General features: G+C 60.2%; 86 protein-coding genes, 2 tRNA genes and 1 other RNA gene. 31 read left to right on the plus strand and 58 right to left on the minus strand.

Annotation, left to right across the window (positions count from 1 at the left end; genetic code table 11):
- Positions 1 to 32: 32 nt before the first annotated feature.
- The 4 genes from acs to NTD80_RS24640 all read left to right on the plus strand — a co-directional run bounded on the left by acs (position 33) and on the right by NTD80_RS24640 (position 6,938).
- Positions 33 to 1,970, plus strand: coding sequence for an acetate--CoA ligase (gene acs, locus NTD80_RS24625; protein WP_262135318.1), 1,938 nt, complete (start codon positions 33 to 35; stop codon positions 1,968 to 1,970).
- Positions 1,971 to 1,976: 6 nt separating this feature from the next.
- Complete coding sequence (locus NTD80_RS24630) at positions 1,977 to 2,846, plus strand: oxygenase MpaB family protein (protein ID WP_106802607.1); 870 nt, start codon at positions 1,977 to 1,979, stop codon at positions 2,844 to 2,846.
- Between the two features lie 57 nt (positions 2,847 to 2,903).
- Positions 2,904 to 3,920: a class I SAM-dependent rRNA methyltransferase gene (locus tag NTD80_RS24635; protein WP_262135319.1), complete on the plus strand. Its 1,017-nt coding sequence runs from the start codon at positions 2,904 to 2,906 to the stop codon at positions 3,918 to 3,920.
- An 87-nt stretch (positions 3,921 to 4,007) separates the two neighbouring features.
- Positions 4,008 to 6,938, plus strand: coding sequence for a DUF748 domain-containing protein (locus NTD80_RS24640; protein ID WP_262135320.1), 2,931 nt, complete (start codon positions 4,008 to 4,010; stop codon positions 6,936 to 6,938).
- A gap of 248 nt (positions 6,939 to 7,186) precedes the next feature.
- Here the strand turns inward: NTD80_RS24640 and NTD80_RS24645 are convergent, their stop codons facing one another.
- The 16 genes from NTD80_RS24645 to rlmE form a co-directional block, all read right to left on the minus strand.
- A complete protein-coding gene (locus tag NTD80_RS24645) occupies positions 7,187 to 7,807 on the minus strand; it encodes a BON domain-containing protein (RefSeq protein WP_262135321.1) in 621 nt (206 codons plus the stop codon).
- A 295-nt stretch (positions 7,808 to 8,102) separates the two neighbouring features.
- Positions 8,103 to 10,208 carry a polyribonucleotide nucleotidyltransferase gene (gene pnp, locus NTD80_RS24650; protein WP_017528788.1) on the minus strand — a complete coding sequence of 702 codons (2,106 nt, stop codon included), beginning with the start codon at positions 10,206 to 10,208 and terminating at the stop codon, positions 8,103 to 8,105.
- Positions 10,209 to 10,402: 194 nt separating this feature from the next.
- Positions 10,403 to 10,672 (minus strand): 30S ribosomal protein S15, encoded by a 270-nt coding sequence (gene rpsO, locus NTD80_RS24655; protein WP_003176135.1) that lies wholly within the window; start codon positions 10,670 to 10,672, stop codon positions 10,403 to 10,405.
- A 159-nt stretch (positions 10,673 to 10,831) separates the two neighbouring features.
- Positions 10,832 to 11,749 (minus strand): tRNA pseudouridine(55) synthase TruB, encoded by a 918-nt coding sequence (gene truB / locus NTD80_RS24660; protein WP_034117853.1) that lies wholly within the window; start codon positions 11,747 to 11,749, stop codon positions 10,832 to 10,834.
- A gap of 3 nt (positions 11,750 to 11,752) precedes the next feature.
- Positions 11,753 to 12,148 (minus strand): 30S ribosome-binding factor RbfA, encoded by a 396-nt coding sequence (rbfA, locus tag NTD80_RS24665; protein ID WP_016973761.1) that lies wholly within the window; start codon positions 12,146 to 12,148, stop codon positions 11,753 to 11,755.
- Between the two features lie 159 nt (positions 12,149 to 12,307).
- Entirely contained in the window at positions 12,308 to 14,833 is a 2,526-nt protein-coding gene (gene infB, locus NTD80_RS24670; RefSeq protein ID WP_025857113.1) for a translation initiation factor IF-2, read from the minus strand.
- Between the two features lie 27 nt (positions 14,834 to 14,860).
- Complete coding sequence (nusA, locus tag NTD80_RS24675) at positions 14,861 to 16,342, minus strand: transcription termination factor NusA (protein ID WP_008057419.1); 1,482 nt, start codon at positions 16,340 to 16,342, stop codon at positions 14,861 to 14,863.
- A gap of 47 nt (positions 16,343 to 16,389) precedes the next feature.
- Positions 16,390 to 16,848, minus strand: coding sequence for a ribosome maturation factor RimP (gene rimP, locus NTD80_RS24680; RefSeq protein ID WP_003235029.1), 459 nt, complete (start codon positions 16,846 to 16,848; stop codon positions 16,390 to 16,392).
- A 140-nt stretch (positions 16,849 to 16,988) separates the two neighbouring features.
- Positions 16,989 to 17,065, minus strand: a tRNA-Met gene (locus tag NTD80_RS24685).
- Between the two features lie 96 nt (positions 17,066 to 17,161).
- Positions 17,162 to 17,247, minus strand: a tRNA-Leu gene (locus NTD80_RS24690).
- Between the two features lie 22 nt (positions 17,248 to 17,269).
- On the minus strand, positions 17,270 to 17,653 hold the full coding sequence (secG, locus tag NTD80_RS24695) for a preprotein translocase subunit SecG (protein ID WP_010206600.1): 384 nt from the start codon (positions 17,651 to 17,653) through the stop codon (positions 17,270 to 17,272).
- Between the two features lie 4 nt (positions 17,654 to 17,657).
- Positions 17,658 to 18,413, minus strand: coding sequence for a triose-phosphate isomerase (gene tpiA / locus NTD80_RS24700; RefSeq protein WP_058427650.1), 756 nt, complete (start codon positions 18,411 to 18,413; stop codon positions 17,658 to 17,660).
- Positions 18,414 to 18,479: 66 nt separating this feature from the next.
- Positions 18,480 to 19,817 carry a phosphoglucosamine mutase gene (gene glmM, locus NTD80_RS24705; RefSeq protein WP_065910270.1) on the minus strand — a complete coding sequence of 446 codons (1,338 nt, stop codon included), beginning with the start codon at positions 19,815 to 19,817 and terminating at the stop codon, positions 18,480 to 18,482.
- Positions 19,818 to 19,833: 16 nt separating this feature from the next.
- A complete protein-coding gene (gene folP, locus NTD80_RS24710) occupies positions 19,834 to 20,685 on the minus strand; it encodes a dihydropteroate synthase (RefSeq protein WP_262135322.1) in 852 nt (283 codons plus the stop codon).
- 8 nt (positions 20,686 to 20,693) lie between these two features.
- Positions 20,694 to 22,604 (minus strand): ATP-dependent zinc metalloprotease FtsH, encoded by a 1,911-nt coding sequence (gene ftsH, locus NTD80_RS24715; RefSeq protein ID WP_032803717.1) that lies wholly within the window; start codon positions 22,602 to 22,604, stop codon positions 20,694 to 20,696.
- A 200-nt stretch (positions 22,605 to 22,804) separates the two neighbouring features.
- Positions 22,805 to 23,455 carry a 23S rRNA (uridine(2552)-2'-O)-methyltransferase RlmE gene (gene rlmE / locus NTD80_RS24720; RefSeq protein WP_010206606.1) on the minus strand — a complete coding sequence of 217 codons (651 nt, stop codon included), beginning with the start codon at positions 23,453 to 23,455 and terminating at the stop codon, positions 22,805 to 22,807.
- A gap of 106 nt (positions 23,456 to 23,561) precedes the next feature.
- Between rlmE and NTD80_RS24725 the strand changes: the two genes are divergently transcribed.
- Positions 23,562 to 23,870, plus strand: a complete 309-nt coding sequence (locus tag NTD80_RS24725; RefSeq protein WP_010206607.1) for a YhbY family RNA-binding protein — start codon at positions 23,562 to 23,564, stop codon at positions 23,868 to 23,870.
- 9 nt (positions 23,871 to 23,879) lie between these two features.
- Here NTD80_RS24725 and NTD80_RS24730 read toward each other — a convergent pair whose 3' ends face one another.
- The 8 genes from NTD80_RS24730 to grpE form a co-directional block, all read right to left on the minus strand.
- Positions 23,880 to 24,284 carry an MFS transporter gene (locus NTD80_RS24730; RefSeq protein WP_120449941.1) on the minus strand — a complete coding sequence of 135 codons (405 nt, stop codon included), beginning with the start codon at positions 24,282 to 24,284 and terminating at the stop codon, positions 23,880 to 23,882.
- A gap of 28 nt (positions 24,285 to 24,312) precedes the next feature.
- On the minus strand, positions 24,313 to 24,789 hold the full coding sequence (gene greA / locus NTD80_RS24735; protein WP_003235048.1) for a transcription elongation factor GreA: 477 nt from the start codon (positions 24,787 to 24,789) through the stop codon (positions 24,313 to 24,315).
- Positions 24,786 to 28,007 (minus strand): carbamoyl-phosphate synthase large subunit, encoded by a 3,222-nt coding sequence (carB, locus tag NTD80_RS24740; protein WP_065910267.1) that lies wholly within the window; start codon positions 28,005 to 28,007, stop codon positions 24,786 to 24,788. The genes greA and carB overlap by 4 nt, the downstream gene beginning before the upstream one ends.
- 105 nt (positions 28,008 to 28,112) lie before the next feature.
- Entirely contained in the window at positions 28,113 to 29,249 is a 1,137-nt protein-coding gene (carA, locus tag NTD80_RS24745) for a glutamine-hydrolyzing carbamoyl-phosphate synthase small subunit (RefSeq protein ID WP_065910266.1), read from the minus strand.
- 259 nt (positions 29,250 to 29,508) lie between these two features.
- Complete coding sequence (gene dapB / locus NTD80_RS24750; RefSeq protein ID WP_065910264.1) at positions 29,509 to 30,315, minus strand: 4-hydroxy-tetrahydrodipicolinate reductase; 807 nt, start codon at positions 30,313 to 30,315, stop codon at positions 29,509 to 29,511.
- Between the two features lie 9 nt (positions 30,316 to 30,324).
- Positions 30,325 to 31,449 (minus strand): molecular chaperone DnaJ, encoded by a 1,125-nt coding sequence (dnaJ, locus tag NTD80_RS24755; protein ID WP_065910262.1) that lies wholly within the window; start codon positions 31,447 to 31,449, stop codon positions 30,325 to 30,327.
- Positions 31,450 to 31,766: 317 nt separating this feature from the next.
- Positions 31,767 to 33,683 (minus strand): molecular chaperone DnaK, encoded by a 1,917-nt coding sequence (gene dnaK / locus NTD80_RS24760; RefSeq protein WP_065910260.1) that lies wholly within the window; start codon positions 33,681 to 33,683, stop codon positions 31,767 to 31,769.
- Positions 33,684 to 33,785: 102 nt separating this feature from the next.
- Positions 33,786 to 34,346, minus strand: a complete 561-nt coding sequence (gene grpE, locus NTD80_RS24765; RefSeq protein ID WP_106802601.1) for a nucleotide exchange factor GrpE — start codon at positions 34,344 to 34,346, stop codon at positions 33,786 to 33,788.
- A 254-nt stretch (positions 34,347 to 34,600) separates the two neighbouring features.
- Here grpE and recN point away from each other — a divergent pair, with 254 nt between their 5' ends.
- Complete coding sequence (gene recN, locus NTD80_RS24770) at positions 34,601 to 36,274, plus strand: DNA repair protein RecN (RefSeq protein ID WP_106802600.1); 1,674 nt, start codon at positions 34,601 to 34,603, stop codon at positions 36,272 to 36,274.
- A gap of 86 nt (positions 36,275 to 36,360) precedes the next feature.
- Here recN and fur read toward each other — a convergent pair whose 3' ends face one another.
- On the minus strand, positions 36,361 to 36,765 hold the full coding sequence (gene fur / locus NTD80_RS24775) for a ferric iron uptake transcriptional regulator (RefSeq protein ID WP_003194220.1): 405 nt from the start codon (positions 36,763 to 36,765) through the stop codon (positions 36,361 to 36,363).
- Between the two features lie 98 nt (positions 36,766 to 36,863).
- Here fur and NTD80_RS24780 point away from each other — a divergent pair, with 98 nt between their 5' ends.
- Complete coding sequence (locus NTD80_RS24780) at positions 36,864 to 37,391, plus strand: outer membrane protein assembly factor BamE (protein ID WP_065910254.1); 528 nt, start codon at positions 36,864 to 36,866, stop codon at positions 37,389 to 37,391.
- A 63-nt stretch (positions 37,392 to 37,454) separates the two neighbouring features.
- On the opposite strand, the gene NTD80_RS24785 is transcribed toward NTD80_RS24780, so the two are convergent.
- Both NTD80_RS24785 and NTD80_RS24790 read right to left on the minus strand, forming a co-directional pair.
- Complete coding sequence (locus tag NTD80_RS24785) at positions 37,455 to 37,757, minus strand: RnfH family protein (protein WP_106802599.1); 303 nt, start codon at positions 37,755 to 37,757, stop codon at positions 37,455 to 37,457.
- Positions 37,750 to 38,184 (minus strand): type II toxin-antitoxin system RatA family toxin, encoded by a 435-nt coding sequence (locus NTD80_RS24790; RefSeq protein WP_005791512.1) that lies wholly within the window; start codon positions 38,182 to 38,184, stop codon positions 37,750 to 37,752. The genes NTD80_RS24785 and NTD80_RS24790 overlap by 8 nt, the downstream gene beginning before the upstream one ends.
- Positions 38,185 to 38,351: 167 nt before the next feature.
- On the opposite strand from NTD80_RS24790, the gene smpB reads away from it, so the two are divergent.
- Positions 38,352 to 38,834, plus strand: a complete 483-nt coding sequence (gene smpB / locus NTD80_RS24795) for an SsrA-binding protein SmpB (RefSeq protein ID WP_060752280.1) — start codon at positions 38,352 to 38,354, stop codon at positions 38,832 to 38,834.
- Between the two features lie 35 nt (positions 38,835 to 38,869).
- On the opposite strand, the gene NTD80_RS24800 is transcribed toward smpB, so the two are convergent.
- Positions 38,870 to 39,637, minus strand: a complete 768-nt coding sequence (locus NTD80_RS24800) for a GntR family transcriptional regulator (protein WP_065910250.1) — start codon at positions 39,635 to 39,637, stop codon at positions 38,870 to 38,872.
- 251 nt (positions 39,638 to 39,888) lie between these two features.
- Between NTD80_RS24800 and NTD80_RS24805 the strand changes: the two genes are divergently transcribed.
- The 4 genes from NTD80_RS24805 (at position 39,889) to ssrA (ending at position 45,380) form a co-directional block, all read left to right on the plus strand.
- Positions 39,889 to 41,583, plus strand: coding sequence for a lactate permease LctP family transporter (locus tag NTD80_RS24805; protein ID WP_065910248.1), 1,695 nt, complete (start codon positions 39,889 to 39,891; stop codon positions 41,581 to 41,583).
- A 70-nt stretch (positions 41,584 to 41,653) separates the two neighbouring features.
- Positions 41,654 to 44,464 (plus strand): FAD-binding and (Fe-S)-binding domain-containing protein, encoded by a 2,811-nt coding sequence (locus NTD80_RS24810; protein WP_262135323.1) that lies wholly within the window; start codon positions 41,654 to 41,656, stop codon positions 44,462 to 44,464.
- Positions 44,465 to 44,599: 135 nt separating this feature from the next.
- Complete coding sequence (locus tag NTD80_RS24815; protein ID WP_065910245.1) at positions 44,600 to 44,881, plus strand: hypothetical protein; 282 nt, start codon at positions 44,600 to 44,602, stop codon at positions 44,879 to 44,881.
- A gap of 102 nt (positions 44,882 to 44,983) precedes the next feature.
- Positions 44,984 to 45,380: a transfer-messenger RNA gene (gene ssrA / locus NTD80_RS24820) on the plus strand.
- Positions 45,381 to 46,121: 741 nt separating this feature from the next.
- Here ssrA and NTD80_RS24825 read toward each other — a convergent pair.
- The 4 genes from NTD80_RS24825 to NTD80_RS24840 all read right to left on the minus strand — a co-directional run bounded on the left by NTD80_RS24825 (position 46,122) and on the right by NTD80_RS24840 (position 53,708).
- Positions 46,122 to 47,033, minus strand: a complete 912-nt coding sequence (locus tag NTD80_RS24825; RefSeq protein ID WP_262135324.1) for a restriction endonuclease — start codon at positions 47,031 to 47,033, stop codon at positions 46,122 to 46,124.
- Between the two features lie 27 nt (positions 47,034 to 47,060).
- On the minus strand, positions 47,061 to 50,261 hold the full coding sequence (locus NTD80_RS24830) for a type I restriction endonuclease subunit R (RefSeq protein WP_262135325.1): 3,201 nt from the start codon (positions 50,259 to 50,261) through the stop codon (positions 47,061 to 47,063).
- Positions 50,261 to 51,607, minus strand: coding sequence for a restriction endonuclease subunit S (locus tag NTD80_RS24835; RefSeq protein ID WP_262135326.1), 1,347 nt, complete (start codon positions 51,605 to 51,607; stop codon positions 50,261 to 50,263). The genes NTD80_RS24830 and NTD80_RS24835 overlap by 1 nt, the downstream gene beginning before the upstream one ends.
- A gap of 124 nt (positions 51,608 to 51,731) precedes the next feature.
- Positions 51,732 to 53,708 (minus strand): class I SAM-dependent DNA methyltransferase, encoded by a 1,977-nt coding sequence (locus NTD80_RS24840; RefSeq protein WP_262135327.1) that lies wholly within the window; start codon positions 53,706 to 53,708, stop codon positions 51,732 to 51,734.
- A gap of 689 nt (positions 53,709 to 54,397) precedes the next feature.
- Here NTD80_RS24840 and NTD80_RS24845 point away from each other — a divergent pair.
- From NTD80_RS24845 to NTD80_RS24855, 3 genes are all read left to right on the plus strand, one after another.
- Complete coding sequence (locus NTD80_RS24845; protein WP_262135328.1) at positions 54,398 to 54,649, plus strand: DUF6124 family protein; 252 nt, start codon at positions 54,398 to 54,400, stop codon at positions 54,647 to 54,649.
- Positions 54,650 to 54,761: 112 nt separating this feature from the next.
- Positions 54,762 to 55,787 carry a hypothetical protein gene (locus NTD80_RS24850; protein ID WP_262135329.1) on the plus strand — a complete coding sequence of 342 codons (1,026 nt, stop codon included), beginning with the start codon at positions 54,762 to 54,764 and terminating at the stop codon, positions 55,785 to 55,787.
- Between the two features lie 125 nt (positions 55,788 to 55,912).
- Complete coding sequence (locus NTD80_RS24855) at positions 55,913 to 57,352, plus strand: ArnT family glycosyltransferase (RefSeq protein WP_262135330.1); 1,440 nt, start codon at positions 55,913 to 55,915, stop codon at positions 57,350 to 57,352.
- Between the two features lie 15 nt (positions 57,353 to 57,367).
- Here the strand turns inward: NTD80_RS24855 and NTD80_RS24860 are convergent, their stop codons facing one another.
- Positions 57,368 to 57,856: a TIGR00645 family protein gene (locus tag NTD80_RS24860; RefSeq protein ID WP_010206662.1), complete on the minus strand. Its 489-nt coding sequence runs from the start codon at positions 57,854 to 57,856 to the stop codon at positions 57,368 to 57,370.
- Between the two features lie 163 nt (positions 57,857 to 58,019).
- On the opposite strand from NTD80_RS24860, the gene NTD80_RS24865 reads away from it, so the two are divergent.
- Entirely contained in the window at positions 58,020 to 59,843 is a 1,824-nt protein-coding gene (locus tag NTD80_RS24865) for a hypothetical protein (RefSeq protein WP_262135331.1), read from the plus strand.
- A gap of 5 nt (positions 59,844 to 59,848) precedes the next feature.
- On the opposite strand, the gene NTD80_RS24870 is transcribed toward NTD80_RS24865, so the two are convergent.
- Together NTD80_RS24870 and NTD80_RS24875 are read right to left on the minus strand one after the other, a co-directional pair.
- Entirely contained in the window at positions 59,849 to 60,166 is a 318-nt protein-coding gene (locus tag NTD80_RS24870) for a hypothetical protein (RefSeq protein WP_262135332.1), read from the minus strand.
- A gap of 868 nt (positions 60,167 to 61,034) precedes the next feature.
- Positions 61,035 to 63,473, minus strand: coding sequence for a Lon protease family protein (locus tag NTD80_RS24875; RefSeq protein WP_065910214.1), 2,439 nt, complete (start codon positions 63,471 to 63,473; stop codon positions 61,035 to 61,037).
- 267 nt (positions 63,474 to 63,740) lie between these two features.
- Here NTD80_RS24875 and NTD80_RS24880 point away from each other — a divergent pair, with 267 nt between their 5' ends.
- The 4 genes from NTD80_RS24880 to NTD80_RS24895 all read left to right on the plus strand — a co-directional run bounded on the left by NTD80_RS24880 (position 63,741) and on the right by NTD80_RS24895 (position 67,310).
- Positions 63,741 to 64,229 (plus strand): DUF3015 domain-containing protein, encoded by a 489-nt coding sequence (locus NTD80_RS24880; RefSeq protein ID WP_016973832.1) that lies wholly within the window; start codon positions 63,741 to 63,743, stop codon positions 64,227 to 64,229.
- Between the two features lie 91 nt (positions 64,230 to 64,320).
- Positions 64,321 to 66,174 carry a DUF4105 domain-containing protein gene (locus NTD80_RS24885; protein ID WP_262135333.1) on the plus strand — a complete coding sequence of 618 codons (1,854 nt, stop codon included), beginning with the start codon at positions 64,321 to 64,323 and terminating at the stop codon, positions 66,172 to 66,174.
- 203 nt (positions 66,175 to 66,377) lie between these two features.
- Complete coding sequence (locus NTD80_RS24890; RefSeq protein WP_120450011.1) at positions 66,378 to 66,734, plus strand: hypothetical protein; 357 nt, start codon at positions 66,378 to 66,380, stop codon at positions 66,732 to 66,734.
- 87 nt (positions 66,735 to 66,821) lie between these two features.
- Positions 66,822 to 67,310, plus strand: coding sequence for a GreA/GreB family elongation factor (locus tag NTD80_RS24895; protein WP_065910209.1), 489 nt, complete (start codon positions 66,822 to 66,824; stop codon positions 67,308 to 67,310).
- On the opposite strand, the gene gdhA is transcribed toward NTD80_RS24895, so the two are convergent.
- Positions 67,307 to 68,644, minus strand: coding sequence for an NADP-specific glutamate dehydrogenase (gene gdhA, locus NTD80_RS24900; RefSeq protein WP_262135334.1), 1,338 nt, complete (start codon positions 68,642 to 68,644; stop codon positions 67,307 to 67,309). The two genes, NTD80_RS24895 and gdhA, sit on opposite strands and share 4 nt — an antisense overlap.
- A gap of 349 nt (positions 68,645 to 68,993) precedes the next feature.
- The gene (gene ettA / locus NTD80_RS24905; protein WP_025859215.1) at positions 68,994 to 70,658 is read right to left on the minus strand and encodes an energy-dependent translational throttle protein EttA; all 1,665 of its coding nucleotides are present in this window, start codon (positions 70,656 to 70,658) and stop codon (positions 68,994 to 68,996) included.
- A 285-nt stretch (positions 70,659 to 70,943) separates the two neighbouring features.
- Here ettA and NTD80_RS24910 point away from each other — a divergent pair, with 285 nt between their 5' ends.
- The gene (locus NTD80_RS24910) at positions 70,944 to 74,795 is read left to right on the plus strand and encodes an EAL domain-containing protein (protein WP_315974947.1); all 3,852 of its coding nucleotides are present in this window, start codon (positions 70,944 to 70,946) and stop codon (positions 74,793 to 74,795) included.
- 223 nt (positions 74,796 to 75,018) lie between these two features.
- On the plus strand, positions 75,019 to 76,272 hold the full coding sequence (glyA, locus tag NTD80_RS24915; RefSeq protein ID WP_065910203.1) for a serine hydroxymethyltransferase: 1,254 nt from the start codon (positions 75,019 to 75,021) through the stop codon (positions 76,270 to 76,272).
- A 162-nt stretch (positions 76,273 to 76,434) separates the two neighbouring features.
- On the opposite strand, the gene yjiA is transcribed toward glyA, so the two are convergent.
- From yjiA to NTD80_RS24930, 3 genes are all read right to left on the minus strand, one after another.
- Positions 76,435 to 77,391 (minus strand): GTPase, encoded by a 957-nt coding sequence (gene yjiA / locus NTD80_RS24920; RefSeq protein WP_262135336.1) that lies wholly within the window; start codon positions 77,389 to 77,391, stop codon positions 76,435 to 76,437.
- Positions 77,392 to 77,565: 174 nt separating this feature from the next.
- A complete protein-coding gene (locus NTD80_RS24925; RefSeq protein ID WP_003194308.1) occupies positions 77,566 to 77,763 on the minus strand; it encodes a YbdD/YjiX family protein in 198 nt (65 codons plus the stop codon).
- Between the two features lie 15 nt (positions 77,764 to 77,778).
- Positions 77,779 to 79,845 carry a carbon starvation CstA family protein gene (locus NTD80_RS24930; protein ID WP_065910199.1) on the minus strand — a complete coding sequence of 689 codons (2,067 nt, stop codon included), beginning with the start codon at positions 79,843 to 79,845 and terminating at the stop codon, positions 77,779 to 77,781.
- 174 nt (positions 79,846 to 80,019) lie between these two features.
- Between NTD80_RS24930 and NTD80_RS24935 the strand changes: the two genes are divergently transcribed.
- Positions 80,020 to 80,388, plus strand: a complete 369-nt coding sequence (locus NTD80_RS24935) for a PilZ domain-containing protein (protein WP_106802582.1) — start codon at positions 80,020 to 80,022, stop codon at positions 80,386 to 80,388.
- A 114-nt stretch (positions 80,389 to 80,502) separates the two neighbouring features.
- Here NTD80_RS24935 and radA read toward each other — a convergent pair whose 3' ends face one another.
- From radA to katB, 3 genes are all read right to left on the minus strand, one after another.
- Positions 80,503 to 81,870 carry a DNA repair protein RadA gene (gene radA, locus NTD80_RS24940; protein ID WP_053137919.1) on the minus strand — a complete coding sequence of 456 codons (1,368 nt, stop codon included), beginning with the start codon at positions 81,868 to 81,870 and terminating at the stop codon, positions 80,503 to 80,505.
- Positions 81,871 to 81,905: 35 nt separating this feature from the next.
- Positions 81,906 to 82,454, minus strand: coding sequence for an ankyrin repeat domain-containing protein (locus NTD80_RS24945; RefSeq protein ID WP_262135337.1), 549 nt, complete (start codon positions 82,452 to 82,454; stop codon positions 81,906 to 81,908).
- 99 nt (positions 82,455 to 82,553) lie between these two features.
- Positions 82,554 to 84,095, minus strand: a complete 1,542-nt coding sequence (katB, locus tag NTD80_RS24950; RefSeq protein WP_120450023.1) for a catalase KatB — start codon at positions 84,093 to 84,095, stop codon at positions 82,554 to 82,556.
- 286 nt (positions 84,096 to 84,381) lie between these two features.
- Here katB and mscL point away from each other — a divergent pair, with 286 nt between their 5' ends.
- Positions 84,382 to 84,798, plus strand: coding sequence for a large-conductance mechanosensitive channel protein MscL (gene mscL, locus NTD80_RS24955; protein ID WP_065910193.1), 417 nt, complete (start codon positions 84,382 to 84,384; stop codon positions 84,796 to 84,798).
- 46 nt (positions 84,799 to 84,844) lie between these two features.
- On the opposite strand, the gene NTD80_RS24960 is transcribed toward mscL, so the two are convergent.
- Complete coding sequence (locus tag NTD80_RS24960) at positions 84,845 to 85,621, minus strand: ferredoxin--NADP reductase (protein ID WP_262135338.1); 777 nt, start codon at positions 85,619 to 85,621, stop codon at positions 84,845 to 84,847.
- Between the two features lie 381 nt (positions 85,622 to 86,002).
- Here NTD80_RS24960 and NTD80_RS24965 point away from each other — a divergent pair, with 381 nt between their 5' ends.
- Together NTD80_RS24965 and NTD80_RS24970 are read left to right on the plus strand one after the other, a co-directional pair.
- The gene (locus NTD80_RS24965; protein WP_262135339.1) at positions 86,003 to 86,713 is read left to right on the plus strand and encodes a helix-turn-helix transcriptional regulator; all 711 of its coding nucleotides are present in this window, start codon (positions 86,003 to 86,005) and stop codon (positions 86,711 to 86,713) included.
- A 161-nt stretch (positions 86,714 to 86,874) separates the two neighbouring features.
- A complete protein-coding gene (locus NTD80_RS24970; protein WP_106802577.1) occupies positions 86,875 to 87,999 on the plus strand; it encodes a methyltransferase in 1,125 nt (374 codons plus the stop codon).
- 65 nt (positions 88,000 to 88,064) lie between these two features.
- Here NTD80_RS24970 and NTD80_RS24975 read toward each other — a convergent pair whose 3' ends face one another.
- From NTD80_RS24975 to NTD80_RS24985, 3 genes are read right to left on the minus strand one after another with little or no spacing between them, the layout of a single operon-like run.
- On the minus strand, positions 88,065 to 88,232 hold the full coding sequence (locus NTD80_RS24975) for a DUF2474 domain-containing protein (RefSeq protein ID WP_010206690.1): 168 nt from the start codon (positions 88,230 to 88,232) through the stop codon (positions 88,065 to 88,067).
- A 12-nt stretch (positions 88,233 to 88,244) separates the two neighbouring features.
- Positions 88,245 to 89,252, minus strand: a complete 1,008-nt coding sequence (gene cydB, locus NTD80_RS24980) for a cytochrome d ubiquinol oxidase subunit II (RefSeq protein WP_065910185.1) — start codon at positions 89,250 to 89,252, stop codon at positions 88,245 to 88,247.
- A 1-nt stretch (position 89,253) separates the two neighbouring features.
- Positions 89,254 to 90,693 (minus strand): cytochrome ubiquinol oxidase subunit I, encoded by a 1,440-nt coding sequence (locus tag NTD80_RS24985; protein WP_065910184.1) that lies wholly within the window; start codon positions 90,691 to 90,693, stop codon positions 89,254 to 89,256.
- A gap of 317 nt (positions 90,694 to 91,010) precedes the next feature.
- Here NTD80_RS24985 and NTD80_RS24990 point away from each other — a divergent pair, with 317 nt between their 5' ends.
- Positions 91,011 to 92,249, plus strand: coding sequence for an MFS transporter (locus NTD80_RS24990; protein WP_065910183.1), 1,239 nt, complete (start codon positions 91,011 to 91,013; stop codon positions 92,247 to 92,249).
- Between the two features lie 138 nt (positions 92,250 to 92,387).
- Here the strand turns inward: NTD80_RS24990 and NTD80_RS24995 are convergent, their stop codons facing one another.
- The 4 genes from NTD80_RS24995 to NTD80_RS25010 all read right to left on the minus strand — a co-directional run bounded on the left by NTD80_RS24995 (position 92,388) and on the right by NTD80_RS25010 (position 96,631).
- Complete coding sequence (locus tag NTD80_RS24995) at positions 92,388 to 94,571, minus strand: xanthine dehydrogenase family protein molybdopterin-binding subunit (protein WP_262135340.1); 2,184 nt, start codon at positions 94,569 to 94,571, stop codon at positions 92,388 to 92,390.
- Entirely contained in the window at positions 94,568 to 95,557 is a 990-nt protein-coding gene (locus tag NTD80_RS25000; RefSeq protein WP_106802575.1) for an FAD binding domain-containing protein, read from the minus strand. The genes NTD80_RS24995 and NTD80_RS25000 overlap by 4 nt, the downstream gene beginning before the upstream one ends.
- Positions 95,554 to 96,078 (minus strand): (2Fe-2S)-binding protein, encoded by a 525-nt coding sequence (locus NTD80_RS25005; protein ID WP_262135341.1) that lies wholly within the window; start codon positions 96,076 to 96,078, stop codon positions 95,554 to 95,556. Before NTD80_RS25005 ends, NTD80_RS25000 begins: the two co-directional genes overlap by 4 nt.
- A gap of 106 nt (positions 96,079 to 96,184) precedes the next feature.
- Positions 96,185 to 96,631, minus strand: a complete 447-nt coding sequence (locus tag NTD80_RS25010) for a YolA family protein (RefSeq protein WP_262135342.1) — start codon at positions 96,629 to 96,631, stop codon at positions 96,185 to 96,187.
- Positions 96,632 to 96,840: 209 nt separating this feature from the next.
- Here NTD80_RS25010 and NTD80_RS25015 point away from each other — a divergent pair, with 209 nt between their 5' ends.
- Together NTD80_RS25015 and trmA are read left to right on the plus strand one after the other, a co-directional pair.
- On the plus strand, positions 96,841 to 98,136 hold the full coding sequence (locus NTD80_RS25015; protein WP_034100857.1) for an NCS2 family permease: 1,296 nt from the start codon (positions 96,841 to 96,843) through the stop codon (positions 98,134 to 98,136).
- Positions 98,133 to 99,212, plus strand: a complete 1,080-nt coding sequence (gene trmA, locus NTD80_RS25020; RefSeq protein WP_065910173.1) for a tRNA (uridine(54)-C5)-methyltransferase TrmA — start codon at positions 98,133 to 98,135, stop codon at positions 99,210 to 99,212. The genes NTD80_RS25015 and trmA overlap by 4 nt, the downstream gene beginning before the upstream one ends.
- A 953-nt stretch (positions 99,213 to 100,165) precedes the next feature.
- On the opposite strand, the gene NTD80_RS25025 is transcribed toward trmA, so the two are convergent.
- The 7 genes from NTD80_RS25025 to NTD80_RS25055 form a co-directional block, all read right to left on the minus strand.
- Complete coding sequence (locus NTD80_RS25025; RefSeq protein ID WP_262135343.1) at positions 100,166 to 101,500, minus strand: TolC family outer membrane protein; 1,335 nt, start codon at positions 101,498 to 101,500, stop codon at positions 100,166 to 100,168.
- On the minus strand, positions 101,497 to 102,822 hold the full coding sequence (locus NTD80_RS25030) for an HlyD family type I secretion periplasmic adaptor subunit (RefSeq protein ID WP_262135344.1): 1,326 nt from the start codon (positions 102,820 to 102,822) through the stop codon (positions 101,497 to 101,499). The genes NTD80_RS25025 and NTD80_RS25030 overlap by 4 nt, the downstream gene beginning before the upstream one ends.
- The gene (locus NTD80_RS25035; RefSeq protein ID WP_262135345.1) at positions 102,819 to 104,555 is read right to left on the minus strand and encodes a type I secretion system permease/ATPase; all 1,737 of its coding nucleotides are present in this window, start codon (positions 104,553 to 104,555) and stop codon (positions 102,819 to 102,821) included. The genes NTD80_RS25030 and NTD80_RS25035 overlap by 4 nt, the downstream gene beginning before the upstream one ends.
- A 165-nt stretch (positions 104,556 to 104,720) precedes the next feature.
- Positions 104,721 to 105,341 carry a heme acquisition protein HasA gene (locus NTD80_RS25040; protein ID WP_065910164.1) on the minus strand — a complete coding sequence of 207 codons (621 nt, stop codon included), beginning with the start codon at positions 105,339 to 105,341 and terminating at the stop codon, positions 104,721 to 104,723.
- A gap of 81 nt (positions 105,342 to 105,422) precedes the next feature.
- Positions 105,423 to 108,083 carry a TonB-dependent receptor gene (locus tag NTD80_RS25045; protein WP_262135346.1) on the minus strand — a complete coding sequence of 887 codons (2,661 nt, stop codon included), beginning with the start codon at positions 108,081 to 108,083 and terminating at the stop codon, positions 105,423 to 105,425.
- A gap of 201 nt (positions 108,084 to 108,284) precedes the next feature.
- Positions 108,285 to 109,283 carry a FecR family protein gene (locus NTD80_RS25050; RefSeq protein WP_262135347.1) on the minus strand — a complete coding sequence of 333 codons (999 nt, stop codon included), beginning with the start codon at positions 109,281 to 109,283 and terminating at the stop codon, positions 108,285 to 108,287.
- 63 nt (positions 109,284 to 109,346) lie between these two features.
- On the minus strand, positions 109,347 to 109,868 hold the full coding sequence (locus NTD80_RS25055; RefSeq protein ID WP_028618031.1) for an RNA polymerase sigma factor: 522 nt from the start codon (positions 109,866 to 109,868) through the stop codon (positions 109,347 to 109,349).
- 207 nt (positions 109,869 to 110,075) lie between these two features.
- Here NTD80_RS25055 and aroQ point away from each other — a divergent pair, with 207 nt between their 5' ends.
- Both aroQ and NTD80_RS25065 read left to right on the plus strand, forming a co-directional pair.
- Positions 110,076 to 110,525, plus strand: coding sequence for a type II 3-dehydroquinate dehydratase (gene aroQ, locus NTD80_RS25060; protein ID WP_262135348.1), 450 nt, complete (start codon positions 110,076 to 110,078; stop codon positions 110,523 to 110,525).
- Entirely contained in the window at positions 110,522 to 111,370 is an 849-nt protein-coding gene (locus NTD80_RS25065) for a shikimate dehydrogenase (protein WP_262135349.1), read from the plus strand. The genes aroQ and NTD80_RS25065 overlap by 4 nt, the downstream gene beginning before the upstream one ends.
- Positions 111,371 to 111,797: the final 427 nt, after the last annotated feature.

Consider the following 111,797-nt stretch of genomic DNA (forward strand, 5'->3'; position numbering starts at 1 on the left):
TCTTGTCGCTAAAACAAGAATAAGGACCGCTCATGTTCGACCTCAGCCAATTCCCCACCGCCGATGCCGTCCGCCGGGCTGCGCAACTCAGCCAAGAGGACTATCAGCGCCTCTATCGCCAATCCATCGACCAGCCGGATACTTTCTGGGCTGAACAGGCCATGGCCTTTCTCGACTGGATAACTCCGTGGCACACCGTCCAGCAGTCGGACATCCACACCGGTACCGCCCATTGGTTCGCCGGCGGCACGCTGAACGTCAGCTACAACTGCATTGACCGTCACCTGGCGCAACGCGCCGATCAGCCGGCCTTCATCTGGGAAGGCGATGATCCGACAAACGCGTCCAAAATCACCTACCGCCAACTGCACCAAAACGTCTGCCGCCTCGCCAACGTGCTGAAAAGCCGGGGCGTGAAGAAAGGTGACCGGGTGTGCATCTACATGCCGATGATCCCGGAGGCGGCCTACGCCATGCTCGCCTGCACGCGCATTGGCGCAGTGCACTCGGTGGTGTTTGGGGGGTTCTCGCCGGATGCCTTGCGCGACCGCATCCTCGATGCCGACTGTCGCACCGTGATCACCGCCGATGAAGGCGTGCGCGGCGGCAAGCCGGTGGCACTGAAACAGAATGTCGACAAGGCCCTGGCCAGTTGCCCGGACGTCAGTACGGTGCTGGTGGTCGAGCGCACCGGCGCAACTGTGAACTGGAGCGAAGGCCGCGACCTGAAGTATCGGCAATCCCTTGAAGCCGCGAGCGACGATTGCCCACCCGAGCCCATGGACGCCGAAGACCCGCTGTTCATCCTCTACACCTCCGGCAGCACCGGCAAGCCCAAGGGCGTGCTGCACACCACCGGCGGTTACCTGCTGCAGGCGGCGATGACCTTCAAGTACGTGCTCGATTACCGCGACGGCGAGGTGTTCTGGTGCACCGCCGATGTCGGCTGGGTCACTGGCCACAGCTATATCGTGTATGGCCCGCTGGCCAATGGCGCCACCTCGCTGATGTTCGAGGGCGTACCGAGCTACCCGGACAGCTCGCGCTTCTGGCAGGTGATCGACAAGCACCAGGTCAACATCTTCTACACGGCGCCCACCGCCCTGCGCGCCTTGATGCGTGAAGGCCATGGCCCCTTGCAGAGCACCTCCCGCGCCAGCCTGCGCCTGCTGGGCAGCGTCGGTGAGCCGATCAACCCGGAGGCGTGGGACTGGTATTTCAACGCGGTCGGCGAACAGCGCTGTCCGATTGTCGATACCTGGTGGCAGACCGAAACCGGCGGCATCATGCTCAGCCCGCTGGTCAGCGCCCGGCGGATCAAGCCGGGTTGTGCGACCCAGCCGATGTTTGGCGTACAGCCCGTGCTGCTGGACGAGCATGGCAAGGTGATCAGCGGCGCCGGCAGCGGCGTGCTGGCGATCAAGGCCAGTTGGCCGGGGCAGATCCGCAGTGTGTATGGCGATCCGCAGCGCATGATCGACACCTACTTCAAACCCTACCCCGGCTACTACTTCACCGGTGACGGCGCCCGGCGCGACGAAGACGGCGACTACTGGATCACCGGGCGCATCGACGATGTGATCAACGTGTCCGGCCACCGTATCGGCACCGCCGAAGTGGAGAGCGCCCTGGTGCTGCATGACCAGGTGGCCGAAGCGGCCGTGGTCGGCTACCCCCATGACGTCAAGGGCCAGGGCATTTATGCCTTCGTCACCCCGATGAATGGCGTCGAGCCCGATGACACATTGAAAAAGCACCTGCTGGAGCTGGTCAGCAAGGAAATTGGCAGCTTTGCCAAGCCGGAACTGATCCAATGGGCGCCCGCTTTGCCGAAGACTCGCTCGGGCAAGATCATGCGCAGGATCCTGCGCAAGATCGCCTGTAACGAACTCGACAGCCTCGGTGATACTTCCACCCTGGCCGACCCGAGTGTTGTCGACGGCCTGATCGACAAACGCCTGAACCGATAGGACACCATGGAATTTCTGCGCAGCCGTATCGAAACCCAGTTGATGAGCCTGACGGGCTTGTCACTGGGCCAGCTGGACCTGGAAAACCCCAAGGGCGACCCAGGCCTGTTCGGGCCGGACTCGGTCAGTTGGCAGGTGCATGGCGACTTCAGCAGCATGCTGATCGGCGGTATCAGCGCCTTGATGCTGCAAGCCTTGCACCCGCTGGCCCTGGCGGGCGTGTGGGATCACTCGAACTTCCGCCAGGACATGCTCGGGCGGCTGCGGCGGACTTCGCAGTTCATCTCCGGGACCACCTTCGGCTCGCGCAAGGATGCCGAATGGCTGATCGAAAAAGTCCGCACCATTCACCTGCAGGTGGTCGGCCATGCGCCGGACGGGCGTCCTTATGCCGCCAGCGATCCGGAGCTGCTGACCTGGGTGCACGTGGCCGAGGTGAGCAATTTCCTCGCGGCCCACCTGCGCTATCGTAACCCGCACCTGTCGGGTCGGGATCAGGACCGTTACTACAGCGAGATTGCCTTGGTCGCCGAGCGACTGGGCGCGCGGCATGTGCCGCGTTCGCGGCAGGAAGTGGCGGATTACATGGCGCGTATTCGTCCTCAACTGCTGTGCGACGAACGCAGCCACGAAGTGCTGCGCCTGCTGCTCAATGCGCCTGCGCCCAGTCACCTGGCCAAGCCTTTCGGTGCCTTGATGATGCAGGCCGGCATTGATCTGCTGCCGGACTGGGCAAGCGCCATGCTCGACCAACAGCAGAGCCCGCTGCAGCGCCAGATGATCCGCGCCGGGGTCAAGCGCAGTGCGCCGTTGCTGCGCTGGGCGATGCGCAATGGTTCGGTGCAACGCGCCCATCGGCGGATGGGGTTGATGTAGGCCGTGGCGCATAACTGTTAAACTCCGCGCCCTCATTTCCCCAGCAAGGCGCGCTCCATGTCTTCCTTGAATCAGGCGCTGCGCGCCGCCCTCGATCAACGCCAAGACCTGATCAACGAGCTGCATGCCCAAGGCACCGATTGCTATCGGTTGTTCCATGGCAGCCAGGAAGGCGCGGGCGGCCTGACCGTCGACCGCTACGGCCCGCAACTGCTGGTGCAGAGCTTCCACCAGAGCCTGGAAACCAGCGACCTGCTGGCGCTGCATCAACAGATCAACCAGCACCTGGGCCTGGAACTGCTGCTGGTGTACAACGACCGCTCCCGTGGCAACTCGCGAATCGACCGCGAAGACACGGTGTACCGCGCCGAACCCGCTGCGCTGGAAGACATGATCGGCCACGAGTGGGGTCTCAATTACCGCGTGCGCGGGCGGCATGCCGGGCAGGACCCGTTGCTGTTCCTCGACCTGCGCAACACTCGTGGCTGGGTCAAGGCGCACAGCGCGGGCAAAAGCGTGCTGAACCTGTTTGCCTACACCTGTGGCGTCGGCTTGAGTGCCGCAGCCGGCGGCGCCAGCGAGGTGTGCAACCTGGACTTCGCCGAAGGCAACCTGGCGGTCGGCAGTGAGAACGGCCTGCTCAACCCACAATTGCCGACCATGGAGTTTGTGCAGTCGGATTATTTCCCGGCGATTCGCCAGTTGGCCGGCTTGCCGATTACCCAACGTCGTGGGCAGAAGCTGCCGAGTTACCCGCGCCTGGAGCCACGTCAATATGACCTGGTATTGCTCGACCCACCGGCCTGGGCCAAGAGCGCATTCGGCACTGTCGACCTGCTGCGCGACTACCAGAGCCTGCTCAAGCCGGCGCTGCTCGCCACCGCCGACAACGGCGTGCTGATCTGCTGCAACAACCTCGCAAAAGTCAGCATGGACGACTGGCGCGACCAGGTGCTGCGCTGCGCCGAGAAAGCCGGGCGGCCGGTACGCGACTGGCAGATCATGACACCTGGCGCGGACTTTCCCTCGCAAGACCAACAGCCGCCGTTGAAGACCCTGATCCTGCAGCTGTAGTACTTTTCCCAAGAAGCCCCGTACTTCGGAACCGAAATCCCGTGCCATACTCCAAGGCACTCTTGTTCGACATAGATGGCGTCACCCATGCCCAAAGGATTGATTCGCGCCGCTGGCGCCCTGTTGACCGCCCTTGCCCTGTACAGCTTGCTGGGCTTTCTGATTCTGCCGGGCATCGCCCTTCGCATTGCCAACCAACAACTGGCCCATTACGCCACGGTGCCGGCCCGGATCGAGCGCATCGAGCTCAACCCGTTCAGCCTGGAAGTGACGGCATGGGGCCTGAAAATCGGCGAGCCGGGCAAGGAGCAAGTGGGTTTCGAGCGTCTCTACGCCAACCTGCAGATCGACAGCCTGCGGACTCGCGCGCTGCACCTGGCCGATGTGCAATTGGACAAGCCCAAGACCGAACTGCTGTTCGACAAGTCCGGCCAGTTGAACCTGGCGCAGCTGTTCAAGCTGCCGCCCAGCGAGCCTAGCCCGGCCGATCCAAATGCCAAGCCGTTTCCATTGCGTATCGACAGCATCAAGCTGGCGGGCGGCTATGTGCACTTTCAGGACCTGCGCCCCAGCGAACCTATCGAATTTCTCTACGACACGCTCGACTTCGAACTGAAGAACCTCAGCACCTTGCCCGAAGACAACGCCGACATGACCTTGGTGGCCGCCGGCCCTGAAGGCGGGCGGATCGACTGGAAAGGCAATTTCAGCCTGGTGCCGATCATTTCCGAAGGGACCCTGAAGGTTACCGACGGCAAGATGAAAGCCTGGTGGCCTTATGTGCGCGACGCCTTGCCACTGGTGCTCGAAGACGGCGTACTCAACTTCAGTACCGACTACCGATTCAGCCTGGCCAAAGAGACCGAGCTGAACCTGACCAACACCGCAGCAAGCGTCGCGCCGTTTGCCATCAACGCGCCGGATGGGCGCCCGCTGGTGCGCCTGGAGCGCCTGGACGTCAGTGAGACCACGGTTGACCTGGCCAAGCAGCAGGTCGTCATCGGCAAGATCCGCAGCAACAAACTGGAAACCTGGGCCGCCCGTGAAGCCGACGGCCAACTGGACTGGCAGAAACTGTTCGCCAGCCAACCGAGCAAACCGGCCAAGGCGCCTGAGCCTGCCACGGCACCGGCCACCGCCGACTCACCGAAACCCGGACCCGCCGCGCCGAGCAAACCCTGGCAAGTGCTGCTCAAGGATGTGCAGTTGCGCAACTATCAAGTGCACCTGGCCGACCGCCAGGTCAAACCCGCCGTTGCGCTTGAACTGGGCCCGTTGAACGTCGACATGCAGAACTTCGACAGCCTCAACCGGAGCCCCTTCACCTTGAAGGTCGACTCCGGCCTGGGCAAGCAGGGCAAGATCCAGGCAACCGGCGAGGTCAACCTCAACCCGATCAGCGCCAAGCTGAAAGTGAATACCCAGGACATCGACCTTCGGGTGGCGCAGTCCTATATCAGCCCGTTTATTCGCCTGGAACTGCGTAGCGGCATGCTCGGCAGCAATCTGGACGTCAACCTCAAGAGCGCCGATCCGCTGAAGCTCCAGGTAACGGGCCGGGCGCAAGTCGACCAGTTGCACACCCTCGACACCCTGAAGACCCGCGACTTCGTGAAGTGGCAGCGCCTGGTGCTGGAAGGCGTGAACTACCAGCACGGTGAGAGCCTGTCGATTGACAAGGTCAACCTGCTGCAACCGTATGCACGGTTCATGATCAACGACGACCGCACCACCAACGTGGATGACCTGCTGATTCCACAGCCGGCGAACAGTGGCGCCAAGTCAGCGGCAAAACCGGCCAGCAAAGACAAACCCCTGGGCATTCATGTCGGGCAAATCGCGATCAACGACGGCTCGGCCAATTTCGCCGACTTCAGCCTCACGCCCAACTTCGCCACGGCGATTCAACAACTCAACGGGCAGATCGGCACCATCGACAGCCGCCAGGCCAAACCGGCCAGCGTCGACATCAAGGGCAAGGTCGACCGTTACGCTCCCGTCACCATCAAAGGCAGCGTGAACCCGTTTGATCCGATGGCGGCGCTGGATATCGCCACCAGCTTCAAACGTGTCGAGCTGACCACCCTGACGCCTTACTCGGGCAAGTTCGCCGGCTTCCGTATCCGCAAGGGCCGTCTCAACCTCGACTTGCACTACGTGATCACCAAAGGCCAACTGAAGGCCGAAAACAAGGTGGTGGTCGAGCAACTGCAGTTGGGTGAGAAAGTCGACAGCGCCGATGCCGTGGACCTGCCGATTCGCCTGGCCATCGCGTTGCTCAAGGACAGCGACGGCAAGATCTCGATCGAACTGCCGGTCACCGGCGATTTGAACAACCCGCAATTCAGCGTGATGCCGATCGTCTGGCAGACCCTGCGAAACCTGGTGGTACGCGCGGCGACGGCGCCGTTCAAATTCATCGGCGGGCTGATCACCGGGGGAGGCTCGGAGGACCTGGGTAATGTGTCCTTCGCCGCCGGCTCCAGCGAATTGAGCAAGGACGCCGAAGGTGCACTGAATACGCTGGCCAAGGCTCTCAAGGAACGCCCTACCCTGCGCCTGGAAATCGAAGGCACGGCCGCGGCCAGCAGCGACGGCCCGTTCCTTGCCTCCCAGCGTCTGGAGCGTGAATACCAATACAACTACTACAAGATGCTCCAGCGCCGTGGCGACAAGGTCCCGGCCCAGGCTTCGTTGTTGGTGGTTCCGGAAAGCGAGAAGGCCCCGCTGTTGGAAGGCATCTACCGCACGCGCCTGAAGCAGCAGCCGCCAGCCGAGTGGAAAGACCTCAGCCGCGACGACCGCACGGCCAAGTTGAAAGACGGTGTAATCAAGTTCTGGAGCAGCAGTGATGTGCTGCTGCGCCAGCTCGGCCAGGATCGCGCCAGTACCATCAAGGATTACCTGGTGGACAAAGGGCAGTTGGAAGATGACCGGGTGTACTTCATCGATGCCAACCTGGGCCAGGCCGAGAAGGATGGCCGGGTGGTGACGCCAATGCACCTGGATGCCGAGTAGCTGGCGGAGGCGGTGCGTCAGTCACTATGGGCTGACACACCGAACTCGCGGGCAAGCCCGCTGCCATATTTGATCGCTGTCGCACTGGGATTTTGTTTCGACCCACAATAGAACAGGCCCCGACACGAATGCCGGGGCCTGTAATGACCACATCCTTGTGGCCGGTCGCATGAACTCGTGAGGTGCATTGAGTGGATATCTAGCTCACTCGTTGCCGCCTTCGCCTAGTTCAGACGAATGGGTAAGCGTTAGTCTGCTTTCAGGCCATCGGCCGATACAGCTTTAACGCCTTTGATTTTCTTGGTGATGTTCACCGCGGTAGTTTTCTGCGCTTCAGTCACAGCGACCGAAGAGGACAGGGAAACTACACCTTTATTGGTTTCGACTTTGATGTCGGTACCAGGAATGCCTTTCTCGGTTACCAGGTCAGCTTTCACTTTGGTGGTGATCCAAGTGTCCGAGGTGGACTCTTTGGCACCTGCAGCTGCGCTTTTGGTTTTATCGACGTTGTCTGCCTTGGTAGCGCCGCCAGCCAGCAGGCCATCAGCAGAAACTGCAGTTACGCCTTTGATTTTCTTGGTGATCGCTACAGCGGTCGCTTTTTGCGAATCCGAAATGGCTACGGTCGACGAGAGGGAAACCACACCTTTGTTGGTTTCAACCTTGATGTCCGAACCAGGAATACCTTTCTCGGTCAGCAGATCAGACTTAACTTTGGTGGTGATCCAAGTATCCGAAACGCTTTCTTTTGCCTTGGTGGCTTCACCCGCCGCCATGGTCATTGGAGCTTGGGAAGTCTGGGCAAAGGCCACGTTAGCACCCATGGCCAGGGTCAGAGCGGTAGCAGTAGCGAGAGCGAACTTCTTCATACGAGTAACTCCTGTTTTATTAAAAGTCTGCAGTGTGTGAACCTTGATGCTGCAGCGTTAACAGGGATATTGCAGACAGTGTGCCAAGTCTCGATATCCAGATAAACCCTTATAAAACAATACGTTACGAAAACACGCTTTTTTCGGAATCGTGCAACTTGCATGAACCTGACCGATGCTGCATGCAAGTTGCGGTTTTTTCGATTTACTAAGCGCCTGATTTACCGGCATTTTCTCACGGACATAAAAAAAGGACCCCGAAGGGTCCTTTTTCCAGCTTAAAGCCTGCGGGTATTTAAACGCCCGAAGCCTTGGCTGCTGCTACGTCCTTGATGGACAGCTTGATACGGCCGCGGTTGTCCACGTCCAGTACCAGCACTTCCACTTCCTGGCCTTCTTTCAGGATGTCGGTCACTTTCTCGACGCGAGCATCGCTCAACATGGAGATGTGAACCAGACCGTCCTTGCCAGGCAGGATGTTGACGAATGCGCCGAAGTCGACGATGCGCTCAACCTTGCCGACGTAGATCTTGCCGATCTCGGCTTCAGCGGTGATGCCCAGAACGCGCTGACGTGCCGCTTCAGCTGCTTCCTTGGTTTCGCCGAAGATCTTGATCGAGCCGTCGTCTTCGATATCGATCGAAGCCTTGGTCTCTTCGCAGATCGCACGGATGGTCGCGCCGCCTTTACCGATGACATCACGGATTTTGTCGGTGTCGATTTTCATCGCGATCATGGTCGGAGCATTTTCCGACAGCTCGGTACGCGACTGACCAATGATCTGGTTCATCTGGCCGAGGATGTTCAGGCGCGCTTCCAGGGCTTGGCCCAGAGCGATTTCCATGATCTCTTCGGTGATGCCCTTGATCTTGATGTCCATCTGCAGCGCGGTCACACCTTTGGCGGTACCGGCTACTTTGAAGTCCATGTCGCCCAGGTGGTCTTCGTCACCCAGGATGTCGGTCAGGATGGCGAACTTCTCGCCTTCTTTAACCAGGCCCATGGCGATACCGGCAACCGGTGCCTTCATCGGCACACCAGCGTCCATCAGTGCCAGGGAAGCACCGCACACGGAAGCCATCGAGCTGGAACCGTTGGACTCGGTGATTTCCGAGACAACACGGATGGTGTACGGGAACACGTCAGCAGCCGGCAGCATGGCCTGGACCGAACGACGGGCCAGACGGCCGTGACCGATTTCGCGGCGACCAGCGCCACCCATGCGACCACACTCGCCCACCGAGAACGGAGGGAAGTTGTAGTGCAGCATGAACGGGTCTTTTTTCTCGCCTTCCAGGGTGTCCAGCAGCTGTGCGTCACGGGCAGTACCCAGAGTCGCGACTACCAGGGCCTGGGTTTCACCACGGGTGAACAGGGCCGAACCGTGAGTCTTCGGCAGAACGCCGACTTCGATGTTCAGCGGACGCACGGTGCGCGTGTCGCGACCGTCGATACGTGGCTTGCCGTTTACGATGTTTTCGCGAACGGTGCGGTATTCGATTTCACCGAATGCAGCTTTGACGTCGCTGGCGGAAGGCTGGCCTTCTTCGCCGGACAGCTTGGCCACAACCTGATCCTTCAGCTCGCCCAGGCGAGCGTAACGGTCGGCCTTGACAGTGATGGTGTAGGCGTCGGAGATAGCAGCGCCGAACTCGGAGCGGATAGCGCCCAGCAGTTCGGTGGCTTCCGGGGCTGCAGCCCAGGTCCAGGTCGGCTTTGCAGCTTCGGCAGCCAGCTCGGTGACAGCCTTGATGACAGCCTGGAATTCGTCGTGGGCGAACAGCACGGCGCCCAGCATCTGGTCTTCGGTCAGCTCTTTGGCTTCCGATTCAACCATCAGAACGGCTTCCGAGGTACCGGCAACGACCATGTCCAGGCTCGATGCTTTCAGTTGCTCGTAAGTCGGGTTCAGCAGGTAACCGGTGCTCTCGTGGAAAGCAACGCGGGCTGCGCCGATCGGACCATCGAAAGGAATGCCGGAGATGGCCAGGGCAGCCGAAGTACCGATCATCGCGGCGATGTCCGGATCGGTTTTCTTGCTGGTGGAAACGACGGTGCAGACAACCTGCACTTCGTTCATGAAGCCTTCTGGGAACAGCGGACGGATCGGACGGTCGATCAGTCGGGAAGTCAGGGTTTCTTTCTCGGAAGGACGGCCTTCGCGCTTGAAGAAACCGCCAGGGATCTTACCGGCAGCGTAAGTCTTTTCCTGGTAGTGAACGGACAGAGGGAAGAAGCCCTTGCTCGGGTCAGCGGTCTTCGCGCCGACTACGGTCACCAGTACGGTGACGTCATCGTCAACGGTGACCAGCACTGCGCCGGAGGCTTGACGGGCGATACGGCCTGTCTCGAGGGTAACGGTCGACTGACCGAACTGGAATTTTTTGATAACCGGGTTCACGGTGTCCTACCTTCTTTGTGGCTCTTGGGGAACTTGTCTTCTTGCGAAATTCTTGGGCAATGCCGGGAGTCGGCCCGACCGCTGTCCAGGGTAAAACGTGTGTCCAGATAAAACTTGAGGCTGGGAGCCTGCCATGGGCCAGCGGAAATCCCACTGACACACGGCAGACAACCAACCTCTAGCGCAATCGCTTATTAGCGACGCAGACCCAGGCGACCGATCAGAGCCTGATAACGACCCAGATCCTTGCCTTTCAGGTAGTCCAGCAGCTTACGGCGCTGGTTTACCATGCGGATCAGACCACGACGGGAGTGGTGATCTTTACCGTTGGCCTTGAAGTGACCTTGCAGCTTGTTGATGTTGTGGGTCAGCAGTGCAACTTGCACTTCTGGCGAACCAGTGTCACCAACAGCTTGCTGATAGTCAGCTACGATTTGTGCTTTTTCTTGAACGTCGAGAGCCATGAGGCAATCCTTTTTTCAGGAAACCACCCAAAGGGCAGTCTCAACAGGCCAGGGACAAATCCCTGTATCTAAAAATGAGTAGTGACCGTGCCTGTTAACAGCCACCCTCGTTCCAGTTTGCGTAAAATCTACTGCGCTTTTACCACAAACTGGTTTCGGTCATTCTGACCGAATCAGTCGACGCGGCGCGATGCGCCCGTCTTCGCTCACTTCACCGATACCGATAAAGCGACCGTTATGATCCTGTACCCGCACCATGCCGAACTTCGGGGCATCCGGGGCACGTACCGGCTGGCCGTTGAGCCAGTAGAACGCGCTGTGCTCCGAGAAGTGCAGCAATGGCCAATCCAGCAAACCGCTGTCCGATGGCATCAGGAAGCGATCCACCGCTTCATTGCCGCCTTCGGCGTGAACCGCTTCCAACTCTTCCAGCGTCACCGTCTGGGCCAGGCTGAAAGGTCCGGCCTGGGTACGTCGCAGCTCAGCAACGTACGCGCCGCAACCGAGCTTTTCACCGATATCTTCCACCAGGGTACGGATATAGGTGCCTTTGCTGCAGTCCACGGCCAGGCGCGCAGTGTCACCTTCACAGGCGAGCAATTCCAAGCGCGCAATAGTAACAGAACGCGGTTCGCGCTCCACTACTTCGCCCGCACGTGCCAGCTTGTAAAGAGGCTGCCCATCGCGCTTGAGAGCCGAGTACATCGGCGGTATCTGACTGATTTCTCCACGAAAAGCGGGTAAAGCAGCCTCGATATCAGCACGACCAACGGTCACGTCGCGAACCTGCAAAACATCACCTTCGGCGTCAGCCGTGGTGGTGGTCTTGCCCAGTTGCATCAGGGTTTCATAACCCTTGTCGGAATCGAGCAGGTATTGCGAGAACTTGGTGGCCTCGCCAAAGCACAACGGCAATACACCGGTGGCCAGGGGATCGAGGCTGCCGGTATGCCCGGCCTTCTCGGCATTGAGCAGCCAGCGAACCTTCTGCAACGCAGCATTGGAGGTAAAGCCAATGGGTTTGTCGAGCAGAATGATGCCGCTGACATTGCGACGAATACGTTTGACCTGAGCCACCGCTTACTCCTTGGCGTCTTCAGGTGTGGACGGGTGCTGGCTGTCTTCAGCCACGGCGCGCTCGATGAGTGCCGACAGGTGCGCACCACGCACGACGCTTTCGTCGTAGTGGAAGTGCAACTGGGGCACGCTGCGCAGCTTCATCTCACGGGCCAACTGCATGCGCAGGAAACCTGCTGCCGAGTTGAGCACCTTGATGCTTTGCGCGATTTCTTCGCTGCTGTCCTGGCCCATCACGGTGATGAAAATCTTCGCGTGACCAACGTCACGGCTCACTTCAACAGCGGTGATGGTGACCAGGCCAACGCGGGGGTCTTTGACTTCGCGACGGATCAGTTGGGCCAGCTCACGCTGCATCTGATCGCCGATACGCTGGGTACGGCTGTATTCTTTTGCCATGTCTTGTTACCTGTTACTGCCACACGGTGAAACCCGTGGGGTCTGAAAGCGGCAAACGCCCGGCCTGACAAAAGCCAGACCGGGCGTTGCGTTTAGAGTCCGGACACTGCGCGGGGCATCTGCATGCCCACCCGCCGTGTGGCTCCTGAAGTGCGCGAGTTAGAGGCTGCGAGCAACCTGAACCTTCTCGAAGACTTCGATCTTGTCGCCAACCTTGACGTCGTTGTAGCTCTTGACGCCGATACCGCATTCCATGCCGGCACGTACTTCAGAAGCGTCATCCTTGAAGCGGCGCAGGGATTCCAGCTCGCCTTCGAAGATAACGATGTCTTCACGCAGTACGCGGATTGGACGGTTACGGTACACGGTGCCTTCGACAACCATGCAGCCGGCGATCGCGCCGAATTTCGGCGAGCGGAACACGTCACGTACTTCGGCGATACCCAGGATGTTCTCCCGGACGTCACTGCCAAGCATGCCGGTAAGGGCCTTCTTGACGTCTTCGATGATGTCGTAGATGACGTTGTAGTAACGCATGTCCAGGCCTTCCTGCTCGACGATCTTGCGAGCGCCAGCATCGGCACGCACGTTGAAGCCGAACAGTACAGCGTTGGAAGCCAGTGCCAGGTTGGCGTCGGATTCGGTGATACCACCGACACCGCCACCGACAACGCGCACTTGCACTTCGTCGTTACCCAGGCCGTTCAAGGCGCCGTTCAACGCTTCGAGGGAACCACGGACGTCAGATTTGAGGACGATGTTAAGCGTCTTCTTCTCTTCCTGGCCCATGTTCTCGAAGATGTTTTCCAGCTTGCCAGCGTGAGCACGGGCCAGCTTGACTTCGCGGAACTTGCCTTGACGGAACAGAGCCACTTCACGGGCTTTCTTCTCGTCGGCAACCACGCTCATCTCGTCGCCAGCGTCCGGCGTACCGTCCAGGCCGAGGATCTCGACCGGGATAGCTGGACCTGCTTCCTTGATTGGCTTGCCGTTCTCGTCGAGCATGGCACGTACACGGCCGTAGTTCGAACCGACCAGCACCATGTCGCCTTGGCGCAGGGTACCGTCTTGAACCAGGACGGTCGCCACCGGGCCGCGGCCCTTGTCGAGGCGGGACTCAACCACGACACCACGGCCAGGAGCCGATGGGGTAGCGGTCAGTTCCAGAACTTCGGCTTGCAGCAGAACGGCTTCGAGCAGTTCGTCAACGCCGGTACCCATCTTCGCAGAGACCGGTACGAATGGAGTGTCGCCACCCCACTCTTCGGAAGTCACGCCGTGAACCGACAGTTCGCTACGGATGCGATCGAGATCAGCGCCCGGCTTGTCGATCTTGTTCACGGCAACCACCAGCGGCACGCCAGCCGCTTTCGCGTGCTGAACAGCTTCGATGGTTTGTGGCATCACGCCGTCGTCCGCTGCAACCACCAGGATCACGATGTCGGTCGCCTTGGCACCACGAGCACGCATTGCGGTAAACGCGGCGTGACCCGGGGTATCGAGGAACGTCACCATGCCACGGTCGGTTTCAACGTGGTAAGCGCCGATGTGCTGGGTAATGCCGCCGGCTTCGCCCGCAGCTACCTTGGCACGACGGATGTAGTCGAGCAGGGATGTCTTACCGTGGTCAACGTGGCCCATTACGGTCACGACCGGCGCACGGGAAACAGCCTCGCCTTCAAACTTCAGGGACTCGGCCAGGGAATCTTCCAGGGCGGTGTCGCTGACCAGGGTCACTTTGTGGCCCAGCTCTTCAGCAACCAGTTGGGCAGTTTCCTGGTCCAGTACCTGGTTGATGGTGGCCGGAGTACCCAGCTTGAACATGAACTTGATGATTTCAGCAGCCTTGACCGACATCTGCTGGGCCAGATCGCCCACAGTGATGGTCTCGCCGATCTTCACTTCACGCACGACAGGGCCGGTTGGGCTCTGGAAACCGTGGGCGTTGCGTTTCTTCAGCTTGGCCTTGCCGCGACCACCACGACGGAAGCCATCGCTTTCTTCGTCGGTAGTACGTGGGGCAACGCGTGGAGCAGGCGCTTTCTCTTTGACCGACGCACGATGCGGAGCGTTTTTGCGCTCGCCATCACCGCCACCACCACGACGATTGTTATCGTCGGCACGTGGCTTGTCTGGACGACGCGGTTCGTCGCGCTTGCGGGCGTCAGCGGCAGGAGCAGGTGCGGCGGCAACCGGAGCGGCCTCACGCACAGCTTCTACCGGCGCGCTTGGCGCGGCGACTGCTTCAGTGGCAGCAGGTTGCGCAGCAGCAGGCTGGCGACGCGCTTCTTCTTCGGCGCGACGCTTGGCTTCTTCTTCAGCCTTCTGACGAGCAGCATTTTCTACTGCGCGACGTTCTTCCAGTTCGCGTTTGCGCTCGGCTTCGATTTCTTCCGGGCTGCGCTGTACGAAGACTTTCTTCTTGCGTACTTCAACGCTGATGCTCTTGCTACCAGCAACACGCAGTGTGCTGGTGGTTTTGCGCTGCAATGTAATCTTGCGCGGTTCTTCCACTTTCGCCTTGTGGCTGCTCTTCAAGTGAGTCAGCAAAGACTGCTTCTCACTATCGCTCACACCTTCATCGGCGGCGGTGTGCGGCAGACCTGCCTCACGCATCTGCTGCAACAGGCGCTCTACCGGTGTTTTGACCTCATCGGCCAGTTGTTTCACCGTGACTTGCGTCATGCACTTCTCTCCTCAGGCCGCGCCTAATTACTCGAACCAATGGGCTCGGGCGGCCATGATCAACTTGCCGGCACGATCATCGTCAATGCCGTCGATGTCGAGCAGATCGTCAATAGACTGCTCGGCCAGGTCTTCGCGGGTAATTACGCCGCGCACCGCCAGTTCCATCGCCAAATCCTTGTCCATACCCTCAAGCGAGAGCAGGTCTTCGGCCGGATGGGCGTCTGCCAGCTTTTCCTCAGTAGCGATGGCTTTAGTCAACAAACGATCCTTGGCCCGAGCGCGAAGCTCGTTGACGGTGTCTTCGTCAAAGCCGTCGATGTTGAGCATTTCTTCCAACGGTACGTAGGCAATCTCTTCCAGGCTGGTGAAGCCTTCATCTACCAGCACCTGCGCCAGGTCTTCGTCGACTTCCAGCTCGTCGATGAAGTTGCGCAGGATGTCACCGGTTTCAGCTTGCTGCTTAGCCTGGATGTCCGATTCGGTCATCACGTTCAGGGTCCAGCCGGTCAGTTGGCTGGCCAGACGCACGTTCTGACCACCACGACCAATGGCCTGAGCCAGATTGTCTGCGCCAACGGCGATGTCCATTGCATGGGCATCTTCGTCAACGATAATTGCCGCCACTTCAGCCGGCGACATGGCGTTGATCACGAACTGCGCCGGGTTATCGTCCCACAGGACGATGTCCACACGCTCACCGCCCAATTCGCCCGACACTGCCTGGACGCGCGAACCGCGCATACCAATGCAAGCGCCTTGCGGGTCGATGCGTTTGTCCTTGGAGCGAACCGCGATCTTGGCGCGCGAACCCGGGTCGCGGGACGCAGCCATGACTTCGATCAGGCCTTCGGCAATTTCCGGCACTTCAATACGGAACAGCTCGATCAGCATTTCCGGCGCGGTACGCGACAGGATCAACTGAGGGCCGCGGTTCTCGGTGCGGATTTCCTTGAGCAGCGCACGCAAACGCACGCCAACACGGAAAGTTTCGCGAGAGATGATGTCTTCGCGGGCCAGCAACGCTTCGGCGTTGTTGCCCAGGTCGACGATCACGTTATCGCGGGTAACTTTTTTCACGGTGCCGGAGATGATTTCACCCAGGCGCTCGCGATAAGCGTCAACGACTTGAGCGCGCTCGGCTTCGCGAACCTTCTGCACAATGACCTGCTTGGCGGTCTGTGCAGCAATACGGCCGAATTCGATCGATTCGATCTTTTCTTCGACGACATCACCGACCTTGGCGCCAGGGTGCGTTTCAGCAACCTTGCTTGGCCAGGTTTCGATGGCCGGATCATCAAGATCGGCTTCTTCGACGACCGTCCAGCGACGGAAAGTCTCATAGGCACCGGTGTGGCGGTTGATTTCCACACGCAGATCAACTTCGTCTTCAAAACGCTTTTTGGTTGCAGTGGCCAGGGCCAGCTCCAGCGCTTCAAAAATCACGTTTGCCGGTACGCCCTTTTCATTGGATACCGACTCAACAACCAGCAGTACTTCTTTGCTCATCGTACGCCTCGCCTTTCGCAAGCCATTGGATCCGCGGGATCCGCGTCTCAGTCAAAACTGGGAATAATGTTGGCCTTGTCGATCATATCGATCGGCAACAGGAACTCATGGTCTTCTACCTGCACCACGACATCCTGTTCTTCTACACCGCGCAGAAGGCCCTGAAAGTTGCGACGCCCTTCGAACGGGGATCGCAGCTTGATCTTCACTTGTTCACCGGCAAATTTTGCAAACTGATCAATAGTGAACAGTGGGCGTTCCATGCCTGGCGAGGAAACTTCGAGGGTGTATTCAACGGAGATCGGATCTTCAACATCCAGGACACCGCTGATCTGACGGCTGACAATGGCACAATCGTCCACCAGCACGCCGCCCTCTTTATCGATATAAACGCGCAACATTGAGTGGCGACCTTGAGCCGAAAACTCAATACCCCAGCATTCATAGCCTAGGGCCACGACCACCGGGGCCAACAAGGCCTGCAACTCTTCTAGCTTGCTCGACACCTGAACCCCCTCGTGCATGTATGTGCATGCTGTGCAAAATAAAAAAATGGGCGAAACGCCCATCCTTGAAACGCCGTCGAACAGCGGCGTTGAAAGTGTCCAGCTAACAAAAAGCCCCTTAAAAGGGGCTCCGCTAAAACTGGTTGCGGGGGCCGGATTTGAACCGACGACCTTCGGGTTATGAGCCCGACGAGCTACCAGACTGCTCCACCCCGCGACAAAGCTGGGGCGGAAGTATACGACCGATCCCTTACAGGGTCAATGTAACCTTCCACCTACAAGAAAGCCCGCAACAGCGGGCTCTCCTGATAATTGGTACCGAGAAGGGGACTCGAACCCCTACACCCTATGGGCACAACCACCTCAAGGTTGCGTGTCTACCAATTCCACCACCTCGGCAATACAGCGTTTACAACCCTTCTTACTTCTGCTCTTGAGCTGGAGGTACGTCAGTCGCTGGAGTAGCCGACTTTTGCTCTTGAAGCACCGGGACATCATCAGAAGCCGGTTTTGCTTTTGGTACTTCCAACACTGCTGGGTTTGGGAGACCTACCTGAGTCAGCACATGAGCTTTCTCTTTAGCAAAGTAACCTAACCCCAAGCTGGTTATGAAGAAACCGGCGGCAAGTATAGCAGTAAACTTACTAAGAAAGGTAGAGGAACCTTGGCTTCCGAACACAGTATTTGAAGCACCTGCACCGAAAGACGCACCAGCATCCGCACCTTTACCCTGTTGCAACAAAACCAGGGCAACTACGCCCAGGGCAGCCAACAGATGAAAAACGACTACGACTGTTTCCAGCATTTTTTCAGTTTCCCGCGGCGCGACAGATCGCACCGAACTCATCTGCATTCAGGGAAGCTCCACCAATGAGCCCCCCATCGATATCCGGCATGCCGAACAGTTCGACCGCATTGGCCGCCTTCACGCTGCCGCCGTATAGAAGACGCACACCTTGTGCGACTTCAGAATTCTCTGCCGCCAACTGCGCGCGGATGGCTGCGTGCACATCCTGCGCCTGTTGCGGTGTAGCAGTCAGCCCGGTACCAATGGCCCAGACCGGCTCGTAAGCAATAACTGCCTTTGCAAATGCACCAACACCCAGCTCCTCGATGATGCTGCCCAGCTGACGCGAGACAACTTCAAGAGTCTTGCCCGATTCACGCTGCTCCAGGGTCTCCCCTATGCACAACACTGGAATCAAGCCACAAGCCTGTGCCGCTGCGAACTTGCGATTGAGTGTCCCATCACGCTCGCCCATCATCTGACGGCGCTCGGAGTGCCCGACAAGCACATAGGAACAACCCGCATCGACCAATTGACTCGGTGCAATCTCACCGGTCAACGCACCTTGCATGGCTTCCACCGCAGAATTCTGCGCGCCGACCTGAATCGACTTGCCTTTCAAGCCATCAACTACTTGAGTGATATGCAAGCAAGGCGGGAAAACCGCGACATCAACACCGCTAGGCAAGGCCAAGTGACGAAGGCCATTGATCAGCTCAGCGACACTGGCGCGGGTACCGTGCATCTTCCAGTTACCAGCTACCATAGTGCGACGCATGCTGTACCTCGTCGGTCAAAGTGGGCGCAGATGTTACCCAACCACATCATCACTGGCAAGCCGAATTCAGGCGCAAACTTCAGTTACCAGTTTTGCCAGGTCTTCGGCATGGCCGCGAACCTGAGTTTCGTCGTCACCTTCGACCATGACACGCACCAGAGGCTCCGTGCCGGACTTGCGCAACAACACCCGGCCACGCCCCGCCATTGCCAGGGTCACACGCTCGCACGCCTCTTTGACAGCGGGATGCTCGATCGGGTTTTCGCCACCGGCAAAACGCACGTTGAGCAATACTTGTGGACACTTGCGCAGGGCCTGGCGCGCCTGGGCCAGGCTCTCTTCACGGCGACGCAGGGCCAATAGCACCTGCAGCGCAGCAATGATCGCGTCACCGGTGGTGGTGTGCTGGAAGCAAACAACATGCCCCGAGTTTTCCCCACCGATCTGCCAGTTGCGCTCAAGCAACTCGGCGATCACATAGCGGTCACCGACATTGGCACGCACGAACGGAATGCCAAGATCTGCCAGGGCCAACTCCAACCCCAGGTTACTCATCAGCGTACCGACGACACCCCCTTGCAGCTTGTTACGCTCATGCAGGTCGCGAGCAATGATGAACAGCAGGTCATCCCCGTCGACCACGGCGCCGGTGTGATCCACCATGAGCACGCGATCGCCGTCACCGTCGAAGGCAATACCCAGGTCCGCATGCTCGGCCAGGACCGCTGCCTGCAGCTGGCCCATATGCGTCGAGCCACAGTTGTCGTTGATGTTCAACCCGTTAGGCTGGGCCGACAGCACTGTCACATCAGCCCCAAGCTCCTTGAATACGCTCGGGGCCACCTTGTAGGTCGCACCATGGGCGCAGTCGACAACAATTTTCAGCCCGGCAAAATTGGTGCTGCTTGGCACGCTGCTCTTGCAGAATTCGATGTAGCGGCCAGAGGCGTCGTTGATACGCGACACCTTGCCCAGCTTGCTGGACTCAACCACCGTCATCGGTGCGTCCAGCAGCTCTTCGATCATCAACTCGATCTCATCCGGCAGCTTGGTGCCCAGACCCGAGAAAAACTTGATGCCGTTATCATCATGGGGATTGTGAGAAGCACTGATGACAATCCCGGCTTCCGCGTGGAAGGTACGCGTGAGGTAGGCGATAGCCGGCGTCGGCATTGGCCCCAACAGCATCACATCAGCGCCCGCGGCGGACAAACCAGCTTCCAGCGCGGATTCAAACATGTACCCGGAAATTCGAGTGTCCTTACCCACCAGGATGCGGCAGGCGCCCATGCTACGGAACGCCATACCTGCCGCCCACCCCAGTTTGAGCATGAAGTCCGGAGTAATCGGAAACTCGCCAACCCGCCCACGGATACCGTCGGTGCCAAAATATTTTTTAGTCATAAGTGCTCCATCATTCTTATTCGGCTGATTCTACCGCGGCAATCATGCGCACCACATCCACCGTCTCGGCGACATCATGCACGCGCAAGATACGCGCACCCTTGGTCATAGCAAGCGCCGCGAGTGCGAGACCGCCGTACAACCGCTCACCTACCGGACGATTCAGGGCCATCCCTATCATGCTCTTGCGCGAAACACCGACCAACAGGGGCCGACCAAGGGCATGCAGGGACTCCATATGCTTGAACAGGCTTAAGTTGTGCTGCAAGGACTTGGCGAAGCCAAACCCTGGATCCAGGATAATCTTTTCAGGCGCAATCCCGACTGAGGCGCATTGAGCGACCCTTTCAGCCAGGAAGCTGCTCACTTCACCCACCAGGTCATCATAGTGCGGGTTGTCCTGCATATTGCCGGGCTCACCCAGCATATGCATCAGGCACACCGGCAGACCGGTAGCCGCCGCCGCGTCCAGGGCGCCGTCACGCCGCAGGGAACGCACGTCATTGATCAACCCTGCCCCCAGGCGCGCCGTCTCACGCATGACTGCCGGGGTGGAAGTATCGACCGAGATAATGACATCCAGCTCGCGAGCAATGCGCTCGACAATCGGCGCCACACGCTCCAACTCCTCCAACGGAGAAACCACCCGAGCGCCAGGCCGAGTCGACTCACCGCCGACATCAATCAGGGTCGCCCCCGCCGACACCATTGCTTCGGCATGGCGCAACGCAGCATCGAGCTGGCTGAAGCGGCCGCCGTCGGAAAAGGAGTCAGGGGTGACATTAAGAATGCCCATCACGTGCGTATGGGCCAAATCAAGAACCCGGTTGCCGCAAGGCAACCGGGTGGAGGACAACACAGAAGTCATTTCAAACCTTAGTGGTCAGCTGCCGGACCACCGATCGGGGTTTCAGGGCGTTCGTTCTGCACGACAGGCGGAGTGCCAGAGGTGCCCGAACCACCTTCCCAATCACGCGGCTCACGCGGCGTACGGCCCGCCATGATGTCGTCGATCTGGTCAGCATCGATAGTCTCGTACTTCATCAACGCGTCAGCCATGGCGTCCAACTTGTCACGGTTGTCGGTCAGGATCTGCTTGGCCGTGCCATAGCACTGGTCAATGATGCTGCGCACTTCGGAGTCGATCAGCTTGGCTGTCTCGCCGGAGAAGCTGGCACTCTGACCACCACCCCCACGACCCAGGAATACCTCACCCTCTTCCTCGGCATACATCAACGGACCAAGTTTCTCCGACAAGCCCCACTTGGTCACCATGTTCCGCGCAATCTGACTGGCACGCATGATGTCATTGGAAGCGCCGGTCGTTACGCCATCAAAACCCAGGGTCATCTCTTCAGCAATTCGACCGCCGTACAGTGAGCAGATCTGGCTGATCAGCGCACGCTTGGAGAGGCTGTAACGATCCTCTTCCGGCAGGAACATGGTGACACCCAGCGCCCGACCCCGAGGAATGATCGACACCTTGTAGACCGGGTCATGCTCTGGGACAACGCGACCCACGATGGCGTGACCGGCTTCGTGGTAAGCGGTGTTCTGCTTTTCTTTCTCGGACATGACCATGGATTTGCGCTCTGCGCCCATCATGATCTTGTCTTTCGCCAGTTCGAACTCTTTCATCTCGACGATGCGCTTGCCTGTACGAGCCGCGAACAACGAAGCTTCGTTGACCAGGTTGGCCAGGTCGGCACCGGAGAAACCCGGCGTACCACGCGCAATCACTGCTGGAGCGACATCGTCACCCATTGGCACTTTGCGCATGTGGACTTTGAGGATTTGCTCGCGACCACGGATATCCGGCAAGCCTACGACAACCTGACGGTCGAAGCGGCCTGGACGCAGCAGCGCAGGGTCCAGCACGTCAGGACGGTTGGTCGCAGCGATGACGATGATGCCGTCATTCATCTCGAAACCATCCATCTCGACCAGCAACTGGTTGAGGGTCTGCTCACGCTCATCGTGACCACCGCCCATGCCAGCACCACGATGGCGACCAACAGCGTCGATTTCATCGATGAAGATAATGCACGGTGCGTGTTTCTTGGCCTGCTCGAACATATCGCGAACGCGGCTGGCGCCGACACCGACGAACATTTCGACGAAGTCAGAACCGGAAATGGTGAAGAAAGGCACCTTGGCTTCACCGGCAATCGCCTTGGCCAGCAAGGTTTTACCGGTACCCGGAGGACCGACCATCAGCACGCCGCGAGGAATACGGCCGCCCAGGCGCTGGAACTTGCCCGGATCGCGCAGGAATTCAACCAACTCACCGACTTCTTCCTTTGCCTCGTCGCAACCCGCGACGTCAGCCAGGGTGGTCTTCACCTGATCTTCGGAAAGCAGGCGCGCCTTGCTCTTGCCGAAGCTCATCGGCCCGCCCTTGCCTCCCGCACCGCCTTGCATCTGGCGCATGAAGAACATGAACACGGCGATGATCACCAGGATCGGGAAGCTGGCCACCAGGAGTTGAGTCCAGATGCTCTGCTGCTCAGGCTGCTTGCCCTCGACAACCACATGGTTATCCACCAGGTCGCCGATCAGACCGTTGTCCTGAATGGCCGGACGAATGGTCTTGAAGCTGTCGCCATCGTTGCGTTTGCCGGTGATCACGTAGCCATCAACCGCCACGCGCTCGACCTTGCCATCCTTAACTTGCTGGATGAAGTCGGAATAGTTGAGGGTCTGCGGCTCGTTAGGGCTGGAGAAGTTGTTCATCACCGTCACCAGGACAGCCGCGATGATCAACCACAGGATCAGATTCTTTGCCATATCGTTCAATTAACTACCCTCTGAAGCAAGCTCCGCTACTGGCGCGCGCTTCGCATGATATTCACCGGCCTAACTTACTACATTACCTACAACTCTGGCAGGCGCCGTCTGTAACCCTTTGTGAAACTTTGACTACACAATATTCGTAAAGCTTCGTGACGAAAGCGATATAAAAAAACCTATCGACTCCCTTCAAACCTTCAAAGACGCTCATCACTGGCAGCGCCTTCAATGCCGCGGAACCCCCGCGCCAGCAGATATTGCTCGCGAGACCGGTCCCGGGAAGAGTCCGGTTTACGCATCTGTACCTTGTCGAACAGCTTGCGGATGTTCTTGTGGTACTCGTCGAAGCCTTCACCCTGGAAGACCTTGACCAGGAAATCACCACCCGGACGCAATACCCGCCCCGCCAGATCCAGCGCCAACTCGCACAGGAACATGGCTCGCGGCATATCAACAGCCGGTAATCCACTCATATTGGGGGCCATGTCGGAAATCACAAGGTCTACCTGCGAATTTCCGACGGCTTCCAGGATCTCGGCCAGTACGGCGTCCTGGGTGAAGTCGCCGTGCACAAAGGTTACATCCGGGATGCTGTCCATCTCGAGGATGTCGGAAGCGATCAATCGGCCTTGCCCGCCAATCAGACGACTGGCCACCTGGGACCAGCCACCGGGTGCTGCACCCAGGTCGATCACGCTCATGCCGGGGCGAAACAATTTGTCCTTGTCCTGGAGCTCCAGCAGCTTGTAGCTGGCCCGGGACCGGTAGCCGTCCTTCTGCGCCTTTTTGACGTAAGGATCGTTGAAATGCTCTTGCAGCCACTTAAGGCTAGTTTTGGAACGGGCCACGGGCCACCTCGAAAAATAAAACGGGTCGTGATTAACTGGGCGGTCCCGGACTCGCTCGGGTAAACTGGCCGCCGCTTTTTACAAGATCAGACGCAGGGGTCAGATTATGCCGCTCACTCAAGAGCAGAAGAAACAGTACAAATCCATTGGCCACCATCTGAAACCAGTTTTGATTGTGGCAGATAACGGTTTGACTGAAGGTGTGTTAGCCGAATTTGAACGCGCACTGAACGATCACGAACTGATCAAGATCAAGGTCAATATCCTTGATCGCGAAGCGCGCCTGGCCGCCATTGCAGAACTGTGCAAGGTTGGCAAAGCGGACCTGGTCCAGGTCATCGGCAAGATGGCGCTGCTGTATCGCAAGAACTTCAGCGTCAACAAGCAACTGTCGAACGTTCATCGCTTCAAATGACAACAAGGGTCACGGGCGTGCTTCGCGCGCCCCGCCACTCCATCCCGGTGCAGGCTGTATAACCAGCACCAGGCCGGAGAACCCTAGCACAAGATAGCTGAATAGCTGCCAGCGCAACGCTTCCGGCAGCCACACATGCACGATGCAGTACATCGCACATGCATACAGCGCCATCAACAGCAGTTGGCCGCGAATATCCCGCCACAAACTCCCCAAGCCTTCGGCCTTGACCAGCACCAACGCCTGGAGCGTCACGCACGCCGCCGCAAAACCCACCAGCAGCGCACTCAGTAATCCATCGATCTCATCGATCAGCAACGGTGCCAGGCCAATCAGGCCCAGCGCCGGTAACACGCCAATGTGCAACAACCACAGGCCGCCCACCCAAAGCATCTGGGCAAGCTGCCAAAGCATGGCGCCCGCACGAAGCGGGCGCCGCCGTTCAGACGTGACGGACTTCAACAATCTCGTACTCGATCACGCCACCCGGTGTCTTGACCGCCACCACGTCACCCTCTTCCTTGGCAATCAAGGCGCGGGCAAGCGGGGAGCCGACGGAGATCTTGCCGAGTTTGAAGTCAGCTTCGTCTTCCCCGACGATGTGGTAGACCACGCTTTCGTCAGTCTCGACGTTGGCGATTTCCACGGTGGTGCCGAAAATCACCTTGCCGGTCTTCGGAATGGTCGTTACGTCGATGACCACCGAGTTCTGCAGGCGGCCTTCGATGTCACGGATCCGCGCCTCGACCATACCTTGCTGCTCGCGAGCAGCATGGTATTCGGCGTTTTCCTTAAGGTCACCCAGTTCGCGGGCCGTACCGATGTCCTGGCTCAGCTTTGGACGTACGACCTTGGTCAAATGGGCGTGCTCCTCTTCCAGGGCCTTGAAGCCCTGGACGGTCATTGGGTATTTGGTCATGCCTTCAATCCTGCGTGTAGATCCTGCAAGCGACGCACGGTCTTTTCCGGACCGAACTTGAGTGCTTCGCAGATGGCTTCGCCAGCAGCAATGGTGGTGGTGCAGTAGATCTTGTGCTGCAAGGCGTTACGACGAATGGAATAGGAGTCCGCGATCGACTGGCGACCTTCGGTGGTGTTGATGATCAGCGTGACTTCGTCATTCTTGATCATGTCGACCACGTGCGGACGGCCTTCCGTCACCTTGTTCACGCGACGCACTTTCAGGCCGGCAGCCTCGATCAGCTTGGCGGTCCCGGCGGTGGCCACGACTTCAAAGCCCAAGTTGATCAGATCACGGGCCACGCCTGCAACCAGTGGCTTGTCGTCATCACGCACGCTGATAAACGCAGTACCGCCGGTCGGCAGCACTTCGCTGGCACCCATCTGGGCCTTGGCGAATGCTTCACCGAAGGTATCGCCCACGCCCATCACTTCACCGGTGGACTTCATCTCTGGGCCCAGGATCGGGTCCACACCAGGGAATTTGGCGAATGGGAACACCGCCTCTTTCACACTGTAGAAGTTCGGAATGATTTCCTTGGTGAAGCCGATTTCCTTCAGGGTCTTACCGGCCATCACGCGGGCAGCGATCATGGCCAGGGACACACCGATGCACTTGGAAACAAATGGCACGGTACGCGAAGCGCGCGGGTTGACTTCGATGACGTAGATGTCTTCGCCTTGCAGCGCCAACTGTACGTTCATCAAGCCGACCACACCCAGTTCCAGGGCCATTTTCTTGACCTGTTCGCGCATCTCGTCCTGGATGTGCGCCGGCAGCGAGTACGGTGGCAGCGAGCACGCCGAGTCACCGGAGTGAACACCCGCCTGCTCGATGTGCTGCATGATCGCGCCGATCACGACGTCAGTGCCGTCGCAGACCGCATCCACATCCATTTCGATGGCACAGTTGAGGAAGTGGTCCAGCAGCACCGGGCTGTCGTTGGACACCTTCACCGCGTCGCGCAGGTAACGCTTGAGTTCTTCTTCTTCGTAGACGATTTCCATCGCCCGACCGCCCAGTACGTAGGACGGACGCACCACCAGCGGGTAGCCGATCTTGCTGGCGGCGCGGATGGCCTCGTCTTCGCTGCGCACGGTGGCGTTCGGCGGCTGACGCAGGTTCAGGCGTTCAACCATCTGCTGGAAGCGCTCACGGTCTTCCGCACGGTCGATGGCATCTGGGCTGGTGCCAATGATCGGCACGCCGGCCGCTTCAAGGGCACGCGCCAGTTTCAGCGGGGTTTGGCCGCCGTACTGGACGATCACGCCTTTTGGCTTCTCGACGCGCACGATTTCCAGCACGTCTTCCAGGGTCACTGGCTCGAAGTACAGGCGATCAGAGGTGTCGTAGTCGGTGGAAACAGTTTCCGGGTTGCAGTTGACCATGATGGTCTCGTACCCGTCTTCGCGCAGGGCGAGAGCGGCGTGTACGCAGCAGTAGTCAAACTCGATACCCTGGCCGATACGGTTCGGACCGCCGCCCAGGATCATGATCTTGTCGCGACCCGACGGGGCGGCTTCGCACTCCTCCTCGTAGGTGGAGTACAGGTAGGCGGTGTCGGTGGAGAACTCGGCGGCGCAGGTATCAACGCGCTTGTAGACCGGGAAGATCTCCAGCTTGTGGCGATGCGTGCGCAGGTTCTTCTCGGTCACACCCAGCAGCTTGGCCAGGCGCTGGTCGGAGAAGCCTTTGCGCTTGAGGCGGAACATCATGTCGCGGTCGATGCTGGCCAGACCGAGGGTCTTGACCTTCTCTTCTTCCTTGATCAGATCTTCGATCTGCACCAGGAACCACGGGTCGATCATGTTCATGCCGAAGATGTCTTCGACAGTCATGCCAGCGCGGAAGGCGTCAGCCACGTACCAGATACGCTCGGCACCCGGCACGGTCAGCTCGCGCTTGAGCACGCTCATGCTTTCCGGGTTGCTCAGGTCGAGCTTCTCGTCCAGGCCGCAAACGCCCACTTCCAGGCCGCGCAGGGCTTTCTGCAGGGACTCCTGGAAAGTACGGCCGATGGCCATGACTTCACCGACCGACTTCATCTGAGTAGTCAGGCGCGCATCAGCCTTGGCGAATTTCTCGAAGGCGAAACGTGGCAGCTTGGTGACGACGTAGTCGATGGACGGCTCGAAGGACGCCGGGGTCTTACCGCCGGTGATGTCGTTCGACAGCTCATCGAGGGTGTAACCCACAGCCAGCTTGGCCGCGACCTTGGCGATCGGGAAGCCGGTCGCTTTCGATGCCAGGGCCGACGAACGCGATACACGCGGGTTCATCTCGATCACGACCATGCGGCCAGTGTTCGGGCAGATACCGAACTGAACGTTGGAACCGCCGGTTTCCACGCCGATCTCGCGCAGTACCGCCAGGGAGGCGTTACGCAGGATCTGGTATTCCTTGTCGGTCAGGGTCTGTGCCGGAGCAACGGTGATCGAGTCACCGGTGTGCACGCCCATCGGGTCAAAGTTTTCGATGGAGCAGACGATGATGCAGTTGTCCTTTTTGTCGCGGACAACTTCCATTTCATATTCTTTCCAGCCGATCAGCGATTCATCGATCAGCAGTTCCTTGGTCGGCGACAGATCCAGACCACGGGCGCAGATTTCTTCGAACTCTTCACGGTTGTAGGCGATACCGCCACCGGTGCCGCCCATGGTGAAGGACGGACGGATGATGCACGGGAAGCCGAGGGTCTCGAGGACTGCGTTGGCTTCTTCCATGGTGTGGGCGATACCGGAGCGCGGGCACGCCAGGCCGATGGACTTCATCGCCTTGTCGAAACGCGAACGGTCTTCAGCCTTGTCGATGGTGTCGGCATTCGCGCCGATCATCTCTACGCCGAACTTCTCCAGCACGCCTTCGCGCTCCAGGTCCAGGGCGCAGTTCAGTGCAGTCTGGCCGCCCATGGTGGGCAGCAGCGCGTCCGGACGCTCTTTCTCGATGATCTTGGCAACGGTCTGCCACTTGATCGGCTCGATATAGGTGGCGTCGGCCATGGCCGGGTCGGTCATGATGGTCGCCGGGTTGGAGTTCACCAGGATGACGCGGTAGCCCTCCTCGCGCAGGGCTTTACAGGCCTGGGCGCCGGAGTAGTCGAATTCGCAGGCCTGGCCGATAACGATCGGGCCAGCGCCGAGAATCAGGATGCTTTTTATGTCTGTACGTTTTGGCATGGGTTTGTCACTCAAATCCGCAGGTCAGTCGGCAAGCCGTCTTGAACATTCTTTGAAGAGCCTGCGGGGGCCACCGACAGTCGGGGCCGCCCGCAGGCCACTCAGTCAGCGTCGCTTGGCCATCTCATTGATGAAACGGTCGAACAGCGGCGCTACGTCGTTCGGGCCCGGGCTTGCTTCAGGGTGGCCCTGGAAGCTGAATGCGCTCTTGTCAGTGCGCTCGATGCCTTGCAGGGAGCCGTCGAACAGCGACTTGTGAATTGCGCGGACGTTGCCCGGCAGGGTCGCTTCATCCACCGCAAAGCCGTGGTTCTGGCTGGTGATCATCACAACGCCAGTGTCCAGGTCTTGCACAGGGTGGTTGGCACCGTGGTGGCCGTGCCCCATTTTCAGGGTCTTGGCGCCGGAGGCCAGGGCCAGCAACTGGTGACCCAGGCAGATACCGAAGACCGGAATTTCGGTTTCCAGCACATCCTTGATCGCCTGGATGGCGTAGTCGCAAGGCTCGGGGTCACCCGGACCGTTGGACAGGAACACGCCGTCCGGTTGCAGGGCGAGCACATCGCTGGCCGGGGTTTGCGCAGGCACCACGGTCACGCGGCAACCGCGCTCGACCAGCATGCGCAGGATGTTGTACTTGATGCCGTAGTCGTAGGCGACGACGTGGTAAGGCAGCTCAGCGGCCTCGATGGTCGCGTGGCTGTCAGTCTTCAAATCCCAGACGGTGGAGCGCCACTCGTACTTTTCCTTGGTGCTGACGACTTTCGCCAGGTCCATGCCTTTCAGGCCAGGGAAGCCTTGCGCAGCAGCGATCGCTGCCTCTTCGGAAATATTCTCACCGGCCATGATGCAGCCGTTCTGCGAGCCTTTTTCACGCAGGATGCGTGTCAGGCGACGCGTATCGATACCGGCGATTGCCACAACATTGTTGGCTTTCAGGTAATCGGACAGCGACATCGTGTTACGCCAGTTGCTCGCGACCAGTGGCAGGTCACGAATTACCAGACCCGCCGACCAGACACGATCAGACTCGACGTCTTCCGGTGTAGTACCGGTGTTGCCGATGTGCGGATAAGTCAGGGTAACGATCTGTTGGGCGTAGGAAGGATCGGTAAGGATTTCCTGATAGCCGGTCATGGCGGTGTTGAACACCACCTCTCCAACGGTTTGACCGTCGGCTCCAATGGCTTCGCCGCGAAAAATGCTGCCATCAGCAAGGGCGAGTATGGCTGGCTTAGTCAAGAAGACCTCCCGTAAATAAAGCCTGAAAGGGCGATCGCAGGTTGTAAAAAAGCGGAGTGACGTATGGACACGTCACCCCGCTTCTTCACCGAATTATTCTGCGCGCTTTTAGTGGACACACTAAAGCTGTAGCTTACAGAAAAAGGCTTTTTTGGTCCACCGCTAATGAGCCTTAAAGGCAGGGGAATGCGACAGGACGTCGCTTAGCGGGTAAAAACGGGGCCTCAGGATAATCCTGAGGCCCGATTTTAGCTACTGATTAGTGCAGATCCAGCACGTCACGCATGTCATACAGACCCGGCTCACGACCTTCCAGCCAGAGCGCAGCACGGACGGCGCCCTTGGCAAACGTCATGCGACTGGAGGCCTTGTGCGTGATCTCCAGGCGCTCACCTTCAGTGGCAAACAGCACGGTGTGATCACCCACAACATCACCACCGCGCACGGTCGCAAAGCCGATGGTGTCACGCGCACGCGCACCGGTATGACCTTCACGGCCATATACGGCCACCTTGGACAAATCGCGGCCCAACGCATCAGCGATGGCTTCACCCATGCGCAGCGCGGTGCCCGACGGCGCATCGATCTTGTGACGATGATGGGTCTCGATGATTTCGATATCCGCCTCATCACCCAACACGCGGGCCGCCAGATCCAGCAACTTGAGCGACAGGTTCACGCCCACGCTGAAGTTGGCCGCGAAGACGATCGGGATGTCCTTGCCCGCCTCCACCAGCAACTGCTTCTGCTCGGCACTCAAACCCGTCGTACCGATCACCATGGCCTTGCCCGCCTTGCGGCAGAACGCCAGGTTTTTCAGCATCACGTCAGGCAGAGTGAAGTCGATCAACACGTCGAACTCTTCAGCCACCTGCTCCAGGCTGCTCGACAACGACACACCGATACGGCCCAGCGAGGCCAACTCGCCCGCATCTGCACCAATCAACGTGCTGCCCGGGCGAACGATGGCTGCGGTCAACCCGGAGGCCGGCGAGCGCTGCTGCACCGCCTCGACCAGCGTCTTCCCCATGCGCCCGGCAGCGCCCATAACGGCTATACGTCGCATATCCACTCCTTACAGGTCGCCGAAGAAGCGCTTCACGCCATCGAAAAACCCAGTGGTTTTCGGTGAATGGGAGTCGTCACCTTCCAACGAACTGCGGAACTCTTCGAGCAGCTCACGCTGACGACGCCCCAGGTTGACCGGGGTCTCGACCGCTACGCGGCACATCAGATCGCCTGCACCACCGCCGCGCACCGGCGCAACACCCTTGCCACGAATACGGAACTGCTTGCCGGTCTGAGTACCCTCGGGGATCTTCAGCTTGACCCGACCATCCAGGGTCGGAATCTCCAACTCGCCGCCCAAGGCTGCATCGACAAAGCTGATCGGCACTTCGCAGAACAGGTGCTTGCCGTCGCGCTGGAAGATCGAGTGCTCACGCACATTGATCACCACGTACAGGTCACCGGTAGGGCCACCCTGGGTGCCCGCCTCGCCCTCACCCGACAAGCGGATGCGGTCTCCGGTATCCACACCCGCCGGCACTTTGACCGACAGGGTCTTGTACTCTTCGACGCGACCTTCGCCGTGGCACGAGTCGCACGGATCGGAAATGATCTTGCCCTGGCCATGGCAACGCGGGCAGGTTTGCTGCACCGAGAAGAAGCCCTGCTGCATACGGACCTGGCCGATACCGCCACAGGTCGGGCAGGTGATCGGCGAGGAGCCTTTCTTGGCGCCCGAGCCGTCGCACGGCTTGCAATTAACCAGCGTCGGCACGCGGATGTTGACGCTGGTACCGCGCACGGCCTCTTCCAGGTTCAACTCAAGGGTATAGCGCAAGTCACTGCCACGCTGGGCGCCACCACGCTGGCCACCCCGGCCACCGCCGAAGAAGTCGCTGAAAACGTCGCCGAAGATATCGGAGAAGTTCTGGCCGCCGAAACCTGCACCGCCGCCGCCCATGCTCGGGTCGACACCGGCATGACCATACTGGTCGTAAGCCGCACGCTTGTTCGGATCAGAAAGGCATTCGTAGGCCTCGTTGGCCTCCTTGAACATTTCTTCGGATTCTTTGCTATCCGGATTACGGTCCGGGTGGTGCTTCATCGCCAGGCGACGGTATGCCTTTTTCAGGTCCGCATCGCTGGAGCCGCGCTCCACACCCAATACTTCGTAATAGTCACGCTTTGCCATAAGTCTTTGCACTCTTAAGGACGTTTGGCCAGACCCTCCTGAGCCTTGCCAAACTCGTTGAGCCCCAATACAGGCCCGGACCCAACTCACGTCAATTCAACGATCCTGGTCATTACTGCTTTCAGCCAGGGACCCGGCCAAAAACACGGTGACTGTCGCCCGGGAAGCAGGAGCATTCCCGATCACACCGCCAACATCCGAGCGTTGTCGCATGTTGTAAAAATTCGCATACCCCAGACACGCCAACGCGGGAGCAAGCTCCCGCGCGGCGACATCCTACCAGTCACCGCTTGATAGCGGTCAACCGGGCGACCAACTTACTTCTGGTCTTTAACTTCTTCGAACTCGGCATCGACAACGTCGTCGTGCTTGGCTTCAGGCTCTGCGTGCTGTGCAGCACCATCAGCCGGCTGGCCTTGTTCGGCGTACATTTTCTGAGCAACCGGTGCGGAGACTTTCGACAGCTCCTCAACCTTGGCTTCGATGGCAGCCTTGTCGTCGCCTTTGATGGCGGCTTCCAGGGCAACCACGGCAGCTTCGATTGCGGTCTTCTCCTCAGCAGTCACTTTATCGCCAGCATCCGCGACCATTTTGCGGGTCGAGTGAACCAGTGCATCACCCTGGTTACGGGCGCCAGCCAGCTCGGCAAACTTGGCATCTGCGTCGGCGTTGGCTTCAGCATCACGGATCATCTGTTGAATTTCTTCATCAGACAGACCGGAGTTGGCCTTGATGGTGATCTTCTGCTCTTTGCCAGTCGCCTTGTCCTTGGCACCTACGTGCAAGATGCCGTTGGCGTCGATGTCGAAGGTCACTTCGATTTGTGGCACGCCACGTGGTGCTGGTGGAATCTCGGCCAGATCGAACTTGCCCAGGGACTTGTTCTGAGCCGCTTGCTTACGCTCACCTTGCAGCACGTGAATGGTCACAGCGCCTTGGTTGTCGTCGGCAGTCGAGAACACCTGGGATTTCTTGGTAGGAATCGTGGTGTTTTTCTCGATCAGCGCAGTCATCACGCCGCCCATGGTTTCGATACCCAGGGTCAGCGGGCTGACGTCCAGCAGCAGCACGTCTTTCACGTCGCCGGCCAATACCGCGCCCTGGATGGCAGCACCCATGGCAACCGCTTCGTCCGGGTTCACGTCTTTACGTGCTTCCTTGCCGAAGAACTCGGTTACTTTCTGCTGTACCAGTGGCATACGGGTCTGACCGCCCACCAGGATCACGTCGTTGATGGAACCAACGTCGATACCTGCGTCTTTCAGGGCAATGCGGCAAGGTTCGATGGTGCGCTGAACCAGGTCTTCAACCAGTGCTTCCAACTTGGCGCGAGAAATCTTCACGTTCAGGTGCTTAGGACCGGTGGCGTCTGCAGTGATGTACGGCAGGTTCACGTCGGTCGACATGCTCGAGGACAGCTCGATCTTGGCTTTTTCAGCAGCTTCCTTGAGGCGCTGCATAGCCAGCGGGTCACCCTTGAGGTTCATGCCGCTTTCTTTCTTGAATTCGTCAACGAGGTAGTCGATCAGACGAATGTCAAAGTCTTCACCACCCAGGAACGTGTCGCCGTTGGTGGCCAACACTTCGAACTGGTGCTCGCCGTCAACTTCAGCGATCTCGATGACCGAGACGTCGAACGTACCGCCACCCAGGTCATAAACGATCACAGTGTGGTCGCCCTTGGCCTTGTCCATACCGTAGGCCAGAGCGGCTGCGGTAGGTTCGTTGATGATACGTTTTACGTCCAGGCCCGCAATGCGGCCGGCGTCTTTGGTCGCCTGGCGCTGGCTGTCGTTGAAGTAGGCCGGAACGGTGATGACCGCTTCAGTCACTGCTTCACCGAGGTAGTCTTCGGCAGTCTTCTTCATCTTTTTCAAGACTTCAGCCGAGATCTGCGGTGCAGACATCTTGTTGCCATTGACTTCAACCCAGGCGTCGCCGTTGTCAGCCTTGGCGATTTTGTAAGGCACCATCTTGATGTCTTTCTGTACGACTTCTTCGTCGAACTTACGACCGATCAGACGCTTCACCGCGTACAGGGTGTTGTGCGGGTTGGTGACAGCCTGACGCTTGGCCGACTGACCAACGAGGATCTCGCCATCATTTGCGTAAGCAATGATCGACGGCGTGGTACGCGCGCCTTCGGCGTTTTCGATAACTTTGGCTTTGCCGTTTTCCATGACGGAGACGCAGGAGTTGGTGGTCCCCAGGTCGATACCGATAATTTTGCCCATGATTTACTCTCCCGAAACTTGAATTTGGATGCCGCAGCAGTGGTGGCTAACTGCGGTAGCACTTAAACGCTTGACTTATAGATGGGGGCCTTACGGCGTATTTCAAGCCTGCTCATCAATAGAAGGCGAAACCGGTGCAGGAGCCTTGCTCACTACAACCATCGCCGGGCGCAGCAAGCGACCATTGAGCTGATACCCCTTCTGGAACACTTTCAACACGCTGTTAGGCTCCAGGTCATGGCTTTCCTGCATGGCCATGGCTTGGTGATGCTCAGCGTTGAACGGTTCGCCGCCGGTTGGATCGATAGCTTCCAACTGATAACGCTTCAGGGTGTCCTGGAACATTTTCAGGGTCAGTTCGATCCCTTCGCGCATTGGGCGGATGTTTTCGTCGTCCGGGTTGGACAACTCAAGGCCACGCTCCAGGCTGTCGATGATCGGCAGCAAGTCACCGGCGAATTTTTCCAGCGCGAATTTGTGAGCCTTCTCAACATCCTGCTCGGCACGGCGGCGGACGTTCTGCAGATCGGCGGCAACACGCAAAGACTGGTCCTGCGCAGCGGCCAATTGCTCTTCGAGCACTTGCACACGCACGGCCAGGTCTTCCGAGCCAGCCTGGGTAGCGTCTGGAGTTTGCGTATCCTGCGTCTGTTCGTCAGCCATAGATTTCTCCTTTCAAAATCATGCGCGAACTCAACTCGCGCTTCTGTTCCGGTATATGGGGCCACAATTTCAGGGTTCAAGGGTGCAGGCGTTACCAAAAGTCTTTCCCATGACCGGGATCAATTCCTGCCGCATCATTCCTCATTGCACTAAAAAAAGTGACGACTCAAGCAAATCGAGCTAAGCGCCAGGATTGTCAGCCCTGAACAAAACACTGTATAAATAACCAGACCTAAAGCCTGGGAGCGACGTTCATGCTCGTGCACCTGTCCGTACATAACTACGCCATCGTTGAACACCTGGATCTCGAACTGGATCGCGGGATGAGCGTAATCACAGGCGAAACCGGCGCCGGCAAATCGATCATGCTCGACGCGCTCGGCCTGACCCTGGGCGATCGCGCCGACAGCGGCGTGGTGCGTCCGGGTGCGGACAAGGCCGACATCCTGGCTACCTTCGACCTGGCAGACATCCCCGAAGCCGAGGCCTGGCTCGCCGAGCGCGACCTGAATAATGAGGGGCCGTGCATCCTGCGCCGGGTGATCACCGCCGAAGGACGCTCGCGAGGCTACATCAATGGCACGCCCTGCCCGCTTGGCGACCTGAAAGCCCTGGGCGAGTTGCTCATCGATATCCACAGCCAACATGAACACCAGTCCCTGCTGAAAACCGACACCCACCGCCGCCTGCTCGACGAATATGCCGGCGCCACCGACCTGGCCCGCCAGGTGCAGCTTGCCGCTCAACGCTGGCGCCAGACCCGCCAGGAATTGGAGCGACTCTCCAACTCCGGCGACGAGCAGCGCGCTCGCCATCAATTGCTCAGCTACCAGCTTGAAGAGCTCGAGAGCCTGGCACTCGGCGAGACCGAGCTGGAACAACTCGAACAGGAACATAAGAACCTCACCAATGCCGAAACCCTGTTGGGCATCTGCCGCCAAGTGGTGGAGCAATGCAGCGAAAGCGATTCCGGCAATGTGCTCAACGCACTGACGGCCAGCCTCAACCGATTGTCCAGCGTCAATAATGCTTCGGGCTCGCTCAGCGAGGCCACCACCCTGCTGACCAGTGCGCAGATCCAGGTAGAAGAAGCCGTGGGCGAGCTGAATCGCTTCCTCGACCACTTTGATGCCGACCCCTCCCGCCTGCAGGAAATAGAGGAGCGCCTGGACACTATCTATACCCTGGCGCGCAAACACCGAATCCAGCCCACCGAAGTGGCCACGATGCAGCAGAAGCTGCTGGATGAAATCGAAACACTGAATGCCAACGACGAATCCATCGAACGATTAGGCGATGAACTCGCATCCTTTGCCCGTCATTATCAAGAGAAGGCCCGCGAGCTGAGCGACCTGCGCCAGCAAGCAGCCGCCAGCCTGGCCAGTGCCGTAGAGCAGGAGATCCAGCGCCTGGGCATGCCGGGTGGGCGTTTCACGATTGAATTGCGCGCCAATGCCAGCAATGAGTTGCAGCCCCACGGCCTGGAGCAGGTAGAACTGCTGGTCAGCGCCAACCCTGGCCAGCCGCTCAAGGCGCTGGCAAAAGTGGCATCCGGCGGCGAATTATCGCGCATCAGCCTGGCGATTCAGGTGATTACAGCCCAAACGTCACGGGTGCCTACGCTGGTATTCGACGAAGTGGACGTCGGTATCGGCGGGCCGACCGCAGAAATTGTTGGCCAGTTGTTGCGACGCCTGGGGGATAGAGGCCAGGTGCTGACGGTGACTCACTTGCCACAAGTAGCGGCACAGGGGCATCAACATCTGTTTGTGCACAAGGTGCGCGGCGATGAAGCGACACACACAGCCGTGTCCAAGCTGAACAAATCGGAACGTGTTGAAGAAGTGGCTCGGATGCTCGGCGGTATCGACCTGACCAAAGAGTCCCTGGCCCACGCGAAGAAAATGGTGGTGGCCGCGAAAGCCTGAAGCCAGCACTTTCTCCCTTATAGAAAGCACGAAGGCGACCCTAGGGTCGCCTTCGATCGTTTCGCAGAGTGAATCTGCGTCGATTTTTACTTTTTCTTACGGATGTACAGGACCAGATTATGGTCAACCAGATCGAAGCCATGCTCCTCAGCAATCTTATGCTGCAGCGCTTCAATCTCAGGGCTGGTGAACTCGATAACCTCATTGGTATCCAGGTCAACCATGTGGTCGTGATGACCACCGTCAGCCAATTCGAACACTGCATGACCGCCGTCGAAATTATGACGAACCACCAGCCCTGCGGCTTCAAACTGGGTCAGCACACGGTAAACCGTGGCCAGGCCAACGTCCTCGTTAGACTCCATCAGCGCCTTGTAAACATCCTCGGCACTCATGTGGCGCTGCTCAGCAGAATCGAGCATTTGTAGAATCTTGACTCGTGGCAGAGTCACTTTAAGACCGGCTTTGCGTAGTTCGCTATTTTCAACCATGGTTAGCTTTCTCGCGGATGCTGCTTCGCAGCTTCTCTTAATACGGGTATGATCGGCGTTTACGTTGTCCCAGCCAAGATAGTGGAAGTCGCCCACCGATGCAAAACACCAAGCTCTTGCTAACCAGTTTCACCTTTGTGGGACTGCTCGCACTCGCCGGTTGTTCATTCCCCGGGGTTTACAAAATCGACATCCAGCAGGGCAATGTCGTCACGCAGGACATGATAGACCAGTTACGCCCGGGAATGACCCGACGGCAAGTAAGGTTTATCATGGGCAACCCCCTGCTGACCGACACTTTCCATGCTGATCGCTGGGATTATCTCTACAGCATCCAGCCGGGTGGCGGTGAACGCCAGCAGGAGCGCGTCAGCGTCATTTTCAATGGCAATGACCAACTCGTCAGCCTGTCTGGTGACTTCATGCCCGGCGTGAGCCGAGATGAAGCCTTGCTCGGCAAGGACAACGGCGCCAACGTGACTGCCCCTGCGCAGGAAAACGAGAAGCCGAAGTCTGAAGTGCCAGCCAAACCAGGCTCATTGCTCGACAAGATCCAGAAAGACGTCGACGGCGTGGAAACTGTGCCGGTCCCGACGCCACAGCCTCTGGACACCAGCCCGCAGTAACTGAGCGGCGCCCAATAAAAAACCCGGCATGCCGGGTTTTTTATTGCCTGCTGTTTGGCAAGCCTATGGATTTTGCTGTTTGGCCAGCGCCGCCTTGGCTGCACGCAAGCGGCGCACCTCTTTGGGATCGGCCAGCAAAGGCCGGTAAATCTCAATACGATCGCCCGCCTGCACGACTCGCACGTCGGGGTCCGCAATCACCTTGCCAAATATCCCCAAAGGGCAATCAGCCAGATCCAGCGCCGGAAACTGCGCCACGATCCCGCAAGCCTGCACCGCCGCTCGCAAGCTGGTGCCTTCGGGCACCGCCGCCGCCAGCAACACCTGCCGATCTTCTGCGGCGTATACCACCTCAATTTCAACCATGCAGCTGCTTGGCTCGCTGGCAAAACGCATCCACCAGGGTATTGGCCGCCTGATTGAACAGTGGCCCCAGTGTTGCTCGCACGATAGGCCCCGCGTAATCAAACGACAGGTCCAGGCTGATCTTGCACGCCTTGTCCGTCAGCGCCTTGAACACCCACACACCATGCAATTGGGTGAACGGCCCCTCCTGCAGGTTCATTTCAATGGATTTCCCGGGCACCAGTACATTGCGCGTAACGAAATGCTGGCTAAGACCGCCCTTCGCCACGCCAACGCTGGCGACCATGTGCTCATCACTGCTTTCCAGCACCTCGGCAGTCGAGCACCAAGGCAGGAATTCCGGGTAACGCGCAACGTCGTTGACCAGGTCATAGAGCGCCTGTGCCGGGTAGGGCAGCAACGCCGAACGTTGAATATGCGTCGTCATGTGTGCGTCATTTCCACTGCTGAGGCAAAACATCGCGAAAGAACAGCCCGATCCGCGAGAGAAAAAAACCAAAGAACTGCCTGCATTGTCCGGGATTCGTCCAACACGCTCAAGCACGCAGGTTGACCGTAGCCGACACGCTCGCAACTCCCTATAATGCCGCCCCTATGGCTAAACAAAAGAAACACCCCACAGGGACCATCGCGCAAAATAAAAAGGCGCGACACGATTACTTCATCGAACATCGTTTCGAGGCTGGTCTGGTCCTGGCCGGCTGGGAAGTAAAAAGTCTGCGCGCCAGCAAGCTGCAACTGGTCGACAGCTATGTGCTGCTCAAGGATGGCGAGGCGTGGCTGCTCGGCAGTCATATCACCCCGCTGACCACCGCGAGCACCCACGTGATTGCCGATCCGGTGCGCACGCGCAAGCTGCTGCTCAACGCCCGCGAGATCGACAAGCTCGCCGCCGCCGTGCAGCAGAAGGGCTATGCCTGCGTCTGCCTGTCCTGGTATTGGAGCAAGCACCTGGTCAAGTGCGAGATCGCGCTGGGCAAGGGCAAGAAGGAATACGACAAGCGTGATACCGAGCGCGAGCGCGATTCCAACCGGGAATTGCACCGCGCCGTACGCAACAAGGGCAAGGAAGAATAATCCTTGTCGCGGTGTAGCTTCGGGAACGCCCGCGGCTACATCCCCTTGCGCCGCTCGGCACGCGCCACGCGCTGAACCTCCTGACGCACCTCTTCCAACACCTCCTGCACATACAGCAGGTGACGTGTTGAAACCTCTCGCGCCTGCTCCGCCCGCCCCTCGATAATCGCCAGGTACAAATCCCGGTGCTGACTGATCAGCATGTCGCGGGTTTCCGTGCGCTGCTGATACATGCCGCCGATGTTGGTGACCACGTTACGCTTGAGCAGATCGAACAAGCCGCGAATCGTGTGCAGCAGCACCGCATTGTGGCTGGCCTCGGCAATCGCCAAGTGGAACCTTGCATCCGCCGCCCCCTCCTCCGCCCGGCTCACGTCATCGGCGCGGGTGTAGCAATCCTGTAGTGCTTCGAACGCCGCCGTCAGCCGCTCGCGATCCACCTCGGTGGCGCGCAATGCGGCGTAATAAGCACAAGAAGCTTCCAGGGTCTGGCGAAATTCCAGCAAGTCACGCTGCGCTTCGGGATTGTTCTCCAACAGATGCAACAGTGGATCACTGAACGTAGACCCCAGCGACTCCGCGACATAGTTACCACCGCCCTGACGACTCACGAGCAAGCCCTTGGCCGCCAGCTTCTGGATTGCTTCGCGCAATGACGGGCGCGACACGCCAAATTGCTCAGCCAAGGCCCGCTCGGCCGGCAAGCGCTCACCCGACTTCAGCGTGCCCTCAAGGATCATGCCCTCAAGCTGCTCGACAATATCGTCAGACAAACGGCGCTGACGCACCTGATCAAACCCCATAACTCACTCTCCACCATCCCGACCACTCGCCGGGCCCTCTATTCTGGCCTATCGCCGCGCTTGCAGCACCTATCAGAACGCCTTGGATTTATCCGCTCAGCTCCCCGTCCTCACAGATCTGAGACCAAAGTTTCGCAAGCGGCAAATTGACACACCGACCCGAAGCCTTTTAACCTAGCCCACAGCGATTGTAAATTGGTATTACCAATTATCCAAGCTGATTAAACAACAACAATCAGGGGCCACCCCATATGCAAACCTGGCAACAGCTCTACAGCCCGCTCGGCAGCCTCGGCCTGTCCGCACTGGCCGCCGTTATCCCGATCGTATTCTTCTTCCTGGCCCTGGCGGTGTTCCGCCTCAAAGGCCACGTTGCCGGGAGCATCACCCTGGCGCTCTCGATCCTGGTCGCGATCTTCGCCTTCCAGATGCCGGTAGACATGGCGCTGGCTGCCGCCGGCTATGGCTTCGCCTACGGCCTGTGGCCTATCGCCTGGATCATCGTGGCGGCCGTGTTCCTGTACAAACTGACGGTCAAGAGCGGCCAATTCGAAATCATCCGCAGCTCGGTGCTGTCGATCACTGACGATCAACGCCTGCAAGTGCTCTTGATTGGCTTCTGCTTCGGCGCATTTCTGGAAGGTGCCGCCGGTTTCGGCGCCCCCGTGGCGATCACTGCCGCGCTGCTGGTAGGCCTGGGCTTCAACCCGCTGTATGCCGCCGGCCTGTGCTTGATCGCCAACACCGCGCCGGTCGCCTTCGGCGCACTCGGGATCCCGATCATCGTGGCCGGCCAGGTGACCGGTATCGACGCGTTCAAGATCGGCGCCATGACCGGCCGCCAACTGCCCCTGCTGTCGCTGTTCGTGCCGTTCTGGCTGGTGTTCATGATGGATGGCCTGCGCGGCGTGCGCGAAACCTGGCCGGCGGCGCTGGTGGCCGGCTTGAGCTTCGCCGTCACCCAGTACTTCACCTCCAACTTCATTGGCCCGGAACTGCCGGACATCACCTCGGCCCTGGCCAGCCTGATTGCCCTGACCTTGTTCCTCAAAGTCTGGCAACCCAAGCGCACCGCGGGCGCGCAGATTGCCGGCGCCACGTCGAGCGCAGCAGTCACCGCCAGCGCTGGCGGCTTCGGCCTGCCGCGCAACACCGTTGCTTCGCCCTACAGCCTGGTGCAGATTTTCAAGGCCTGGTCGCCATTCCTGATCCTGACCGTGCTGGTCACCATCTGGACGCTCAAACCGTTCAAGGCAATGTTTGCCGCCGGCGGCTCGATGTACAGCTGGGTGTTCAACTTCGCGATTCCGCACCTGGACCAACTGGTGATCAAGGTGGCGCCCATCGTCACCAACCCCACCGCGATCCCGGCCGTGTTCAAGCTGGACCCGATCTCGGCCACCGGCACTGCGATTTTCTTCTCGGCACTGGTGTCGATGCTGGTGCTGAAGATCGATATCAAAACTGGTCTTACCACTTTAAAAGAGACCTTCTACGAGCTGCGCTGGCCCATCCTGTCGATCGGCATGGTGCTGGCGTTCGCCTTCGTCACCAACTATTCCGGCATGTCGTCGACTATGGCACTGGTGCTGGCCGGCACCGGGGCGGCCTTCCCGTTCTTCTCGCCTTTCCTCGGCTGGCTGGGGGTTTTCCTGACAGGCTCCGATACCTCATCCAATGCACTGTTCAGCTCGCTGCAAGCCACCACCGCGCACCAGATCGGCGTCAACGACACCTTGCTGGTCGCGGCAAACACCAGCGGCGGCGTGACCGGCAAGATGATCTCGCCACAATCAATCGCCGTCGCATGCGCAGCCACTGGCCTGGTGGGCAAGGAATCCGACCTGTTCCGCTTCACCCTCAAGCACAGCCTGTTCTTTGCCACGATCGTCGGGCTGATCACCTTGGCGCAGGCCTACTGGTTCACCGGTATGCTGGTGCACTGAGACCTGCACGCAATAGGGTAAGAATCGACGCCGGACAACGGTTCCGGCGTCAGCTATTTCTGGAGGACCGATGAGTCTGCCTGCCGCTTTCCTTGCCGACGTCATACAGCTGATCCCGAAGGATCGGCGTTTCGACGACCCACTTTCCACTCTCGCATTCGGTACCGACGCCAGCTTTTATCGACTGATCCCACAGCTAGTGATCCGCGTGGAGTCGGAAGACGAAGTCGTCGCACTGCTGCAACTGGCCCAACGCGACCGCGTGCCGGTGACCTTCCGCGCGGCGGGCACCAGCCTGTCCGGGCAAGCCATCAGCGATTCAGTACTGATCGTACTGGGTGACAACTGGAACGGCCGGGAGATTCGCGGGCAAGGCACGCAGATCCGTCTGCAGCCCGGCGTCATCGGCGCCCAGGCCAATGCGTGGCTGGCGCCGTTCGGGCGCAAGATCGGGCCGGATCCGGCGTCGATCAATGCCTGCAAGATCGGCGGCATCGTTGCCAATAATGCCAGCGGCATGTGCTGCGGCACCGCGCAGAACACCTATCACACCCTGGCCGGAATTCGTCTGGTACTGGCTGATGGCAGTCGACTGGACACCGAGGATGCAGCCAGCGTTGCAGCGTTTCGAAAACACCATGCAGCCCTGCTTGAGCGACTGGCGACACTTGGCCGCGAGACGCGGGCAAATGCCGAACTGGCGGCAAAAATCCGCCACAAATATCGTCTGAAAAATACCACCGGACTGTCGCTCAATGCCCTGGTGGATTTCGATGAACCGCTGGATATCCTCAGCCATCTGCTGGTCGGCTCCGAAGGCACCCTGGGCTTTATCAGCGCAGTGACCTACGAGACAGTGATCGACCACCCCAACAAAGCGTCGGCGCTGATTGTGTTCCCGGATGTCGAGACCTGCTGCAACGCGGTGACCGTGCTGAAAACCCAGCCGGTCTCGGCGGTTGAGCTGCTGGACCGGCGCAGCATGCGCTCGGTGCAGGACAAACCCGGCATGCCGGCTTTCGTACAGCACTTATCGGAAAATGCCTGCGCGCTGCTGATCGAATCCCGCGCCGCCGCCCCATCACTGCTGCACGAACAATTGGCGCTGATCATGGCGTCCCTGGCGCCGTTCCCCGTAGAGAAGCAAGTCGACTTCACTGAAGACCCGGTGGAAAACGCCCGCCTGTGGGCGATCCGCAAAGACACCTTCCCCGCCGTCGGTGCCGTCCGCAAAACCGGCACCACGGTGATCATCGAAGACGTCACTTTCCCGGTCGAGCAACTGGCGATCGGCGTGAACCGCTTGATCGAACTGTTCGACAAACATCACTACGACGAAGCCATCCTTTTCGGACACGCCCTGGAAGGCAATCTGCACTTCGTGTTCACCCAAGGCTTCAACAGCGCGGAAGAAGTCACGCGCTACCAGGCGTTCATGGACGACGTCGCGCAATTGGTGGCGGTGGAGTTTGGCGGCTCGCTGAAGGCCGAACACGGCACGGGCCGCAATATGGCGCCTTTCGTCGAGCTGGAATGGGGCAGCGATGCCTATCAGTTGATGTGGCAGCTCAAGCGTCTGCTGGACCCCAACGGCATTCTCAACCCGGATGTTGTACTCAGCGAAGACCCGCAAATCCACCTCAAGCACCTCAAGCCCCTGCCGGCAGCGGACGAGATTGTGGATAAGTGCATCGAGTGCGGGTTCTGCGAGCCGGTGTGTCCCTCCAAAGGCCTGACGTTGAGCCCGCGCCAGCGCATCGTGATCTGGCGCGATATCCAGGCGAAAAAACGCGCAGCCGTCGACACCACTGAACTCGAAGCCGCCTATCACTACCAGGGTATCGACACCTGCGCCGCCACCGGCCTGTGTGCGCAACGTTGCCCTGTAGGAATCAATACCGGCGACCTGGTGAAGAAGCTGCGCAGCCGCGATGCCGACCGTACGAAAACCGCCGAATGGCTCGCCACCCATTTCGCCACGGCGTTGCAAGGTGCGCGCTTTACCCTGCATGTCGCCAACGGTGCGCGCATGCTGTTGGGCGCCCCTCGCCTGGCGAAACTGTCTGCCACGGTGACCCGGTTGTCCAAGGGGCAAATCCCGCAGTGGACCAGCGCCATGCCACAGCCGGAGAAAGCCATCCGCTTCAGCCCGGCCGTGACCGATGAGCGGCCCCGCGTGGTCTACCTGGCGGCTTGCGTCTCACGCGCCATGGGGCCGTCCGCCAGTGATAAAGAACAGATGTCGCTGTACGACAAGACCCGTGGCCTGTTGGAAAAGGCCGGTTACCAAGTGGTATTCCCCGACAATCAAGACAGCCTGTGCTGCGGCCAGCCGTTTGCCTCAAAGGGCTATGCCGAACAGGCGGAGCACAAACGCCAGGAACTGATCGGCGCGCTGCTGCATGCGAGCCGTGGCGGACTCGATCCGATCTACTGCGACACCAGCCCCTGCACCCTGCGCCTGGTGCAAGACCTTGGCGAAACGCGCCTGGACCTTTACGACCCGGTACGTTTTATCCGCACACACCTGATGGACCGACTCGACTTCACCCCCCAGGAAGCGCCGATTGCGGTACACGTCACCTGCAGTACCCAGCATTTGGGCGAAAGCCAGGCGTTGATCGACCTGGCCCGACGCTGCTCAAAAACCGTGGTGATCCCGGAAGGCATCCACTGCTGTGGTTTTGCCGGCGACAAGGGTTTCACCACGCCGGAACTCAACGCCCACGCGCTGCGCTCGCTCAAAGATGCCGTGCAATATTGCAGTGAAGGCCTCTCCACCAGCCGCACCTGCGAGATCGGCCTGAGCCAGCACGGAGGCATTGATTATCACGGCTTGGTGTATCTCGTGGACCGGGTCACCCAGGCCCGCGCGCATTAATCCTGCAAAAAAACGAACCCCTGCGCGCCGGCGTAGTCATCTGCATAGGCCTCGACGAACGAGGCTCAACAGTGATGTCGCTGGCAGCCGTTGAACGCCAGCAGCGTCGAGCCCTTTTGCGCAAGGAGATACCCTATGAAGCGTTCCGCTCTTGCTGGCTTGTTCATTACCGCTGCGATGCTGGCCTCCCCTGTTTTCGCTGCGGGCGAGCCCGATCTGTGCAAGATCAATCTGGACAAAATCAACAACGGCCAAGCCCTGCTTGCCACTGACACCAGCGGCAAGAAGGGAGAAATCGACACTGCCGTCTCCCAGGCGAAAGCAGCCCATGCTGCAGGTGATGACAAGAAGTGCATCGAGATCACCTCCAAAGCCCTGCAAGACCTGCAGAACACTGAAAAAGGCGGCAACCAGTAACACGCCGTCGTTGATGGCCAACCTTCGGGTTGGCCTTCCGTGAGCGTTTGGCGTACACTGCACAGGCTTGTCACTCACTAAGAAACAACGAGTTACAAGCACGGGGCCGTTTAGGATTCGACGCCGGTCGCGAAACTTTAGGTGCATGCCGAGTTGGTAACAGAACTCGTAAATCCACTGTTGCAACTTCTTATAGTTGCCAATGACGAAAACTACGGCCAGGAATTCGCTCTCGCTGCGTAAGCAGCCTTAGCCCTGAGCTTCTGGTACCTTCGGGTCCAGCAATCACCAGGGGATGTCTGTAAACCCAAAGTGATTGTCATATAGAACAGAATCGCCGTGCAGTACGTTGTGGACGAAGCGGCTAAAACTTACACAACTCGCCCAAAGCACCCTGCCCTTCGGGTCGCTGAGGGTTAACTTAATAGAAACGGCTACGCATGTAGTACCGACAGCGGAGTACTGGCGGACGGGGGTTCAAATCCCCCCGGCTCCACCAACTTAACGAAAAAAGACGTCCATGGACGTCTTTTTTTGTGTCTTGAATTCGGTGAGATCGAGGGTTTCAGGGCCGTTGGTTTCAGTGGAAGAATTTTGACTTCCGCACGTTTTGGTATTCCAAATGGTATTCCAGGCTTTCTGGTGCTAATTTTTGGAATACCAAAACGGTGTCAGAGGTAGCTCTCATCCCTGCGCAAGCCAATCGTCTATCCGACCGCGCCCCCGAATCAGCGTGTTAATCTCAAATCGAAGTTCAACGCCCCCCACTTATGGGTAGTTTCATTATGATCATCGACCTCCTGCATTCAGAAGAACTCAACTTTGCAGAGATGATGAGCGTTAAAAGCAGCTCGCGTGACCGTCAGGTCGACGCGGTCTATGCGGCAGACTCTCAGACGCTTGAGTTAGCCTCTGCCCGTGCAAAAATTGTCCTCCGCGGAAAGTCTGGTCCAATCGCCCGCCCACAAAGATATTCTGCAATGAGCGACAGATAGACCTTTAGGGTGGTACATCAAGAATGGTCGCTATCGCTCAGCGGGGTCGGGCTTAATTTGGTACGCAGTTCGTTCCAGATTGGAAGGGAGTGGTACAAAGCCCGCAGTGTCACAAATTTCATGCAACGATGCCATTGCCAAACTCGGCTCCGAGCTTCCAGCCGAAGTCGAAAACAACTCTTTGCCACAGACCACCCATGCGTCACCGAGCTGAAAATCACTAACCCTGCTAGCTACGTTACAACTCACTCGCCCGCGAAATAATCACTGTCGAGTTGCTTCACCTCGTACACCTGCTTAACGCTCACGCCTAGGTTGTTCTCTACCATCAGTCGCGCCAGTTCCACACCATCGATCAATACCACTTTGATATCCAGCCCCAGCGCTGCAGTCCGGGCACCCTCGGAGAACTCTGAGGTGGTGATGAACACACCCTTACGCGCACGCTGGCGAGTCAATGCGCCAATAAACTTGTCAATCTCCGGACGATGCACCGTGTTAGTCCAGCGCTTGGCCTGCAGATAGATCACGTCAAGGCCGAGCTTGTCTTCTTTTATGATGCCGTCGATACCGCCATCATTCGTCGCCTGGGTTGCTTTGCCAGCCTCCTTACGCGAACCACCGTAGCCCATAGCGATCATGAGATCGACCACCAACTGTTCAAAGAAGCTGGGAGTGGCCAGCCGGACTTGCGTCAACAGTTCATCTGCCAGTGACTGCATCAATGCCTGATGCGCTCCGGCCAACTGCTCGTCTGGTGTGGTTTCCGCAATACCAACGTTTAGCAGAGCAGGAGCTTCAAGCGATTGCGGTTTTGCCGTATGGAAATCCGCAAACTCGGGAAACTGCTTCAACCAGCTCACCGTGATGCGCTGCGGACCATTGGCCAGGGCATCAAGGCCACGCGGGGTAATTTGCACCATCCCCTTGTCCGGAATGCATAACAGCCCAGCCTTATTCAAATAGGTGCGAGCCCAGCCCACACGGTTGTTGATCACCGTCTGCTGACCGGAGGGTAGCCGTTCCCTGCGTTCGTCTTCAGTCAGTTGGAACTGATCGGCCACCCGCTCGCGCAGCACATTGAGCGGCAGCGGCGCACCGTTCTGCACAGTGCTCAGGACTGGGCGCATCACACTTTGAAAGTCCGGAATTGCCACTATTACTCCTTAATCTTACCGCCGGTTTTAGGCGCCGCCGACGCGGGGGGCATCGAAGGAAGCCGCAGTCTTGAGCATCTTCAAAATCACCAGCGCAAACGCCCGACTCTTCGTCTCGTTATCCAATACTTCCAGCGACAGTTTCTCGTGGTCGGTCATCGCGTCCAGCACTGTGTCGAGGACGCGCTTGGGAAACAGGCCGTGCATCACTTGATCAACCGAATGGTTGTTCACCTGGGCCATTACATCTTCCTGACGGCTGATGCGCTGGGCGATGCCGGTGAGAAACTGCAGTTGGTCGTCGTCACTCACTTCGGCACCAAAGATATCGTTCAGCGCCTCAATAATTTCGGATAGCCGCTTCTTCTCCGGATCATGTGGCTTACCGCTCCCCACGTCACCGCCGGGTTTGACGGTGTATATGCCCGTCTCCTCGTTCAGACGGAGCACGTGTTCGGCGCGCTTGCTCAGGCGGTAGTGGCTCAGTTGCAGCTCGCCCACATCCACGTCGTCTTCTAGCAGACGGTCTACGCGCAGCAGCGGGTGCAGATGCTTGGCGTACACGCACAGTTGCTCGAGTTCGTGATCCTCGTAAGGCACGATCTGCGACAGAAACTCATACAGGCGCATAAAACTTTGCAAATTCTTGCGGAACAGGTCGAGCTGATCGACTTGCTCGCCAGCTTCTTTCAATGCGTGTTCGGCTTTTTTCAAGCCGGCGCTATCCCCATTGGCCTCGGCATTGCGTTTGTAATCCAGCGCTTGCTGGCGTGACAGCAGCGAGAAAGCATAACGCTTGGCAAAGCGTTCTTTGGCCGGCGCGCAGTAATAACTGAGTTTGCTGGCTTGAGCCTTAGGATCGAAGAAGGCCAAGGCAAACGCTTCGACCTCTTGCCAGTGATAGATGCCCTCGGCATCAAGTTTCTTCTGCAGGTCATAGATGATCTGCGGGTCTGTCACGTCGGTCAGTTCGGCCTTGGTGTAGTACGGTAAGAAGGCATCGAGAATATCCTGCGGCTCGTTGAAGAAGTCGAGGATGAAGGTTTGCTTGTTATCACCAAAGGTGCGGTTCAACCGCGACAAGGTCTGTACGCAGTCCACGCCTTGTAGCTTCTTGTCCACGTACATGGCGCACAGCTTGGGCTGATCGAAGCCGGTCTGATATTTGTTGGCGGCTATCATCACGTTGAAGTCTTGGGTGTCGAAAGCATCCGCCAGATCGCGGCCATTTAGGCCCGCGTTGAGCAGGCTGCTGTTTTCCGTCACCTCTTCGGGGATTTCCTCGTCCGGTAATACGCTGCCGGAGAACGCCACCAGCGGATGCACATCGCTGTAACCCATCTGCTGCACATAAGCTTTTAATGCCAACTGATAACGAACAGCTTCTTGACGACTGCTGGTCACTACCATGGCCTTGGCTTGACCATTGAGCAGACCGCGAATATTGGCGCGGAAATGCTCAACGATTACCTCGACCTTCTGGCTTATGTTGTACGGGTGTAAACGCACCCAGCGTGCCAGCTTGATGCGCGCTTTTTTGCTGTCCACCTCGTCGTCTTCGCCATCCGGGTGGGCGATCTTCCAGGCGGTACTGTAAGTGGTGTAGTTGCGCAGCACGTCGAGGATAAAACCCTCCTCGATGGCCTGGCGCATGGAGTACAGGTGAAACGGCTCAGGCTTGTTGCTGGTGCTCGCTGGCAGCGTGGGGTCGGCCGGACGACCGAACAGCTCCAGGGTTTTAGCTTTTGGGGTCGCGGTAAAGGCGTAGTAGCTGATGCGCTCATTGGGTTGGCGAGCTTGTACGGCAGCATCCAGTAGCTCTTCAGCGCTGACTTCTTCCGCCTCCAGAGCATCGCTGCCTAGAATCTGTTTCAGCTTATTGGCCGAAGAGCCGGTTTGCGAGGAATGCGCCTCGTCGGCGATCACGGCATAACGCCCGCTGGCCAGCTTGGGGTACTTGTCCAGCGCATCGAACAGCGCCGGGAAGGTCTGGATGGTGACGACGATGATGCGCGTCTGTTCAGACAACGCGTCGGCCAGTTGCTCGGACTTGCTTTGGTTGCCGACATCCCGGCTGATCGGTTTGACCACGCCCTGAGCGTGTTCGAACTGGTAGATGGTGTTTTGCAGTTGGCTGTCCAGCACCGTGCGGTCGGTGACCACGATCACCGAATTGAAAAGGCGCTGGCCGGTATCGTCGTACAGCGAGGCCAGTTGATGCGCGGTCCAGGCGATGGAGTTGGACTTGCCCGAGCCTGCGCTGTGCTGAATCAAATATCGCTTACCCGGCCCTTCGGCGCGGGTGGTAGTGATCAGCCTATTGACCACTTCCCATTGATGGTAACGCGGGAAGATCATCGCCTCCTTGGTCACCAGCGTGCCGTCGAAGCCTTCACTGGTTTTCTTGTCCAAGTGCAGGAAGCGCCCCAGCACTTTGAGCCACGCATCCGGCTGCAAAAGCCGTTGCCACAGGTAGCTGGTGGCGTACTGGCTGTCGTCCTCAGGCATCGGGTTGCCCGCGCCACCTTCCGCGCTGCCAAGGTTGAACGGAAGGAAGAAAGTGTCTTTACCCGCGAGTTTGGTGGTCATCGCCACTTCATTCTGACCCACGGCAAAGTGCACCAGCGCGCCGCGTTTGAAAGTCAGCAGCGGCTCGGGTTTGCGCGTTAGTGGGTCTTTAATCGGGCGGTCATTGCGGTATTGTCGCTTGGCGTTTTCCACCGACTGTTTGAACTCGCTTTTCAACTCCAGCGTGGCGGTGGGGATACCGTTGACGAACAGCACCAGATCCAACCGTGGGTTGTAGCTCTGGCCGCTGCCTACAGCCTCACGCGCATAGGGCGAATAGGACACCTCCGGCACCACGCGCAAACGGTTGCACTGATGGCGCTTGAGGGTGTCCGGGTTCATGCCGTGGTCGGGCTGGAAGCTGCACAGCTCCACCTTTACCGCCGGCAGCTTGAAGCCATGGCGCAGCACATCCAGGGTGCCGCTTTGTTCAAGCTCGCGCACCAGCTTTTGCACCAGCACATCATCCGGGTTCTTCGGGTTGGCCTTGGCGAACTTGTCCCAACGCTCCGGCCAAGCCTCTTTGAAGTAACCGAGCACGTCCTCGGTATACAGCGCCGTGCGCCGGTCGTAGCCGCTGGCGGTGCCGACCAGCCAGCCTTGGGCAGCCAGGGCGTCGATGATGTCTTGTTGAAACTGAGCTTCCTTGCTGTCCGCCATTACACGGCCTCTTCTACTAGTTCGGGAGTTCGCGCGCTGGCCGGTGGCTGCCAGCCGCGCACGTCGATTTTGCCGGTCACGGCGGCGGAGATTAGGGCGGAGCGGCGTTCTTGGAGAAGTTCGACTGCTACGTCGCCCTCGACAATCAGTTCGTCAATTCGTCCAGTTTGCTCATTGATCAGTCCGGCAATAGCGCCTTGTTCGTGTTCAGGGGGTATAGCTAGCCAGAAGGCGAGCAAGGAAGACTGTGGCAAATTATTGGCCAAGCCATTACCGCCACTCAGCGCCTGTTCTATTTGAGATCGCATAAATTGCGCGTTCATTACCCAAACAAAAAATTGGCTACTGACCTTTTCTTCCAAATGAATACGGAAGATTTTGTCAGAGAGCATCAACCGCTCACGCACCTGCCCCAACAATGCAGTCGAACCCACCAGTTCAGGTGATCCACTTGCTCGTGACATCAATATGTCACCAGCACGAACCTCGTACTCGGGAATTGGCGTCAGCGTAGAAGGCAGAGTCTTGTTCTCGGAGGCATCGAAAAAGCCTCTGTTGACGCAGCCTGCTTTCAGTACGCCCCAGCCATCTTCTTCGGCAGGGTATGACTCACATTCAGGACTCCAACCTTGCTCAATAAATCGGATTGCACGCCGAGTGGCACAAACAACCCAATGCGCTGGCACCTCGCCTAGCCACTCCACGCCGGAGTCTTTCATCGGCACCGTGGGGTCGAGGCCCTTGGTGACGGCGTGGGAGATCACGGCCTGGCGTTTTTCCTTGAGCAGTTCGATCAGACGCTGCTGCTCTTCGATCAGCGCGTCGATGCGGGCGGTTTCGTGGTCAAGGAAAGCGGCAATGCAGAACTGCTCCGATACTGGAGGGAAAGGCAGATCTATCAGAACAAAGTTCTGATAGTTCATATCCTGTCCATCTCGAATAAAGTTTGCCGTTGATTGCAATGCCTGAATGTAATCTACCGACTTAAACAAACGTTGATAGTAGCCCGGCACGAGATCTGCTCTTGGCCTCAACACCACGTAGGATGAACGAATTCCCCCTCCAGCCCAAGCGCGCTCCAACCCTCCCTGAAAACTTCGCATGCTTATTACGAAGTCTCCTATCTCGACACGCTTTCTCAACTCTAAATTTTGATTCAACTGAACCACTCGCCTACCGGCCAAACGCATGAACTCGGCTTGGGAAATCACGCCATATTCCTGTGTGGCCGACAGCTGTTCGTCACTTTCAGGCGCACGATCTTTGGATTCGGGGAAAAGGCGTTTTGAAGGTAGAACTGTCCAGCGATCCGGAAATTTACAAGGCCATTTAACTTTTGCACTCACGAGCGCTTCTCCCTTGAAGAGTCATTGCATCTCGGATGTGACAGAAACGTACTCGGGCTATCCATGCCCTCGACCTGCGGGCCAACGGTTGCGCCATTGTTCGAATTTGCTCCCGACAAATTTGTCATGCCGACAGCCCCTCGATCATCTGCTTGATACGGTCGGTGCAGGCTTTCAGCTCGCGGTCGATCTCGGTCAGCAGGCGTGGCGGCTGGAAGACATAGAAGTGGCGGTTGAAAGGAATCTCGAAGCCGACAATGCCGACCTCGCCGTCAAGAGCATCGGTCTTGCTTTCATCGATCCAAGCATCCGGCACATGGGGGATGACTTCGCGCCGGAAGTAGTCGTAGACCGATTCGCCCAGCGGTACGTTCTCGTTATCACGCAGGCCGGCGTCGGCTTCCGGCTGGCCTTTGCTGGTGCAGATATCCGCCCCTGGGTCGCGCTCGCTCAGGGCGCTCATCAGGGCTTTTAGCTCCGGGGTGCTGAGGCTGACGCTGTGAGCGGTGAGGGCTTTTTTCAGCAGCTTGCTGAATTGCTCACGGTTGCGGTGCAACACGCTAGCGTCTACCGCTTGCAGGGCGGCCAGCAACTGCTGCTGGGCGGCACTATCGAGCTTCTGCAGAGCCTTTTCTTCCAGCACTTTAGCGATGCGCTCGGCGCTGGTCTGGAAGTTCAGACGCAGTGGACGTTCGACGGTGATACGGCGGTAGCCGAAAGCATCAATGGGAAAAATTTTGCTCAGCGAGGTTTGCTCGAAGCTGCCATACAGGCGCACCAGCTCACTGATTTGATCCTCGGTGATGTACTGGCGCTTACTGCCCAGCGACTTGCGCATTTTGGCGTAGTACTGGGTGCCGTCGATCAACTGCACTTTCCCTTGGCGCGCTGCCGTTTTCTTGTTGCTGAGGATCCATACATAGGTAGCAATGCCGGTGTTGTAGAACATGTCCGTCGGCAGCGCGACGATGGCTTCGACCAAGTCGTTTTGCAGCAGGTAGCGGCGAATCTCCGATTCACCCGAACCTGCGCCGCCAGTGAACAGCGGCGAGCCGTTGAGAATGATGCCGATGCGCGAGCCACCTTCACGCGGGTCACGCATCTTGCTAACTAGGTGCAGGAGGAAAAGCAGCGAACCGTCAGATACACGCGGCAGGCCCGGGCCGAAGCGGCCGTCGAAGCCCTTGTGGCTGTGCTCATCGGTGATCTGCTTTTGTACCTTCTTCCACTCCACGCCGAACGGCGGGTTGCTGAGCATGAAGTCGAAGGATTTGTCGGCCAGTTGGTCGTTGGACAGGGTATTGCCGAGCTTGATGCTTGCCACGTCCTGGCCCTTGATCAGCATGTCCGCCTTACAGATGGCGTAAGACTCGGGGTTGAGCTCCTGGCCGTGCAGCGACACACTGACCTTCTCGCTGATTGACTGGATGTACTCATCACCCTCAGACAGAAAGCCGCCGGTACCAGCGGTTGGGTCATAGATGGTGACGATGCTGTTGGGCGCGAGCTTGTGGTCCTGATCGGTGATCACCAGCGAGGTGGTGAGGTGGACTATATCGCGCGGGGTGAAGTGCTCCCCGGCGGTTTCGTTGGAGCTTTCCGCAAACTTGCGGATCAGCTCTTCGAAGATGATGCCCATGCCGAAGTTGCTGATGAACTCGGGGCTCAGATCGGTTGCCGCGAAACGCTGCACCATCTGGTACAGCAGGTTGGCGGTTTCCAACTGCTGTACGAAGTCTTCGAAGTGGAAATGCTCGAAGATCTCTCGTGCGTCTTTGCTGAACGCCTGCACGTAGCTCATTAAGTCGGCGGCAGTCTGTGTATCGGACAGTGTGCCAAGGGTCAGCGGCGAGGCATTGAAGAACTGCTGCCCGGCAGCGCGCAGCAAAATCATTTCGCGCACGGTATCCGGGCGACCTTCTTGGGCGAATGTCTGCTTGATTACCTCATCCTTGGTCGGGGAAAGTACGCACTCCATGCGCCGTAACAGGGTGAATGGCAGGATGATGCGGCCGTATTGCGATTGTTTAAAGTCACCGCGCAGCAGATCGGCAATGGACCAAAGAAACGCGGCCGTCTGGGAATGATTTTCCGTGTTCACGCAATAACTCCTTGGAGTACGGGCAAAAACGGAATTCTAACACCCGAGGGGCCCATCCGGAGCTTTCACTTTAGGGTCTGAAGTCGCTGAGCCCAGTCCACTTGGAGATGCCTTTGCTAGCGCTGAGAGCTATCCACAGATCGTTTCGTTGGCCACAATTCCACAAAGCTTGTTGGACAGATTGAAAATTAAGTGCTCACGCGACGTCAGGTATTCCAATCGGTATTCCAGCCAAAAGCGAAAATCGTTATTCGTTTTTAAAAAACCAATAACCTACCAACTCAATTCAGATTACCCCGGCCCACCAATTCGAAGCATCAACAAAACCCGACCAGTGCGGGTTTTGTTGTTTCTAGGGTTTGGAAAGCCCGATAGGACGGACCTTCGGAATTTTCCTTCAAGCAATCGCGCCATTGATGAACTGGCGCAACCCGCGCCACAACGTTAATTTCCTCGAGTCGCTGCTCATCAGCGACCGGCTTTGACAGGCCGAAAAGTGTAACCTTTCACCCCCCTTGATAAGACGGCATGCTTGACGCATTCCGCCTCGTTCATGGCGGCTGTGCGTGGGGCATCTTCGGGTGCGCCGGGTTCCTACACTTCCGGTCTGTCAACCCGCGTACAGCTGCCTCCCATTCCTGTTTGACAGCAGAGGGCGGTAGCTCCTTAAACAGTGTGGGAGCTTCATCATGAAAAAGATCACCCCCAATCCCCCCTCCGCAACCCTCTTCACAATCGCTCCGGATATCACCTCCGAAACCCTGCTGATCCAAGCCAGCGAAACCCTCGCGTCACTCAACGCCATGACCACCGATCTGGCCTTCGAACTCGACGGCGCCCACCGTCACAAGCTGCTGGCCACCCAGCAACTGATCGTGCTGGGCGAGTTGTTGGTCGAGCGCGTGCTGGTCCTCACCCAAGACACACAAACATTCCAGTAACAAAAACGCCGAGACGCGTTCAGCGACTCGGCCTTTGGCTGTCCGTCTGGAATCCGCCCGCACTTCCCATTACCCTGACCGCCTCTATCAGACAACCGGAAGTCCGATACCCGTGCTGAAGCCCCTTGCTGTTCTCACCCTCGCCTGCGCCCCAGTGCTTGCAACCGCCGCCGACCTCGCCGGCGTCTGGACGGGCACCTTGGGAAAATCCGCGATCACCGTCTGTTTCAACGGTGCCCACGGCGCCAATGGCAGTTACTACTACCAACGTATTCTCACGCCCATTCAGCTGACTCAGGCCAATGCCAGTGAGCCGTGGGTGGAAGAAGGGCAAACCGGCTTCTGGCAGTTGGACGACCCGCAAGACGATTCGCTGACCGGCACCTGGAGCAAAGCACTGGGTGGTAAAAGCCTGGCGTTGGTGTTGAAACGCGCGGACGCCGACGGGTGCGCGAGCGACACCTACAACCTTCCTCTCGAAGCCGCGCCGCCTGCGGTAAAGGTCGAGAAGAAGACCTTCGCCGAGCATGCCTATCAAGTGAAAACCCAAGGTGGGCAGGTCATCCTGAAACTTGAAGGCGACGGGGAAGCGATCGATAAGATCAACCGCGACCTCGCGCGCATGGCCATCAATCCAGAGGGCCAGACCGACTTCTACCGGGAGCGGCGCAACTCACTGGACCAGAGTGGCGGCACCACGACCAGCGAGATCACGGTGGAGCCGTCGTACTGGTCAGCGCACTGGATCACTGTGCGTTTCTATCGCTGGTCGGCGGGCTACGGGCGTGGTGGCATCAGTTGGGGCCTGCATAGCTGGAACCTGCAAACCGGTGAAAAAGTCGACCCATGGACGTGGCTGGGAGGCCGCGAGCAATGGGACAACCCCTACTCGGGCCAAGTCAAACTGCCCGCCCACTTCAGCGCGTGGCTGGCCAAACAGACCACCACCGACGAAGGGTGCCCGGCGGTGACCAGCTATTCCACGTTCGATTTGAGCTTCAACACCCAGGGCCTGCAACTCTCGACACCCGCGCAAGGCGACGGCTGTGACAACGAGCTGAGCTTTACCTGGGAGCAACTGGAGCCGGTGCTCTCGGCGCAAGGCAAGGCCGCAGTCCCCAGTTTGAAGGCCCCGTGAGGGTCTGGGTGCACTTTAAAAAAATCCGACACTCGTTCACGAAATATTCAGAAACACCGACGGATACTAGCCAATTGCAATGACCGTTCCCCCGGACGGTCCTCCTGCCTTGGTAGCCAGAACCCATGACGCGTCCCGCTCCTTTGCTGTTGCTGCTTGCTGGTCTGTTGTTCTTCTTTGCCTTGGGCAACCATGAGTTGCAAGGCTCCACCGAAGCTCGTGTGGCCGGGATAGCCATGGCCATGCACCTGGACAACAACTGGGTGGTGCCGCAGTTGTTTCGCGAGCCCTTCCTGGAAAAACCGCCGCTGAGCCTGTGGATCGACGCCGGCGCGATTCGCCTGTTTGGCGGGACCACCTGGGCGGTGCGCCTGGCCTCGGCCTTTGCCGGGTTGTTCAGCGTGATGCTGCTCTACGGCATGCTGCGCACGTTCGGGCGGCCGAAGACGCTGGCATTCAGTGCCGCCTTGATCCTCGCGACCATGGCCAGTTACTGGGGCAATGTGCGCGGCGTGGGTGAGGACTCGTTACTGACCCTGGGCGTCACCACCGCGCTGCTGGCGTTCTATCAGGCGATGCGGCCCGAATCCGAGCGTCAAGGCGGCAACGCCTGGCCCTGGGCCCTGTTTACCGTAGGGATGGTCATCGCCACCTTGAGCAAAGGCGTGCTGGGCCTGGCGATGCCGGGTGTCGTGATCTTCGTGTACCTGGCCAGCACCAGCCTGATGGACAAACGCCTGCGCATAGGCGACTGGCTCAAGCCGGCCTTCTTCACTTTGCTGGCGCTGATACCGTTGATGATCTGGCTGGGATTCCTATTCCAGCGCGGCGGCATGCAGGCGGTGGGAGAAGTGTTGTGGACCAACAGCGTTGGGCGCTTCAGCGGCTCGTTTGTCGAGGCGGGGCACTACGAGCCGATCTACTACTACATCGCGAAGCTGCCCGAGGCGTTCCTGCCCTGGAACATCCTGGTGTACCTGGGGCTGTGGCATTTCCGTAAAAGCCTGGTGCGCAACCGTTACCGCCTGTTCTTCAGCGTGTGGCTGGTGGCGCAGTTCACCCTGCTGACCTTCGCATCGAGCAAACGCACGGTGTACTTGATGGCGCTCACGCCAGCCGCCGCCGTATTGGCGGCAGAATATGCACGGGTGCTGCTGGAATGGCTCAAGACCCACAAACCGGGGTTGTATAAACACCACACCAGGCTGGTGGGCGGCGTGTTCACCCTGGCGGTCGCCTGCTACCTGATAGCCGCCTTCTGGTTCGCGCCCAAAGCCGACGTGCGCCAGTCGTTCGTGCCGTTGATCAGTCAGATCCAGGCACTGCAAGCCGAAGGCAAGGAGGTGGTGTTGTTTCAGCCCAATGAGCGGATTGCCGGCGCCAGCGTGTTCTACACCCAGGCCTACCTGCCGATCCTGCAGACCGAAGCCGAGCTGCAGCGCTTTTTGACCGCCAGGCCCGGCAACGTTGCGCTGCTGGACCACACCAACGATTTGACCACCAAGGTCACGGTCATCAAGGAGATGGCGATCAACCGCCAGCCTTACTACTTCATCGAGCAGTAAGGCCGGCGCGGGGCATCAGTGCTTGGTGACCTTGTCCAGGTAACCCATGGCAAACGCCGAGACCACGAAGGTCATGTGGATGATCACGTACCACATCAGGTGTTGCGGATCGACGTTCTTGGCGTCCATGAAGATGCGCAGCAGGTGGATCGAGGAAATCGCCACGATGGACGCCGCGACTTTCATCTTCAGCGACGAAGAGTCCATGGTGCCCAGCCAGTTGAGCTTTTCCTTGTTGTCGTCGATGTCCAGCTGCGAGACGAAGTTCTCGTAGCCGGAAATCATCACCATCACCAGCAAGCCACCGACCAGGGCCATGTCGATCAACGACAGCAGCACCAGGATCAGCTCGGACTCGGCCATCGAGAACACGCTCGGCAGCAAGTGAATCACTTCCTGGAAAAATTTCAGCGCCAGCGCCAGCAACCCGAGGGACAAGCCGAAATAGATCGGCGCCAGCAGCCAGCGCGAGGCGTACATAGCATTTTCGATAAAGCGTTCCATTGGATCTCACACAGCTTGGCTAAAAATGGCGGCGAGTATACCAGCCGCTACCAAACACCTGTAACCGCGAGAAAACTGACCTGTGCGGCATCTGTAAGAGAATTTTTCTGCTAGTGTCGAGCCCATCAACTCGGCTCCATGACGTCGGACAGGAAGAATGCAGATGATGGATGTGCGATCCCCTTTGGCCAGTCTCGGCCTGTGCGCGGCATTGCTGCTGGCCAGCGGCTGCTCTCCCAGCGATGAGCAGAAGCAGACCACCCTCGAAGAGAAAACCGCAAAATTCGAACACTCCCTCGACAGCATCCAGGACCCCAAACTGCGCGACGCCATCGCCGACCTCGGCGGCTCGCTGCTGTTGCTGGAACGAGCGCGGGTCAAACTTGCGACCAAGCCCATCGAAGCCGAATATGGCGAAGACAGCCTGGCCCTGCTCAAGCATTACCCCACGCCACAGGCGCTGGTGGACACCTACATCAATGGCCTGTTCGTGCTGCGCAAGGCTTCTCATTCCGACTACCTGACGGATCTGCAGCCGGTCTTCCCGTTCAACTTCAACACCCCCGAGCAATTCCCCTTTCCCCATGGCCTGGAGTGGCAGTCGGTCACCTTGAGCAACAACAAGGTCGTGCCGTTTCAGCCCGAATGGTCGGAAACCGATCCGGGCATCCAGCTGAGCCCCAGCAGCTCCAACCTGACCAACCCGGATGACCTGACGGTGACCTACCCGTTCATCGATGGCATCGAGACAGAAAACAAAAGCCAGCCGCAGCCGGTCCGCCTCAAAGGTACGGTGGAAGTGGTCGCGCCGGGCAAAGTGCTGACGTTCGACCTGTCGAAAAAGGACGTGGGCCACAAGCGCACCGAAGGCAATATCACGGTCAACCTGGTGCTTCTGGAAAAAAACTACGCCGAGATCGAGCTGACCAACAGCCAACCGCTGGCGCCGGAAGTCGGCGACGAGTCGCCCAACCCCCTGCTGGTGCAGGCACGCGACAGCACCGGGCAATTCCTCACACGCTCCGGCTCAATCAACGAAAGCGCCGCGCAAGTCGAGTTCTACGAGAAGCAACTGGCCGAGATGCAAAAGCAGAAGGCCTGGTCGGATGCGTTTGAAAAACAGCTGACCGATGAGCAGAAAGCCTTCGAACACAAGCAGACCAGCCATTACGCCAAGGTGTATTTCAATGGCCTGATCGACAACCTGCAGATCAACGTGCTGGATTTCTCCACGGCCACGCTCACTCGCAAGGACCTCGACCTGCCGGTTCAGCGCTTCGACAAGAACAGCCTGGAAAAGACCGTCCAAGCCTTGCCCATGCCGGTCACCGTGTATGACGACGGTGCCGCCAGCTGGCTCAAGGACGCGACCATGACTGAGGATCAACTGAAAAACAGCGTCACCATCAGCCAGTCCGTCGAAGACGCCAGCGCCGCACATATCGTGTTCGACCATCCGTTTACGTTCAATGACGACCTGGTCGGCAGCGAGCGCAACAGCAGCGAATCACCGGTAACCTTCTTCACCGCTGACGACAAAGGTGAACGCGGCGAGCCGATCGAGTTGCCCACCGAAGCGTTTGAACTGAACCCGGCGCGCGGCACCCTCACCTACGACCTCAACCTGTTCCCGGAAAACCCGGCGTACGTCGTGGGCTCGATTCCGCTGTTTTTGGCCACCATCCAAAAGGCTGAGATTGACGTCGCCAGGCTGCCCAAGGGGCTGTCGCTCAAGGACAACGCGCTGATTGTCGACCAGAAGGAATTCCCCGCCGACAGCTGGCGCTTCTACGCCAAGGACGCGAGCGGCAACTATCTCAAGGAAATTCTCGGCGTGAGCCACCGCGCCGAGGAATACGGCACGGCGATGTTTGATGTGCATTACTTCTACGGCCAGCCCGCTACGCTGGAAAGCTACCAGCGCACCGACCTGAACACCGTGCAGTACGGCTTTGAGGTCAAGTTGGACAAGCCCGAGAGCAAGTAATCCGGCTAAAGCGCCAGGCGCTCGTGCCCACCGTTGAGTTGCCGCAGATGGGCCTGCAGGTGCAGGCACCAGATCTGCGGGTCATCCGCCAGTTCATAGCCGTGCAGGGTCAGGCTTTCGACAATCGATTGCAGAATGGTTTCGGCGACGAAGGGCCCATGAAACGGGCCCTGGGACTTGATGGTGGAAGGCTGCTCGCCAGTCATTCCGGCAGCAAACAGCAGGGTCCACATCCCGTTATCCCCCGCGAGAGGGCGAATGGAGCATTCGATACGGGTGACCAGGCCCAGGCATTGGCGGGTAAGGCAAAGGTTGCGCGGCATGGCGGCGACCCTCGGTAGATCGGTGTTCAACCTCAGCCGATGGCGAGGCTGTTTCTATCCAGCGACTCCTGTGGATATCCCTTGATCAGAGAATAGAATAAAACCAGTGCAAACCAAGGTTGTAGGGACCAACGGGCGTTGGGCCCCTATAGACGAGTCAAAAATGTGGCGATTTTATCGGTGTCCCAAGCCGCCGTTGTTCCGGTGCGGAAGCAAGTATCGAGTTCAGCGAGGCTGCGAAGGCGGCGGTATTGCTGGTATTTTCTGCGCCTGGGACACCGCTTTCGCAGCCTCGCTAAAGCTCGACAACTCCCACAGAGGATTGCGGCGTCGGCCTGATTTCAATCCACTGGGTGATCGCAACATCCGGCGCGACGCAGCCCAAGTGTAGGAGCTGTCGAGCCCCGGCGAGGCTGCGAAGGCGGCGGCATGGCTGGCATTTTCTGCGCCTGAGACACCGCTTTCGCAGCCTCGCTACAGCTCGACAGCTCCTACAGGGGGTTGGCGGTGTCGGCCTTATTTCAATCCCCTGTGTGATCGCAATATCCGACGCGACGCAGCCCAAGTGTAGGAGCTGTCGAGCCCCAGCGAGGCTGCGAAGGCGGCGGCATTGCTGGCACTTTCTTCGCCAGGCACACCGCTTTCGCAGCCTCGCTAAAGCTCGACAGCTCCTACAGGGGGTTGGCAAAGCCGTCCTTATTTCAATCTCTGGGTGATCGCAATATCCGGCGCGACGAAGCCCAAGTGTGGGAGATGTCGAGCCCCGGCGAGGCTGCGAAGGCGGCGGCATTGCTGGCATTTTCTTCGCCAGGCACACCGTCATCGCAGGCAAGCCAGCCCCCACATTAATCGCGCTTCAACAGGACAATCAGGTCGGTTTGGCTTCGGCCAAGGCCTGTTGCGCCAGCTCCTTCTCCGCTTCTTTCAAGTCGTCTTCACTGATCATCTCGGCAATCGCACGCAACCGCTCGACCACGCGCGCATTGACCGTACCTTCCGGGAACTGGCCTTCTGCGTCCGGCTCACCGGCGTCCTCGCCCACCAGCAGGCTCAGCGCTTCATCCGCCTGGCGCACCGCATAGATGTGGAATTGTCCATCGCGCACGGCCTGCAACACCTTCTCGTCGAGCATCAGCGTGGCGACGTTGGCCTGGGGAATGATCGCGCCCTGTTCGCCGGTCAAACCGCGGGCTTCGCACAGGCGGAAGAAGCCTTCGATCTTCTCGTTGACCCCACCCACCGCCTGCACTTCACCGAACTGGTTGATCGAGCCGGTGATCGCAAAGCACTGCTTGAGCGGCGTCTTCGACAACGCCGAGATCAAGGTGCAGGCCTCGCCCAGCGACGCGCTGTCACCGTCCACGTAACCGTAGGACTGCTCCAGCGCGATACTCGCGGAGATCGCCAGCGGGAATTCCTGGGCATAACGGCTGCCCAGGTAACCGGTGAGGATCATCACGCCCTTGGAGTGGATCGGCTGCCCGAGGTTGACTTCACGCTCGATGTCGACAATGCCGCTGCCGCCCGGATACACCGTGGCGGAAATCCGCGCCGGCACACCGAATGCCGAATCCCCCACTTCCAGGACTGTCAGCCCGTTGCACTTGCCGACCGCCGCGCCAGCGGTGTCGATCAGGATCACCCCGGCGAGCATGTCGTCGAGAATCCGCGCCGACACACGTCCCGTCCGCGTGGCCTTGGCCTTGAGCGCGCGTTCGATGTGGCCGGCATCCGTCATCTCGTCGCCGGCCAGGTGCCGGATAAAGTCCGCCTCGCTGACCAACTGGAACAAGTCGCCGATACGCGCCGACAAGCGCCCCTGATGTTCCGCCAGTCGGGCGCTGTAGGTCGCCAGGCGCGCAACCGCGTCGGAGGTCAGCGGCGCCATGCCCTCTTCCGAGGTGCGAGTCTTGAGCAACTGGGCAAACTGCTCCAGGCTCTCGTCGACCATCGGGATGTCTTCGTCGAAATCCACCAGTACCCGGAACATCTCCTGGAAGTCCGGATCGGCGTCCTGCAGCGCGTAGTACAACTGGCGCGAACCGATGATGATCACCTTGACCTGCAACGGGATCATTTGCGGGTTGAGGGTCACGGTGGCCAGGCGCCCCAGCTCGCCCAGCGGCGATTCCATCTTCAGCTTGCGCGACTGCAGCGAACGCTTGAGGGCGTCCCATACAAACGGCTCGCCGAGCATTTTCTCGGCTTCCAGGATCAGGAAGCCGCCGTTGGCCCGATGCAAGGCGCCCGGGCGCAGCTGGCGATAAGTCGTGTACAGCGCGCCCTGGTCGGTGCTGTATTCGATACGGCCGAACAGGTTGTCGTAGGTCGGGTGCGGCTCGAATACCACCGGCGCGCCGCCGTTGACCGGATGGCCGACCACCAGGCTTGGGCAGTACTGCTCTTCCAGCAGTTTGCGCGCCTGGGCGTCGGTCTTCGCGTCGTCGACCAACTGCTCGACCACGGTTTTGAGCAGGTACACCTGCATGGCTTGCAGGTAACCACAGACCGCGGCGTTTTCCGCGTACTTTTCCGACAGCGGTGCGAGCAAAGGCTGCAGCGCCAGGGTGATGGTTTCTTCGTTGAACTGGCGCAGCTGGTTATTGGACTCGCGCTTCCACTGCGGCAGGCTCGCGAGTTCTTCGTTAAGACGCTCCTCCAGCTCGGAAATATCCGTGTGGAAGCGCTCGCGATCGGCTTCCGGCAACTGCGAAAACTCCGCCTCGTCCAGCGCCTTGCCGTCGAGCATCGGGGTAAACGCGATGTTGGTGCTGTCACGGTACAGCGCCACGTCCTTTTCCAGGGCCAGGCGCTCGATCACGTCCAGGGCCTTGTCGTAGCGCTGGTTGAAGGCACGGTCGATAGCGCTTTTGCGCTGTTGATAAGTCGGGTGTTCGAACACCGCCGGGAAGGTCGCGACCAGGTTATCCACCAGGCCATTGATATCGGCAATGAACGCCGCCGCCGCGCCGCCTGGCAATTCCAGGGCACGCGGTTCGCGCGGCTCATCGAAATTATTCACGTAGACCCAGTCCGCCGGGGTCTGCAGGCGCTTGCCTTCGGCTTTCAGGTAGCGTTTGACGAACGAAAAGCGGCCGGTGCCCGGCTCGCCCATGACAAACACGTTGTAACCGGGGCGTGGCATGGCCACACCGAACTGCAAGGCTTCAACCGCACGTTCCTGGCCAAGCACACCGCGAAAGGGCTCCAAATCATTGGTGGTCGAGAAGCTGAACTGTTCAGCGGAGAAAGGGCGAGTCAGCGCTTCGGGCGCTAGACGCAAGCTGGCAGCAACAGGATCAGGCATCGGGCTTCCTTACATCAGGCGGGGCAGATGACGGCATTCTGGCTCCCGGTTACGCGCTATGGCAAGGCGCGCCTGTGGGAAAGCATAGACGCGGGATGCGTCCTACAAAAAAAACGCGACAACGCTGATTGTTTTATAAAAACACACGGAACCCTTGGAACGTGCCTAAACTCCAAACTGCGCGGGTTGGACTAATAACCGATCCCTAGGGCGCTACGAAGTGCCTGAACCCTTGTCCATTGGTTTGCACACAAAGAGAACAAAGCTATGAAACGGATCCTTCTTGGTACTCTCTTCACCGTTGTCTCCCTCAATGCCATGGCTGAAGCACCAGGTGGCCCGAACTGCGGTTGGGGCAACATGTTGTTTGAAGGCCAGCGCGGTACTCCAGCGCACTTCCTGGCTTCTACTACCAACGGTACCTCCGGTAACGCCACCTTCGGCATGACCTCGGGCACCAACGGTTGCAGCACCAACAGCGCCCTGACCTACGGCGGCAAATCGTGGATTGCCATGAATGGCATGATGAACGAGCTGTCCGAAGACATGGCCAAAGGCAATGGCGAAGCACTGACCACCTACGCGGTGGTACTGGGCGTTGCACCGGAAGATCGCGAGCACTTCGCGGCCGTTACCCATGAGCACTTCCAGCAGATCTTCAGCAAAGCTGACGTGACCGCTGACGACGTGCACAACAACACCCTGGCTGTACTGAAAAGCGATGCCCGTCTGGCGAAATACGCAACCCAGGCTTAAGCTCGACCCGCCCGCGCCTCTCGAGGCGCGGGTTTTAATTTTTGGACCCGCCCCCCTTTGGGTCTCACTTTTTCCGACTTAAGTTGCCCCTATGCTCAAACGCTTTGCCTGGCTGGCACTCTTCGCTTGCGCCCCGCTGTTCGCGGCCCCGCATCTTGATGATCAACGTTTGCAGCAATTGGCCAACGACCCGTTCTGGTTGTCCCTGGGCCACTACGAAGCCGGCAAGATCAGCGGCTGGCGCAGCTATGTCAGCGACAAGAAGTTCTTCCTCGCCCCCGATGGCGCCCACCACCCGGACGCGGAACTCAAGGCCACCGTCGATGCGCTGTACCTGCCGGCCAGCCTCGGTGAGAAACACGCCCAATGCGTTTACCCCGCACGTACCCGCTGGCTCAAGGATCAGTTGCACCTGACCGACCTGCCCGCCGTGGACTGCAAAGAATTCAAGCAATGGTTCAAGGACGTCGCGCCCCACAGCGCGGTCATGATCTTCCCGGCGGCGTACCTCAACAGCCCGTCGTCGATGTTCGGCCACACTCTGCTGCGCATCGACCAGGCGGACGTGCAAAGCAACAACACCGCCCTGCTCAGCTACGCGATCAACTTCGGCGCCTACATCGAAGGCTCGGACAACAGCATCCTCTACGCCTGGAAAGGCCTGATGGGCGGCTACCCCGGCCTGTTCGCCCTGGTGCCCTACCAGGAAAAACTCTCCGAGTACCGTAGCCTGGAGAACCGTGACCTGTGGGAATACCGTCTGAACCTGACCCAGGTCGAGACCGAGCGCATGGTCGAACATGTGTGGGAACTCAAGCAGATCCAGTTCGACTATTTCTTCTTCGACGAAAACTGCTCCTATCGCCTGCTGGAACTGTTGCAAGTGGCGCGCCCTGGCCTGCGCCTGACCGAGCAATTCCCGCTCACGGCCATCCCCACCGACACGGTCAAGGCGGTAAAAGACGCGGGCCTGGTCGAGAAAATCGACTATCGCCCGTCCCGTGAGCGTGAACTGCTGGAGCGCGCCAAACCGCTGGACAGCGACGAGCAGCAATGGGTATTGAAGGTCAGCGACGACCAGAAACAATTGCAGGAGCCCGCCTTCAAAGCCCTGCCCCGTGACCGACAAGCCCTGATCATCGACGCCGCCTATCGCCTCGGCCGCTACCGCGCCAACGGCCTGGAACGCGACACCGAACGCTCCCAGCGCAGCTTCGAACTGCTGCGGGCGATCAACCAGAATCCCGCGCCCGACCTGAAAATCGTCCCGCCTGGCTTGCCGGAAAACGGCCATGAATCGCGCACCTGGCAAGCCGGTATCGGTACCCGTGGCGACAAGGCGTTCGGTGAATACGGCCTGCGCATGGCCTATCACGACCTCAATGACAACGCCGAGGGCTTCCCTCTTGGCGCGCAGATCGAGATCCTGCAGATGAAACTGCGCCAGTACGAGGGCAATCACTGGCAACTGCAGCAACTGGACCTGGCGACGATTCGCTCGCTGACCCCGCGCAATGCCTTGCTGCAGCCGTGGTCATGGCAAGTCACCGGCGGCCTGGAGCGCGTCCCCGGCAAGCACGACGACGAAACCCTGGTCGCCCACGTCAACGGCGGCGCCGGCGGCACCTGGCAACTGAGCGACGACATGCTCGGCTTCGCCCTCGGCACCGTGCGCGTGGAACACAACAACGACTTCAGCGAAGCCATCTCGCCGGCAGCCGGTTTCAACACCGGCGTACTGTGGAAAAACCCGCTGGGCAACCTGAGCCTGGAAGCCAAGGGCGATTTCTTCACCAACGGTGAAGTGCGCCGCAGCCTCAGCCTCAACCAGCAGTGGGAACTGTCCCGCAACCTCGGCCTGCGCCTGAGCGCCCAGCGCGAGTACAGCCACCTGTCGACGCCGGTCAATGAAGTGATGCTCGAAGTGAAGTGGTATCACTACTGACCAGAAGCTGGCGATGATCAAAATGTGGGAGCCGGGCTTGCCCGCGATAGCGGTGTATCAGCAACCGCCAGGCTGACTGACACACCGTCATCGCGGGCACGTTTTGGATTCGCCCACGTCTTTCTCACCTCCCTTTCACACCTCCCCGACAAATCCCCTTCTAGACTCTCCCTATCAGCCGTGAAACGGCCAGGGAGTACGCCATGTGGCGGTATGCGCTAATGCTGTGTGCGGTGGTGTGGCTGGCGGGTTGCCAATCCACTCACCAGGAGTTGTTGGCCAAGGGTTATCCACCGGCGTTTGCCGACGGTTTTGATGATGGTTGCAGCAGTGGTCGCCAGGCCGCTGGGGTGATCACCGGGGAGTTTCGCAAGAATGTGCCGCGCTACTTGAAAGACCGCCAATACGCCGAGGGCTGGGAGGATGGTTTTCGTCAGTGCAAGGCCATGCGAGAGAACGAAGAGTTGCGCGACTACAAGGACAATCACTGGGATGACCGCGAACGTGCGTGGCAGCAGGAGAAAGACAAAGACGCAGCCAGGGCGTATCGCTCGCAATAGGTCTGCGTCGACCTTACCGGCGGATACGCAGGACATGGGAACGATCGTGCGGCGAACATGGCCCAACCTCCATAGGAGGAGCATGTCATGAGCCGAGCTTTCGTAAACGAAGATAACGCTGCCGCCCAAGCCGATCAGCCGGTGGAGCGCCAGGTCAGCGAGCAACCCAATCGCCTCACCGCGCAAGGGTTGGCGCAGTTACAGGCCAAAGTCGCGCAGTTGCAGCACGAATACAGCCTCGAGTCTGCCAAAGACGATAAGCAGCGCCAGGCCGATCTCGAGCGCGATCTGCGCTACTTCAATCAGCGCGTGCAGAGCGCCCAAGTGGTGCCACCGGCCAAATCTACCGACAAGGTGCAGATCGGCAATTGGGTCACCTTTGCCAACGAGCAGGACGAGCAGCAGCGCATCCAATTAGTCGGTGAAGACCAGGCCGACGCCACCGCCAACCTGATCAACTGGGGCTCGCCGCTGGGCCGCGCGTTACTCGGTGCCCAGGTCGGCGACGAAGTGCTGTGGAAGCGCCCCGTCGGCGATCAGTTGATCGAAGTGCTGGTGATCGAACCCGAGGCCTAGACGATGCCTTGCGCGAGCATCGCATCGGCGACTTTGACGAAGCCCGCGATGTTCGCGCCCTTCACATAGTTGATCCGACCGTTTTCCTCGCCGTAATGCACGCAGGCATGGTGGATCGACTGCATGATGTTGTGCAGCTTGCTGTCCACCTCACCGGCAGTCCACAGCAGGCGCATGGCGTTCTGCGACATTTCCAGGCCGCTGACGGCCACGCCGCCGGCATTGGACGCCTTGCCCGGCGCGAACAGAATGCCCGCCTCGATGAAGATATCCACCGCCGCCAACGTGGTCGGCATGTTGGCGCCTTCGGCCACGCAGATGCAGCCGTTGCGCAGCAGGGTGCGGGCCGCTTCGGCGTCGAGTTCGTTCTGCGTCGCGCAGGGCAGCGCGATATCGCAGGCCAGCTCCCAAGGGGTCTTGCCTTTGCGGAACTCCAGGCCAAAACGCTCGGCCAGCTCGCTGATACGGCCGCGCTGTACGTTTTTCAGTTCGAGCAGGGCCGACCATTGCTCTTCGGTCAAACCGCTTTCGGCGTACAAGGTGCCTTCGGAATCGGAAAGCGAAACCACCTTGCCGCCCAGGTCCATCAACTTGCGCGCCGCGTATTGCGCCACGTTGCCGGAGCCGGAAACGGCCACGCGCTTGCCTTCGACCCGCTGGCCATTGCGCTTGAGCATTTCCTCAGCGAAGTACACACAGCCGAACCCGGTGGCTTCCGGGCGGATCAGGCTGCCGCCGTAGGTCATACCCTTGCCGGTCAGCACTGAGGTGAACTGGTTGCTCAGGCGCTTGTACTGGCCAAACAGGAAACCGATTTCACGGGCGCCCACGCCAATATCACCGGCCGGCACGTCCACGTCGGCGCCGATATGGCGGTACAACTCGCTCATGAAGGCCTGGCAAAAGCGCATGACTTCGGCGTCGCTCTTGCCCTTGGGATCGAAGTCCGAACCGCCCTTGCCGCCGCCCATGGGCAAGGAAGTCAAGGAATTCTTGAAGGTCTGCTCGAAGGCGAGGAATTTGAGTACGCCCAGGTTCACCGACGGGTGGAAGCGCAGGCCGCCCTTGTAGGGGCCGATGGCGCTGTTCATCTGGATGCGAAAACCGCGATTGACCTGGACCTTGCCATGATCATCCACCCACGAGACCCGGAAGGTAATCGCGCGCTCCGGCTCGCAGATGCGCTCCAGGATGCCCGAGGTCAGGTAATGGGGGTTGGCTTCAAGAAACGGCCACAAGCTGCGTAGGACTTCTTCTACCGCCTGGTGGAATTCCGGCTGGTCGGGGTCGCGTTTCTTGAGGCGCGAAAGGAAGGATTCAACGGATTCGATCATGAAAAGTCTCGGCAAATTTATTGTCGTTAAAGGAGATTTGTCCCGGACTTTATCAATTCATGTCGCACCGCGACAGGGCGAAATGTCGCTTTTGTGAATTTAAATGGTGCATTAGATATAAATACAGGCGGTTTTTGCACCTTAATGAGGATTTCAATCCAGGCTTTGCACCAACAGTTAACCCGCTATCGCAGGCAAGCCAGCTCCCACATTTGATCGAGTACATCCAAGACAATGCGGTCAACTGTGGGAGCTGGCTTGCCTGCGATGCAGACGACGCGGTCCACCTGAAAACACGCAAAAAAAAGCGGAACCCGAAGGCTCCGCTTTTTCATACCACCAACCCGAATCAGGCCAGTTTTTTGTGACGCACACGGTGCGGCTGGGCAGCAGCATCGCCCAAGCGCTTTTTACGGTCCGCTTCGTACTCGGTGTAGTTGCCTTCGAAGAACACCGCCTGGGAATCGTCTTCGTACGCCAGGATGTGGGTCGCGACGCGGTCAAGGAACCACCGATCGTGAGAGATCACAATGGCGGCGCCCGGGAAGTCCAGCAAGGCTTCTTCCAGGGAACGCAGGGTTTCAACGTCGAGGTCGTTGGACGGTTCGTCGAGCAGCAGGACGTTGCCGCCCTCTTTCAGGGTCAGGGCCAGGTGCAAGCGACCACGCTCACCACCGGACAGGTCCTTGACGAACTTCTGCTGGTCGCCGCCCTTGAAGTTGAAACGACCGACGTAGGTACGCGACGGGATTTCATAGTTGCCGATGCGGATCTGGTCGGAACCGTCGGAAATCTGCTGGAACACCGTCTTGCTGCCGTCGAGGTCGTCGCGGCTCTGGTCAACGCAGGCCAGCTGCACGGTTTCACCGATCTCGATGCTGCCGGAGTCCGGGGTTTCCTTGCCCATCAGCATACGGAACAGTGTGGATTTACCCGCGCCGTTACCACCGATAACGCCGACGATCGCGCCTTTTGGCATCGAGAACGACAGGTTGTCGATCAGCACGCGGTCGCCATAGCCTTTGGAAACGTTCTTGAACTCGATGACCTTGTCACCCAGGCGCGGACCGGCCGGGATGTAGATCTCGTTGGTTTCGCTGCGCTTCTGGAATTCCTGCGATTGCATTTCTTCGAAGCGTTGCAGACGTGCCTTGGATTTGGACTGGCGGGCCTTGGCGCCTTTGCGCACCCACTCCAGTTCTTCCTTCATGGCTTTTTCGTGGGCCGATTGCTGCTTGGATTCGGCGGCCAGACGGTCGGACTTGGCTTCCAGCCAACCGGAGTAGTTGCCCTCGTAAGGGATACCGGCGCCACGGTCGAGCTCGAGGATCCAGCCGGCGACGTTGTCCAGGAAGTACCGGTCGTGCGTGATCGCAACCACGGTGCCCGGGAAATCGTGAAGGAAGTGTTCCAGCCAGGCGACGGAATCGGCGTCCAGGTGGTTGGTCGGTTCGTCGAGCAGCAGCATGTCGGGAGCCGACAGCAGCAGGCGGCACAGGGCCACACGGCGCTTCTCACCACCGGACAAATGTTCGACCTTGGCGTCCCACGCCGGCAGGCGCAGCGCATCGGCGGCGACTTCCAGCTGGCGCTCCAGGTTGTGACCGTCGCCGGCCTGCAGGATGGCTTCGAGCTTGGCCTGTTCGGCGGCGAGCTTGTCGAAGTCGGCATCCGGTTCGGCGTAGGCGGCGTAGACCTCGTCCAGGCGCGCCTGGGCGTCCTTGATCACGCTGACGGCCTCTTCAACCACTTCACGCACGGTCTTCGCCGGGTCCAGCTGCGGCTCCTGCGGCAGGTAGCCGATGTTCAGTTCGGGCATCGGGCGGGCTTCGCCTTCGAACTCGGTGTCGACGCCGGCCATGATTTTCAGCAGCGTGGACTTACCCGAACCGTTGAGGCCGAGCACGCCGATCTTGGCGCCGGGGAAGAAGGACAGCGAAATGTTTTTCAGGATTTCCCGCTTCGGCGGAACAACTTTTCCCAGCCGATGCATGGTGAAGACGTATTGAGCCATGGTGAACCTAGCGTCAGTGACTGATGAATTGAGCGGGCGAAGCCCGTGCCAGGCCATGCGCCGCGCGGGCCGTTGACGGTAATCAATGCCTGCGTGCGGAAAAAGCCTGAATGTCTGGGGCTGGAACGCCCCCGCGTAACCGGCAAAGCTACCTGAATGCGTTGGGCCAGTCCAGCCAGGCGGGGCTGGCACTTTGCCACAACTCAAGGCATGCTAGCCGCCCTCCGGGCGTCCGGCTTATAGTGCACGTCGCGCGCCAGTCCAGCCAAACCGCAGGATCACAGCTTGTCCAAAGTCACGCCGCCCACTCCCCTGCGCGCCGCTCATATAGCGCCGGGAGCGCCCCTGCACGGCACCCTCAAAGGCGCGTTGGCGACGCTTGTCCTCATGTTGCTCGCATTATTGTTCTGGCAACTGCTGGACCAGTTGCAGCAGAACCAGAAGAACCAGCAGCAATACACCATCGACTACAGCGCCGACCTGGCTGAGCAGATCAGCCTGAATATGGGCCTGAGCGCAAAAATCGCCCTGAACCTGCTGCCGATGGTCGAGCCACCGCGCGACAGCGAACAGCAACAGGCGTTGATGCGCACCCTGCAACGTTCGCTGCCGGAACTGCGCAGCATCGCCCTGCTCGCGCCCAGCGGCGCGATGATCAGTGACAGCGCCAATGACAGCCAGGACGGCCCCTGGCTCGAAGAACTGGTGCAGCGCAGCCACGCCCAGTCCTACTACCTGAGCAACAACAACGACGGCGCCATCATCTATCTATTGCTGCACCAGCCCAGCGGCGGTTCCAGGATGTACTGGGTGCTGCGCCTGGCACCCAATTACCTGACCAGCCTCACCCGCCAGGACGGCCAGGGCCAGCGCCCCATGTGGGCCATTGAAAACCGCATCAACCATCGTGTCATCAGTCGCGACAGCGGCATGCCGGCCCAGTGGGCCAGCGCCCTCACCCCCGACGAGTTGAATAAAAGCGTGCTGGTCACGCCCCTGAGCAAAAGCGACTGGCAATTGCGCGGGCTGTTCGACCGCACCGCCGTGCTGGAACAACTGCTGCCGGCGTTCATCGGCAAATGCCTGCTGGGCCTGGCGTTTTCCCTGATCCCGGTGATCGTGCTGCTGAACATGCGCCGCCGCCAGCGCCAGGTGCATGAGGGCCGGCGGCGTTACCAGGATATTTTCGAAGGCACCGGCGTGGCCTTGTGCGTGCTCGACCTGTCGGGCCTGAATGCCTGCTTCGACCGGGCACAGCTGCAGACCCGCGAGCAGCTCAAGGCCTGGCTGCAGGACAACCCGCTCGAGCGCCAGCAACTGCTCAAGGAACTGCGCATCACCGAGGTCAACCAGGTCGCGGTGCGCCTGTTGAATGTCGGCTCCTGCGAAGAAGCCTGGGAGCGGCTGATCGATGATTGCCCGCGCAACGCCACCTCCATCGGCTACCAGATACTCGAGGCCGTGCTCACTCAACAGCACCAGCTGGAGCTGGAAATCCAGCTCAAGGACGTGGCCGGCAACGAGCAATACCTGTGGCTGGTGATGCGCCTGCCCGAGCAACAGGATGATTTCAAGGCAGTGATCCTCAGCATCAGCGATATCACCAGCCGCAAGCTGATCGAACTGTCGTTGGTGGAGCGTGAAAGCTTTTGGTCGGACGTGGTGCGTACCGTGCCCGACCACCTGTATGTGCAGGATGTGATCAGCCAGCGCATGATTTTCAGCAACCACCACCTGGGCCACACCCTCGGCTATAACAAGGCCGAACTGCAGCAAATGGGCGAGTACTTCTGGGAAATCCTGCTGCACCCCGAGGACGCCGAGCATTACCACGACTTGCGCCAGCAACAACGCGAGATCGGCTACACCACCCAACTGCAATGCCAGCTGCGCTTTCGCCATCGCAATAACCAGTGGCGACGCTTTGATATCCGCGAGCAGGCCCTGGCACGGGACAAAACCGCTCTGGTCACACGCATCATCGGCGTGGCCAAGGACATCACCGACCAGATCGAAGCCAGCGAGTCCCTGCGCGACAGCGAACAGCGCTACCGCATGCTGGCCGAAAGCATCAGCGACGTGATCTGCTCCACCGACAGCCAGTTGGCCCTCAACTACATCAGCCCGTCGGTCAACGCGGTGCTCGGTTACGACGTGGAATGGGTGTTCAAGAACGGCTGGCAATCGATCATCGCCAACCCGCAGCAATTGACCGGCATCTACAGCCTGGTGGAACAGGTCAGCCGCGCGCTGGGCGATCCCGAGGCGCTGAACCGCCTGCGTGATGAAATACAGACCCAGCTGTTCCTGTTCGACTGCCTGCGTGCCGACGGTCGCAAAGTGCCGATCGAACTGCGCCTGGTGCTGGTATGGGACGAGCACGGCGCCTTCGAGGGCATCCTCGGCGTGGGCCGTGATATCAGCCAGCAACGCCGCGCCGAAAAAGACCTGCGCATGGCGGCCACGGTATTCGAGCACTCCACCTCGGCGATCCTGATCACCGACCCGGCCGGCTATATCGTGCAGGCCAACGAGGCGTTCAGCCGGGTCAGCGGCTACGCGGTGACGGATGTCCTCGATCAGTTGCCGAACATGCTCACCGTCGACGAGCAACAGGAAGCCCACCTGCGCTATGTGCTCAAGCAACTGCACCAGCACAGCACCTGGGAAGGCGAAGTCTGGCTCAAGCGCCGTAACGGCGAGCATTACCCGGCCTGGGTCGGCATCACGGCGGTGTTCGACGACGAAGGCGACCTGGCCAGCTACGTGTGCTTCTTCAGTGACATCAGCGAGCGCAAGGCCAGCGAACAGCGTATCCACCGCCTGGCCTACTACGACGCCCTGACCCACCTGCCCAACCGCACGCTGTTCCAGGACCGCCTGCACACTGCGCTGCAATCGGCCGAGCGGCAGAAGTCGTGGGTGGTGTTGATGTTCCTCGACCTCGACCGCTTCAAACCGATCAACGACTCCCTGGGCCACGCCGCCGGCGACCGCATGCTCAAGGAAATGGCGACCCGCCTGCTCGGCTGCGTGGCCGAAGACGACACCGTGGCACGCATGGGCGGCGACGAGTTCACCTTGCTCCTGCAACCACGGGTCAACCGCGAAATGGCGCTGAACCGCGCGATCCACGTGGCCGAGCAGATCCTCGCCAGCCTGGTCAAGCCGTTCGTGCTGGAAGGCCGCGAGTTCTTCGTGACCGCGAGTATCGGCATCGCCTTGAGCCCGCAGGACGGCAACGAACTGAGCCAACTGATGAAGAACGCCGACACGGCGATGTATCACGCCAAGGAACGCGGCAAAAACAACTTCCAGTTCTATCAGGCCGACATGAACGCCAGCGCCCTGGAGCGCCTGGAGCTGGAAAGTGATCTGCGCCATGCGCTGGACCAGAACGAATTCGTGCTCTATTACCAACCGCAGTTCAGCGGCGACGGCAAACGCCTGACCGGCGCCGAGGCCCTGCTGCGCTGGCGCCATCCGCGTCGCGGGCTGGTGCCACCGGGCGACTTCATCCCGGTGTTGGAGGAATTGGGCCTGGTGGTCGACGTGGGCGACTGGGTGATCAGCGAGGCGTGCCGACAGCTCAAGACCTGGCACCAGAACAAGGTCCGCGTGCCGAAAGTCTCGGTGAACATCTCCGCGCGGCAGTTCTCCGACGGTCAACTGGGCACGCGCATCGCCACCATCCTCAAGGACACCGGCCTGCCGCCGGCGTGCCTGGAGCTGGAGCTGACCGAAAGTATCCTGATGCGCGAAGTCAACGAAGCCATGCACATCCTCGACAGCCTGAAAAACCTCGGCCTGAGCATTGCGGTAGACGACTTCGGTACTGGCTATTCGTCGCTCAACTACCTCAAGCAATTTCCCATCGACGTATTGAAAATCGACCGTACCTTCGTCGATGGCCTGCCGTCCGGCGAGCAGGACGCACAGATCGCCCGGGCGATTATCGCCATGGCCCACAGCCTGAACCTGGCAGTGATCGCCGAGGGCGTGGAAACCCATGAGCAACTGGATTTCCTGCGTGAGCACGGGTGTGACGAGGTGCAGGGCTACCTGTTCGGGCGGCCGATGCCGGCGAATCGGTTCGAGGCGCAATTCAGCAATGATGCGCTGTTCATGTTCGACTGAAATCCTGCAGTGATGCTGATGACCTCATCGCAGGCAAGCCAGCTCCCACATTTGAAATGCATTCCCCTGTGGGAGCTGGCTCGCCTGCGATGGGGCCAGTATTGGCACCGCTCATCCCTAAGTGAATCCCGCTTGTCCGCGACATGATGTCCTTTCATATGCCATCTAAAACCCATTGGGTTAGAATGCCCTCCTTTTCTGCCCCCGATCCTTGAGGACCGCCATGTTCAGCCGTGATTTGACTATTGCCAAGTACGACGCCGATCTCTTCGCCGCCATGGAGCAAGAAGCCGTGCGCCAGGAAGAGCACATCGAGCTGATCGCTTCGGAAAACTACACCAGCCCTGCGGTGATGGAGGCTCAAGGCTCGGTTCTGACCAACAAGTACGCCGAAGGCTACCCAGGCAAGCGCTACTACGGCGGTTGCGAGTACGTCGACGTGGTTGAGCAACTGGCCATCGACCGTGCCAAGGAACTGTTCGGCGCCGATTACGCCAACGTCCAGCCACACGCCGGCTCCCAAGCCAACAGCGCCGTGTACCTGGCCCTGCTGCAAGGCGGCGACACCATCCTGGGCATGAGCCTGGCCCACGGCGGTCACCTGACCCACGGCGCCAGCGTTTCCTCCTCGGGCAAGCTGTACAACGCCGTTCAATACGGTATCGATGCCAACGGCCTGATCGACTACGACGAAGTCGAGCGCCTGGCGGTCGAGCACAAGCCAAAAATGATCGTGGCCGGTTTCTCTGCCTACTCGCAGATCCTGGATTTCCCACGCTTCCGTGAGATCGCTGACAAGGTCGGCGCCTACCTGTTCGTCGACATGGCTCACGTAGCCGGTCTGGTCGCCGCTGGCGTCTACCCGAACCCAGTGCCTTACGCTGACGTCGTGACCACCACCACGCACAAGACCCTGCGCGGTCCACGTGGCGGCCTGATCCTGGCACGCGCCAACGCCGACATCGAGAAGAAGCTGAACTCCGCCGTCTTCCCGGGCGCCCAGGGTGGCCCACTGGAGCACGTGATCGCAGCTAAAGCGATCTGCTTCAAGGAAGCCCTGCAGCCTGAGTTCAAGACTTACCAGCAACAAGTGGTGAAGAACGCCCAGACCATGGCCAGCGTGTTTATCGAACGCGGCTTCGACGTGGTTTCCGGCGGTACCGAGAACCACCTGTTCCTGCTGTCGCTGATCAAGCAAGACATCTCCGGTAAAGATGCTGACGCTGCCCTGGGCAAAGCCTTCATCACCGTGAACAAAAACTCCGTGCCGAACGACCCACGTTCGCCGTTCGTCACCTCCGGCCTGCGCTTCGGTACTCCGGCTGTGACCACTCGTGGCTTTAAAGAAGCAGAGTGCAAGGAACTGGCCGGCTGGATCTGCGACATCCTGGCAGACCTGAACAACGAAGCCGTGATCGACGCGGTGCGTGAGAAGGTCAAGGCCATCTGCAAGAAGCTGCCGGTCTACGGCGCTTGATTGCAGTTGCTTGAATGAAAAAGCCCGGCTCAAGAGCCGAGCTTTTTTGTGGCTGATCGTTCCCACGCTCCGCGTGGGAATGCCTCTTGTGACGCTCTGCGTCACGCTTTGGGACGCGGAGCGTCCTGACCTGCATTCCCACGCAGAGCGTGGGAACGATCATTATTGGTAAACCCGTGCAAACCCTTCGCGGATTTTGTCTTCGGGCAACTCATCGGCAATAAACACAATCACACTCTCGCGCACTTCGCCCTCGGCCCACTCGGTGTCCCAATCGAAACCGTAGAGCTTCAGCACGCCTTGGAACACCATGCGCCGGTCCTCTCCGGCAATGTTCAGCACGCCCTTGTAGCGCAGCAGCTGCTTGCCGTGGTCTTCCAGCAGCTCATTCATGAACTCACTGAGGCGGTCGATATCCAGCGGCTGCTCGGTGCGCAGCACCAGGCTGGAGATACGGTCGATGGACGGCGCCGCACTGACCGGGCGCAGGCTCATGCCGGCGTTGAGGTTGAAGCCGCGGACATCGAGCAACTCGGCCAGGTCGATGGCGCCATGGTCCACCACACGAATCGGCGCGCGGCGGTTAATGCGGGTCAGGCGCTCGCTGAGGGCCTCGAAGGTGGCGTCGTCCACCAGGTCACGCTTGCTCACCAGCAGGCGGTCGGCAAACCCGATCTGGGCCTGGGCGATGGTCTGGGTCAGGTGGTGCCCGGCATGCGCCGCGTCCACCAGGGTGATGATGCCGTCGAGGATATAGCGCTCGCGCAGTTCTTCATCGATAAAAAAGGTCTGCGCCACCGGCGCCGGATCGGCCAGGCCGGTGCACTCGATCACCAGGCGGTCGAAGGCGATCTCACCGCTGTCCAGGCGTTCCAGCAGCAGGTACAGGGCTTTGGTCAGGTCGGTGTGGATGGTGCAGCACACGCAGCCGTTGGAGAGGGTCATGACTTGCACCGGTTCTGTACCCAACAGCTGGGTATCGATTCCGGCGTCACTGAATTCGTTTTCGATCACGGCGATTTTCAAGCCATGCTCGGCCTTGAGCAGGTGGCGCAGCAAGGTGGTCTTGCCGGCGCCGAGGAAGCCGCTGAGGACGGTGACGGGGATGGGAGAGGACAAAGACAGTTCTCCTTGGAATTAAAGGTACACAAAACAAATGTGGGAGCAGGCCTATGCGGGAGCCGGGCTTGCCCGCGATGCAAGCACCTCGGTGTATCAGTGACACCCAAGTGATGCTATCGCAGGCAAGCCAGCTCCCACACAAGCCGGCTCCCACAGGGATATTGCGTTAACTCAACAGCACTTGGGCCCACCCTTGCCACCGTAGCGGGCTTCCTGGCGTTCCCGGAAGAACGCCTTGTAGTCCATCACCGGTTTGTCCGGGTGCTTGGTTTGCATATGCTCGACGTAGGTGTCGTAGTCGGGCATGCCGACCATCAGGCGCGCGGCCTGACCGAGGTATTTACCGAGGCGACTGATGTCATTGAACATGGCTGCAATCCTCGTTTACGCGTCCGGTACGGCCTGGAACGGGGCTTCTTTATCCGTACGTTCCTTGTTGCCCCAGGCGGCGACGCCGACCTTGAGCGCATAGAACAGGATGCTGAATACCACGAACAGAAACAGTGCTGTCAGCGTTGCGTTGGTGTAGGCGTTCCAGATCACGTGCTGCATCTGGTCGACGCTCTTGGCCGGGGCCAGGATCTGGCCGTTGGCCAGCGCATCACTGTACTTCTTCGCCAGCGACAGGAAGCCGATCGCCGGGTTGGCGTCGAACAGCTTGATGAAGCCTGCGGTGGTGGTGCAGATCAGCAGCCATACGGCCGGCAGCATGGTCACCCAGATGTAGCGTTGGCGTTTCATTTTGATCAGTACAACGGTCGCCAGCATCAGCGCGATACCCGCCAGCATCTGGTTGGAGATACCGAACAGCGGCCACAAGGTGTTGATGCCGCCCAGTGGGTCGATCACGCCCTGGTACAGCAGGTATCCCCACATCGCCACACAACCGGCGGTGGCAATCAGGTTGGCTGTCCACGACTCGGTACGCTTGAGCGACGGCACGAACGAACCCAGCAGGTCCTGCAGCATGAAGCGACCGGCACGGGTGCCGGCGTCGACTGCCGTGAGGATGAACAACGCCTCGAACAGGATCGCAAAGTGGTACCAGAACGCCATGGTGTTTTCACCCGGCAGCACACTGTGCAGGATCTGCGCGATACCCACGGCCAGCGTTGGTGCACCGCCGGCACGCGCCAGGATGGTGGTCTCGCCGATGTCATGGGCCACGGCCTGCAACGCCTCAGGCGTTATCGCAAACCCCCAGCTGCTGACGGTTTGCGCCACGGTCATCACGTCACCGCCGACCACAGCGGCCGGGCTGTTCATGGCGAAGTACACGCCAGGCTCAATCACGGAAGCCGCGACCATGGCCATGATGGCCACGAACGACTCCATCAGCATCGCGCCGTAGCCGATGTAACGGGCGTTGACTTCGTTGTCCAGCAGCTTGGGCGTGGTGCCCGAGGAAATCAGCGCGTGGAAACCCGAGACCGCGCCACAGGCGATGGTGATGAACAGGAACGGGAACAGGCCGCCCTTCCACACCGGGCCGGTGCCGTCGATGAACTGGGTCAGGGCCGGCATTTTCAGCTCTGGCATGGTGACCAGGATGCCGATCGCCAAGGCAATGATGGTGCCGATCTTGAGGAACGTGGAGAGGTAGTCACGCGGCGCCAGGATCAGCCATACCGGCAATACCGCCGCGACGAAACCGTAGCCGATCAGCATCCAGGTGATCTGGATCCCGGTGAAGGTGAAGGCTTTGGCCCAGGTCGGGTCAGCGGCAATCTGCCCGCCCAGCCAGATCGAACCCAGCAGCAACAGCACGCCGATGATCGAGATTTCACCGATGCGGCCCGGGCGGATGTAGCGCATGTACACGCCCATGAACATCGCGATCGGGATGGTCGCCATGACCGTGAAGATGCCCCATGGGCTCTCGGCCAGGGCCTTGACCACGATCAGCGCCAGGACCGCGAGGATGATGATCATGATCAGGAAGCAGCCGAACAGCGCGATAGTCCCCGGAATGCGGCCCATCTCTTCGCGAACCATATCCCCCAGGGAACGGCCGTTGCGACGGGTGGACAGGAACAGGACCATGAAGTCCTGCACCGCACCGGCCAGCACCACCCCGGCAATCAGCCACAGGGTGCCCGGCAGATAGCCCATTTGCGCCGCCAATACCGGGCCGACCAGCGGACCTGCACCGGCAATCGCCGCAAAGTGGTGACCGAAAAGGATGTGTTTGTTGGTCGGCACATAGTCCAGACCGTCGTTGTTGAGCACTGCGGGGGTGGCCCGCCGTGGATCGAGTTGCATCACGTTGTTAGCGATGAACAGACTGTAGTAACGGTATGCAACCAGGTAGATGGCCACAGCAGCGACCACAATCCACAAGGCGTTGATCGCCTCGCCGCGGCGCAAGGCCACTACGCCCAGGGCGCACGCTCCTACAATTGCCAGCACCAGCCAGGGTAGGTGGCGTAGCAGGCTATTATTATTTTTCATTTTTATATTCCAGCCAGGGTGGACAGAAAGGACAGCCATCCCGAGTTTAGCGCTGTTGGCCTCAAAGACCACCCCCCTACATTGGTCTAGAGCCTTGCAACGGCAAAAAAAGCACAAATAAAAGCCCAATGATGGCGCAGGGCTACAATCCCCTTATCCACAGAGGGTTTGACCATGAGTGAACAGCCGTCAGATCGCCGCCGTTTCCGGCGTATTGCCTTCGATGCCAGGACCACCATTGCACAGGCCGGCTGGAATTGGCCGGTGCAACTGGTGGATTTGTCGCTCAAAGGTTTGTTGGTGCAACGCCCTGATGACTGGCGGGGCAATCGCGCAGAGCCGTTCGACGTGGAGATTCGCCTCGATCCACAGGCGCATATAAAGATGCAGGTCAGGCTGGCCCATGACGATCACGGGCAGTTGGGGTTTGTGTGCGAGCACATTGACCTGGATTCGATCAGCCATCTGCGGCGGCTGATCGAGTTGAACCTCGGTGATGAGGAGGAACTGCACCGCGAGTTGGCGGCATTGCTGGAAACCTGATTGTTCGTGCAGACCTGCATAACGGAGTGTCTGCTAATGATGTGCAAGCTGATCCACCGCTATCGCAGGCAAGCCAGCGCCTACATTGAACAGTGTTGCCAGCGGGGTCAGTGGCTACTCGAACAACGCATCCAACGCCTGTTCCAGGCGGGTCACGCCGATCACCTGCAATCCTGGCGGCATCTCCTTCGGGGCATTGCCCTTGGGCACGATGGCGCGCTTGAAGCCGTGCTTGGCGGCTTCCTTCAAACGCTCCTGGCCACTGGGCACCGGGCGGACCTCGCCCGACAGCCCGACTTCACCAAACACCAGCAGGTCATGGGGCAATGGCCGATTGCGCAGACTCGACATCACCGCCGCCATCAACGCCAGGTCGGACGCTGTCTCCAGCACCTTGACCCCACCGACCACGTTGAGGAACACGTCCTGGTCGTGAGTCGGAATGCCGCCATGACGGTGCAAGACCGCCAGCAGCATCGCAAGGCGGTTCTGGTCCAGGCCGAGCGTGACGCGACGGGGGTTGGCCAGGTGGCTGTCATCCACCAAGGCCTGGACTTCGACCAGCATCGGTCGAGTGCCTTCCCACGTGGCCATCACCACGCTGCCAGGAACTTCTTCCTGGGCACGGGTCAGAAAAATCGCCGATGGGTTGGAGACTTCTTTCAGCCCGCGGTCAGTCATGGCGAACACGCCCAACTCATTCACCGCGCCGAAGCGGTTTTTCACTGCCCGCAGCAAGCGCAGGCGACCGTCGGATTCGCCTTCGAAATACAGCACGGTATCGACCATGTGCTCCAGCACCCGTGGCCCGGCCAGGGCTCCTTCTTTGGTCACGTGGCCGACCAGGAAGATCGCCGTACCGCTCTGCTTGGCATAACGCACCAGCAGCGCCGCGCTTTCGCGCACCTGGGATACACCGCCCGGCGCTGATTGCAGTTGCTCGGTGAAAATCGTCTGGATCGAGTCGATCACCATGACCTTGGGTTTTTCGATGCGGGCCGTGGCGATGATGCTTTCGATGCAGGTTTCGGTCATGACCCGCAATTGGTCCTGGGGCAACCCAAGGCGGCGGGCGCGCATGGCCACTTGCTGCTGGGATTCTTCACCCGTGACGTACAGCGCCGGCATGCGGCTGGCGATGCTGCACAGGGTTTGCAACAGAATGGTGGATTTGCCGATGCCCGGGTCACCGCCGATCAGCACCACCGAGCCGTCCACCAGGCCGCCGCCGAGTACGCGGTCGAGCTCGCCGGACGCCGTGGAGAAACGCGGGATTTCCTCGACGCTGACTTCAGCCAGGGTCTTGATCTGTGCCTGCTGCCCAGTCCAGCCGGCGCGGCCGGTGGGGGCTGCGGCGCCGCCGCTTTCGATCATGGTTTCCGTCAGGGTGTTCCACGCACCGCACTCGGTGCACTGGCCGGCCCACTTGGGAAAGGTCGCGCCGCACTCGGTGCAGCCGTACATGCGCTTGGCCTTTGCCATTTGAGAACCTCCAACCGAAAAACCTCGATGATAGCTCAGCGCGACGCCGGGGTCCGGATTTCACCGCTGGCCAATCGTGAAGCACTGTTGCCGGCCGGGTCTTCGGCGTCGAGGTTGGCGCCCTTGGCCTTCAAGGCATCCAGCAGCTCGACGCGCTTGAACAGCCCGGCATACATGGCCGCCGTCTGCCCGGCGCCGTTACGTTGATCGGGGTTGCAGTCGGTGGCCAGCAGGCGCTGGGCAATTTTCAGCTCACCCTTGAAGATCGCGCCCATCAACGCGGTATTGCCACGCTTGTCCTGCACGCAGGCATCGGCGCCGGCCGCGAGCAGGCGCTCCACGTAGGCGCTTTCGCCGTGGTAGGCCGCCAGGATCAGCGCGGTGTAGCCCTTTTCATCCTGGGTGTTGAGGCTGTAGCCGGAGTCGATAAACGTGTCGAGCATGTCGAGGTCGCCACGGCGGGCAGCGTCGAAATAGTAATCCTGCAGCTGCGCCTGGAGCGCGACGGGGTCATTGCCGGCGGGCTGCTCGGCCAACACGTTCAGCGACCAGCAGGCCAGCAGAGCCCATAAGAAGGTACGCATCATTCAATCCTCTGCGTAACCCTGCAGGCGCCGGCTTGCGGGCGATGACGGCGTTGAATACGCCATCGCCGGCAAGCCGGCTCCTACTAGGGTGTGTGGTTAGTCGGTGAGTTTTTCCGCCAGCGCCTTCACGCGTGCCAGGTCACCCTTGGCAACTTTGGCCACACCCGTGCCGTACTCCGGGTCGGCCTTGTAGAGGAACGACAGGATGATGTGCTTGCTCTCATCATCGGTGGTCGCCAGGGAGCCGCCGAAGTTCTCGATCAGGTCCTGGCGCTCTTTCTTGCTGTAAGAGCGATACAGGTCGCCGGCTTGCTTGAAGTTCTGCTCACGCTGGATCTTCGCCTGCTGGGTGCTGCCCGACAGGGCCGACTGGCTGTAGCGCGCGGCTTGCGGCTCTTCACGTGGCAGCAGGCGGCTTGGCTGGTAGTTCACGCCCGTGGTGGTCTTGCCGGCGTTCATTGCGCCGTCCTGGTTGCCATTGTTGACGGTGACCCGTGGCGCGTTGATCGGCAGTTGCAGGGCATTGGCGCCCAGGCGGTACATCTGCGTGTCAGCGTAGGAGAACACCCGGCCTTGCAGCAGGCGGTCCTCTGACGGCTCGATGCCCGGCACCAGGTTGGACGGGGCCATGGCCACCTGCTCGGTTTCCTGGAAGACATTGGCCGGGTTGCGGTTCAGCACCATCTGCCCGACTTTGCGCTCCGGTACGCCCGGCCAGATCTTGGTGGCGTCCAGCGGGTCGAAATCGAACTTGGCCAGGTCCTCAGGCTTGAGCACCTGCACGTACAGGTCCCACTTGGGGAAATCCCCCTTGTTGATGTGGGTGACCAGGTCATGGGTCATGTGGCTGTAGTCACGGCCCTGCACGTCGACGACTTGCTTGGGATCAAGGTTCTTGAGGCCCTGCTGGCTCTTCCAATGGAACTTGACGTAGTGCACTTCGCCCTTGGCGTTGATCAGCTTGTAGGCGTGCACGCCATTGCCGTCCATTTCCCGGTAGCTGGCCGGGGTGCCCGAGTCGGAATACAGCTCGGTCAGCGTGCGCGTGGACTCAGGCACATGGGAGAAGAAGTCGAAGCGACGGGAATCGTCATCCAGGTTGGTGCGCGGATCCGGCTTGAAGGCGTGGACCATGTCCGGGAACTTGATGGCATCGCGGATAAAGAACGTCGGGAAGTTATTGCCGACGAGGTCCCAATTGCCCTCGGCGGTGTAGAACTTGGTGGCGAAACCGCGCGGGTCGCGCAGGGTTTCCGGGGAGTGGTTGCCGTGCACCACAGAGGAAAAGCGCACGAACACCGGGGTACTTTCGCCGGCGGCGAAGACCTTGGCCTTGCTCAGGTCGCTGAGGTTGTCGGTCACCGTGAAGGTGCCGTGGGCCCCAGTGCCACGGGCATGCACGACGCGCTCGGGGATGCGCTCGCGGTCAAAGCGTTGCAGTTTCTGGATCAACTGCACGTCCTGCAGCAGCACCGGGCCATTGGCGCCGGCGGTCTGCGAGTTCTGGTTGTCGCCAACGGCAGCACCGTTGTCGCGGGTCAGGTTGGCGGCTTGCACTGACAGCGAAAGCAGGCTGGCGGTCGCGACTACCAGCGCATATCGCGCCGATAGAGGCCGGCGGCTCATTGAGTTCTTCATCGAGGTGTCCTCTGGTTTTTTGATGCACATTCAGTTGTGCTTGCCAGAGGCTAGTGATCCGAGCACCAGAAGATAAATAGAAAAGCCGCACTAACCCGATTGAAAAAATAGTGTGGTAAGCCACTGATTTGGCGAGTATTTCGCGCGCGATTGGTGGCACTTTGCAAACTATTTGCGATTTAATGTGTCGATAAAAACTAACAGTGTTAACGGTTGTGTCAGGCAAGCCCGCTATGACTGACTTACACTGGGTTCCACCCTTCTCATCTGTAACAAGGAATAACCTATGGGCGTGATCAGTGAGTTCAAGGCCTTCGCGGTCAAAGGTAATGTGGTCGATATGGCCGTCGGTATTATCATCGGCGCCGCCTTCGGCAAAATTGTTTCCTCGTTTGTAGGCGACGTGGTGATGCCGCCACTGGGCCTGTTGATCGGCGGCGTGGACTTCGGTGATCTGGCGATAACGCTCAAGGCTGCGCAGGGTGACGTCCCCGCGGTGGTACTGGCCTATGGCAAGTTCATCCAGAGCGTGGTCGACTTCCTGATCGTTGCGTTTGCGATCTTCATGGGCGTGAAGGCGATCAATCGCCTGAAACGTGAAGAGGCCGTGGCACCAAGCCTGCCGCCGACGCCTACCAAGGAAGAGGTCTTGCTGGGCGAGATCCGTGACCTGCTCAAGGCACAGAACGACAAGCCGCTTTAACCGATAAGGGCTGTGTCAGAGGCGCCTGTTGCAGGCGCCTTTTTTATTACCAGTAGTTTTCCACTGCCACCTGGCCCGGACGCCGGCTCAAGCTCAATTGCAGGTCGCGCTGCTTGAGCAACTGGCGAGTGTCATCGACCATCTGCGGGTTGCCGCAAATCAGTACACGGGAATGCTCAGGCGTCAGCTCGACCCCGGCCGCGCGCTCCAACTCGCCGCTTTCGATCAGCGTGGTAATGCGCGCGTTCAAGGCACCGGGGTGCGGCTCGCGGGTCACTATCGGAAGGTAGGTCAGTTTGTGCGCATACTCGGCGAGGTACTCACGCTCGCCCAGTTCGGCGATCAGCGCCTGATAGGCCAGCTCCTTGGCCTCACGCGCGCTGTACACCAGGATGATGCGCTCGAATTTCTCCCAGACTTCGAAATCCTGCAGGATCGACAAAAACGGCGCCACCCCGGTGCCGGTCCCCAACATCCACAAATCCCGGCCATCGACAAAACGGTTCAACGTCAGGAAACCCGTGGCCTGGCGTTCGACCATCAAGGTATCGCCCACTCGCAGGCGGCTCAGTTCACTGGTGAACTCCCCGCCTGGCACCACGATCGAGAAGAAATCCAGGTGCTCATCAAACGGCGAAGACACCACGGAATAGGCGCGCCACACCGTGCTGCCGTCGGCCTTGGTCACCCCCAGACGTACGAACTGACCCGCCGTGAAGCGGAATCCAGGGTCGCGTGTGGTGCGCAGCGTAAACAGGCTGGGGGTCAGCGATTGCACGTCGAGCAAGGTCTGGCGGGTAAATTTCTCAGCACTGGCCGTCATGGGAGGCTCCGTTCTACAGGAGCCCTAGTGTCCCTCAAAGTCGCGCGCGGAAACACCGGTGGTTTGTAGTGGAATCCAATGCGTGCGCAAGGATGGCTATCTAATAGCATCACTAATCAATTGGCTATTAATCCCTTTCCCAAGGTTACAACCACACCATAACTTGCGCGTCACACAACCTTTTAACTCACTAAAAAACCGCAAGAAATTTATTCAGCGCAGGGAATGAGTTGGAGTAACCAAATAAAAAAATCTCAAACACCGCCCTTCAATAACCAAACTTTCATCTTGTCCTGCAGGCCATGTCCTACACTCATTTCCTGCGGCGTAAGGAGCCCAGGACGTATCCCCTGTCGCGCAGAACCTCATGGAGATTCACCAATGGTTAACTGGCGCAATTTAAGACTTCCCAAGCTGGAAGGCGAGAGCGAAACCACCAGTCTTTTTGACTTGGCCGTCAATCACACCTATGCACTCGGTTTTCAGTACTGCTCATTTACCATGACTTCGCAACGACCTGACACTCAGGCGAAGCCCATTTGCATCAACAACTATCCGGAGGAATGGAACAAACTGTATGACCAGGCCCGCTTCTTTGAAGTTGATCCGGTCGTTAAACATTGCAAAACGTGTGTATTGCCCCTGGTTTGGGAGGAAAAAACCTTCAAGGATTCCCCCTCCCTTTGGTCCCTGGCCCAGACATGTGGCGTGAGCCTGGGCTGGACTCAAGCCGTGCATGATTTCCAGGGCGTGTTCAGCATGCTCACCCTGGGCCGCGGCAAAGGTGCGGTCAGCCCGCAAGAACTGTATGAAAAGGCCGGCCAGGTACTCTGGCTCTGCCATGCGCTCCACACGGTCGTAGCACAGACCTACACCCACACTCCCACCAGCAGCCCTGCCAGCAAACTGACCCCACGGGAAACCGAAATCCTCAAGTGGTCGGCCATGGGCAAGACCGCTGCGGATATCGCCACCATCCTGTGCCTGTCCGAACGTACGGTAGGCTTTCATATTTGCAGTTGTTTCAAGAAGCTGGGCGTCAACAACAAGATTGCCGCCGTGCTCTGTGCTTCGAAAGCGGGGTTGTTTTAAGCGCGGCTGAAACTACGCATGTAATCCCCCCTGAAAAAAAGTAACATTTGCGGCAAATGTCTGAGTGCTGAGCGACCCTGCCGGGGTCCTGCCCGCCGTTCACTCAGACCGTTGTGCAGGCCACTGCCCAACGCCCATCGATTACCCAGAGCCTCCCCGCCATGCCCCTGCTCGACACGCCCTTCGCCCAGCTCGATCTGATTCGCCAGCCAGAACAGCATAACGATCCGCTGCAAGCCTTCGACGCGGCCGACGAGTACCTCCTCAGCTACCTGGCCGAACAGCAACCCGGCGCCGCGACCCGCGTGCTGGTACTCAATGACAGCTTCGGCGCCTTGGCCGCCAGCCTTGAAGGCCAGGTGCAAGTGACTTCCAGCGGCGACTCTTTCCTCGCGGCACAGGGCCTCGGGAAAAACCTGGTGCGCAACGCCAAGGCCTTCGATGCGGTGCCGTTCATCCCTGCCAGCCAGCTGCCAGCAGGGCCCTTCGATCGCGTGCTGATCCGTGTACCCAAGACCCTCGCCTTGCTGGAAGAGCAACTGATCCGCCTGCAAGGTCAACTGGCGCCGGGCGCCGAAGTGATCGCCGGGGCGATGGTCAAGCACCTGCCACGCGCGGCCGGGGAAATGCTTGAGCGTTATATCGGCCCCATGCACGCCTCGCTGGCCGTCAAGAAAGCCCGGCTGTTGATCGCCACCGTTGCGGAGCGTCCGACGGCGGTCTCGCCCTACCCCACCCGCTACACCGTGGATGCGCCGGCGATTGAACTGCTGAACCACGCCAACGTGTTCTGCCGCGAAAGCCTGGACATCGGCACCCGCGCTTTCCTGCCGCACCTGCCGAAAAACCTCGGCAGTGCCCGCGTCGCAGACCTGGGCTGCGGCAATGGCGTATTGGCCATCGCCAGCGCACTGCAAAACCCTGACGCGCAGTACACCTTGGTGGACGAGTCCTACATGGCCGTGCAGTCGGCGCTGGAGAACTGGCGCGCCGCCCTCGGCGAGCGCGACGTCAACGTCCGCGCCGGTGATGGCCTCGCTGGCCAGGAACCGCAGTCCCTGGATGTGGTGCTGTGCAACCCGCCTTTCCACCAGCAGCAGGTGGTGGGCGACTTCCTGGCCTGGCGCATGTTCCAGCAGGCGCGCGAGGCGCTGGTGGTCGGCGGCGCTCTTTATATAGTCGGCAACCGTCATCTGGGTTACCACAGCAAGTTGGCGCGGCTGTTCCGGGGTGTCGAGCAAGTGGCTGCAACCCCGAAATTCGTGATCCTCAAGGCGCGCAAATAAAAAAACCCTGCCAATCTCGCGATGGGCAGGGTTGAAAGCCGGGCCGCAAGGCCCGGATCGGGATGTCAGTGGGTGGTCAGGCCGGCCGCATTCATGAACATGCGCATCAGGCTGGCCACGACAAACAGGGCCAGCACGCTGCCGGTCCAGATCATCGCCAGCCACCCCAGGCGCCGCCACAGCGGCTGTTTCTCGGCCTGTTCAATCTCGTGCAACGAAGGCTTGCCGGACATTAAACGCCCCTCCTAGTGATAACCGTCTTCGTGGGTGACCTTGCCGCGGAACACGTAGTAGCTCCAGAAGGTGTAGCCCAGGATGAACGGGATGATGAACAACGTGCCGACCAGCATAAAGCCCTGGCTCTGCGGCGGTGCGGCGGCATCCCAGATCGAGACCGACGGCGGGATGATGTTCGGCCACAGGCTGATCCCCAGGCCGCTGTAGCCGAGGAAGATCAGCACCAGCGTGAGCAGGAACGGCGTGTAGTGCGCGTTACGCGCCACCGCACGGATCAGGCCGTACATGGTCACCAACACCAGGATCGGCACCGGCAGGAACCAGAACAGGTTCGGCAGGGTGAACCAGCGCGAAGCGATTTCCGGGTGCGCCAGCGGCGTCCACAGGCTGACGATACCGATCACCGCCAGCACCACGAACGCCAGCGGCCGCGCCAGGTTGTGCATCTGTTCCTGCAACTTGCCTTCGGTCTTCATGATCAGCCAGGTGCAGCCGAGCAAGGCATAGGCCACGATCAGCGCCACACCGCAGAACATCGTGAACGGTGTCAGCCAGTCCAGCGAGCCGCCGGCAAACTGGCGATCCACCACCGGGATACCGTCGATAAAGGCGCCCAGCGCCACGCCCTGGAAGAACGTCGCGGCCAGCGAGCCACCGATGAAGGCCTTGTCCCACAGGTGACGCTTGTGGTCCTTGGCCTTGAACCGGAACTCGAAGGCCACGCCCCGGAAGATCAGCCCGATCAGCATCAGGATCAGCGGCAGGTACAGCGCGGAGAGCACCACCGAATAGGCCAGCGGGAACGCGCCGAACAACGCCGCGCCACCGAGTACCAGCCAGGTTTCATTGCCGTCCCAGACCGGGGCGACGGTGTTCATCATCACGTCACGGTCGACTTTGCCGGGGATAAACGGAAAGAGAATGCCGATACCCAGGTCGAAGCCGTCCATGACCACGTACATCATGATGCCGAAAATGATAATCACGGCCCAGATCAGCGGAAGATCAATACCCATCTCAATTCCCCTTGTGCTGGATGTGGGCGTGGTCGTCATCGCTGCCATCATCGGCGGCAGACAACGGACGGGCCGGTGTGCGTTTCTGGCCAGGACCACCGTGGGTCGGCTCGGTGCCTTCGTGGGTCACAGGGCCCTTGCGCACCAGGCGCATCATGTAGCCCAGGCCCGCGCCGAACAGCGCGAAATACACCACCACGAACAACACCAGGGTAATGGTCATCTGCGCCAGACTATGCCCGGAGGACGCATCCGCCGTACGCATCAACCCGTAGACCACCCACGGCTGACGGCCGATTTCGGTGGTGAACCAACCGGCGAGAATCGCGATCAGCCCGGACGGGCCCATCCACAGCGCCAGGTACAGGAACGGCTTGGACGTGTACATCTTGTCGCCACGGCGCAGCCACAGGCTGAACAGCCCGGTGAAGATCATCAGGAAGCCCAGGCCGACCATGACCCGGAACGACCAGAACACAATGGTCGAATTGGGCCGATCCTCAGGCGGAAACTCCTTGAGCGCCGGCACCTGTTTATCCAGGGAGTGGGTCAGTATCAGGCTGCCCAGATAGGGAATCTCGACCGCGTACTTGGTTTTCTCGGCCTTCATGTCCGGCCAGCCGAACAGGATCAGCGGCGTCGGTTCGTTGCCGATATTCTCCCAGTGGCCTTCAATCGCAGCGATTTTCGCCGGTTGATGCTTGAGGGTGTTGAGGCCATGGAAGTCACCGATCACTGCCTGGATCGGCGCGACGATCAGCGCCATCCACATCGCCATCGACAACATGGTGCGGATCGCCGGGTTGTCCTTGCCGCGCAGCAAATGCCAGGCCGCCGAGGAGCCGACGAAGAACGCCGTGGCCACGAAGGCCGCCGTGGCCATGTGCATCAGGCGGTAGGGGAAGGACGGGTTGAAGATCACCGCCAGCCAATCGGTGGGGATCACGCGGCCGTCGATGATTTCAAAGCCCTGCGGCGTCTGCATCCAGCTGTTGGAGGCGAGAATCCAGAACGTCGAGATCAACGTACCGACGGCCACCATCACCGTGGAGAAAAAGTGCAGCTTGCGCCCCACCTTGTTCCAGCCGAACAGCATCACGCCGAGGAAACCGGCTTCGAGGAAGAACGCCGTGAGCACTTCATACGTCAGCAGCGGGCCGGTGACGGCGCCGGCGAAGTCCGAGAAGCGGCTCCAGTTGGTGCCGAACTGGTAAGCCATCACCAGGCCGGAAACCACGCCCATGCCGAAGTTGACGGCAAAGATCTTCGACCAGAAATGGTAGAGGTCACGGTAGGTGTCGTTATGGGTCTTGAGCCACAAGCCTTCCAGCACCGCAAGGTAACTGGCCAGGCCGATGGTGATCGCCGGGAACAGGATGTGGAACGAGATGGTGAATGCGAATTGAATTCGGGCGAGATCTAGCGCCTCCAAACCGAACATAAGTCTTCCTCTGTCAGGTAATACCGGCTGCTGGCGGGAGCCTGCACCCACTGCCCCCACGGATATGGAGTCTGGCGAATTTCAATTCGTTTCTTTTTTTAACCAACCACGTAGGGAATCTGGCCTTGCGGCCGCCAGACCGATGCCCGGGCGGACATTGATCTGGATCAATCATTGCTGAAAGAGTAGTCCCATTTTGAGGATTGAACTGTGTGGTCTTTTGCCGCGTGACAGACTGCCTCAGCGCAGTTCCTGCAACCATCTGTTACAACTTGATGATAATCTCGGCCCTCCCCCGGCCCTGACCAGAATTCCCGATGCCTAGTGAACCCGCGTTGCTGTTGCGTCACCACCGCCCTTTCATCGCGTTCTGGCTGGCACGGATCTTTACCGCCAGCGGTTTCCAGATGCTCACGGTGGCCATCGGCTGGAACCTCTACCAGCTGACCGGCAATGTGCTGGACCTGGGCCTGGTCGGGCTGGTCGAGTTCGTACCGCGCGTGCTGTTCATGCTGCACACCGGGCATGTGGCCGACCGCTATGAGCGGCGCAAGGTCGCCGCCATCTGCCAGACCGTGCAGGCGTTGATCGCCCTGTCCCTGGCCATCGGTGGCCTGACCGGCAACGTCACCCGCGAGATGATCTTTATCCTCGCCTTCCTGCTCGGCGCCGCGCGCTCCTTTGAAATGCCCACTACTCAGGCACTGCTGCCGAGCATCGTGCCCAGCGCACTGTTCCCGCGCGCCGTGGCCTCATCGCAATCGGCCCAGCAACTGGCGACCATCGTCGCGCCGGCCCTCGGCGGTTTGCTCTACGCGTTTGGCAGCGTGTGGGTGTATGGCCCTACCGTGGCGTTGTACCTGATTGCCTGCGTGCTGACCCTCAACCTGCCAGCCCGCCAGACCCCGCTCAACAAGGGCAAGGCCACCCTCGATTCGCTGCTGGCCGGCATCCGCTTTATCCGCAGCCGCCCGGACATTCTCGGGGCAATTTCCCTGGACCTGTTTGCCGTGCTGCTGGGCGGTGCCACCGCGTTGCTGCCGGTGTTCGCCAAGGACATCCTGCTGACCGGCGCCTGGGGCCTGGGCCTGCTGCGCTCGGCACCAGCAGTGGGCGCGTTGTTGATGTCGCTGTGGCTGGCACGGTTTTCGGTGGATCGGCATGTAGGCCGCGTGATGTTCACTGCCGTCGGCGTATTCGGCGTGGCGACCATCGCGTTCGGCCTTTCCACTTCGTTCTGGTTCTCGCTGGCAGTGCTGGTGGTCCTGGGCGCGGCGGACATGATCAGCATGGTGATCCGCGCCTCCTTCGTGCAGCTGGAAACCCCGGATGAAATGCGCGGCCGCGTGAGTGCCGTCAACGGCCTGTTCATCGGCGCATCGAATCAATTGGGCGAGTTCGAATCGGGCATCACCGCCCACTGGTTCGGCACCGTGCCCGCCGTGGTCATGGGCGGGATCGGCACGCTGGTGGTGACGGGGACGTGGATCAAACTGTTCCCGACCCTGGCCAACCGCGACCGCATGCATGTGCCGGTGGAGGAAACCAAGCCATAAGCCGGTTGAAAAACCGTCAATGTCGGCGCTGGCTTGCCTGCGATGGCGGTGTCTCAGCCACTATATGATGGGCTGAAAGAGTGCTATCGCAGGCAAACCCGCTCCCACATTTTGCTCTTCTGTGGTTCGAAGACCGGGTTACAGCACCTTGTCCAACGTGATGGGAAACTCCCGCACTCGCTTGCCGGTGGCATGGTAGATCGCATTCGCGACCGCCGCCGCCACGCCGACAATGCCGATCTCACCGACGCCCTTGGAGCCCAGCGCGTTGACGATCTCGTCGTGTTCTTCGACGAATATCACCTCAATCTCGCCAATATCGGCATTCACCGGAATGTGGTATTCGGCCAGGCTGTGGTTCATGTAGCGCCCCAGTTGATGGTCGACCTGGGTTTCTTCATGCAGGGCCATGCCGATGCCCCATACCACGCCACCGAGTATCTGGCTGCGCGCCATTTTTGGATTGACCACGCGCCCGGCTGCAATCGCACTGACCACGCGGCTGACCTTGATAGTGCCGAGGTCTTCATCCACGCGCACCTCGATGAACACCGCCGAATGCGTGGCGGTGCTGTAGCCCTCGCGTTTTTTGTCCGGCTCGCTGTCGACCTGGGCTTCCAACGCTGCTTCGCCACTGTCCTTGACCAACTGCGCCAACGACACGCTCACGTCACCGGCGTGCAGTTGACCGTCTTCAAAGCGCACGGACTGCGCCTGGGTGAATACCGGGTAGGTTTGCCGGGCGATGGCCAGCAACTGGGCATTCAAGGCTTCGCACGCTTGCTGCACCGCGGTGCCGACCGAGGACACGGTAAACGAGCCGCCCTGCAACGGCGCCGTCGGCAATGAAGAGTCACCGAGCAGAAAACGCACGTCGTCCATCGCCACGCCGCTGGCCTGCGCCGCGATCTGGGTCATGACCGTGTACGTACCCGTGCCGATATCGGTGGTGGCGCTGCTGACCGTCAGCTTGCCCTCGGCATCAAGGCGGGCCTTGGCGCTGGCCTTCATCTGCATGGCTTCCCACACGCCACCGGCCATGCCCCAACCGATCAACTGGCGGCCATCGCGCATGCTGCGCGGTTCCGGGTTGCGCTGGCTCCAGCCAAAACGCTCGGCGCCATCACGGTAACATTCGCGCAGGGCTTTGCTTGACCAGGGTTTGTCGTCGTTCTGATTGCGCTCCGCGTAGTTGATCAGCCGCAGCTTCACCGGGTCCATGCCCAAGGCGCACGCCAGTTCGTCCATGGCGCACTCCAGGCCGATCACGCCCAGGGCCGCGCCAGGTGCACGCATGTCCAGCGGGGTGAATACGTCCAGTGGTACCAACTGGTAGGTCAATTGCACGTTGTCGCAGTGATAAAGCATGCCGCTCCACTCCACCACGTGCTCGCTGAAATCTTCGAAACGTGAGGTCTGGCCAATCGCCGTATGCCCCAGCGCCATCAAGCGGCCATCTGCCGCCGCGCCCATCTGCAAACGCTGCAAGGTGCGTGGGCGGTAGCCGAAGGTGAACATTTGCTGGCGCGTCAGCGTGACGCGCACCGAGCGCTTGAGCGCCAGGGACGCCATCACCGCCAGCGGCAACTGGTACTGCGGGCGCAGGCCGGATCCGAAGGCGCCACCGACGAACGCGGCAAAGATGCGCACTTGGCTCTTGTCCAGGCCGAAGACTTTTTGCACATAGGCCTGGCAGTTCTGCGGGCCCTGGGTCTTGTCGTGGATATGCAGGGTGCCGTCCGGCTGATACAGCACGGTGCTGGCGTGCGGCTCCATCGGGTTGTGGTGCTCGATGGGGGTGCTGTAGTGCAGGTCAAGGCTCACGGCGGCGCCGGTCCATTCGGCCTGGAAATTACCGCGTGGCTCGGGCGGGGTTTGCGGTGACGGGTGGGCCTGCTCCTGCTGGGCCACCAGATCGGTTTCAAAAGTTTCGCTGGCGTATTCGATCTGCACCAGTGAGCCGGCATGCCGCGCCAGTTCGAGGTTGTCGGCGATCACCAGGGCCAGCGGCTGGCCGCTGTAGAGCACGCGGTCGTTGTACAGCGGACGAAACGGCGAGCCATCGGCGGCATCGTCGTCGGCGAAGGCATCGTCATAGCTGGCGAGTCTGGGCCGGTTGCGGTGATCGAGCACCATGACCACACCAGGCAGCGCCAAGGCTTTGGAGGCGTCGATGTTGACTACGCGGCCTTTGGCGATGGTGCTGGAGACCACACTGCCATGCAGCAGGCCAGCCTCGGGGAACTCGCCGGCATAGCGCGCCTCGCCGGTGACCTTGAGCAGACCGTCGACACGGTCCAGGGGTTTGCCGAGGGCGGTCATGGGCGTTCTCCGGCGACGGCGGCGTCGCTCAGGGCGCGGATGATTGCACGGCGCGCCAATTTGATCTTGAAGCCGTTGTGTTCCAACGGCTCGGCGTCTTGCAGCAGGGCATCGGCGGCGTTGCTGAAGGTTTCGCGGCTGACCGCCTGGCCGATCAACGCAGCTTCCACCGCGCGATCTCGCCACGGTTTGTGGGCCACACCGCCGAGGGCCAGGCGCGCGTCGACGATCCGGTCACCGTCCAACTCCAGGGCTGCGGCGACCGAGACCAGTGCGAAAGCGTAGGACGCACGGTCGCGGATTTTCAGGTAGTGACTGTGACGCGCCAGGTGGTCGGCGGGCAGCTCAATGGCGGTGATCAGTTCATCATCGGCCAATTGGTTATCACGCTGCGGCGCATCGCCGGGCAGGCGGTGGAAGTCGGCAAACTCGATGACCCGCGCGCCGCCACGCCCCTCCACATGCACCCGTGCCTCCAATGCCGCGAGGGCCACGCACATGTCCGACGGATGGGTGGCCACGCATTGGTCGCTGGCGCCGAGGATCGCATGGATACGGTTCAAGCCGGTGCGCGCCGGGCAACCGCTGCCGGGCTCACGCTTGTTGCAGGGCACGGCGGCGTCATAGAAGTAATAGCACCGGGTGCGCTGCAGCAGGTTGCCGCCAGTGCTGGCCATATTGCGCAATTGCGGCGAGGCACCGGCGAGGATCGCCTGCGACAGCAACGGGTAGCGCGCCTCGACCAGCGGGTGCCAGGCCAGGTCGGCGTTGCTCACCAGCGCGCCGATGCGCAGGCCGCCCTCGGCGGTTTCTTCAACACCCTGCAACGGCAGGCCGGTGATGTCGATCAGGTGCTCAGGGCGCGTGAGGTTTTCTTTCATCAAGTCCAGCAGGTTGGTGCCGCCGGCGATAAAGCGCGATGCGGCGCTGCTCAGGTGCACGGCCTCGTGCACATCCGCAGGCTTGCTGTAGTGGAAGGGGTTCATGGCTGATCTCCCCCGGCGCGGCAGCGGGGCAACGCGTCTTCGATGGCATCGCGAATATTGGTGTAGGCGCCGCAACGGCACAGGTTGCCGCTCATCAGTTCCTGGATCTGCGCGGTGTCGTGGGCACGGCCTTCATTGGCCAGGCCGACAGCGGAACAGATCTGGCCAGGGGTGCAGTAGCCGCACTGGAAGGCATCATGCTTGATGAAGGCTTGCTGCATCGGGTGGAGCTGGTCGCCGTCGGCCAGGCCTTCGATGGTGGTCAGCTCGGCGCCGTCGCACATCACCGCCAGGGTCAGGCAGGCGTTTACGCGTTTGCCGTCGCGCAATACGGTGCAGGCGCCGCATTGGCCGTGGTCGCAACCCTTTTTGCTGCCGACCAGATCCAGTTGCTCACGCAACAGGTCGAGCAAGGTGGTCCAGGGCAACACGTCCAGCTGGCGGTCCTGGCCATTGAGGCTCAGGCGTATGGAGTGGCTGACGAACGGTTGGGCCGCCGCGCCATTGGGGGTCGCGCTCATAAACACCTCACGGGTTGGTATACATCCGCGGCGTTCAGGAAAGTCGCCGTCTCAGGGGTACGACTTCCCGGGGTATTGAGCGTTCAAGGCAATTGATAGGTGGCGATCAGCGAATGCTGAGGGTGGTAACCAGTTGGTTGCGCGGCGGATTGATCGACGTGTTGCTGTACTGGAAGGTGCCACCCGCGCTGATATTCAGCTGGAATGCATAGATGTAGCCCATCACCGTGCCCGCGCCGCTGCACGCCTGGCTGATGGAGCCCACCTGGCAGATCGGGGTGCTGCTGCCGGAAACCGGCGCACCATCAAAGAACGCCTGGGAGCTGTTGCCCAAGCCGACTTCCATCACGTACACCAGCGTTTGCCCACGGTGCGTGCACATCTGGGTGCTGGCCGCGCGTTCAGGGATGGTTTCAGTACAAGCGGCCGACTGCACCTTGAACACCCGCACCTCGCTCAACGCCGGTGCAGTCGCGCCCCACGCCGGTGCCGCACTGAGCCAAAGGCCGATTATGGCGAACAGAGCTAGACTGCTGGCGTTGGCTTTTTTCATGCTGGCGATGACCCTGGATTAAACGTCGGCGCAGTATGCCTCAAGGCCACGCTTCAGAATACGCAGCCTATACGCCACACGGCCTCGGCTGCTGGTATGATGCGCCGCTTTTTCCGATCCTCTCTGGAACCACAGGCGCTTGGCGCAGTTTGTGCTTTGACTTAGAGGTCAACAAATCACGACGCAAAATAGCGTCACAGGGAGCAGGCATGCTGGAAAAGCTGTTTCAACTCAAGGCACACAACACCAACGTGCGCACCGAGATCCTCGCGGGCATCACGACATTCCTGGCCATGGCCTACATCCTGTTCGTCAACCCGAGCATCCTCGGCGAGACCGGCATGGACAAGGGCGCAGTATTTGTCGCGACCTGCCTGGCGGCCGCCATAGGTTCGACCGTAATGGGCCTGATCGCCAACTACCCGATCGCACTGGCGCCGGGCATGGGCCTCAATGCCTTCTTTACCTACACCGTGGTCCTGCACATGGGCCATACCTGGCAGGTTGCGCTGGGCGCGGTGTTCATCTCGGCGGTGCTGTTCTTCCTGCTGTCGATCTTCCGCATCCGTGAGTGGATCATCAACAGCATCCCGCTGCCCCTGCGCTCGGCGATTGCGGCCGGTATCGGCCTGTTCCTGGCGCTGATCGCCCTGCACAACGCCGGCATCGTGGTCAGCAACCCGGCCACCATGGTCGGCCTGGGCGACCTTAAGCAACCGGCGCCGATCCTCGCCACCCTCGGTTTCGCGCTGATCGTGGCGCTGGAAGCCCTGGCCGTGCGCGGTGCAGTGCTGATCGGCATCCTGGCGGTGACCATCGTGTCCATCGTCATGGGCTTCACTCCGTTCGGCGGCGTGACCTCGATGCCGCCATCCCTGGCCCCGACTTTCCTGCAGCTGGATATCAAAGGTGCACTGGACATCGGCCTGGTCAGCGTGATCTTCGCCTTCCTGTTCGTCGACCTGTTCGACAACTCCGGCACCCTGATCGGCGTCGCCAAGCGCGCCGGCCTGATGGGCAAGGACGGCCACATGCCGAAGATGGGCCGCGCCCTGATCGCCGACAGCACCGCCGCCATGGCCGGTTCGCTGCTGGGCACGTCGACCACCACCAGCTACATCGAATCCGCCGCCGGCGTGAGTGCCGGTGGCCGTACCGGTCTGACGGCGATCGTGGTTGCAATCCTGTTCCTGCTGGCGCTGTTCTTCTCGCCACTGGCGGCCAGCGTTCCCGCATTCGCCACCGCGCCGGCACTGCTGTTCGTCGCCGTGCTGATGACCTCGGGCCTGGCCGAAATCGACTGGGATGACATTACCGTTGCAGCGCCGGTGGTGATCACCGCCCTGGCGATGCCCTTCACTTACTCCATCGCCAACGGCATCGCCTTCGGTTTCATCGCCTGGACCGCCATCAAGCTGCTTTCGGGCCGCTACCGTGAGCTGAACCCGGCACTGGTGATTCTGTCGATTCTGTTTGTGATCAAGCTGGGCTGGTTCAACGCATGACTTTTGACGCCGCACGCTACACCGCTCAACTGCAAGACAAGGTCACGCGCTTGCGTGACCTGCTGGCACCGTTCGACGCACCCGAGCCACAGGTCTTCGATTCGCCGCTGCAGCACTTTCGCCTGCGCGCGGAGTTCCGCCTGTGGCGCGAAGGCGGTGAACGCCACTACGCGATGTTCTCCCAGGACGACAAACGCACGCCGATCCTGATCGAAGAATTCCCCATCGCCAGCCAGCGCATCAACCAGTTGATGCCGCAGCTCAAGGCCGCCTGGCAAGCCAGTGCTGCGCTGAGCCACAAGCTGTTCCAGGTGGAGTTCCTCACCACGTTGGCCGGCGACGCAATGATCACGCTGTGCTACCACCGCCCGCTGGACGAGCATTGGCACACCGCCGCGAACCAACTGGCTGCCGACTTGAACGTGAGCATCATCGGCCGTTCGAAAGGCAAGCGCGACGTGATCGGCCATGACTATGTGGTGGAAAAGCTCGAGGTCGGCGGTCGCACGTTCAGCTACCGCCAGCCTGAAGGCGCGTTCACCCAGCCCAACGGCACGGTGAACCAGAAGATGCTCAACTGGGCGTACGAAGCCTTGGGTGATCGCCCGGATGATTTGCTCGAGTTGTACTGCGGCAACGGCAATTTCACCCTGCCCCTGGCAACCCGCGTGCGCAAAGTGCTGGCCACCGAAATCAGCAAGACCTCGGTGAATGCCGCGCTGAGCAACCTTGATGAAAACGCGGTGGATAACGTCACCCTGGTGCGCCTGTCTGCCGAGGAACTCACCGAGGCGCTCAACGAAGTGCGCCCGTTCCGTCGCCTGCACGGCATCGACCTGAAGAGCTACGAATTCGGCAGCGTGTTCGTCGACCCGCCCCGCGCCGGCATGGACCCGGACACCTGCGAACTGACCCGGCGTTTCGACAACATCCTGTACATCTCCTGCAACCCGGAGACCCTGGCGGCGAACATCGCGCAACTGCATGACACCCACCGCATCACCAAGTGCGCCCTGTTTGACCAGTTCCCGTGGACGCACCATATGGAATCCGGCGTGCTGCTGACCCGCCGATAAGTCGGCAGGACAGCGTAGATCGCCTGTGGGGGTTGGTTTGCCTATGGGTGGTGTCAGTTGATAGATGTGCTGACTGAACCACCGCCTTCGCGGGCAAGCCCGCTCCCACAGGGGAATGCATTTCAAGGCAAAGGTGGGGCTGGCTTGCCTGCGATGGCGGGGTGTCAGTTGGTGTATGGGTTGGCTGAACCACCGCCATCGCTGTTTCGCTCTGGCTCGAGAGTTCCCACATCCGAGCAGCAGGTTCGAGCTGCATGCAATCGCACAGCGCGCACATATCCCCTGTGGGAGCTGGCTTGCCTGCGAAGGCGGGGTGTCAGTCGATATATGTGTTGACTGACACAACGCCTTCGCGGGCAAGCCCGCTCCCACAGGGGTATGCATTTCAAGGCAAAGGTGGGGGCTGGCTTGCCTGTGATGGCGGAGGGTCAGTAGGTACATGGGTTGGCTGAACCACCGCCTTCGCTGCCTCGCTCTAGCTCGAGAGCTCCCACATCCGAGCAGCAGGTTCGAGATGCATGCAATCGCACAGCGTACACATATCCCCTGTGGGAGCTGGCTTGCCTGTGATGGCGGAGGGTCAGTTGGTATATGGGTTGGCTGAACCACCGCCTTCGCTGCCTCGCTCTGGCTTGAGAGCTCCCACATCCGAGCAGCAGGTTCGAGCTGCATGCAATCGCACAGCGCATACATATCCCCTGTGGGAGCTGGCTTGCCTGCGAAGGCGCAGGGTCAGTCGGTACATGGGTTGGCTGAACCACCGCCTTCGCTGCCTCGCTCTGGCTCGAGAGCTCCCACATCCGAGCAGCAGGTTCGAGCTGCATGCAATCGCACAGCGCATACATATCCCCTGTGGGAGCTGGCTTGCCTGCGAAGGCGGGGTGTCAGTCGGTATATGTGTTGGCTGACACAACGCCTTCGCGAGCAAGCCCGCTCCCACAGGGGTATGCATTTCAAGGCAGAGGTGGGGGCTGGAAATACCCTGCCAACGCCTGCAAGTCCTGCTCGTTGAGCAATCCTGCGTAATACTTCAATTGAATCCGCGCCAGCAGATACGCATGCCGCGCGTTCGCCAGGTCGCGGCGGGCGGTGTAAAGCTGTTGTTCGGCGTCGAGCACGTCGAGGTTGACGCGCTCACCGCCGCTGACGCTCTTTTGGGTCGCGGTGACCAAGGCGGTGGCGGAGCTGACGGCCATTTCGTAAGCACGCACTTTCGCCGCGCCGCTGGTGTTGAGGTTGAATTGCTTGCGCAGCTCCACCAGGGTCGCCGAGGTTTGCGCATCCAGTTCGTATTGGGCCTGGGACAGTTGGTGCGCCGCCTGGCGGGTGGAGGCCGACACGCCACCACCGGCGAACAGCGGCAGGCTGACCTGGATGCCAACACTGTTGGTGTCGTACTTCTGGTTGTAGCTGCTTTCGGAGTCGGAGCTGGTCTGGCGGCTGCTGGCGTAGAGGCTGACCTTGGGCATGTGGCCGGCGCGTTTGCGCTCTACTTCATATTCGGCAACGTCCAACGCGTGGTGCTGGGATTTCAGCTCCGGGTTGTTGGCCATCGCCAGTTCGCGCCAGGTGTCGAACCGGTTGGGCTCCAGCGGCGGAATCGCGAACTGGCGAGCCAGCGGTGCCAGTTCTTCGATCTGCAATGGTTGGCCGACGATGGCTTCCAGCTCGCGCAGGGCACTGTCCTGGGTGTCCAGCGCCTCGATTTCCTCGGCCTGGGCGAGGCTCAGGCGGGCCTGGGTTTCCAGCACGTCGGTGCGCGTGCCTTCACCTCCCTTGAGCAGGCGATCATTGAGTTGCAGGCGTTCGGCAAACGCGCGCTTCTGTGCGCGGCTCAGCTCGATACGCTCCTGGGCCAGCAACGCCTGGCTGTAGGCACTGAGTACGCGCACCGCGAGTTCCTGGCTCTTGCCGCGAAACCGTTCATCGGCCATCAGCGCCTGGGCAGTACCCTGGCGAAAGCGCGCATAGGCTTCGTAATCCAGCAGCGGTTGCTGCAAGGTCAGGGTCGACGCATAGCTGCGGTAATCACGGTCGCTGGTGACATTGCCCACCGCGGTGCTCTGGGTCACTTCGGATTCATTGCGCGAATTGTTATAGCTCCAGGACAGGTTCGGCAGCAGCCCGGCGCGGCTGATCGCACGATTCTCCTCGCCGGCCTCGCGCTCCTGGATCGCGGCCTGAAAGGTCGGGTCATTGCGCAGGGCCAAGTCGTACGCATCCAACAAACCCAGGGCCTGCGCCGCAGGTGCGCAACTGAAACACAGGGAGAACAACAACGCCTTCATTCTTCCACCAGGGCCATGTGGGTGCGATCCAGCAACGGTTTGAACAGGTAGTTGAGCATCGAACGCTCACCGGTCTTGACGAAGGTTTCCACCGGCATGCCGGGGCGGATCTGCATGCCGTCCAGTTGCTGCATGCCGGCCGCGCTGACCTGGGCGCGCAGCGTGTAGTAAGGCTCGTCGGTGCGCTCATCGACCTGGCGATCCGCCGACACCAGCGTGACCTCGCCGGCCACCCGTGGCGTGGTGGATTGGTTGAAGGCCGAGAACATCAACTCCACCGGCAAGCCGGGGTGCACCTTGTCGACCATCTGCACCGGCACTCGCGCCTCCACCAGCAGCGGCTCGCCTTGGGGCACGATGTCCATCAATGCCTGGCCAGGCTTGATCACCCCGCCTTCGGTAAACACATCCAGGCCGACCACCACACCGCTCGCGGGCGCACGCACCAGGCTGTTGGCCAGCTCAAACTCGGCCGAGGCCAGGCGATTGCGCAGGTCATCACTGCGGGTACGGGTATCTGCCAATTGGCCGCGCAGGTCTTTCTGGAAGTCTTCGCCGAGCTGGCGGATGCGCAGGCGCAGCTCCAGGACCTGGCGCTGCAATTGGCCAATACGGCCGTAGTCCTCGGCGATGGTGCCGTCGATCTGGGCATACAGGCGCTCGCTGTCGAGCAGGCGATTGCGCGGGATGTAACCGTCGCGCGCCAACTCGCGCAGGCCCTGCAGTTGCTCGCTCAGCGCTGCACGCTGCTGGACCTTGCTGGCCTGCGAGTCACGCGTGCCACGCAGCTGCGCCTCGATCCCGGCGATGGTTTCGCGCAGGCCTTGCTGCTCGGTGGCCAGCGCCTGGGCGCGACTGCTGAACAGCTGGCGTTGCAGGTCCAGGGTGTTGGCAGCCTCGGGATCGTCAAGCAGCTCGGGGCCAAAGGTGACCGCCGCCAACCCTTCGCTTTCCGCACTCAAGCGCGCTTCGCTAGCCAGTGACGCAAGGTACTGGCTGCGCAGGGACTGCATCTGCCCACGCAACGGGGTTTCCTTCAAACGCAGCAGCACCTGGCCGGCGTTGACCACATCACCGTCGCGCACTTCGATGCGCTCGACGATACCGCCCGCCGGATGCTGCACCGTCTTGCGATGACCCGAGACCATGACCTTGCCCGGCACCGCCACGCCCTTGTCCAACGGCGCCAATGCCGCCCAACCGAGGAAGCCGGCGAAGCCACCCAGCACCAGCCACCAGCCCAGGCGCGAGTATTTTTTGTCATCCAGCGCCAGCACATTGTTGGGCTGATCACTGACCAACACCGGTTTACTGCTGCTCATGCCTGTTTTCCTTCACCGAGGCGGTAACTCATGCTCATGGTCGACACCGGCTTGGGCGCCGCAGGTTTCTGCCGCGCTTCCAGCACCCGCGCCGTCGGGCCAAAGGCTTGCAACTGGCCGTCCTTGAGGATCAGCAACTGGTCGGTCAGCGTCAGCACGTTGGATTTATGGGTAATCAGGATCAGCGTGCGGCGCTGCTGCTTGAGCTGGGTGATCGCCTGCAGCAGGGCCTGCTCGCCCACCTCGTCGAGATTGGCGTTGGGCTCATCCAGCACGATCAGCGCGGGCAAGCCGTACAGCGCGCGGGCCAGGGCTACTCGCTGTTTCTGGCCACCGGACAGGCCGGCACCGCCCTCCCCCAGTGGGGTGTCGTAGCCCTGGGGCAGTTGCAGGATCAAGTCATGCACGCCCGCCATTTGTGCGGCGGCGAGGACTTTGTCGGCGTCCACCGCCTCAAAGCGCGCGATGTTTTGCGCGATGCTGCCGGCGAACAGCTGGATGTCCTGAGGCAGGTAACCGATGTGCGGACCCAGTTGCTGCTTGTCCCAGTGACTCAGGTCGGCGCCGTCCAGCCGTACCTTGCCGGCCAGCGGCGCCCAAGCCCCCACCAGCACCCGCGCCAGGGTGGACTTGCCGCACCCCGACGGGCCGATCACGCCGAGCACTTCACCTGCCGGCAGGTTGAAGCCGAGGTTGGCCAGCGCCGGGCGCCGACTGCCTGGAGCGCAGGCGCTGATCTGCTCGACACTCAGTTGCCCCTTGGGCACCGGCAAGCTCATGCGCTCGGGGCGCGCCGGGTTGGCCTCAAGCATCTGCGACAGGCGCTCGTAGGCCAGGCGCGCCGAGCCCCATTGCTTCCAGACGCCGATCAGTTGGTCGATGGGGCTCAGCACGCGGCCCATCAGGATCGACCCGGCAATCATCATCCCCGGCGTGATCTCGCCCTGCACCGCCAGCAACGCGCCGAGGCCCAGCACCAGCGACTGCAACGCCAGGCGCACGCCCTTGGACCAGGCCGTGACGGCCGCGGTCTTTTCACTGGCCAGGTTCTGCTGCGCAAGAAACGCCTGGTGCTGCCGGAACCAACGCCCGCGCAAGGTGGCGAGCATGCCCATGGCCTCGATGGTGTCGGCATTGCGCAGGTTCGCCGTAGCCTGCTGGCTGGCGCTGATCGACAGTTGGCTGGCCAGGGCCATCGGCGCCTGGCTGACGCGGTGGTTGAGCCAGGCCAGCGCGATCAGCATCACCGCGCCGCCCAGGGCCAGCAGGCCGAGCCAGGGGTGGAACAGGAAAATCACCAGCAGGTACACCGGAAACCACGGTGCATCGAAAAACGCGAACAGAGCCTGGCCAGTGGCGAACTGGCGCAGGGTGGTCAGGTCATGCAGCGCCTGCCCCGCCGCCTGGGTGCCGCCCTTGAGTTGCGCTTCGAACGCGGCGTCGTACACCCGCTGGTTCAGGCGCATGTCCATCTGCGTGCCGAGGCGGATCACCACCTGGCTACGCACCCACTCCAATGCGCCCATCAGGCCGAACAGGCCGAGGATCATCAGCGTCAGCATGAGCAGGGTCATCTGATTGCCCGAGGCCAGCACCCGGTCGTACACCTGCAGCATGTACAGCGCCGGGGCCAACATCAGCAGGTTGATCACCGCCGAGAACAGGCCGATGTTGAAGAAGCCACTTTTATAAGCCGCGAGGGCGGCCAGGGTTTCGTTGCCGGCGTGGCGCATCTGGGGATTCTCAAAGGGTTGAGCGGGCAGCGTCGTTGCGTTGACAGGCCATGCGACGCTGCGCAGAATTCGGCACCGCCGTCGCTTGAAGAGTTAGAAGGCTTGGCGACAGCGGTGTAATGCGGCGAATGGGAGAGCGATCTTCCATTCGCTTTTTTCATGGCATCAGGCTGCCAGGGCGAAGTCCTGAGGCACATCCTGAACGCCCACCAGCGCCACATCGGCAGCGGCGACCGACGCCGAGTCGACATGAGCAACACCGGCAGCCGCCAGTTGATCGAAGGTGGAGTTGACCGACAGGCTTGGGTCGATGTCCTTGAGCAGGGAGTCGATCGCCGAGGCCAGTGCCGTGCTGTCGCCGCTCATCAGGCCGTAGATGATCTGGTGCACCTGGCCGTCACGGCCCTCGGACTGCAGGCTCGACAGGCCCAGGTTGGTGAAGCTGACTTCCTGCTCGGTGAGGGTGTAGCCACCGCTGCTGGCGCCGCCCGACAGGATAGTGCCCAGGTTCAGGGAGTCGATCGAACCCCACAGGGTGTGCGACGGCGGGTTGAACAAGGTGTAGTGCAGGTCACCGTTGGCGACCACCGCCGCGTTGCTGACCGTGCTCGACACACCATATTGGGTGCCGTCGAACGGGCCAGGATTGAAACCACCGGTGTTCGAACCTTCTTTGACCGAACCTTCACGGTGGTTCAGGTCACCAAAGTAAGCGGACCAGTCGCTCAGGTACTCGGCAACCGTGTTGGCGGCATAGGTCGTGCTGTATGAAATAGAAATGCTCATGCAAAACTCCAAGTCATGGGGTGGTATCTCCACAGCAAGCCAGTGCCTGCTGTGGTTTTGCCCGTCACTGGGCAAAATCGGTCAGAACTGGTATTCAACGGTGCCCTGCAACGTGCGCCCACGCCCGAGGGTAAAGGCCAACACGTCGCCCAGCGGTACCAGGTAGGCGCGGTCGGTGACGTTTTCCATGGCCAGTCGCAGGGTCAGTTGGTCGGTGGCGCGGTAGCTGCTGTAAAGGTCGTAGACGGTGTAGGGCTTCCAGTCGGCCGGATACACGCCGGTTTGCGACGTGGTCACGCCGACGCCGCCTTTTACGTAGTAACCGCCGCTGTAGCGGGCGCGAACGCCCACATCCAATTTGCGCTCGAAGAAGCGTGCGCCCAGCGTCGCGGTGCCGCGGTCCATCGGCATATGTTCGGAGGAGCCCAGGATTGCGCTGCAGCTCTGCCCCGCATTGGCCACGTCGTCCGGCACCATCGCGTCTACAGGCGCACGGCTACCCGGGCCTTTCTGGATCTTGGTGACACCGCCCAGCCATGCGGTCTTGCTGCAGAACTTGTTGCTGCCGAGCATGCGTGTGTAGTTGAACTGGCCATAGGCAAACCCGGCGTCGTAATCCAACTGGTATTCGAGACCGCGAAAACGCGTGGTCTCCAGATTGTTCACATACGCCGCATTGCCGATATTGGCGATGCCATAACCGGGCGGCTGCACGCCCAGGGCCATGTAGGAGAAGTCGTCGACGCGGGTGTTGAAGTAGGACACCTTCATGCCCACGCGGTCATCGGCGAACACCAGGTCTTCCTTCAGCACGTTAAAGCCGACTTCCCAGGCGGTGGACGTCTCCGGTTTCAAGAAGGGGTTGGGGAAAATCGACTCCGAGCCCCCGCCATGGGGCCGACCGCTGACCAGGCTTTCGGTGACTGCCGGTGGGCGCCAGCCCTTGCCGTACGTGGCGAAGAGTTGCAACCAATCCACGCCAGGCTTGATCGACAGGCCGAAGGTCGGCGAGAAATGCCCCTCTTCCCGGTCCACGTCGTAGGTCATGGGCAAGCCGACCTGCCGGGTGGTGCCAATGATGAAGGTACGCGTGTTCAAGCCGGTTTCGCCGCGCAACCGATAGCGGTCGTAACGCAACCCGGCATTGAGGCTCAGCCAGTTGTCATAGTCGTAATCCAGGCGCGCGAACAGGCTGCCGAGTGCCCGGTCCCCCTCGGGGGTGATGCTTTCCGCTGCAGAAGCGGTCACCGCCGAGCCTGCCTCCACCATTTGGTTGGAGTCCGGGCGGACTTTGTCGTAGAAGAACTCCAGCCCATAGTTGGCCTTGAGCACGGACAGCTCGCCCAAGGCAAAGGTCGAGATGTTCTGGGCCTGCAAACCGTAGGTGTTGGTCTGGTAGGTGACCTCGTACCCCTTGCTGCTGCCACGAGTCAAAGTGCTCTGGTCGTTGCGGGTATCGACGTAGTAGAGCTTGGCCTTGAAATCGATCAGCGGGTTGTCCGGCGTGTAGCTGTAGTCCAGCGCGAAGTTCTGCGCCGTGACATTGCTGCTGCCGAGCTTTTCCCATAACTGGGCTTTTTCAGCGGTCATCATGTTCACGTCGTCGTAGCCAACCTCGGTGGTCAGGTAGCTCAGTTGCAAGCGCTGGTCCACCGGCAGATTGATACCGAGCTTGAGCAGGCGCGAACGCATCACCGAGCCCGAATAAGCGACGGGGGTGTTCTTGATCCGTTCCTGACTGTTCGGCAGGAAGGAGCTGCCGGTGCGCAGATCGCCGATGCTGCCTTGGGTGCCAGGTTTGTAATCACCGAGGTGGCGCTCACTGGCGGCCACCAGCATGTCCCACACGTCGGTCCCCACGGCAAACGCCGAACTGCCGATAAAGTGCGTGCCGTTGCTGCGCCCGCCCAGCCCCGTGGTGAGCCGAATGCGCCCGCCGATTTCCTTGCCGTCCTTGAGCAGGTCAGCCGCCTCCACGGTACGGAAATTGGCAACCCCGCCAATCACGCCCGCACCGCCCATGGTGGAGGTAGCGCCCTTTTCGATGACGACTTCGGACAACAACTCCGGGTCGACATACAGGGTGCCATTGCGTTGCTGGTGACCACTTTGCTGATAGTTCTGGCGCATGCCGTCGACCGACATGTTGACGCGGCCGTAGTCCTGGATCCCGCGAATATTCACCGACAGGCCAGGGTCCTGCTGACTGACCGCCGAGTAGACGCCTGGCGCTTCCTCGAGCATTTCGGCGGCATGGCGCGGCGGGTTGCGATCCAGCTGTTCACGCCCGACCACACTGACCGAGCGTGGCGAGGAGTACACCCAATCCTGGGCGTGCTGGCCGGTGATGGTGGTGGTTGCCAGCGACAATGCCGGGGTGGTCGGCTGCTCGACGCGGGTCAGGGTGACCTGGCGCTCGCCGGTAAAGCGGTAGTCCACCGGCGCGGCGCCGAGCAGGCGGCCGAGACCTTCCTGCACCCCGAAGCTGCCCTGCAGCGCGGTGCTGTTCAAGCCTTGCAGGCGCTGGCTGTCGAACAACACCTGCAGGCCGGCCTGATCGGCGAAGGCCAATACCGCACTGCCAAGCGATTGCGCGGGAATATTGAACGTCAGCACTGCAGGCTGGGCCGCTGCCACTTGCGGCTGTGCGGCGAACACCGGCGCCGCTGCCGCGAACAGGCCCAGGTGAATGGCCAGGGCTAACCGGCTACCGGTGATACGCCCCTTGTTGAGTGCTGACATTTGTGTTTTTCCCTGCGTAAGCGTTTTTGTTTATGCGAATGCTTCTCACCTAGCAAGACGTGCGACGCGCAGGAAGTCAGTAAGATTATTTTCAAAGTTTTTAAATGAGGGGGGATTGGCAGGCAAAGACACGCGCAGAAGCCGGCTTGCCGGCGATGGCGTTGGAAAAAGATCTCGCGAACGCCACCACCAGCAGGGGCGTCAATAGATCAGGCTGAGGCCTGCCAGGTCCAGGCGTTGCACTTGCAATTCCTGGGTCAGGGTACCGAGGGCGGTGTCCAGCATGTCGAGGCGGAAGACCCCGCTGACTTCGCGATCGCCCAGGTCCGCACTGGTCAACACCACGCGCCCCGGGCGGTAGCGGTTGAGTTGTTCGATGACTTTGGCCAAGGGTTGGCGATCAAAGATCAATACGCCGCGACGCCAACTGGTGGCGCGCTCCACATCGAACTGATCCAGGGGCACGATGCCTTCCTGGGGGCTGTAGCGCGCGGCCTGGCCTTCCTGGAGCACACGGTCGCTGGGGCCTTTTTTCGGCGAGGCTTGCAAGGACACCGCAACGCTGTGCTGCAACACGCCCACCCAGGCCTGGCTGCTTTCCTCGCGGTCCACCACAAACCGCGTACCCAGCGCGCGGGTCTGCCCGCCGGCGCTTTGCACCACGAATGGCCGAGTCTCCTTGCCGACCATCGGCGCCACATCGAAGATCGCCGAGCCCTGGAGCAGGCTGATGCGCCGTTGCACGCCGTCGTAATCCAGGCGAATCGCACTGGCGGAATCCAGCTCCACCGTGCTGCCATCGGCCAGGTGCACGGTGCGCACCTCGCCTTTCTGGGTGACATAGTCGGCCTGCAGACGTAGCCAGGCATCCGGCCCGCGCACCCAGCCGACACCCGCCGCCACCACGACCAGTGCGACGGCCGCCGCCCGCTGCCACGGCCTTCGCCGCGACGACCGGCGCACCGGCAGCACCGCCGCAGAGGGGCGCTGGCGGTGTACCGCCTCATCCTTATGCACCTCGCCCAACGCCGCCCAGGTCTGCTCGGCAAAGCGCAGCGCCGCTTCGTGGCGACTGTCACAGGCGATCCAATGGCGCAGCTCGGCCTGCTCCTGGTCGGTCAGGGCACCGGCGTGCAGGCGCACCGCCCACTCGGCGGCCACCTCGGTAATGCTGTGCTGTTGCGGACCCTGGCTATTCACGTGTGAATCTCGAATTTTTCGTTATATAACGCTGTGACGACTGACCTGGCGTTTTTCGGTAATTCATTCGTCGGATGGCGCCACCTCGCCGTCCTGCAGGCGCTGCATCACGTAGGCCAAGGCCTTGGCGAGATGCTTTTGCACGGAGCTGTCGGAGATGTCCAGGTGCCGGGCAACCTGGGCGTGGGTCATGCCCTCGATGCGGTTCAGGCGGAAAATCTGCTGGGTGCGCTCCGGCAACTCCGCCAGTGCCTGCTTCAATGCCTGTCGCTGTTGCTGCGCCATTGCCTGAGCCTCCAACCCGGCCACTTCATCTTCAATCTCGGCCAGCGCCTCGTGGGGCACGGAGTCTGTCTTGCGCCGCGCTTCCTGGCGAATATGGTCGATCAGCAGATTGCTCGCCGTTCGATAGAGATAGCCCTGGGAGTTGTCGATGCGCTCGCCGGCCGGCTTTTCCGCCAGGCGCAGGAAGCTCTCCTGCACCAGGTCCGCGGCCAACTGCGGGTCCCGTACCTTGCGCGCCAGATACCCGCGCAGGGTATCGGCGTGCTTGAGAAACAGGCCTTTGAGATCCACGTCCGACAAACCGACTCCCTGGAATGTTAAGGAAACAGGCGGGCATCTTAAGCGTTGTCGAGAATGATTTTCAATTGATATCTAATCTGATCCGTCGCGCCTCAAGGTCTGATTAACGGTTCGGTAATCGAACACATCCGCTGCCATCAATTGACCAAATTAACCATCCAGTACATTTTATCCGCACAACTAACAATAAGTGTGGAGACACCCCTTATGCCGCCCATCGTGCTGGTGCTCAACGGCCCCAACCTCAACCTGCTCGGCACCCGCGAGCCGACCACCTACGGCCATGAAACCCTCGCCGATGTCGCCGCCCTGTGCGGCCGCAGCGCTGAGCAACTGGGGCTGAAAATCGAATTTCGCCAGACCAACCACGAAGGCGAGCTGCTGGACTGGATCCACGGCGCCCGCGCCCGCTGCGCCGGGATCGTGATCAACCCGGCAGCCTGGACCCACACGTCAGTGGCGATTCGCGACGCGCTGGTGGCCAGTGAAGTACCGGTGATCGAAGTGCATTTATCCAACGTGCATGCGCGCGAGGCGTTTCGGCATCACTCGTGTGTGTCGCCCATCGCCAAGGCCGTGCTTGCCGGGTTCGGCAGCCATGGCTACCACTTGGCCCTGGAGCATTTCAGCCAGTTGCTGAAGGGATCGACGCAATGAAACCGCGCATCCTCGCCGGCCTGATCGGCGCCGGCATCCAGGCTTCCCGGACGCCGGCCCTGCATGAGCACGAAGGTGACGCCCAAGGCTTGCGTTACCTGTATCGGCTGATCGACCTGGAACCGCTGAAGCTGGACCTCAACGCCCTGCCCGACTTGCTCGATGCCGCCGAGCTGATGCACTTCACCGGCCTGAACATTACCTACCCGTGCAAGCAGGCGATCCTGCCCTTGCTCGATGAATTATCCGACGAGGCCCGCGGCATTGGGGCGGTCAATACGGTGGTGTTCAAGGACGGCAAACGCATCGGCCACAACACCGACTGCCTGGGCTTTGCCGAAGGGTTTCGGCGAAACCTGAGTGATGTTTCCCGCCAGCGCGTAGTGCAAATGGGCGCCGGCGGCGCGGGCGCGGCAGTGGCCCACGCGCTGCTGGCCGAAGGCGTGGAGCAATTAAGTGTGTTCGATGTCGACGCCAGCCGCGCCCGCGACCTTGTGGATAACCTCACGCAGCGCTTCGGCACCGGTCGCGCCCAAGTCGGCAATGACTTGGAAAACGCCATGGCCGAAGCAGATGGCCTGGTCAACACCACACCCATGGGAATGGCCAAGCTACCGGGCACACCGGTGCCCGCTGCGCTGTTGCGACCGCAACTGTGGGTGGCAGAAATTGTGTATTTCCCCCTGGAAACCGAGCTGCTGCGCGACGCCCGCGCCTTGGGTTGCCGCACCCTGGATGGCGGCAACATGGCAGTGTTTCAGGCGGTCAAGGCGTTTGAATTGTTCAGCGGCGAAGTGCCGGATGCGCAGCGCATGCTGGCGCACTTTCAGAGCATGAATAGCTGACTGTCGAAACTCGATCAACTATAGGAGCTTGCCGGCGATAGCGGTTTGCCAGCCGATCGCTGTCCACCCGACGCACCGCCATCGCGGGCAAGCCCGCTCCCACAGTTTTGATCGCTGTTCGGGCTGGGATTCGGGGTGCTGCACCGGCATCTGAGCGGGCGGTACACACCCGGTTCCAACCTTGAAATACACCCCAAATGTGGGAGCGGGCTTGCCCGCGAAGGCGCCAGATCAGTCACCTCCTGCAGCGACTGACCCACCGCTTTCGCGAGCAAGCCCGCTCCCGCAGTTTTGATCGCTGTTCGGGCTTGGGATTCGGGGTGCTGGACCGGCATCTGAGCGGGAGGCACAACTCGGTTCCAACCTTGAAATACACCCCAAATGTGGGAGCGGGCTTGCTCGCGAAGGCGCCAGGCCAGCCACCTCC

This window comes from Pseudomonas sp. 13B_2.1_Bac1 (assembly GCF_025466155.1).
Classification (GTDB): domain Bacteria; phylum Pseudomonadota; class Gammaproteobacteria; order Pseudomonadales; family Pseudomonadaceae; genus Aquipseudomonas; species Aquipseudomonas aylmerensis.

Excerpts from the sequence above, each read along its gene's own strand:
- NTD80_RS24780 (WP_065910254.1), top strand. The coding sequence starts at position 36,864 with ATGCAAAACACCAAGCTCTTGCTAACCAGTTTCACCTTTGTGGGACTG.
- NTD80_RS25010 (WP_262135342.1), bottom strand. The coding sequence starts at position 96,631 with ATGAAAAAAGCCAACGCCAGCAGTCTAGCTCTGTTCGCCATAATCGGC.
- NTD80_RS25030 (WP_262135344.1), bottom strand. The coding sequence starts at position 102,822 with ATGAGCAGCAGTAAACCGGTGTTGGTCAGTGATCAGCCCAACAATGTG.
- rbfA (WP_016973761.1), bottom strand. The coding sequence starts at position 12,148 with ATGGCAAAAGAATACAGCCGTACCCAGCGTATCGGCGATCAGATGCAG.
- rpsO (WP_003176135.1), bottom strand. The coding sequence starts at position 10,672 with ATGGCTCTCGACGTTCAAGAAAAAGCACAAATCGTAGCTGACTATCAG.
- glyA (WP_065910203.1), top strand. The coding sequence starts at position 75,019 with ATGTTCAGCCGTGATTTGACTATTGCCAAGTACGACGCCGATCTCTTC.
- glmM (WP_065910270.1), bottom strand. The coding sequence starts at position 19,817 with ATGACTAAAAAATATTTTGGCACCGACGGTATCCGTGGGCGGGTTGGC.
- NTD80_RS25065 (WP_262135349.1), top strand. The coding sequence starts at position 110,522 with ATGAAACCGCGCATCCTCGCCGGCCTGATCGGCGCCGGCATCCAGGCT.
- acs (WP_262135318.1), top strand. The coding sequence starts at position 33 with ATGTTCGACCTCAGCCAATTCCCCACCGCCGATGCCGTCCGCCGGGCT.
- infB (WP_025857113.1), bottom strand. The coding sequence starts at position 14,833 with ATGACGCAAGTCACGGTGAAACAACTGGCCGATGAGGTCAAAACACCG.
- NTD80_RS24875 (WP_065910214.1), bottom strand. The coding sequence starts at position 63,473 with ATGCCTGATCCTGTTGCTGCCAGCTTGCGTCTAGCGCCCGAAGCGCTG.
- NTD80_RS24860 (WP_010206662.1), bottom strand. The coding sequence starts at position 57,856 with ATGGAACGCTTTATCGAAAATGCTATGTACGCCTCGCGCTGGCTGCTG.
- NTD80_RS25040 (WP_065910164.1), bottom strand. The coding sequence starts at position 105,341 with ATGAGCATTTCTATTTCATACAGCACGACCTATGCCGCCAACACGGTT.
- NTD80_RS24725 (WP_010206607.1), top strand. The coding sequence starts at position 23,562 with ATGCCGCTCACTCAAGAGCAGAAGAAACAGTACAAATCCATTGGCCAC.
- NTD80_RS24870 (WP_262135332.1), bottom strand. The coding sequence starts at position 60,166 with ATGCCGCGCAACCTTTGCCTTACCCGCCAATGCCTGGGCCTGGTCACC.
- dnaK (WP_065910260.1), bottom strand. The coding sequence starts at position 33,683 with ATGGGCAAAATTATCGGTATCGACCTGGGGACCACCAACTCCTGCGTC.
- radA (WP_053137919.1), bottom strand. The coding sequence starts at position 81,870 with ATGGCAAAGGCCAAGCGCATGTACGGCTGCACCGAGTGCGGCGCGACC.
- NTD80_RS24985 (WP_065910184.1), bottom strand. The coding sequence starts at position 90,693 with ATGTTCGGTTTGGAGGCGCTAGATCTCGCCCGAATTCAATTCGCATTC.
- katB (WP_120450023.1), bottom strand. The coding sequence starts at position 84,095 with ATGAAGAACTCAATGAGCCGCCGGCCTCTATCGGCGCGATATGCGCTG.
- NTD80_RS24630 (WP_106802607.1), top strand. The coding sequence starts at position 1,977 with ATGGAATTTCTGCGCAGCCGTATCGAAACCCAGTTGATGAGCCTGACG.
- ftsH (WP_032803717.1), bottom strand. The coding sequence starts at position 22,604 with ATGGCAAAGAATCTGATCCTGTGGTTGATCATCGCGGCTGTCCTGGTG.
- fur (WP_003194220.1), bottom strand. The coding sequence starts at position 36,765 with ATGGTTGAAAATAGCGAACTACGCAAAGCCGGTCTTAAAGTGACTCTG.
- mscL (WP_065910193.1), top strand. The coding sequence starts at position 84,382 with ATGGGCGTGATCAGTGAGTTCAAGGCCTTCGCGGTCAAAGGTAATGTG.
- NTD80_RS24790 (WP_005791512.1), bottom strand. The coding sequence starts at position 38,184 with ATGACGACGCATATTCAACGTTCGGCGTTGCTGCCCTACCCGGCACAG.
- nusA (WP_008057419.1), bottom strand. The coding sequence starts at position 16,342 with ATGAGCAAAGAAGTACTGCTGGTTGTTGAGTCGGTATCCAATGAAAAG.
- NTD80_RS25005 (WP_262135341.1), bottom strand. The coding sequence starts at position 96,078 with ATGAGCGCGACCCCCAATGGCGCGGCGGCCCAACCGTTCGTCAGCCAC.
- aroQ (WP_262135348.1), top strand. The coding sequence starts at position 110,076 with ATGCCGCCCATCGTGCTGGTGCTCAACGGCCCCAACCTCAACCTGCTC.
- NTD80_RS24975 (WP_010206690.1), bottom strand. The coding sequence starts at position 88,232 with ATGTCCGGCAAGCCTTCGTTGCACGAGATTGAACAGGCCGAGAAACAG.
- NTD80_RS25015 (WP_034100857.1), top strand. The coding sequence starts at position 96,841 with ATGCTGGAAAAGCTGTTTCAACTCAAGGCACACAACACCAACGTGCGC.
- NTD80_RS24800 (WP_065910250.1), bottom strand. The coding sequence starts at position 39,637 with ATGGGGTTTGATCAGGTGCGTCAGCGCCGTTTGTCTGACGATATTGTC.
- folP (WP_262135322.1), bottom strand. The coding sequence starts at position 20,685 with ATGACTTCTGTGTTGTCCTCCACCCGGTTGCCTTGCGGCAACCGGGTT.
- cydB (WP_065910185.1), bottom strand. The coding sequence starts at position 89,252 with ATGGGTATTGATCTTCCGCTGATCTGGGCCGTGATTATCATTTTCGGC.
- NTD80_RS24990 (WP_065910183.1), top strand. The coding sequence starts at position 91,011 with ATGCCTAGTGAACCCGCGTTGCTGTTGCGTCACCACCGCCCTTTCATC.
- NTD80_RS24815 (WP_065910245.1), top strand. The coding sequence starts at position 44,600 with ATGAAGCGTTCCGCTCTTGCTGGCTTGTTCATTACCGCTGCGATGCTG.
- trmA (WP_065910173.1), top strand. The coding sequence starts at position 98,133 with ATGACTTTTGACGCCGCACGCTACACCGCTCAACTGCAAGACAAGGTC.
- secG (WP_010206600.1), bottom strand. The coding sequence starts at position 17,653 with ATGCTGGAAACAGTCGTAGTCGTTTTTCATCTGTTGGCTGCCCTGGGC.
- NTD80_RS24960 (WP_262135338.1), bottom strand. The coding sequence starts at position 85,621 with ATGACGGCCAGTGCTGAGAAATTTACCCGCCAGACCTTGCTCGACGTG.
- dnaJ (WP_065910262.1), bottom strand. The coding sequence starts at position 31,449 with ATGGCAAAGCGTGACTATTACGAAGTATTGGGTGTGGAGCGCGGCTCC.
- recN (WP_106802600.1), top strand. The coding sequence starts at position 34,601 with ATGCTCGTGCACCTGTCCGTACATAACTACGCCATCGTTGAACACCTG.
- NTD80_RS24635 (WP_262135319.1), top strand. The coding sequence starts at position 2,904 with ATGTCTTCCTTGAATCAGGCGCTGCGCGCCGCCCTCGATCAACGCCAA.
- smpB (WP_060752280.1), top strand. The coding sequence starts at position 38,352 with ATGGCTAAACAAAAGAAACACCCCACAGGGACCATCGCGCAAAATAAA.
- dapB (WP_065910264.1), bottom strand. The coding sequence starts at position 30,315 with ATGCGACGTATAGCCGTTATGGGCGCTGCCGGGCGCATGGGGAAGACG.
- NTD80_RS24930 (WP_065910199.1), bottom strand. The coding sequence starts at position 79,845 with ATGAAAAATAATAATAGCCTGCTACGCCACCTACCCTGGCTGGTGCTG.
- grpE (WP_106802601.1), bottom strand. The coding sequence starts at position 34,346 with ATGGCTGACGAACAGACGCAGGATACGCAAACTCCAGACGCTACCCAG.
- NTD80_RS24885 (WP_262135333.1), top strand. The coding sequence starts at position 64,321 with ATGCTCAAACGCTTTGCCTGGCTGGCACTCTTCGCTTGCGCCCCGCTG.
- ettA (WP_025859215.1), bottom strand. The coding sequence starts at position 70,658 with ATGGCTCAATACGTCTTCACCATGCATCGGCTGGGAAAAGTTGTTCCG.
- NTD80_RS24925 (WP_003194308.1), bottom strand. The coding sequence starts at position 77,763 with ATGTTCAATGACATCAGTCGCCTCGGTAAATACCTCGGTCAGGCCGCG.
- NTD80_RS24890 (WP_120450011.1), top strand. The coding sequence starts at position 66,378 with ATGTGGCGGTATGCGCTAATGCTGTGTGCGGTGGTGTGGCTGGCGGGT.
- NTD80_RS25025 (WP_262135343.1), bottom strand. The coding sequence starts at position 101,500 with ATGAAGGCGTTGTTGTTCTCCCTGTGTTTCAGTTGCGCACCTGCGGCG.
- NTD80_RS24865 (WP_262135331.1), top strand. The coding sequence starts at position 58,020 with ATGATGGATGTGCGATCCCCTTTGGCCAGTCTCGGCCTGTGCGCGGCA.
- NTD80_RS24880 (WP_016973832.1), top strand. The coding sequence starts at position 63,741 with ATGAAACGGATCCTTCTTGGTACTCTCTTCACCGTTGTCTCCCTCAAT.
- carB (WP_065910267.1), bottom strand. The coding sequence starts at position 28,007 with ATGCCAAAACGTACAGACATAAAAAGCATCCTGATTCTCGGCGCTGGC.
- NTD80_RS24645 (WP_262135321.1), bottom strand. The coding sequence starts at position 7,807 with ATGAAGAAGTTCGCTCTCGCTACTGCTACCGCTCTGACCCTGGCCATG.
- NTD80_RS25000 (WP_106802575.1), bottom strand. The coding sequence starts at position 95,557 with ATGAACCCCTTCCACTACAGCAAGCCTGCGGATGTGCACGAGGCCGTG.
- gdhA (WP_262135334.1), bottom strand. The coding sequence starts at position 68,644 with ATGATCGAATCCGTTGAATCCTTCCTTTCGCGCCTCAAGAAACGCGAC.
- NTD80_RS24730 (WP_120449941.1), bottom strand. The coding sequence starts at position 24,284 with ATGCTTTGGCAGCTTGCCCAGATGCTTTGGGTGGGCGGCCTGTGGTTG.
- tpiA (WP_058427650.1), bottom strand. The coding sequence starts at position 18,413 with ATGCGTCGCACTATGGTAGCTGGTAACTGGAAGATGCACGGTACCCGC.
- NTD80_RS25035 (WP_262135345.1), bottom strand. The coding sequence starts at position 104,555 with ATGCGCCACGCCGGCAACGAAACCCTGGCCGCCCTCGCGGCTTATAAA.
- NTD80_RS24965 (WP_262135339.1), top strand. The coding sequence starts at position 86,003 with ATGGTTAACTGGCGCAATTTAAGACTTCCCAAGCTGGAAGGCGAGAGC.
- NTD80_RS24640 (WP_262135320.1), top strand. The coding sequence starts at position 4,008 with ATGCCCAAAGGATTGATTCGCGCCGCTGGCGCCCTGTTGACCGCCCTT.
- NTD80_RS24895 (WP_065910209.1), top strand. The coding sequence starts at position 66,822 with ATGAGCCGAGCTTTCGTAAACGAAGATAACGCTGCCGCCCAAGCCGAT.
- NTD80_RS24945 (WP_262135337.1), bottom strand. The coding sequence starts at position 82,454 with ATGCGTACCTTCTTATGGGCTCTGCTGGCCTGCTGGTCGCTGAACGTG.
- NTD80_RS25045 (WP_262135346.1), bottom strand. The coding sequence starts at position 108,083 with ATGTCAGCACTCAACAAGGGGCGTATCACCGGTAGCCGGTTAGCCCTG.
- NTD80_RS24970 (WP_106802577.1), top strand. The coding sequence starts at position 86,875 with ATGCCCCTGCTCGACACGCCCTTCGCCCAGCTCGATCTGATTCGCCAG.
- NTD80_RS24830 (WP_262135325.1), bottom strand. The coding sequence starts at position 50,261 with ATGGCGGACAGCAAGGAAGCTCAGTTTCAACAAGACATCATCGACGCC.
- NTD80_RS24855 (WP_262135330.1), top strand. The coding sequence starts at position 55,913 with ATGACGCGTCCCGCTCCTTTGCTGTTGCTGCTTGCTGGTCTGTTGTTC.
- NTD80_RS24785 (WP_106802599.1), bottom strand. The coding sequence starts at position 37,757 with ATGGTTGAAATTGAGGTGGTATACGCCGCAGAAGATCGGCAGGTGTTG.
- NTD80_RS24935 (WP_106802582.1), top strand. The coding sequence starts at position 80,020 with ATGAGTGAACAGCCGTCAGATCGCCGCCGTTTCCGGCGTATTGCCTTC.
- greA (WP_003235048.1), bottom strand. The coding sequence starts at position 24,789 with ATGACCAAATACCCAATGACCGTCCAGGGCTTCAAGGCCCTGGAAGAG.
- NTD80_RS24845 (WP_262135328.1), top strand. The coding sequence starts at position 54,398 with ATGAAAAAGATCACCCCCAATCCCCCCTCCGCAACCCTCTTCACAATC.
- NTD80_RS24995 (WP_262135340.1), bottom strand. The coding sequence starts at position 94,571 with ATGACCGCCCTCGGCAAACCCCTGGACCGTGTCGACGGTCTGCTCAAG.
- NTD80_RS24805 (WP_065910248.1), top strand. The coding sequence starts at position 39,889 with ATGCAAACCTGGCAACAGCTCTACAGCCCGCTCGGCAGCCTCGGCCTG.
- NTD80_RS24810 (WP_262135323.1), top strand. The coding sequence starts at position 41,654 with ATGAGTCTGCCTGCCGCTTTCCTTGCCGACGTCATACAGCTGATCCCG.